Genomic DNA, 113,297 nt, shown 5'->3' with positions numbered 1-113,297 from the left:
GGCGTGCGGTTCACGAAGCCCGTCGTCGTCGACCCCGACAACGGCGCCGACCTGCACGTGCTCGCCACGGTCGGGGCGGTCGACGAGACCGCGACGCGCATCGACCTCAAGGTCACGTTCGGCGAGACGACCGTGCTCGTCAAGGCGCAGCTGCGCATCGCCGCGTGATGGGGTCGGTGAACGAGGTGCAGCCGCTGCGGCTGTCGACGCTCACGACGCTGCGCACCGGCGGGGCTCCCGAGCGCATGATCGAGGCCCGGACCCGCGAGGAGCTCGTCGACGCGCTCGCCGAGGTGTGGTCGCGCGGAGACGAGTGGCTGGCCCTGGGCGGCGGGTCGAACCTGTTCGTCGGCGACGAGAGCTTCGAGGGGACGGTCGTCCGCATCCTCACGCGCGGCATCCAGGAGCTCCCCTCCCCGCACTCCGGCCGCATCCGCCTGCGCGTCGAGGCCGGACACGGCTGGGACGAGCTCGTCGCCCACGCGGTCGAGCACGGATACGCGGGTCTCGAGGCCATGAGCGGCATCCCGGGTACGGTCGGCGCGGCTCCCGTGCAGAACATCGGCGCCTACGGTCAGGAGATCCAGGAGACCCTGGTCGAGGTCGAGCTGATCGACGAGTCGACCGGCGAGGTCTCGACGGTCCCCGCCGCCGACCTGGGTCTCGGTTTCCGCACCTCGGTGCTCAAGCACCACTACGGACACGAGCCGCAGCGCCGAGCCGTCATCCTGTCGATCACCGTCGACCTGCTGGTCGCGGGCGAGCGGATCGTGCGCGGCGAGCAGCTGCGTCGTGCGCTGGGCCTCGACTCCGACGACCCCGTGCCCCTGGCCTGGGTGCGCGAGCGCATCCTCGCCACGCGGGCGTCGAAGGGGATGCTGCTCGACGAGGACGACCCCGACACGCACGGCGTGGGCTCGTTCTTCCAGAACGCGATCGTGACCGACGCCGTCGCCCGCACGCTGCCCCCCGAGTGCCCGCGGTGGCCCGTCGCCCCCGACCTCGACGCCGTCACCGTGATCCCGCTGTCGTCGTACGACGGTCTCGTGCCGGTCGCGAAGACGGAGGCGCCGGACGTCAAGGTCAGCGCGGCGTGGCTCATCGAGCAGGCGGGCATCCGCAAGGGCTTCAAACTTCCGCGGTCGCGGGCCTCGGTCTCGACCAAGCACGCTCTCGCGCTCACGAACCGCGGCGGCGCGACCGCGGCGGAGGTCTCTGAGCTCGCACGGTTCATCCAGAGCCGCGTGCACGCCGAGTTCGGACTCGTGCTGCAGCCCGAGCCCGTGCTGCTCGGCGTGGAGCTGTAGCCCGCGCCGGGGGTTCGCCGTACACTCGCGGGATGAGCGGACTGATCCCGTACCTGCTGTTCCCCGGTAACGCCGCGGAGGCCCTGGAGCTGTACCGGTCGGTGTTCGGCGGCGAACTGCACACCATGGACTACGCGCAGGCCGGCAGGCATGACGGCCCGCGAGACGCGATCGCGCACGGGCAGCTCATCGGACCGGTCGCGATCGCGGCAGCGGATGCGGGTGCCGATGACGACGCGGTGCAGATGAGCGGGATGTTCCTGTCGCTCCTCGGCGCCGCCGACGCCACGACCCTCACGAGCTGGTTCGACCAGCTGTCGGCGGGCGGTCGTGTGATCGACGCGCTGCAGAAGCGCCCGTGGGGCGACTACGACGGCACGCTCGTCGACCGTTACGGCATCCGCTGGCTGATCGGCTTCCAGGGGGAGTAGCGCGCACGGCGTGGCGCGAGGATCGCCGACGCCCCACCTGCGCGACGACGCCCCACCTGCGCGACGCCTGCACGGTGGGGTGCGGGCGGTCAGGTGGGGCGTCGGCGACTGTGCGGCGAGATCGGCAGAGGCCTCAGGAGGCGAACAGGCGCTGCAGGCGCTGCACGCCCGCGAGCAGCTGGTCGTCGCCGAGCGCGTACGACATGCGGATGTAGCCCGAGGGGCCGAAGGCCTCGCCGGGGACCACGGCGACCTCGGCCTGCTCGAGGATGAGGTCGGCGAGCTCGAGCGACGTCGTCGGCGTCACGCCGCCCCAGGTGCGGCCGAGGAGGCCCTGCACGTCGGGGTAGACGTAGAACGCGCCGAGCGGGTTCGGCACGACGAGGCCGTCGATCTTCGAGAGCTCCGACACGATCAGGCGACGGCGGCGGTCGAACGCCTCGCGCATCTGCTCGGCCTCGGTCTGCGGGCCGTTGAGGGCGGCGATCGCGGCCTTCTGCGCCACGTTGTTCACGTTGCTCGACAGATGCGACTGCAGGTTGCCGGCGATCTTGATGGCGTCGGACGGGCCCACCATCCAGCCCACGCGCCAGCCCGTCATGGCGTAGGTCTTCGCGACGCCGTTCACGAGGATGGTCTGGCCGGCGACCTCGGGCACGGCGGCGACGATCGACGTCGCGGTCGCGCCCTCGTACGTGAGGTTCTGGTAGATCTCGTCGGAGATGACCCAGATCCCGTGCTCGAGCGCCCACTCGCCGATGGCCTTCGTCTCCTCGGCGGTGTACACGGAGCCGGTGGGGTTCGACGGCGAGACGAACACGAGCACGGTGGTGCGCTCGGTGCGCGCGGCCTCCAGCTGCTCGACCGTGACCTTGTAGTCCTGGTCGGCGCCGGCGAAGACCTCGACCGGGGTGCCGTCGGCGAGGCGGATCGCCTCGGGGTACGTCGTCCAGTACGGCGCCGGCAGCAGCACCTCGTCGCCCGGGTTCACCACGGCCTGGAAGGCCTGGTACACCGACTGCTTGCCGCCGTTCGTCACGATGACCTGCGAAGGGGAGACCTCGAGACCCGAGTCGCGGAGGGTCTTCGCGGCGACGGCCTCGCGCAGCGCGGGGAGGCCGGCGGCCGGGGTGTAGCGGTAGCTCGCCGGGTCGGCCAGTGCCTCGGCCGCCGCGTCCACGATGAACTGCGGCGTCGAGAAGTCCGGCTCGCCCGCGGCGTAGGAGATGACGTCCTTGCCTTCGGCCTTGAGAGCCTTGGCCTTGGCGTCGACCTTCAGGGTCGCGGACTCGGCGATGGCGGAGAGTTTGCGGGAGAGGGGAGCGCGTTCGGTCACGATTACGAGCGTACTCGGGAAGCCCTGCGCCGTGCCGGGTGAGTCATCATCAAGAATCGCCGTTCTTTCGCTGGCGAAGCGTCAGGCGGTCGCGAGGCCGTGCGCGCGGGCGACGGCATCCAGCGTGATGCGTCCGCCCTGCACGTTCAGGCCCTTCGCGAGTGCGGGGTCGTCCAGCGCCGCGCGCTCCCAGCCCTTGCCGGCGATCGCCGACACGTACGGGAGCGTGGCGTTCGTGAGCGAGCGCGTCGCGGTCTCGGGCACGGCACCGGGCATGTTCGCGACGCAGTAGTAGATCGAGTCGTGCACCGCGAACGTGGGGTCGTCGTGCGTCGTGGGACGCGAGCCCTCGAAGCATCCGCCCTGATCGATCGCGATGTCGACCAGCACGGAGCCCGGCTTCATCGCGGCGACCATCTCGTCGGTCACGAGCTTGGGGGCCGCGGCTCCGGGGATCAGCACCGACCCGATCACGAGATCGGCGGTCGTGAGCGCCTCGGCGATGTCGTAGCGGCTGGAGGCCCGGGTCTCGAGGGCGCCGCCGTAGCGGTGCTCCAGTTCGCGCAGACGCGGCAGCGCGATGTCGATCACGGTCACCTGCGAGCCGAGGCCGAGGGCGTTCGCGGCCGCGTGCTCACCGGCGACACCGCCGCCGATCACGACGGTCCGGGCGCGGGGCGCGCCGGCGATGCCTCCCATGAGCACGCCGCGTCCGCCGGCCGAGCGCATCAGGGAGTACGACCCCATCGTGACGGACAGGCGCCCGGCGATCTCGCTCATCGGGATGAGGAGGGGGAGGCTGCGGTCGGGCAACTGCACGGTCTCATACGCCACCGCGGTCGTGCCGGCGTCGACGAGGGCGGTGGTGAGCGCGCGGTCGGCGGCGAGGTGCAGGTAGGTGAACAGCGTGAGGTCGGGGCGCAGGAAGCCGTACTCCTGCGAGATCGGCTCCTTGACTTTGATGAGCAGCTCGGCCTCGCCCCAGGTCTCCTCGGCCGTCGCGACGATCTCGGCGCCCGCGGCGCGGTAGGCGTCGTCCGAGATGCCCGAGCCGACTCCGGCTCCCGACTGGACGAGGACGCGATGGCCCTCGTGCACCAGCCGGTCGGCTCCGGCGGGGGTGAGCGCCGTGCGGTTCTCGTTGTTCTTGACCTCGGTGGGCACGCCGATCTTCATCGATCCTCCTGGTGTCGCTGCGTGCGTACAGAATCGCAGAAACATCGCCGAAGCGACAGAATCACTGAAGAAGCTTCGCCGCATGGTGTGAACCTGCATAATCGTTCGTATGGAGACGTCATCGGAGGCCCCCGAACCGCAGAGTCTTCGGGCGCCGGCGCTCGACCGCGTCGACGCGCACATCGTGCAGCTGCTCAGCGCCGACGGACGCATGACCAACGCGGAGCTCGCCGGGCACCTGGGTGTCGCCGCGTCGACCGCGCACGCGCGCCTGCGGGCGCTCGTCGACCGCGGGGTGATCACCGGCTTCCACGCGAGCGTCGACGAGCGGATGCTGGGCGCCGGCCTGCAGGCCGTGATCGGCGTCACACTGCGACCCAGCGGTCGGCGCGAGAGCATCGTGGAGTTCGCCGACCGCGTGCGCGTGCTGCCGCAGGTCATCCAGGTGTTCTTCCTCGGCGGTGACGACGACTTCCTGCTGCACATCGCCGTCGCGGACTCCTCCGAGATGCGGGAGTTCGTGCTCGAGCACCTGTCGGCCCAGGCGAGCGTCGCCTCGACCCGCACGAGCATCGTGTTCGACTACCACCGCAACTCGGTCGCGGCCTCGTTCCGCTGAGGCTCGCGCTCGTCGGGGAGCTGACGTCCGTCAGGCGCGGATCACCGAGACCAGATCCGTGAGACCTCGGAAGGCATCGCTGTCGCGCGATACGAGTGTGAACCCGTGCGCGAGCGCTGTCGCGGCGAGCATCCGGTCGAATGTGTGCGGTCGCGTCGGCAACTGTTGAGCGCTCAGGTGGGCGAGTACTCGGTCGTAGGCGTCGGCGCAGTCATCATCGAACGGGATGCCATCGCCGAAGGCGGCACGCAGCGCGGCTAGTCGCGTCGACCGCTGCTTGAAGATCTGGATGTCCTGTGTCGTGTGCAGGCCCTTGGCGAGCTCAGCCCAGGTGAGGGAACTCACGCGCAGGTCGTCGAATGCCTCGAGATCGGCGGCTGACTCGCCGGGGGAGTCGGAAGCGATGAGGATGTTCGTATCGAGGAGCGCGATCATCCTTCCCACGCGTTCCGGTCGCCATCGAGGTCGGAGCGCTCGATCATCATCTCCTGCACCCACGCGGCGTCCACGGGCGTTCCCGCGAGTACGCGGCGTAGATCGGCGGCGGTCGTCGCGCGGCGCGTTCGTGGCGGGACGAGTTGCGCGATCTCCCGACGGTGTCGCGTCACGGAGTACGTCTCACCGTGCGCCACCGCGTCGAGCGCGGCAGTCGGATTCTGACGCAGATCGCCGACGGAGATGGATTTCATGCGCAGAGTGTAGCAGATCTAGATATTTATCTAGATTTTCACGTGCGCTGTCATCAGGCGCCGAAGGCGGCGGGGAGGGCGCAGTAGTCGGCGAAGCGACGGGTCGGATGCTCCGGGTCGGTGACGTCGACCAGTGCCGAGGCGACCGAGTGGGGCTGCTCGTCGCCGGCGAGCTGCCACAGCGTGAAGTTCCACAGGCCGCGCGTGTCCTCGGACAGCAACGACGCGGGGCCGGAGACGACGAGCACGGTGCCGTCCGGCCCGTCGGCGCGGAACGGGGCGACCACCTCGGCACGCAGCGCGGAGTCGTCGCCGTCGGCGGTGTGCGCGCGCTCGGTGGGATGCCCCGCAGCGACCAGCGCGGCGGCGAGGTCGTCGGCCGCACGGCGCGAGCGCTCGGCATCCGCTCCCGCGACAGCGAGCAGGCGCTTCCCGCGCGGGTACAGGTGCAGGAACTCCGCAGCGATCCCGGTCCAGGTGTCCGTCATGGATTCAGGCTACGCCCGCAGCGGAGGTACGGGATCCGGTCTCGCTAGGCTGACCGCTGTGACCAGCGTCCCGCCCCTCCGCGACGTCCTGCGGCAGCCCGATCTCCCCCTGCATGGGACGGCGCTGATGCCCGACGCGTTCGTGCCTTTCCACGACGGCGGCGTGGCCGGGTGGCACGTCGACTCGCGACTCCGCGAGGGGCGCGCCGTCCGCGTCCGGATCTGGAGCGCCGAGTCGGACGGCGGCGGCCGGCCGTCGGTCGACGAGATGCGCTGCGAGGTGCTCGACCGCGCCGGCTCCGGCGCACCGGAGCCGCTCCTCGATCCCTTCCGGCGAACGCTCGGGCGGACTGCTCCGATCCAGGACTGGTACGACGCCGTCCGCATGCAGGATGCGGCGTGCTCCGCCGTCCTGCGCGATCGTCGCCGCTGGGGAGGCGAAGACCTCGAGCACATGATCGAGCGCAGCGAGCAGGGCGTGTCGGAATTCCGGATGGAGGAGCTCGCGGTCGACACGTTCCGCTCCCTCAGCGAACTGCAGGCGTGGATCGACCGGGTCCTGGCAGGTACGCAGGTGCGGGCGGAGGCGTTCGCCGTTCGCGACTTCCCGCTCGTCGACGAGCCGCGTGTCGGGCAGCATCTTCTGGGGATCGAAGACGACGAGGTGCTGGGCTGGCTCCCCTTCGCGGCGAGCACCGACCAGGACTCCGGCGATCTCTTCGCACAGCTCGCCCCGTACGGTGGGCTCATGCCCCAGGTGACGCTGCGGATGTCGGGCACGTCGATGATCGGGTTCCACGCCGATGTCGCTCAGAGCAGTGAGGGTCTGCAGACCGCGGGCGCACTCCGTACGGACGATGGACGGTGGCCCGAGCGCGGTGAATGGCTCGCGCTGAGCATCGTCGGGACGGCGTTCGCTCTGCCGATCCCGGCGCGGGTGTCGAACATCAACATCGGGGTCGGCGACGACGGGGCCACCGTGATGATCGGCATCCTGCCGTCCGTCGACCGGGAGCGGCACTACCGCCGACGGTGCGAGTTCGACCGCTGCTGGGGACGCTGGCTGGACGACGATGAGGCGATCTCCGAGCGGGAACTCGACGAGGGGGTCGCCACCGTGGAGCGAACGCTCTCCGCAGCACTGGAGACAGGAGCGCCGAGGTGAGGGCTCGGGCGCGCACAGGTGACGAGATCTCGCATCTCGTCGAGGACGGTGGCGGCGATCGCCCCCACGGATGCGAGTGGTACGAGAGCGCCTGCACACGGACGCCGACGCATCGCGTGGTGCACGGAGACCACGGGATGTCCGGGGGAGACGTCGATCCTGCGCCCTCCGAGACGATGGTGTTCTGCGTGCGGCACTACGTGCTGCATCTCGCCCTTCTGCTCGAGACGCATCTGCCCGACTGCCCTATCCCCGTCCGAGACCATGTGCTCGCGTACGGCTCCGGCGCCTGACGGCGTCGCGGCGGACGTCGAGCAGGCCCCGCCCCGCGCAACGGAGGGTACGGGTCGCGCAGGACGACGGGGCCGGGTGCGATCGGCATCCGGCCCCGTCGTGGCCTGCGCTCAGGCCTCGTCGACCAGGAACCGCGAGTACGCCCCGACCGTGAGGAACGCCGGGAACTCGGGCTGCAGAGCCACCTCGCGGAACACCTCGGCGGCGTCGTCGAAGCGGTCGCCGGCGGAGCGCGTCGCGCGGGCGAGGACGTCGACGATCAGCCCCTCGACGTACTCCGCAGTGATCGGCGTGCCGTCTTCGGTGGTGCGGTCCTGGTGGATCCACTGCCACACCTGCGAGCGGCTGATCTCGGCGGTCGCGGCGTCCTCCATGAGGTTGTCGATCGCCACGGCGCCCAGCCCCCGCAGCCACGCCTCGAGGTAGCGGATCGCCACCGAGACGTTGTCTCGCACGCCCTGCGCCGTGATCGGACGGCCGATGTGCAGGTCGAGGAGAGCCTCCGGTGAGACCGACACCTCCGGGCGCTGCCGGTCGACCTGGCTCGGTCGGTCGCCGAGCACCGCGTCGAACTCGGCTTGCGCGGTCGGGATCAGGTCGGGATGCGCGACCCAGGTGCCGTCGAAGCCGTCGCCGGCCTCGCGCTTCTTGTCGGCCGAGACCTTCTCGATCGCCCGTGCGGTGACCTCCGGGTTGCGGCGGTTGGGGATGAAGGCGCTCATGCCGCCGATGGCATACGCCCCGCGCTTGTGGCACGTCTGCACGAGCAGTTCGGTGTACGCCCGCATGAACGGCACCGTCATGGTGACCTCGCTGCGGTCGGGGAGCACGAAGCGGGCGCCGCGGCCGCGGTAGTTCTTGATGATCGAGAAGATGTAGTCCCAGCGCCCGGCGTTGAGGCCGGCGCAGTGATCGCGCAGCTCGTAGAGGATCTCGTCCATCTCGAACGCCGCGGGCAGCGTCTCGATCAGCACGGTCGCGCGGATCGTGCCGTGCGGGATGCCGATGTACTCCTCGCTGAACGAGAACACGTCGTCCCACAGCTTCGCCTCCTCGCTCGATTCGAGCTTCGCGAGGTAGAAGTACGGTCCGCGGCCGTTCGCGATCAACTCCTGCGCGTTGTGCAGGAAGTACAGCCCGAAGTCGACGAGCGAACCGGATGCCGCGGTGCGACGTCCGGCGCGGTCGACGAACTCCAGGTGCTTCTCGGGCAGGTGCCACCCGCGTGGCCGCATCACGATCGTGGGCGTGCGCTCGGCGGTGACGCGGTACTCCTTGCCCGGACCGTCGGCCGTGGCCGGACCCGTGAACGAGAGCTCGCCGCGGATCGCATCGCGGAGCGACAGCTGCCCCTCGATCACGTTCTTCCAGGTGGGGCTCGTGGCGTCCTCCTGGTCGGCGAGCCAGACCCGCGCGCCGGAGTTCAGCGCGTTGATCGTCATCTTCGGATCGGTGGGGCCGGTGATCTCGACGCGACGGTCCTCCAGACCGGGACCGGCGCCGGCGACCCGCCACGACGCATCCTCGCGGATGTGCCGGGTGTCGTCGCGGAAGCGCGGGTCGTGGCCGTTGCCGATCTCGAAGCGGCGGCGCATCCGGTCGGCGAGGCGGTCGTGACGGCGCGACGCGAAACGGTGGTGCAGCTCGGTGAGGAACGCGAGCGCCTCGGGGGTGAGGATCTCGGCGTAGCGCTCGCGGAGGGGGCCGGTCACGGTGATCGACGGGCCCTGCTGGGTGATGGTGGGAGTGCTCATGATCTGCGTCCTTCACGTACGAGGCGAAACGGGGGTCAGTGGAACTGCGCGGTCTCGGTGGAGCCGGCGAGGGCGAGCGTGACGCTGTCGGGGTTGAGCGCCGTCGAGATGACGTCGAAGTAGCCGGTGCCCGCCTCGCGCTGGTGCTTGGTGGCGGTGTAGCCGTCGGCTTCGGCGGCGAACTCGGCCTCCTGCAGTTCGACGTAGGCGCTCATGGCGCGCTCGGCGTAACCGCGGGCGAGGTCGAACATGGAGTGGTTCAGGGCGTGGAACCCGGCCAGGGTGATGAACTGGAACCGGTAGCCGAGCTCGGCCAGCTCCTGCTGGAACGTCGCGATCTCGGCATCCGAGAGGTGGCGCTTCCAGTTGAAGCTCGGCGAGCAGTTGTACGCGAGCATCTTGCCGGGGAACTCGGCGTGGATCGCCGCCGCGAACTCCCGAGCGAGCTCGATGTCGGGCTCGCCGGTCTCGACCCACAGCAGATCGGCGTAGGGGGCGAAGGCGAGGCCCCGGCTGATGACCGACTCGATGCCGGGGCGGATGCGGTAGAAACCCTCGGGCGTGCGCTCCCCGGTCGTGAACTCCTGGTCGCGCTCGTCGACGTCGCTCGTGAGGAGGTCGGCGGCGAGAGCATCCGTCCGGGCGATGATGACGGTCGGCACACCGGCGACGTCGGCCGCGAGGCGCGCGGCGTTGAGGGTGCGGATGTGCTGCTGCGTCGGCACGAGGACCTTGCCGCCCAGGTGCCCGCACTTCTTCTCGCTGGCGAGCTGGTCCTCCCAGTGGATCGCGGCGGCGCCCGCCTGGATGAGGGACTGCGCGAGCTCGTAGGCGTTGAGCGGACCGCCGAACCCGGCCTCGGCGTCCGCGACGATCGGTGCGAGCCAGTCCTGGGTGATGTTCCCCTCGGCGTGCTCGAGCTGGTCCTGGCGGAGCAGCGCGTTGTTGATGCGCCGCACGACCGCGGGCACCGAGTTCGCCGGGTAGAGCGACTGGTCGGGGTAGGTCTGTCCGGCGAGGTTGCCGTCGGCCGCGACCTGCCAGCCCGAGAGGTAGATGGCCCGGAGTCCGGCGCGCACCTGCTGCACGGCCTGACCTCCGGTGTAGGCACCGAGCGCCCGGACGTAGTCCTCGGTGTGCAGCAGGTTCCAGAGGTTCTCGGCGCCGCGGTGGGCGAGCGTGGAGTCCTCGCGGACGGAGCCGCGGATGCGGATGACGTCATCGGCCGTGTAGGTGCGCTCGACGCCGTCCCACCGCGGGTCGGTGTCCCAGATCTCCTGCAGCTCGGCGGCCGTCTGGATCTGGTCGCCCGCGCGGAGCCCGGCGGGGCGGGGGGTGCGGTTCTCGGCGGTGTTCGACATGGTGTCTCCTTCATCGGATGCCGGCGGCGATGCCGGGTGGCGTGTACCCACCATCCGTGAAGTTCGGCGACTCGAAGGAGCATTCGTCGTGTGAAGATCGACGGAAATTCTGTTTCTGTGACAGAATCGCCGCCATGGACGCCTCCACCGGTGCAGAAGAGACCGACGCCCTCACGATCGGGCGGCGTATCCGTCAGCTCCGCACGGCTCGGGGGATGACGCTCGACGACCTCGCCGCGGCGGTCGATCGCGCCCCCAGCCAGCTGTCGATGATCGAGACCGGCAAGCGCGAGCCCAAGCTCACACAGCTGCAGGCGATCGCGCGTGCGCTCGGCGTGACGCTCGACGCCCTGCTCGAGGGCGAGCCGCTCGACGAGCGGAGTGCGATCGAGATCGCCCTCGAACGTGCGATGAAGGGCCAGACGTTCCAGGCGCTGGGGATCGAGCCGTTCCGAATCGCCAAGAGCGTGCCGACCGACGCACTCAAGGCGCTGCTCGCCCTGCACGGCGAGATCGATCGGCTCCGCGACGAGCGCGCGGCCACACCGGAGGAGGCGCGACGCGCCAACGTCGAACTGCGGCACCTGATGCGGCGGCAGGACAACCACTTCGCCGAGCTCGAGGCCCAGGCATCCGACATCCTCGCCGCGGTCCGGCATCCCGGCGGCCCGCTCACGCAGCGCACGGCGTCGGAGGTCGCGGCGTACCTGGGGTTCACGCTCCACTACGCGCCCGACCTGCCGCAGACCACGAGGAGCGTCGCGGATCTCGCGAACGGGCGGCTGTACCTGTCGAGCACGGTGCCGGCGAAGGGGGACGCCCGCACGGCGGTGCTGCAGGCGCTGTCGAGCCGCATCCTCGGTCACTCCGAGCCGCGCAGCTACGCCGAGTTCCTGCGTCAGCGCGTCGAGACGAACTACCTCACGGGCGCCCTGCTCATGCCCGAGGCGCACGTGGTGCCCGCGCTGCAGGAGGCCAAGGCGCGCCGGTCGATCTCGATCGAGGACCTCCGCGACGCGTACTCGGTGTCGTACGAGACCGCCGCGCACCGCTTCACGAACCTCGCGACCCGGCATCTCGGCATCCCTGTCCACTTCCTCAAGGTGCACGAGTCCGGCACGATCACGAAGGCGTACGAGAACGACGACGTGAACTTCCCGACGGATCGTCTCGGCGCGATCGAGGGGCAGATGTGCTGTCGCCGATGGACGAGTCGCGTCGTGTTCGAGGAGGACGACCGCTTCAATCCGTACTACCAGTACACCGATACGGGCAACGGCACGTACTGGTGCACCGCACGCGTGGAGGCGTCGAGCGAGGGGCTGCACTCCGTGAGCGTCGGCGTGCGCTTCGACGACACGAAATGGTTCGTCGGGCGGGACACCCCGCATCGCGGAGTCTCGCGGCACTCGATCGAGGTGTGCTGCCGTCGGGCGCCCGCCGAGCTGGAGGAGCGCTGGCGCGAGCAGTCCTGGCCCAACGTGAAGACGCCGCGCACGCTGCTCGCGACCCTGCCCACCGGGGCGTTCCCCGGAGTGGACTCCACCGACGTCTACGAGTTCCTCGAGGCGCACGCCCCTCGGTGATCGGCCGACCCCGGCCTCCGCACCCCTCGCGCCACCCGTCCGTCGAGACCCACCGTTCCCGCCGACGCCCACCGCCGCCGACGTGCCGCGCGGTGGGTCTCGGCGGGCGCGGTGGGTCTCGCCGGGAGGACCTGGTCGCGGGAGGGTCTTGATCGAACACCGAACAGGTGTTAGGTTTTCGCGAGTCGGAGCGTTGCGATCGGCGGCGCCGTTCTCGATGAGGAGAGACGCGATGAAGCGATGGATGAGCGTGGTGGCGACGGCCGGACTGGTCGTCTCAGGACTGGCACTCGCCGGACCGGCTGCAGCCGGAGGCAACGCCGGTGGTCACGGCGGCGGCAAGCCCGGGACCGAGGAGCTGAACCGCTGGGCGGTCGACACCTGGGCCTCCCTCGACGCGATGACGGATGAGGCGACGGGGCTGCCGTCGGACAACGTGACGGGCGATCTCCAGACGCCGGGCGCCTACACCTCGCCCACGAACATCGGCGGCTACCTGTGGTCGACGGTCACCGCGCGTGACCTCGGCATCATCGGCGAGGACGAGGCGCGGGACCGCATGGCCACGACGCTGGACACACTCGCCGGACTCGAGCGCAACGACGCGAGCGGGATGTACTACAACTGGTACTCGCCCACGACGGGGGAGAAGCTCACGACCTGGCCGGATTCGGGCGATCCCGTGTACCCGTTCCTCAGCACGGTCGACAACGGTTGGCTCGCGGCGTCCCTGCGCATCGTCCGCGAGGCGGAGCCCGCGCTGGCGCAGCAGGCCGATGCCCTCTACGACTCCATGGACTTCGGGGCGTTCTTCGACCCGGCCGGCGCCGCGGGTCTGCCCGCCGGCACGAACCGCGGCGGCTTCTGGGACGCGGCGCCGCCGGACTGCAGCGTCGAGGCTCCGATGTACAACGGCTCGGGCGAGACCGCGTACTACACGTGCCACCACTACGACACGACCGTGAGCGAGAGCCGCATCGCGACCTACCTCGGCATCGCGAACGGGCAGATCCCCGCGACCGCCCTGTACGGCACGCATCGCACCATGCCCCCGGGGTGCGACTGGGCGTGGCAGGAGCAGCTCCCGCAAGGCGAGTACCGCACCTACGACGGCGTCGAGGTCTGGGAGGGCACGTACCAGTACGACGGCATGTCGTTCGTGCCCAGTTGGGGCGGCAGCATGTTCGAGTCGCTCATGCCCGACCTGCTCGTGCCCGAGGCGAAGTGGGGACCGAAGTCGTGGAAGACCAACCACGCGGTCACCGTCGCGGTGCAGAAGGCGCACGGACTCGACGAGGCCGGCTACGGGTACTGGGGCTTCTCGCCCGCCAGCAACCCGTTCGGCGGCTACGCCGAGTACGGGGTCGACATCGCCGGGATGCGGTCGGACGGCTACACCTCGGATGCCGAGCAGACCGACGTCGACGTCGACCGCCCCGGGTGCTCCACCGGCACGAACCCCGCACCGGCGTTCGGCGACGGCGTGGTGACGCCGCACGCGGCGTTCCTCGCCCTGCCCTACGATCGCGAGGGCGCGCTCAGCAACCTCGAGGGCATCGAGCAGGACCTCGGCGCCTACGGTCCCGGCGGCTTCTACGACGCGGTCGCGGTGCACAGCGGCACGATCGCCGAGCGCTACCTGTCGCTCGACCAGTCGATGATCATGGCGGCAATCGGCAACGAGCTCACGAAAGATACACTCAAGGACTACTTCGTGGACCGCGAGATGGAGCAGACGCTGCGGCCCGCGATGAAGCAGCAGGTATTCGGCTCGTCGTGGGGAGCGGGACACGGCCACGGCGGCTGACGCCCGGTCGGCCCGCGACGGAGGACAGGAGCGGGCCATGGATGCGGACGAGCAGCCGGTCGCGGGGCGTGGACGCCGCGGACCCTACGCGGCGGGACAGGCGCGGCGTCAGGCGATCGTCGACGAGGCGCTCGCGGTGTTCTCCCGCACGGGGTTCCGCGGTGGATCCCTGCGGGAGATCGCGAAGCGCGTCGGCGTGACGCCGGCCGGTCTGCTGCATCATTTCGCCGACAAGGAGGAGCTCTTCGCGGAGGTGCTCCATCAGCGCGACGCGAAGGTCCGTGCGGCGGCGGGGGACCCGGCGGAGCACGCGCTGCTCGAGCAGGCGACGCGCGTCGTGGCGCACAACCAGACGTCGCGAGGGCTCACCTCGCTGTACGCGATCGTGTCGGCCGAGGCGACCGATCCCGAGCATCCCTCGCACGCCGACTTCGCCGCCCGCTACCGGGACCGCGCGTCCGAGGCCGAGGACATCCTCCGCCGGGGACAGGTCGCCGGCGAGGTGCGCAGCGACATCGACCCCGCGCACGCCGCACGGTTGATCAGCGCGGTCATGGACGGCATCCAGCTCCAGTGGCTCCTGGATGATTCCGTCGACATGGTCGAGCTCTTCCAGGAGTTCGTGAGCCACTACCTCCTCCCGCCCGCGGCGCCGCGAGACTGAGCGCCCCTCGGCCGACTCTCGCGTGCTCCGCCGCGAGAGTCGTCGTCGACCCGTTGGTTAGTTTGTTCTTGCTTAGTCAATCTTGACTATGTTACTTTCAACGAGCCATCAACGACGAACGGCCGAGAAGGGACCCTCATGGCTACTTCCCCCGCGGAGACCCGATTCCGCATCACTGCCACCCTGACGTGCGTTCTCGCCGCCACGCTGACGCTCGGAGCCTGTTCCGCGCAGACGCCGGGCGGCGACACCGCCACGAACGACGCAGGCAGCAGCGACGCCTGCCAGCGCAACAAGGACGCCGGCACCATCACCTACATCTCCGGCTACGGCTACTCGGCCAGCGCCGGGCAGATCGACGTGTTCCTCGCGCAGGAGCTCGGCTACTTCGACGACCTGTGCCTCGACGTCGAGATCAACGCCTCCGGCGCGAACGGCCAGCAGCTCGTCGCCTCCGGGCAGGCGCAGTTCACGGCCCTCGGCTCGGCGTCCGACGTCATGCTCGCCGCGGCGAACAGCAAGAACCTCACCGCCGTCGCGACCTACGGCACCACCCCGCCGTTCTCCATCTTCGGCAACGAGAAGCTCGACAGCCTGAAGGACCTCGAGGGCGGATCGCTCGGCTACTTCATCAACCTCACGCCGATCGCCTCGGCCATGCTCGACGAGGCCGACGTGGACGTCTCGAAGGTCGAGATGGTGAAGATGACCAACTACGACCCCACCGTCGTCGTGCGCGACCAGGTCGACGCGATCGTCGGCTACGCCTCCAACCAGCCGCAGACCCTCAAGGCCCAGGACCTCCCGTTCAGCGAGTTCCTTCCCGATGACCTCGGGGTCGAGGGCACCTACAACGTCATGGAGGTCAACTCGCGGTTCCTCTCCGAGCACCGTGAGGTCGCCGCCGACTTCATGCGCGCGACGCTCAAGGCTCTGCAGTTCTGCCTCGACGAGTCCGAGGAGTGCATCGACATGCTCGCGACCCTCGCCGAGGACAACGGCCAGGGCGCGGCGTTCCCGCGGGACCAGCTCGCCCGCACGTGGGAGGTCGAGTCCGCGTGGGTCCGCGACAGCGCCGGCGGCAAGCCGGGCGTGCAGACCGAGGCCATGTGGGAGCCCGAGTACGACATCGTGAAGGAGTACGGCGGCGTCAAGGAGCTGCCGGCCATCGCCGACATGATGGACCCCGATCTCGTCGCCGACCTGTACGACGGCGACGCGCTCGTCTGGACCGCGAAGTGACCGCCGCCGCGAACGGCGCCGGCGTCGAGGTCCGGGGCGTCTCCAAGTCCTTCGGCGTCGACGGTGCGAGCGTCACGGTGCTCGACGACGTGAGCCTCACGATCGGGATGGGCGAGTTCGTCTCCGTGATCGGCCCGAGCGGGTGCGGCAAGTCGACACTCCTCAAGGTCGTCGCCGGGCTCCTCGACGCCGACTCCGGCACCGTGACCATCGACGGGGAGAGCGTCACCGCGGCCTCGCGCGACAAGAAGATCGGCCTCGTGCCGCAGTCGCCCGCTCTGCTGCCGTGGAAGACGGTGCGCGAGAACGTCGAGCTCCCCGTGCGGATCAACCGCGGCGCGAACGGCGACCGCGCGCTGCGCGACCCCGCCGAGCTGCTGTCGACGTTCGGCCTCGGCCACGCCCTGACGAAGTACCCCGGGCAGCTCTCGGGCGGGATGCAGCAGCGCGCGGCCATCGCGCGGGCGTTCGTGTTCGACCCCGCGATCATGCTCATGGATGAGCCGTTCTCGGCTCTCGACGAGATGAACCGCGACCTGCAGAGGATCGCGCTGCTGGAGTTCTGGCAGTCGAACCGCAAGGCCGTGATGTTCGTGACGCACTCGGTGCCGGAGGCGATCATGCTCTCCGACCGCATCGTCGTGATGGCGGCGCACCCCGGTCGCATCGCGCAGGTGATCGACGTGAACCTCCCGCGGCCGCGCACCGAGGAGGCGTACGCCACGGACGAGTTCCGCGAACTGGAAGCAGTCGTACGCGGTGCGCTGCGCGCGCAGACGGAGAAGGCCCATGTCTAAGATGACCATCCGCGACACCACCGCGACCCTCGCGACCGCCCGCCTGGCGCGGCGCCGACGCGGCGGCATCCCGCCCTGGCTGCGCTGGGGCTCCTGGCTCCCCACGCTGATCATGTTCGTGATCGCCGCGACCCTGTGGCAGGTCGTCGCCTGGACGAACCCGTACGTGCTCCCCACGCTCGAGACGATCGGCGCGAGCCTCGTCGACGACGCGGGCATGTACTGGTCGAACTTCCTCGTGACGCTGCTCGAGGTCGTGGTCGGCGCGTCCGCCGGCATGCTCGCGGGCTTCGCGCTCGCCGTCATCATGGCGCAGTTCCAGATCATCGAGCGGGCCGTGATGCCGCTCGTGATCATCGTCATGGTGACGCCGATCGTCGCGATCGCGCCGGCCCTCGTCGTGGCGTTCGGCTTCGGCATGGTCCCGAAGTTCATCGTCACGGGTCTCGTGGTGTTCTTCCCGATGCTGGTGAACTCCCTCGCCGGACTCCGCGACGTCGACCAGCGCGCGCTCGACGTGTTCAAGACTCTGCACGCCTCGCGGTGGGAGATCTTCCGCGAGCTGCGCTTCCCCGGGAGCATGCCCTACGTGTTCGCCGGGCTCCGGATCGCGCTGCCCCTCGCCGTGGTCGGCGCCGCGGTCGCCGAGTTCGTCGCCGCCGGACAGCAGGCGGGCCTCGGCTCGCTCGTGACGACCTCGGCCGCCCAGGCCAACCTCCCCGTGACCTGGGCGAGCATCACCCTGCTCTGCCTGCTCGGGGTCCTGCTGATCGTGCTCCTCGCGGTCGTGCGCAAGCGCGTCCTGTGGTGGAGCGACGGCGAGGTCACCGCGAAGGGCTGATCGCACGGAACCGGTCCCGGGAGACGCCCCCGCTCCCGGGTACCTCCGGCGTGCCCGAACGCCCCGACGACGAGAACGACGACGAGAACGACGACGAGAACCATCGGCTCCGCGCGAGCCGCCCAGAAGGAAGGCAACGACAATGACCGACCACCCCGTGAAGCCCCTGCGCCTCGGACTCTTCGAGAACGCGCAGGCCAACGACTCCGGCACCGCCACGTGGCGCCACGCCGACAACGGCCGCTTCCTGTTCGATCGTCTCGACTACTGGCGCGACACCGCCCGGATGGTCGAGGACGCCGGCTTCGACTTCCTGTTCCTCGCCGACGCGTGGGGCTGGGCGGACGTGGCGGGTGAGCGCCCGGACATCTGCTCGGTCGAAGGACTCGACCTGCCGCGCCTCGACCCCGCGATCATCCTCGCCGCGCTCATCCCCGAGACCACGCGCCTCGGGCTCGTCGCCACCGGGTCCACGCTGCTCGAGCCGCCGTACTCGTTCGCGCGGCGGATGGCGACGCTCGACATCCTCTCCGGCGGCCGGATCGGCTGGAACGTCGTGACGACCGGCACCGCCGACACCGCCGTGCAGGGCTTCGGTGTGCCGATGGTCGGGCACGACGAGCGCTACCTCATGGCCGACGACTTCATGCAGGTCGTCTACAAGCTGTGGGAGCAGGCCTGGGAGGAGGGAGCGCTCGAGCGCGACAAGTCCGGACGCTTCGCCGACCCGGCCAAGGTGCACCGCATCGCGCATGACGGCCCGTACTTCCGCTCGCACGGCTACGGCAACACGTCGCGCTCGCCGCAGGGCACTCCGGTGCTGTTCCAGGCGGGAGCGTCGCCCGCGGGGCGCGAGTTCGGAGGCAGGCACGGCGAGGCGATCTTCGTCGGCAGCGGCTCGGTCGAGCAGCTGCGCGGGCACTCCACCGCGATCCGCGAGGAGGCCGTGAAGAACGGCCGCGCGGCGGACGAGGTCAAGATCATGTCGGCCTTCGCCGCGGTCGTGGGCAGCACCGAGGAGGAGGCTCGCCGCAAGTACGCCGAGGTCGCGGATGCGCAGAACCCCGACGTCACCGTCGCGTCCTACGCGTGGTTCACGGGGCTGGACCTCTCGGCCTACGCGCCGAGCACGCCGATGTCGGAGCTGAGCACGGAGCTCTCGCAGACCCAGGTCGCGCGCTTCGCCGACAAGACGGTGGGCGACGTGCTGGGAGACTGGCACGCGCACGGCGTCGGCGCCCGCCCCATCGTGGGCACTCCGGAGCACGTCGCGGATCGGATGATCGAGCTCGCCGACGGCGCCGACCTCGACGGCTTCCTCTTCGCTCCCGTCATCCCGCCAGCGTCGACCGTCGACTTCATCGAGCACGTGCTGCCGATCCTCACGGAGCGCGGCGCGATCGTCGAGCCGTCCGCCGAGCCGCAGACCCTGCGCGAGCGCCTGATCGGCACGCCGACTCCGGCGCTCGCCGACTCGCACACCGGGGCGCAGTATCGCCGGACGATGTCGCGTGTCTGACACCCTCTCGGGCGTCGCGGTGGTGGGGAGCGCGAACCTCGACCTCGTGGTCGAGGTCGCGCGCCCTCCCCGCGTCGGGGAGACCCTGCTCGGACGCTCGGGCGGGAGATTCGCCGGCGGCAAGGGGCTCAACCAGGCGGTGGCGTCGGCGCGGGCCGGAGCAGCCACCCGGTTCTGCGCCGCCGTGGGTCGTGACGAGGCCGCGGACCTGCTGCGCGTCGCGTTGCACGATGCCGGAGTGGAGGCGCACCTGCGGGTCGCGGCGGGCGTCCCCACGGGAGTGGCCCACGTGCTCGCGTTGGACGACGGCGACAACAGCATCGTCGTGGCCGCCGGGGCGAACGCCGAGCTCGCACCCGACGACGCCGTGAGCGGGGTCTCCGGTGCCGCCGTGGTCCTCGCCCAGCTGGAGGTGCCGCTCGACACGGTCGCCGCCGCCCTGCGCGCGGCTCGGGCGCAGGGGGCCCTCGCGCTGCTGAACGCCGCGCCCGCGGATGCCGTCGCGCTCGAACTGCTCGGCGACGTCGACGTCCTGATCGTGAACGAGACCGAGTGCGAGACGCTGGGCGGAGTGGAGCGTCTGCTCGCGGCCGGTGCCTCCGCCGTGGTGCGCACTCTCGGCGGCGACGGCGTCGAGCTGCATCGTCGTGCCGTTCCCGTCGTGCACGTGCCCGCGTTCCGGATCGACCCGGTCGACACCACCGGCGCGGGGGACGCGTTCTGCGGGGCGCTGGCCGCGGCGCTCGCCGCGGGGGAGGAGCCGGTCGCCGCGCTTCTGACCGCGAGCGCCGCCGGGGCCATCACCGCCTCGTATCGCGGTGCGAACACCGCCGAGCTGTCGCCGGCCGCGATCGCCGATCTGGTCGCCGCCCGCTGAACGACGCGGCAGGCGGCCCTCGGGATCAGCTCCGGGCGGTGTCGTCGTCGTCGGCGACGGCCTCGCCTGCGAACGCGTACTCTCCGGCGCGCAGGCGCTCGAGAAGGTCGAGGAGCCACTGCTTCTCGGCCAGGAGCCGGGCGGTGGACAGGTCGAAGATCTCGCGGACGTACTTGGGTGTCGTCTCGGAGCGCAGGGTGTCCTGCACGTCGAAGCCGTTCTGCGTGATGATCGCATCGCTCTTGATGAGTCGGTGCTCGAGGCCGGCGATGACCTCTTGCCGGCTGAGCACGAACATGAACGACGCCACGGTCATGACGGCCTGCGTGTCGAAGGCCGCGACGTTCCAGAGGTTCTCGCGGAGCATCCGCTGCAGCTCGACCTCGCCCGACGGGGTGATGCGGTACGTGGTGCGGGCAGGACGCTTGCCCTCGGCCTCGGTGCCGCTCTCGGCGATGTAGCCGTCGACCTCCAGGGCGCGCAGGGCGTTGTAGATCGAGCCGGGCTGGATGTGCGCCCACTCGTCGACGTGCCAGGTCATGAGCTCGCGGCGGAGGAAGTACCCGTGAACGGGCTGGAACTGCTTCACGGCGCCGAGGACGACGAGGCGGGTTGTCGACATGTGGTTCATGCTAATCGGTCGGACGTCAGAAACCTGTTGTTTGAGTGATCAACTTTGACTACTATGAAGTTAGTCAAAGTTGACTAACGAAAGGACTCCGCCATGACCGATGTCGCGACCGAGCCGCTCCCGCGGGACCTCGCCCTCCGACGTGCGTTCTCCGTGTACCCGACCGGCGTCGTCGCTCTCGCCGCGCATGTCGGCGACCGGGCGGTGGGCATGGCCGTCAACTCCTTCACCTCGATCTCGCTCGAGCCGGCCCTCGTGGCGATCAGCGCCGCGCGCACCTCCAAGACCTGGCCTGTGCTCCGCGCGGTCCCCGAGCTCGGGATGAGCGTGCTCGCCGCCCATCACGAGCCCCTCAGCCGCTCCCTCTCGGCGCGCGAGGGCGACCGCTTCGGCGGTCACGGCTGGCGGCGCACCCCGGGCGGCGCCGTGCTGATCGACGACGCCGCGCTCTGGCTGACCTGCCGCCTGCACGGCACGTTCGACGGCGGCGACCACGAGATCGCCCTCTACGAGATCGTCGACGTCACGCTCTTCGACGATGTCGAGCCCCTCGTCTTCCACCAGAGCACGTACCGGGCGATCTCGCCCGCGGGCGGCGCGTGACGGTCGCGCCCCGGACGCTGGCGGGGCTCGTGGTGCCCGGCGACGGCCGCGGGCGCGTGCTCGGTTTCCCCACGGCGAACCTCGCGATCGACGGCGGCGACCTGCCCGCCGACGGGATCTACGCCGCCTGGGCGCGGATCGACGACGACCTCCGCGTCTGGGAGGCGAGCGTCAGCGTCGGGGCGAATCCCACGTTCGACGGCGAGCGGGAGCGCCGCCTCGAGGTGCACCTGCACGACGTGACGCTCGACCTCTACGGGCGGCGGCTGGCCGTGACTCTCGTCTCGCGGGTGCGGCCGACCGTGCGGTTCCCGGATGCGGCGGCGCTGGTCGCGCAGACCGCGGAGGATGTCGCCCGGTGCCGAGCGCTGCTCGCGCGCGCTGACCCGTGACCGCCCGGTCGCACTCTGTGCCGCTCGGTGGGATCCGGCAGCTGCTCCGGTCGCATTTCGTGCCGCTTCGAGCGCGATCGGGCGGCGCGAAGTGCGACCCGAGCGGGAGGTGGGCGCAGCGCCGAAGTGGCGAGCGAGCCGGGTCAGTCGCGGGCGGTCTGCAGCAGCGCCCAGAGCTCGGCCCGAGCTGGGAACGTCGACAGGTCGGCGCCGAGCAGCGTTCCGGCCTGCGCGATGCGCGTGCGCAGCGTGTGACGATGGATCCCCAGCGCGGACGCCGCCGCCTCGGCCTTCGCGTCGTGTTCGAGCCACACCCGCACGGTCGCCTCGAGGTCGTTGCCCGAGCGGGCGTCGCTCTCCCGGAGCGGCGCGAGACGGGTGTCCGCGAGCAGGCGGGCCTCGTCGGTCGCGAGGGCGCCGAGGATGCTCGTGCCCACCGCATCCGCATAGCGGAAGACCCCGGCGTCCGGTTGCTGCCGCAGCGCCGTCACGGCCTGCGCGTGCGCGCGGGAGAACGCGTCGTACGGCTCGGGACCCGATGCGCCCATGCGGATGCCGAAGCGCGCGGCCGCGTCGTCGAGCAGGGCCTCGTCGCCGGCCGGCACGCACAGCGTCACGCCGTCGTCGGACTCCGCGAGGAAGGAGGCGACGCCGTCCTCGGCTCGACGTCGTTCCCACCAGTCGATCAGCGGGCCGGCCGGGGCGTCGGCCGCGACCGCCACGACGACGGGAGCGGGAGGGAGGGCGCCCAGCACGCGGCGTGCGAGTCCCGGATCGTCGTCCTGCAGCGAGGAGAGCAGCTGCGAGTGCAGGCGTCGTCGGCTGCGGGAGAGCTGCTCGCTCTGCTCGAGCGCGAGGCCCGCCATCGCGATGACGGAGGTCACGACGGTGCGCGCCTCGGCGTCGAGCCCGTCGACCGCGAGCGCGATGACCCCGCGCAGGCGCCCGCCACGGCCGACCGTGAACAGCATGAACGTCTGCCCGTCGATCGTGAGGGACTGGCCGGCCTCGAGCCCGCGGGTGAGGACCTCGGCGACGTGCGCCGCGAGCTCAGCCTGGCGGTGGGCGGCGAGATCGGCGCGCGGATGCGACACCTGCAGGGCTCCCGCCGCGTCGTACATCCCGGCCCAGGCGCCCAGCCGGCGCCCGAGCTCGGCCAGGGTGGCATCGAGGCCGCGCGGGCGGAGGGCGGCGAGGGCGAGGGCGCGCTGGGTGTCGAGCGCCCAGGATCGTCGGGAGTACGCCTGCGCGGCGATCGCCTCGGAGTGCGCGCGCGCCACGGCGATGAACGGCGTGCGGTAGGGCACCTCGAACAACGGCATACCGCGCAGTGCGCACGCGGCGATCAGCTCCTCCGGGATGCCGGAGCGGTGCACCTCCGTGCCGAAGCCCAGGCCCTGCACGCCGCGGTCGGAGAGACGCCCGACATACACGTCGATGCCGGTCTCGGCATCGAACTGCGAGCCGGTCGTGAGCAGCACGAGGTCTTCGGCGAGGAACGGCGTCGGGTCGGCGAGGTCGGAGCCGTGCACCCATCGCAGGGGGCGGTCGAGAGCGCCGTCGGGGAGATCTGCTTCGGCGGACACGAGGCGGAGTCCGAGGTCGCGCCGCCGGAACAGGGCGCGCAGCGTCGGCTGATCGATGACCTCCATCCGATTCTCCCGTCTGTACGAAGTGGCGAAAAGACTCTCCAGATTGTACAGTCCGGTGAATGCAGGCGTCACGACCGCGGTCGTACGCTCGCGGCATGGCTCTCCTCGACACGGCATCTGCGACTGTTCCCCTCGGCGGCCCCGACCTCCCTCAGGAGCGTCGTCTCGTGACCGAGCTCCCCGGCCCTCGTTCGGCCGAGATCCTCGCCCGCAAGGCCGAGGCCGTGCCCGCGGGCGTGGGCCACACCGTGCCCGTCGCGGCGGTCGCCGCCGGGGGAGGCGTCGTGGTCGACGCCGACGGCAACTCGCTCATCGACCTCGGCTCCGGCATCGCCGTGACCACGGTCGGCAACGCGCACCCGAAGGTCGCCGCTGCGGTCGCCGCGCAGGCCGCGCAGTTCACGCACACCTGCTTCATGATCTCGCCCTACGAGTCGTACATCGAGGTCGCCGAGGCCCTCAACCGCCTCACGCCCGGCGACTTCGCCAAGAAGTCCGCGCTCTTCAACTCGGGCGCCGAGGCCGTCGAGAACGCCATCAAGATCGCGCGCAAGCACACCGGCCGCCAGGCCGTCGTCGCGTTCGACCACGGGTACCACGGCCGGACGAACCTCACCATGGCGCTGACCGCCAAGTCGATGCCGTACAAGAGCGGCTTCGGCCCCTTCGCGCCCGAGGTCTACCGTGCGCCCATGTCCTACCCGTTCCGCGACGGCCTCTCCGGCCCCGAGGCGGCGGCCCGCGTGATCCTGCAGCTCGAGAAGCAGATCGGCGCCGACAACCTCGCCGCCGTCATCATCGAGCCCATCCAGGGCGAGGGCGGCTTCATCGTCCCGGCCGAGGGCTTCCTTCCTGCGATCCTCGACTGGAGCCGTGAGAACGGCGTCGTCTTCATCGCCGACGAGGTGCAGACGGGCTTCGCCCGCACCGGCCGCATGTTCGCGAGCGAGATCTTCGGCATCGAGCCGGACCTCATCACCACGGCCAAGGGCATCGCGGGTGGCCTGCCGCTCGCCGCCGTGACGGGCCGCGCCGAGATCATGGACGCCTCGCACGCGGGCGGCCTCGGCGGCACCTACGGCGGCAACCCGATCGCCTGCGCCGCCGCGCTCGCCGCGATCGACGTGTTCGAGAACGACGGAGTGATCGAGCGTGCCCGCGAGATCGGTGAGATCCTCGTGCAGCGTCTCACCGCCCTGCAGGCCGGCGACGCCCGCATCGGCGACATCCGCGGACACGGCGCGATGATCGCGGCGGAGTTCGTCGACCCTGAGACCAAGGCCCCCGACGCGGCCCTCACCGCGGCCGTCGCGAAGGCCGCGATCGCGAAGGGCGTCATCGTCCTCACCTGCGGGACGTACGGCAACGTCGTCCGCTTCCTCCCGCCGCTGTCGATCGGCGACGACCTCCTGAACGAGGGGCTCGACGTCGTCGCGGAGGCCCTCGCCTCCGCCTGACCTCCGGCCGCCCGGCGGCCGGCACACACGTCCGGTCGCGACTCGTATCGGGGGATTTCGAGTCGCGACCGGCACATTCTTTCCAACGAAGGAGAAGCAGATGGCTGAGATCACCCGTGACGTGCTGATCGTCGGAGCCGGCGCTGCCGGCCTCACCGCAGCGAACGACCTGCGCAAGGCCGGCCTGTCGGTCGCCGTGCTGGAGGCCCGAGACCGGGTCGGCGGCCGTCTGTGGACCGACGTGATCGACGGCGCGATGCTCGAGCTCGGCGGCCAGTGGGTGTCGCCCGACCAGGACGCGCTCAAGGACACGATCGCCGAGCTGGGCCTCGAGACCTACAGCCGCTACCGGGAGGGCGACAGCGTGTACGTCGGCCCGGACGGTCAGGTGCATCGCTTCACGGGCGAGATGTTCCCCGTGTCGCCGGAGACCGAGGCCGTGATCGCCGAGATCACCGAGCGCCTCGACGCCATGGTCGCCGAGATCGACCCCGACCGCCCGTGGGAGCACCCCCAGGCGAAGGAGTGGGACTCCGTCACGTGGGACGCGTGGCTGCGTCAGCAGACCGACGACGACGAGGCCGTGCGCAACCTCGCCTTCGCGACCGGGTCGGCGATGCTCACCAAGCCCACGCACACGTTCTCGCTGCTGCAGTCGCTCCTGATGGCGGCGTCCGCCGGGTCGTACTCGAACCTCGTCGACGCCGACTTCATCCTCGACAAGCGCGTGGTCGGCGGCCTGCAGCAGGTGCCGATCCTCCTCGCCGAGCGCCTGGGCGACGACGTTCTGCTGGGCCAGCCGGTCCGCACGCTCGAGTGGGGAGCCGACGGCGTGACCGCCACGACCGACGAGCTCACGGTGCGCGCCCGCTTCGCGATCCTCGCGCACGCCCCCGTGCTGTACGACCGGATCTCCTTCGTCCCGCCGCTGCCCCGCCGTCAGCACCAACTGCACCAGCACCTCTCGATGGGCTTCGTGATCAAGGTGCACGCGGTCTACGAGACCCCGTTCTGGCGCGAGCAGGGCCTGAGCGGCACCGCGTTCAGCCCCTACGAGCTCTCCCACGAGGCCTACGACAACACCAACCACGGCGATGAGCGGGGCACGCTCGTCGGCTTCGTGAGCGACCAGAACGCCGACGACCTGTTCGCGCTGTCGGCCGAGGAGCGCAAGGAGCGCATCCTCGAGTCGCTGTCGCACTACTACGGTCCCGAGGCCAAGAATCCGGTCGTGTACTACGAGAGCGACTGGGGCACCGAGGAGTGGACCCGCGGCGCCTACGCGGCGAGCTTCGACATGGGCGGCCTGCACCGCTACGGCGCCGACCTGCGCGCGGCCGTGGGTCCGATCCACTTCGCGTGCAGCGACATGGCGGGCGCCGGCTACCAGCACGTCGACGGGGCCATCCGCATGGGACGCCTCGCGGCCGCGAACATCGTCGAGTCGTCGAGGGAAGCAGGCGAGACGGCAGAGGTCGTCTGATGCCCGGGTCGATCGTCGTCGGCTACACCGCGACGGATGCCGGAGCGGACGCCGCGGCGCTCGGCGCCCGACTGGCCCGCAGCCTCGGCGCGGTTCTGCGTCTCGTGATCGTGCTCCCCTCCGAGGGCACGCGGAACGCCGCGGTCGCCCCGGAGCGCGCCTATGAGGACCATCTGCGGCGTCAGGCCACGCAGTGGCTCGAGGAGGCCGTGAGCGGTCTCCCGCAGGAGCTCGTCCGCACCGGGCACGTGCGCTTCGGCGAGTCGTTCGCCGAGGGGCTCATCGCCGCGGGGGAGGAGTTCGGCGCCCGGCTGATCGTCGTCGGCGCGGCCGGAGGTTCGCTGTTCGGGCGTCACCGTCTCGGCAGCGTGGCCTCCGAGCTGCTGCACTCCTCGACCATCCCCGTGGCGCTCGCCCCGGCCGGCACCTCCACGCAGGACGACCACGTCCTGCCGCGGGTGACCGTCGCGGTCGGCACGCGCCCCGGCGCCGAGAACCTCCTCGACGAGGCGGCGTCCGTCGCGGGCGACGCGCACGTCGCGCTGCGTCTCGTGTCGCTCGTGCCGTTCGACGTGCCGCCGGGACTCGACACCGGGTCGATCCGCCTGGTCGGCGACGAGCACTCCCGCGAGGTGCTGGCCGTCGCGCAGGGCCTGCTCCCCGACACCGTCGAGGCGACGGTCCAGGAGGCGCACGGCGACACCGTCGAGGACGCGGTCGCCCACCTCGACTGGCTGCCCGGCGAGGTCGTCCTCGTGGGATCCAGCCGTCTCGCACAGCCGCGCCGGCTGTTCCTCGGGTCGACCGCGGCGAAGATGCTGCACGAGCTGCCCGTCCCCATGATCGTCGTCCCGCGCACGCGCGCCGAGGCAGGAGTCCGCTGATGAGCAGCTCGAACCGGGCGACGGAGCCCGCATCCGGCGTGACGACCGGCATCTCGCAGAAGGGCCTGAGCGTCGGCACCGTCGGCGTGATCGGTGCGGTCGTGATCGGCGTCTCGACCATCGCCCCGGCGTACACGCTCACCGCCTCGCTCGGCCCGACGGTCGCGGTCGTCGGCACGCAGGTGCCCGCGATCATCCTCGTCGGCTTCATCCCGATGCTGCTGACCGCCTTCGGCTACCGCGAGCTCAACCGCGAGATGCCCGACTCCGGCACGTCCTTCACCTGGGGCGTGCGGGCCTTCGGTCCGTGGATCGGCTGGATGACGGGATGGGGCCTCATCGCCGCGACCGTCATCGTGCTGTCGAACCTCGCCGGCATCGCGGTCGAGTTCCTGTTCCTGCTGATCGCGCAGCTCTCCGGCAACCCCGACATCGCGGACCTGGCGTTCAACCCGTTCATCAACGTGGTCGTCTGTCTGCTGTTCATGCTCGGCGCGACGCTCGTGTCGTACCGCGACATGCAGACCACGCAGAAGTTCCAGTACATCCTCGTCGGCTTCCAGGTGCTCGTGCTCGTGGCGTTCGCGACCGTCGCGATCATCAAGGCCATGACCGGTGACGCCCCCGACCCGACGCCGTTCTCGTGGTCGTGGTTCAACCCGTTCGAGGTGCCCACGTTCAGCGCCTTCGCCGCCGGCCTCTCCCTGTCGATCTTCATCTTCTGGGGCTGGGACGTCGTCCTCACCATGAACGAGGAGACGAAGGACCCGGCCAAGACCCCCGGACGCGCGGCCATGGTCACGGTGTTCGTCGTCGTGAGCCTGTACCTGCTGCTCGCGATCGGCCTCATCATGTTCGCCGGCGTCGGCGACGGCGACCTGGGTCTCGCGAACGAGGGCATCTCCGCCAACGTGTTCTTCGCACTGTCCGACCCGATCCTCGGTCCGCTCGCGTTCCTCGTGTCGCTCGCGGTGCTGTCGAGCTCGGCGGCCTCGCTGCAGTCCACGGCGGTCGGCCCCGCGCGCACACTGCTCGCGATGGGCCACTACGGCGCCCTGCCGAAGAAGTTCGCGAAGGTCAGCCCCCGGTTCTTCACTCCCGGGTACTCGACCATCGTGTCCGCGGTCGTCGCCTCGGTGTTCTACGCGGTCATGCGGCTCGTCAGCGAGAACGTCCTCACCGACACGATCCTGTCGCTCGGCATGATGATCTGCTTCTACTACGGGCTCACCGCGTTCGCGTGCGTGTGGTACTTCCGCAAGCAGTGGTTCGACTCGACGCGGAGCTTCTTCTTCACGTTCCTGTTCCCGCTCGTCGGCGGCGCGATCCTCGTGGTGCTGTTCGTCACGACGCTGATCGACTCGATGGACCCCGCGTACGGCAGCGGCTCCAGCGTCGGCGGCGTGGGCCTCGTGTTCGTGCTCGGTGTCGGCATCATCGTCGTCGGGATCGTCGTGATGATCTGGCAGTCGATCAAGCGACCGGCGTTCTTCCGCGGTGAGACCCTCGGGGCCGACGCCCCGCCGAGCCTCCGCCGACGCTGACCGCGTCCTCCCACCTCAGCCTTCCGCCCCCAGAGAAAGTGAATCCATGAGCACTCAGACAGAGCAGGCGCTGCTCGACAGCATCCCCACCGGCCTCTTCATCGGCGGCGAGTGGATCGACGGCGAGACCGGCGCGACCTTCGACGTCATCGACCCGGCGACGGGCGACGTGATCCGCACGATCGCCGACGCGACGCCGGCCGACGGGAAGCGCGCGCTGGACGCCGCCGTCGCCGCGCAGGACGCCTGGGCCGCCACGGCTCCGCGCACGCGCAGCGAGATCCTCCGGAAGGCGTTCGACCTCGTGCAGGAGCACAAGGAGGACCTCGCGCTGCTCATGACGCTGGAGATGGGAAAGCCGCTCGCGGAGGCCCGCGGCGAGGTCGTCTACGGCGGCGAGTTCCTGCGCTGGTTCAGCGAGGAGGCCGTGCGCATCAGCGGCCGCTACGGCATCAACCCCGAGGGCACCGGCCACATGGTCGTGTCGCAGCGGCCGGTCGGCCCGTCGTTCTTCGTGACGCCGTGGAACTTCCCGTTCGCGATGGCGACACGCAAGATCGCACCCGCGCTCGCGGCCGGCTGCACGGTCGTCATCAAGCCCCCGGCACTCACCCCGCTCACGACGATCTTCTTCACCTCGCTGCTCGAGAAGGCTGGGCTCCCGAAGGGCGTCGTCAACGTCGTCCAGACGTCGAAGTCCTCCGCCCTGTCGGCCCCGATCATCGCCGACCCGCGGCTGCGCAAGCTGTCGTTCACCGGCTCGACCGAGGTGGGCCGCAAGCTCATCGCCCAGGCGGCCGAGGGCGTGCTGCGCGTCTCGATGGAGCTCGGCGGCAACGCGCCGTTCGTGGTGTTCGACGACGCCGACCTCGACAAGGCGGTCGACGGCGCGCTCGCAGCCAAGTTCCGCAACATCGGCCAGGCCTGCACCGCCGCCAACCGCTTCATCGTGCACAAGGACGTCGCCGGCGAGTTCGCCAAGCGCGTCACCGAGCGCGTCAACGCCATGAAGATCGGCCGCGGCACCGAAGAGGGCGTCGCGATCGGACCGCTCATCGACGAGGATGCCGTCGCCAAGGCCGGCGAGCTCGTCGACGACGCGGTCGAGCGGGGTGCGACCCTGCTCGCCGGAGGCAAGGCGGTCGAGGGCACCGGCACGTTCTACGAGCCGACCGTCCTCACCGACGTGGTCCCGGGCTCGGCGATCCTCCGCGAGGAGATCTTCGGCCCGGTGCTCGCCATCGCGACGTTCGAGACCGAGGAGGAGGCAGTCCGCCTCGCGAACGACACCGAGTACGGACTCGTGTCGTACGTCTTCACCGAGAACCTGCAGCGCGGCCAGCGGATGATCGACGGCCTCGAGACCGGCATGATGGGACTCAACGTGGGCGTGGTGTCGAACGCGGCAGCTCCCTTCGGCGGCGTCAAGCAGTCCGGCGTCGGCCGCGAGGGCGGCTTCGAGGGCATCCACGAGTACCTGTCCACCAAGTACACGCTGATCCCGGTCTCCTGACCGGAGTCGAGGAGGAGAGAACATGACCGACTACGCCGTCATCAACCCCGCCACCGGAGAGACGCTGAAGTCCTTCGACACGTTCACGGATGCGCAGATCGAGGAGGCCGTCGCGGCCGCCGACACCGCGCACCGCGAGTGGTCGCGCTCGTCGACCGTCGCGGAGCGCGCAGCGCTCGTCCGCCGCATGGCCGAGCTGCACCGCGAGCGCCGCGAGGAGCTCGCCGACGTGTTCGTGCGTGAGATGGGCAAGCCGCGCGAGGCGGCGCTGGGCGAGGTCGACTTCGCCGCCGACATCGCCGAGTACTACGCCGACCAGGCCGAGGCGATCATGGCCGACCAGCCGATCGACATCCTCGGCGACGGCTCGGCGATCATCCGCCGCTCGTCGCTCGGGCCGCTCGTCGGCATCATGCCGTGGAACTTCCCGGCCTACCAGATCGTCCGCTTCGCGGCCCCGAACCTCATCGTCGGCAACACGATCCTGCTGAAGCCCGCACCGCAGTGCCCGGAGTCGTCGTCGGCGATCGCCGCGATCTACCGCGACGCCGGGTTCCCCGAGGGCGCGTACCAGAACGTGCTCGCCACGAACGAGCAGATCGCGACGATGATCGCCGACCCGCGCGTGCAGGGCGTGTCGCTCACCGGGTCCGAGCGCGCCGGTGCGGCGGTCGCCGAGGTCGCCGGACGCCACCTCAAGAAGGTCGCTCTCGAGCTGGGCGGCTCCGACCCGTTCATCCTCCTGTCGACCGACGATCTCGACGCGACGGTGCAGGCGGGTGTCGACGCTCGTCTCGACAACAACGGCCAGGCGTGCAACGGCGCCAAGCGCTTCATCGTCGTCGACGGTCTGTACGACGCGTTCGTCGAGAAGTTCACGGCCGCGATGGCCGCGGTCGAGGCGACCGACCCCATGCTCGACGACACCGTGCTCGGACCGGTCTCCTCGGAGACCGCGGCCGAGAACCTGCAGAAGCAGATCGACACGGCCGTCGCGCAGGGGGCGACGCTGCTGACCGGCGGCACGCGCGACGGGGCGTTCTTCGCGCCGACCGTGCTCGCCGACGTCACGCCCGAGATGGACGTCTACCGCGAGGAGCTCTTCGGACCCGCGGCCGTCGTCTACCGCGTGGCCGACGAGGACGCGGCTGTCGAGCTCGCGAACGACACGACCTTCGGCCTCGGCTCGTACGTCTTCACGACGGACGCCGACCAGGCCGAGCGCGTCGCCGACCGCATCGAGGCCGGCATGGTCTACGTCAACCTCGTGCTCGCCGACAGCCCGGAGCTGCCGTTCGGCGGCATCAAGCGCAGCGGCACGGCCCGTGAGCTCGGGCATCTCGCGGCCGACGAGTTCGTCAACAAGAAGCTCATCCGCATCGGCTGATCCGACGCGGACGGGGGAGGGGCGGGTGCTGCGGCATCCGTCCCTCTCCCGTGTGTCGGCGAGCGTGCGCGCCCGACGGAGATGTGCGCGTTCGCAGGACGGATGCCGGGACCGGGTCCTTCCGCAGTGCACACGTCCTTCGCAGGCGCACAGGCGACGGACGCGCCCGGGAGAGGGTGCGCATCTCAGTCGGCGTGGTCGAGGTGGGCGAGCACGGCCAGCACCCGGCGGTTGACCCCGGAGCCCGCGGCGAGGCCGAGCTTCGTGAAGATCGTGTTGATGTGCTTCTCGACGCCGCTCTGGCTGACGAACAGGCGCTCGGCGATCGCGGCGTTGCTGTGCCCCTCGGCCATGAGCTCGAGCACCGCGGACTCGCGGTCACTGAGGTCGCCCACGCCCTGATCGGGGCCCGAGCGGTCGGCGATCAGGCGCCGGATCACCTCTGGGTCGAAGGCGACGCCGCCCTCCGCGACGCGCACGATCGCATCGAGGAAGCCCGCGATGTCGGACACGCGATCCTTCAGCAGGTAGCCGACGCCGCCGCGTCCGTCGAGCAGCAGCTCGCTCGCATAGCGCCGCTCGACGTGCTGCGACAGCACGAGCACGGCGACGGAGGGATGCTCCCGGCGGATGCGCAGCGCGGCGCGGATGCCCTCGTCGACGAAGTCCGGCGGCATCCGCACGTCGACGATCACGAGGTCCGGCTCCTCGAGCGCCAGGGCGGACATCAGGGCGTCGGCGTCCGCCACCGAGGCGACCACCTCGTGCCCCTCGGCCCCGAGCAGCTGCACGATCCCCTCGCGGAGCAGCGTCGAGTCCTCCGCGATCGCTATCCGCACGGGATCACCGCCTCCACCACGGTCGGCCCGCCGAGCGGACTGCGAACGTCCAGGCGTCCGTCGCGCGCGGCGACACGCGAGGCGATCCCGGAGAGGCCGGTTCCCGTGGCATCCGCCCCGCCGACCCCGTCGTCCTCGATCGTCACGGTGAGCAGCCCGGCGGCGGTGCGCACCCGGATCATGATCGTCGAGGCCTGCGCATGCTTGATCGCGTTCGTCACGGCTTCGCTCGCCACGAAGTACGCGGCGGTCTCGGCAGCCCGGTCGGCGATCGGTGCACGGTCGACGTCGAGGTGCACGGGCATGGCCACCCGGTCGCGCAACGCCTGCAGAGCGGCAGCCAGCCCGTCGCGCTGCAGCATCTCGGGGTACGTGCGCCAGGCGACGTCGCGAAGGTCGTCGAGGATGTGCTGCGTCTCGTCGCGAGCGGTCCGCAGGAGGGCGGCGCCGTCGTCCGCACCCGAGCGCTCGACGCGGGCGAGCAGGATCGACAGCGCGACGACCCGCTGCTGCACGCCGTCGTGGATGTCGCGCTCGATGCGGCGACGCTCCGCATCCACGGCGTCCACTACCTCGTCGAGCGTCGTGTGCAGACGCACGACCTCCTGCGACAGCTCGCCCGCGCCCGGCCGCTGGAACGCCTCCCACACACGGCGCTCGAGCCACGCGATGCCGCCGAGACCCGAGAGCGCGAGGAACAGCAGCACGAGGCCGGGCACGACGAACAGCCCCACGGTGGCCCAGGTGACGCGTCCGGGTCGCGCGCTGAACAGGTCGACGGGGCCGCCGGTGGCGGCCGCCACGAGCATCTGCACGCCGACGACGACACCGGCGGCGATCAGCACGAGGATGCAGAGGACCACCAGCTGCAGCAGCGCGGACAGCGCGATGAGGCCGCGGGTGCGCCGTGCTCGGGGCGGTGTCCGCCGCGGGAGTCCGTCGACCCGGGTGAGTCGCGCGGCGAGGGCGTCGAGCACACGCGGTGCCGGTGCGCGCGGCGCCGTGACGACGGCGAGCAGCGTGGCGGGGAGCATCACGATGCCGGACGCCGTGCCGCCCAGCATCCGCAGCACGTCCCGCACGATCGGGCGGGAGTGGGGCGCGGCGTCGGCGAGGGACGTCATGCTCCCATTGTGCCGGTCAGACCGTGGGAGTGCCCTGCACGCGGGCACGCACGCGCATCACGACGAACACCGACACCGCGACGATCACCGCCGCGACCACGACGAGCTGCAGTCCGTCGGCGTACTGCTCGATGCGGTGCCACTGCTCGCCCAGCAGGTACCCGGCCGTCACGAAGACCGTGTTCCAGATAGCGCTGCCCGCGGTGGTCAGCAGGATGAAGCGGATGAGGGGCATGCGCTGGATCCCCGCGGGGATCGAGATCAGGCTGCGGAAGATCGGGATCATCCGCCCGAAGAACACCGCCTTCGACCCGTGCTTCGCGAACCACGCCTCGGCGCGGTCGACGTCGCTGACCTTCATGAGCGGCATCCGATCGACGATCCGCCGCAGGCGCAGGGGACCGAGCCACGCGCCGAGACCGTACAGCGCGAGCGCGCCCACGACCGAGCCCACCGTGGTCCAGACGAGGACCTCCCACAGCACGATCGACCCCTGGCTCGCGGTGAACCCGGCCAGCGGCAGGATCACCTCGCTGGGGATCGGCGGGAACAGGTTCTCGATCGCCACGGCGACGCCGGCGCCGACGCTGCCGAGGGCTTCCATGAGGGCGATCGCCCAGTCCGCGAACAGGCCGAGGCTCTCAGAGGTGTCCATGCTCTCGACGCTACGGACCGGGACGAATGCCGTCACTGCGGCTGCCCCTCGACCGAGGTGCGGAAAACCGGAACCTGGGCTCCGCCCACTGGCCCTGCTCGCATCACCCGGGCATAGGCTCGAAGCATGGCCTCCGTCGCAGAGAACATCGTCAAGACGCTCACCGCCAACGGGATCGACCGGGTCTACGGACTGCCGGGCGATTCACTCAACGGCTTCACCGACGCACTGCGCAAGGACGGCAGCATCCGCTGGGTGCACGTGCGGCACGAGGAGTCGGCGGCGTTCGCGGCGGCGGCGGATGCGGCCCTCACCGGCGACCTCGCGGTCGTCGCCGGGTCGTGCGGCCCGGGCAACCTGCACCTGATCAACGGCCTGTACGACGCGAACCGCTCCCGCGTTCCGGTGCTCGCGATCGCGGCGCACATCCCGACGACCGAGATCGGCACCGGGTACTTCCAGGAGACGCATCCGCAGGAGCTGTTCCGCGAGTGCAGCGTGTACGTGGAGTACGTCGCCGACCCGCGGCAGATGCCCCGGCTGCTGGAGATCGCGATGCGCGCGGCGATAGAGCAGCGCGGCGTCGCGGTGCTCGTGATCCCCGGTGACGTCGCGCTCGCCGACATCCCCGACGACCGCACCGTCGTCATCGAGCGCACCCGTCCCGTGGTCACCCCGAGCCCCGACGAGCTCGAGCGTGCGGCGACCCTGCTGAACGCTTCGACCAGGACGACGATCCTCGCCGGTGCGGGGGTGGAGGGTGCACACGACGAGGTCATCGCGCTCGCCGACCGCCTGGGAGCGCCGATCGTGCACGCGCTGCGCGGCAAGGAGTTCATCGAGTACGACAACCCCTTCGACGTGGGCATGACCGGACTGCTCGGCTTCGCCTCCGGCTACCGGGCCATGGAGGCGGCGGACACGCTCCTCGTGCTCGGCAGCGACTTCCCGTACGAGCAGTTCTATCCGGAGCACGCGACGACGATCCAGGTCGACATCCGCGGGTCGCAGCTGGGCAAGCGGCATCCGCTGGACCTGGGGCTCGTGGGAGACGTGCGGGCGACCGTCGAGGCGCTGCTGCCGCGGCTCGCCGAGACCTCCGACCGGGGGCATCTCGACGATGCGACCGCGCACTACCGCAAGACCCGCGCGAAGCTCGACGACCTCGCGACGCCGACGAAGAAGGGGCGTCCGATCCATCCGCAATACCTCGCGCGTCTGCTGGACGAGCAGGCTGCGGGCGACGCGATCTTCACGGCCGACGTCGGGTCGCCGACCGTCTGGGCGGCGCGCTACCTCTCGATGACAGAGCGGCGTCGGCTCATCGGATCGTTCACGCACGGATCCATGGCCAACGCGCTGCTGCACGGCATCGGCGCGCAGGTCTCGCATCCGGACCGTCAGGTGGTCGCGCTCGCCGGGGACGGCGGGCTCGCGATGATGCTCGGCGAGCTGCTCACGCTCACCCAGAACCGCCTGCCGGTCAAGACGGTCGTCGTGAACAATTCCTCGCTGAACTTCGTCGAGCTGGAGATGAAGGCCGCGGGGTTCGTGAACTTCGGCACCGGACTCGACAATCCGAGCTTCGCGGCGATCGCCGAGGCCATGGGCATCTTCGCCCGACGTGTGGAGCACAGCGAGGACCTGCCCGATGCGCTCGCCGAGGTGCTCGCGCACGATGGCCCCGCCCTGCTCGACGTCGTCACCGAGCGCCAGGAGCTGTCGATGCCGCCCGCGGTCGAGGCCGCGCAGGTCAAGGGCTTCGCGCTGTACGCGATCCGCACGGTGATGTCAGGCCGCGGCGACGAGCTGCTCGACCTCGCCCGCGCGAATTGGCGCCAGCTGCTCTGATGCCGCGGCATCCGCTCCGGGTGCTCACCGGCGCGCGCTTCGCTGGGTGATGTGCGCTTCCCTCGGACGGATGCGGGGTAAACGGCCTACTGAAGCGCATTCTTCCGTGCGAGGCGACGCGTCAGTCGAGTGCGCGGCGATCGTGTTCCGGGATATCGCCCGAACTCCCGATCGCGGCGCGAGACTGTCCTCGTCAACCGGGTCACGGAGGGGCTGCGCACTATGCGAATCGACCACGCGAAGGCCGGGATCCTCGTGGTCGCGAACGTCACGTGCGTCGCGCTTGCGGTGACGATCACCGGATGCTCGGGGGAGCCGCCCGTTCCTGTCGGCGACGCGATCGGGCGAACGCTCGCGGAGGTCATGGCGTTCGCCTCCGATGACGCCGGGTTTCTCATCCAGGACTCGTCCCCGCGGGTCGGTCGCGCCGCCTCGTTCTCGCTCGGCACGTCGGACGCCCGGGAGTGGACGGTCGTCGCGATCTGCGCGGACGCTGCGGACCTGCACGATGCCGACGCCGTGGAGGTCGCCGTCATCCCGTCGGAGACCTATGCCGACGTGGAGGAGCAGGTCGACGTCGGGGAGTTCCGCGACCTCGTGACGTGCGACGGACTCGCGTACCGCTGATCGGACGCACCACGGTCGCAGATTCGCGCTCGGGGCGTAGGAATCCCGCGAATCCGTGCGATGCGAGTGGATTCCTGCGACGCGAGTGAACGAGGCGCGGCCTCAGCTGTCGAGCAGCGCCCGCACCTCCGCGGCCTCGCCGTGCCGGCCCAGGGTTTCGAGGACATCGCCGAGCTCCAGGGCCGCGACCTGCCGCAGGGGCGGGTGGTCGGCCGCGTGCTCGATGGCGCTGCGGTAGATCGGCACGGCGTCCGACGGGCGTTCGTTCGCGCCGAGCAGCCGCGCCGCGAACAGCTCCGACCCGCCTGCCGACCCGACGTCCCCGATTCCGGCGAACGCATCGGCGGCGGTGAGCGCTGCCGCGACGGCCTCGTCGATCCGACCGAACGAGGCCAGTGCGCGCCCGCGCGAGTCCTGGACGTCGGCCTGCAACCATCCGGCGTCGTGCTCCTGAGCGAGCTGCGCGACCTCGTCGAACAGCGTGAACGCCCGGTCGTCCTGGCGAGCACCGTAGGCCTGGCCGAGGTTGTGCAGCACGTCGGCGCGCGCCCCGACGGCATCCGGTGCCGTGCGCACGATCTCGGATGCCGCCTCGAGCGTCGCGATCGCTTCATCGTGCTCCTCGAATCGCGCGAGGATCTTCGCCCGCTCGGTGAGCGCCACGGCCTGGTCGGCGGGCTCGCCGCCCTCGCCGAACAGTTCGGCGGCGTACCCGAAGGCGCCGACCGACTGGCCGAACTCCCCGGAGGCTGCGAGGGCCCGGGCGAGCATCGATGCGGTCATGGCCCGGGATGCCGCCGGCACCTCGTCCTCCTCTTCGCGCTGCAGCACGGCGCCGAACAGCTCGGCCGCCTCCTCGGCGTCGCCCTGCGCGAGCATGGCGCGGGCGAGGCGGAAGTCGGCACCGGCCCGGTCGCCGCCCTCCTGCTCGACGAATCGCGCGGTGACGCGGTAGCGCGACACGGCCTTCTCGGCGTCGCCGGCGTCCTCCCAGAGCGCGCCGGCGAGCAGGTGCGCCGCCCCGAGCGCCTTCGTGGCGCCGAGAGCGGCGAGCAGACGGCAGGCCTCGTCGGCATCCGTCGCACCCGCGACGAAGTCCTCCCGTCCGCCGCGCACCCGGGCCCGGGTCTGCAGCGCCTGAGCGCGGTGGCCGTCGCTGAGGTCGTCCTGCCCGAGGAAGCGGTCGAGCAGGGCGGAGCCGGCCTCCATGTCGCCCTTCTGCAGCACGGCGGCGATCGCGATGAGCGTCGTCGTGTTCGACAGGCGCGCGTCTTCGGCCTCGGCGAACGCGCGGGCGGCGACCTCGGCCAGGTCGAGCGCGGCATCGGGTTCCTCGGCGTGCATGTGCAGCGAGGCGCGGCTGATCGCGAGATCGCCGCGGGACCAGGCGGGGAGGGATGCCGCGGTGGCGAGCTCGTCCTCGAGCGCCGCGGCCGCCTCCGGGGTGTTCAGACCGAACGTCGCGAGTCCGAGGCGCTGCTCGAGGTCGGCCTGCTCGGTGCGTCCGGCCGCACGGAGCGCCTCGATCCGTGCGGGGAGGATCTCCCGGGCCTCGTCGACCCGGTCCAGCGCGATGAGGATGCCGATGCGCATGGACAGGATCTGCGACAGCTTCGCCGGGTCCTCGACCTCGAGCGCGTGGGGCAGCGCCTGCAGGGTCTCGTGCTCGGCGCCGAACTGCGCGAGGTTCATGACGCGGTCGAACCAGCCGTCGGCGTCGGCGGGGGTCGCCGTGTCGGTCGTGGCGGCGAACGCATCCGACCGGATCGGCACGTCGTAGCTCTCGGCCTCCAGGGAGCGCAGACGGGCGACGCTGCGGGCGTGGCCGTCCGTGCCGTCGCGGCGGTCGAACTCCGCGCCGATGCGTTCGGCGGACGACCACGCCGCCGCCGCGAGATCGGCTGCGCCCCACGGGCCCTCGTGCGTGCCGAAGAACGCGACGAGCGCGGGGGAGTCCGCACCGCGCACGGGCGTCTCCCCGTGCCCCGCGGCGGTGACGCGGTCGAGAGCGAAGGCGATCGCGCCGAGCGCGGCGAAGTGCGCGTCGACGTTGAGGCCGTCGTGCGCGAGCCAGGCGATGTGGCGCTCGACCATCGCGAGGGCGCGCGCCTCGTTGCCGGTGACGGCTGCGAACACGATGTTGTTCGCGACGATGCGCAGGTTGTCGGCGTTGTCCTTCGCGAGACGGTAGCTGCGCAGATGGGCGCTCTTCGCCTCGTCCGGGCGTCCGGCGCGCAGGTAGGGGAGGAGGACGCGGGACAGAGCGTGCTCGGGCTCCTCGCCGCACGAGAAGCCGCCCTCGAGCATCTCCTCCACGAGGCGGATGGCCTCGGCGTCCCGCTCGGTCTCGGCGAAGAACCCGGCGAACTGGCTGCGGCCGCACGCGTCGCAGTGACTGTGCTCGTCGCGCGGTGTGGCCTCCAGCTGCACGCGCAGCGCCTCGGCCTCGTCGGTGCGTCCCGCGTCCCAGGCGTCCTCGAACCGCGCCGTCAGGACTCCGCTCTGCCCGAGGCCGGCCGCCCGGTAGTGCGCCTCCATGTCGTCGAGCACCGCGGCGATCTGGTCGACGGAGAACGCCGGAGAGGAGCGCAGGGCGGATGCCATCCACTTGAACTGCCACATGAGGTCGGCGCCGCCGTAGTCCAGGTCGGCGGGGAAGCGCTGCGGATCCGCGTCGTGACGGGCGAGACACCAGGCGAAGGAGTTGAGCATCACATCGGTCGCGCCGTTCATGTTCGCGGACGCGGTCTGCCGCATGCGCGCCTCGTACTCGAGACGCTCGTCGCCGAGCTCGAGCGCCAGCGCCACGGCATCCGCCACGAGCGCCTGCTCGGCCGGGCCCCACGGCGTGCGGTCGATCTCCTCGATCAGCTGCTGGAAGCGCTTCTTCGGACGTGCCATGCGTGGTCCCTTCGGAGGGTGCGGGTCAGACGGCGTCGCCGAAGGGGATCGCGTCCCCCTCGATGCCGGCGGAGAGCGAGACGAGGTCGGTGAGCGCGGAGGTCATGAGCGCACGGTCGGCGTCGGACAGCGGGTGGTGCCCCGCGAGGAGCGCCTGGATGTACAGCAGCTGCACCGTGCGGGCGAACACCGCGTCGTCCTGCACGCGCACGAGCGCCCGCACGACGCGGTTCGACCAGTTGAGGCACAGGCGGGCGCTGAGATCGTCGTCGCGGGAGGCCGAGACCGTCGCGTCGATGCGGTCGAGCACACCGCCCCACAGCGACCCCGTGATGCCCTTCGTACGTCCGCGATCGATGCGGCGCAGCACCTCGGGGTCCGCCACGTACAGCGCTGCGAGCTCCGGCTGGTCGATCGACCGCACGGTCACCGCGCTCCCGGATGCCGCGAGCACGGCGCCCGCGCGGGCCTCGAGCGCGACCGCCGCGTCGCGGTCGTCGAGCGGCGGAGGGTCGAGGCGGTCGAGCTCTCCGGTCACGTCGACGAGCTCGACCGTGACCTGCGGGTACAGGTCGGGCAGCATCCGCACGAGTTCGGAGTCGTACAGGTAGCCGCCGTTCACGAGCACCTCGGATGCCGGGGAGATGCCGGCGACCTGTCGGAACTCGTCGACGGTCTGCGCGAAGCGCACGTGCGGGTAGCGCTCGACGAGGTCGCCGATCCGCATCGTGCCGTGAGTGGTCTCGAGGGTGAGCCAGCGGGTGATGAAGCGGGCGAGCTCTTCGTCGTGGCGCACGAGCGACTTCAGACCGACCTCGTGGATCGCGACGAACTGCGCGAGTCGGTGCGGCTCCCGCAGGCCCAGTTCGAGCACCCAGCGACGGATGCCGGCGCCGAGCTGCTCGCGCACCCGCTCGAGGGACGCGTCCTCCACGAGGGACTCTCGGCTCGCCGTCGGGGAGAGGCCCGTGGAGTCGATCACGGCGCGCACGAAGAACGCCCAGTCCGGGAGCACGTCGTCGACGCGTTCGCCCAGCAGCATCCGTCCGAGGTACATGCGGGTGGCCTGGCGAGCGCCGGGCGGTGGGGCGAACGGCAGCACATAGGCGAGGCCTCGCGTGCCGGTGGCGGGCTCGCTCAGCTCGATCACGTCGAGCGGACCGGCGCCGAGCAGATCGCGTCCGTACTGCACGGCGGCCTCGACGTCGTCGCCGGGCGAGAGGAAGGGCGCGGCGCGCGTGATGTCGACGTCTCCGCCCGGAGCGTCGAGGGTGACCCGGACCGGGAGGAACTCCGCGAAGGTCGTGGCGAGTTCGCGCACCGCCGCCGGGCGCAGCAGCTCGTCGGCGTCGAAGCGCGGCACGAGGTGCACGCTCGTGCCGATCGGCAGATCGTCGTCGATCTCGGTCACGCGGAACGTTCCGTCGGCGCTGCCCGTCCACTCGACAGCCGAGCCGCCCCGGGCGCTGCGGGAGCGGATGACGATCGTGTCGGCGACCATGAAGCAGCTGAGCAGCCCGATGCCGAACTGGCCGAGATAGTCGCTGCGCGGCAGGTCGAAGATGTCGCGCTTGGAGCTGCGCCCGACGGTCGCGAGCAGATCGGCGACCTCGGCGGAGGTGAGGCCGATCCCGTCGTCGCGCAGCACGAACTCGCCGGTCGCGTCCGACAGGGGAATGATGCGGATGCTCCCGCCCTGGCCGTCGTGCTCCCGGCGGGCGGTGATCGCATCGCGCGCATTCTGCAGGAGCTCGCGGAGGTAGACGCGCGGACTGGAGTAGATGTGCCGGCTGAGCAGATCGACGACCCCGCGCAGATCCACCTGGAACTGCTGCACGTCAGCGCTCACCGGCATCCCCCTCTGTTGCTCCGCCCGCCGAGCCTAGCAACAGCGCCGATGCCGTCGTCGGTTCGGCAGGGCGCGACGGATGCCGTATGCTGGATCAGCAGTTGTTGTCTGCATTCTTTCGCCGTGCCCCGGATCTCCGGACCCGCAAGCGGTGGCAGGATGGAGGCGACACCCCGAGACCTCCAGGTCTCTAGGGCGGTAGCTCAATTGGCAGAGCAGCGGTCTCCAAAACCGCAGGTTGCAGGTTCGATTCCTGTCCGCCCTGCGCGTCAGTGCAACGCTGGCACACGAAAGGTACATTCAGGATGGATCAGGACGAACCGCGCGGCGAGGTCGTCGCGGCCGGCGCCACCCGCGAGAAGAGCGGCAACGCCTTCTCCCGGTTCTTCGGGGGCATCGCCCTGTTCTTCCGCCAGGTCATCGCAGAGCTGCGCAAGGTCGTCACCCCGACCCGCAAGGAACTGTTCAAGTTCACTGCGGTCGTGCTCGTCTTCGTCCTCATCGTCATGGGCATCGTCTACGGGCTCGACACTCTGTTCGCGTGGCTGACGCACATCGTGTTCGGGGTTCCGGACGCGTGATGCCCTGCGGCCCTGGCTGCAGTGATTGGAAAGAAGCAACGTGTCTGAACGATATTCCGACGACGCCGACTGGGCGACCGCCGCAGAGCAGTCCAGCGAGGAGGACGAGGCCCAGGAGGGCAACGTCCTCGCCGCCGAGGAGCGCTCCGTCACGTCCGCCGAGCACGTCGCCCTCCACGTGGAGGACGAGGGCGGCGACGAGGACACCGGCACGGAAGACGACACCGACATCGACATCGACGACCCGGAGGCTGACGCGATCGTGAACGACGCCCTCAACCTGGACGAAGCGGCGGAGTCCGAGGCCGCCGCCGAGGTCCTCAACGACGCTGTGGCGGAAGACGCCGCAGAGCAGGAAGCCGAGGCGGCCGACGAGGTCACGCCGTACGACGGCCCCGACGTGAACGGCGAGGACGACCGTCCCGCCGCCGACGCGGACGACGACGCCGACGAGTCCGAGGAGGACCCGTACGAGGCGTTCCGCATGGACCTCCGGATGCTCCCCGGCAAGTGGTACGTCATCCACTCGTACGCGGGCTTCGAGCGCAAGGTCAAGGCGAACATCGAGCAGCGCAAGTCGACGCTGGAGGTCGAGGACGAGATCTACCAGATCGAGGTCCCGATGGAGGACGTCGTCGAGATCAAGAACGGCCAGCGCAAGATGGTCACGCGCGTGCGCATCCCCGGCTACGTGCTGGTGCGCATGGAGCTCACCGAGGACACCTGGTCGGTCGTCCGTCACACGCCCGGCGTCACCGGCTTCGTGGGCAACGCCCACAACCCGACGCCGCTGCGCTTCGAAGAGGCCTTCAACATGCTGAAGTCGCTCGTCGAGGTCAAGGACGTCCCGACCGCCAAGAACATCGCGGCCAAGGGCGGCGTCGCCGTCGCGCGTCCGCTGCCCGCCGAGGTCGACTTCGAGATCGGCGAGACCATCACGATCAAGGAGGGCTCGTTCGCGGGTCTTCCCGGTTCGATCAGCGAGATCAAGCCCGAGAGCGGCAAGCTCACGGTGCTCGTATCCCTGTTCGAGCGCGAGACCCCGGTCGAGCTGTCGTTCGACCAGGTCACCAAGATGATCTGACACACCCGTCACGAGAACGGCCGTCCCACCCGGGGCGGCCGTTCTCGCGTTCCCGGCCGGATGAGAGATGGAAAACGTCGCGGGGAGCATCCGTTCCCGAGCGTTTTCCATCCATCGTCGCGTCGGGTAGACTGTTGTGGTTTGTGTGCCGCTTTCGCGCGCGTGCAGACGACCACGGTCCGGAGATGCCGGACCCGTGGGAGAAACGGATGCTCCGGCATCCGATTCGACGAAAGGAAAGAGAATGGCACCGAAGAAGAAGGTGACCGGCCTGATCAAGCTTCAGATCAACGCCGGTGCAGCCAACCCGGCGCCGCCGATCGGCCCCGCGCTCGGTCAGCATGGCGTCAACATCATGGAGTTCTGCAAGGCGTACAACGCCGCGACCGAGTCGCAGCGCGGCAACGTCATCCCCGTGGAGATCACCGTCTACGAGGACCGCAGCTTCACGTTCATCCTGAAGACCCCGCCGGCTGCGGAGCTCATCAAGAAGGCCGCCGGCGTGCCCAAGGGCTCGTCGACCCCGCACACCGTCAAGGTCGCGAAGATCACCAAGGACCAGGTCCGTCAGATCGCCGAGCAGAAGCAGGCCGACCTGAACGCGAACGACATCGAGGCCGCCTCGAAGATCATCGCCGGCACCGCCCGTTCCATGGGCATCACGGTCGAGGGCTGAGGAGAATAATCATGGCTACCAAGTCCAAGGCTTACAAGGCTGCCGCCGAGAAGATCGAGGCAGACCGTTTCTACACCCCGACCGAGGCCGTCAGCCTCGCGAAGGAGACCGGCTCCGCGAAGTTCGACGCCACCGTCGAGGTCGCGCTGAAGCTCTCCGTCGACCCGCGCAAGGCGGACCAGATGGTGCGCGGCACCGTCATCCTCCCGCACGGCACCGGCAAGACCGCCCGCGTCATCGTGTTCGCCACCGGCCCCGCGGCCGAGGCTGCGATCGCCGCAGGCGCCGATGAGGTCGGCGGCGCCGAGCTCATCGAGAAGGTCGCCGGCGGCTGGACCGCGTTCGACGCGGCCGTCTCCACCCCGGAGCTCATGGGCCAGGTCGGTCGTCTCGGCAAGGTGCTGGGTCCGCGTGGACTCATGCCGAACCCGAAGACCGGCACGGTGACCCCGAACACGGCCAAGGCCGTCGAGGACATCAAGGGCGGAAAGATCGAGTTCCGCGTCGACAAGCACGCCAACGTGCACTTCGTCGTCGGCAAGGCGTCGTTCTCGGCCGATCAGCTCGACGAGAACATCAAGGCCGCTCTCGAGGAGATCGTCCGTCTGAAGCCGTCGAGCTCGAAGGGCCGTTACATCCAGAAGGGCGCCGTGTCGACCACGTTCGGCCCCGGCATCCCGCTGGACGTCAACGCCATCTGAGCATGATCCGTGGAGAGGCCCCCGCATCGCGCGGGGGCCTTTCTCGTTCCCGCGCAACTCCCTCGCCGTCTGGAGCGCGACATGCGACGTCATCCGAATGCGATGCCGAGGCGCGACGCGCGTAGGGTGAGGAGACCCGCGCACCACAGCACCCGCGCTCACCGCACCCCAGGAGGGTAACCCCATGTCCCGTCGCCTCATCGCCGTCACCGCACTCGTCCTCGGCGCCGCCGCTCTCACGGCCTGCAGCGGAAGCACCGCGCCCGCCGAGACCAGCTCCTCGCAGGGGGCCGGCGACGATTACGGCCTCGTGACCGGCGGTACCCTGACGGTCGCGACCGAGGGCACCTACCGCCCCTTCAGCTTCCACGAGGACAACGGCACGGGCCCGCTCACCGGGTTCGACGTCGAGATCATCCAGGCCGTCGCCGACAAGCTGGACCTGAAGGTCGAGTTCCAGGAGACTCAGTGGGACGCGATCTTCGCGGGGCTGGATGCCGGCCGCTTCGACGTGATCGCGAACCAGGTCAGCATCAACGACGAGCGCGAGGAGAAGTACCTGTTCAGCACGCCGTACACGGTCTCGCCGGGCGTCATCGTGGTCAACCAGGACGACGACTCCATCTCGTCCTTCGCCGACCTGGAGGGCAAGACGACCGCGCAGTCGCTCACGAGCAACTGGTACGACCTCGCCACCGAGTCGGGCGCGAAGGTCGAGGGCGTCGAGGGCTGGGCGCAGGCCGTCGAGCTGCTGCGTCAGGGCCGCGTGGACGCGACCGTGAACGACAAGCTCACGTTCCTCGACTACGAGACCACGAACAAGGACTCCGGGCTCAAGATCGCCGCCGAGACGGATGAGGCCGGCGAGCAGGCGTTCGTGTTCACGAAGGACAAGACGACGCTCGTCGAGGCCATCGACAAGGCTCTCGAGGAGCTGCGCGCCGAGGGCACGCTCGCCGAGATCAGCGACAAGTACTTCGGCGAGGACGTCACCCAGTAACCCATGGAGACTCCCTGGCAGCTGTTCCTCGACTCCCTCGGGCCGATCGCCCTGGCGGGCCTGACGGCGACCGTGCCGCTCGCGCTCGTGTCGTTCGCGCTGGGTCTCGTGCTCGCGATCGGGGTCGCGCTCATGCGCATCTCCGTCAATCCGATCGTGTCGAACGTGGCGCGGTTCTACATCTCGGTGATCCGCGGCACGCCGATGCTCGTGCAGCTGTTCGTGATCTTCTACGGCCTGCCGTCGATCGGACTCAAGCTCGACCCGTGGCCGAGTGCCATCATCGCGCTGTCGCTCAACGTCGGCGGCTACGCGGCCGAGGTGGTGCGCGCCGCGATCCTGTCCGTGCCGAAGGGGCAGTGGGAGGCGGCGTACACGGTCGGCATGAACCGTACGCACACGCTGACGCGCATCATCCTGCCGCAGGCCGCTCGGGTGTCGGTGCCGCCGCTGTCGAACACGTTCATCTCGCTCGTGAAGGACACCTCGCTGGCCTCGCTCATCCTCGTGACCGAGCTGTTCAAGGTGTCGCAGCAGATCGCGGCGGCCACGCTGCAGTTCATGACCGTTTACCTCGCCGCGGCGCTCGTGTACTGGGTGTTCTGCCTCGTGCTGTCGTTCGGGCAGAGCGCTCTCGAGAGGAGGCTCGACCGCCATGTCGCGCACTGACCCTCGCGCCACGGGAGAGGCGCTGCTCACCGCCCGCGGCCTGCACAAGAGCTTCGGCGACAACGAGGTGCTGCGCGGCATCGACGTCACGCTGCATCGGGGCGAGGTCGTGGTGCTGATCGGTCCCAGCGGTTCGGGCAAGACCACGGTGCTGCGCTCGCTCAACGGACTCGAGACGCCGGACGCCGGCACGCTCGAGGTCGCGGGCGGTCCGGAGGTCGACTTCGCGTCGTCGGGCCGGGGGAGTGCCCGGGAGCAGAAGCAGAAGCGCTACGCGCTGCGCGACCGCTCGGCGATGGTGTTCCAGCAGAACAACCTGTTCCCGCACCTCACCGTGCTCGAGAACGTCATCGAGGGGCCCTGGCGCGTGCAGAAGCGGCCGAAGGCCGAGGTCGTCGCCGAGGCGCGAACCCTGCTCGCCCGGGTCGGCCTCGCCGACAAGGAGGGCGCCCGGCCGCACGAGCTCTCCGGGGGCCAGCAGCAGCGTGTCGGCATCGTGCGCGCTCTCGCGCTGCGCCCCGACCTGCTCCTGTTCGACGAGCCGACCAGTGCGCTCGACCCCGAGCTCGTGGGCGAGGTGCTGCTCGTGATCAAGGAGCTCGCGGACGAGGGCTGGAGCATGGTCGTCGTGACGCACGAGCTGAGCTTCGCGCGCGAGGCCGCCGACCGGGTGCTGTTCCTCGACGGCGGCGTGGTCGTCGAGGAGGGCCCGCCCTCGGAGATCTTCGGAGCGCCGCGCCAGGAGCGCACGCAGCGCTTCCTCACCCGCATCCTGCGCCCGCTCGACGGCGACTGAGAGCCGCGTCCCGCCCGGATGCAGGTGGGAACGACGGATGCATGCCGGAGTCGCCGGTCCCGGCATGCATCCGTGGTTTCGGCATGCAGGTGCAGGGTGACCGACGGGGCCTCCGCGGGTGTCAGGACAGGATGGGCAGCACGAGACTGATCGCGAGGGCGATCATCACCACCGCGATCATCCCGTCGAGGATGCGCCAGGAGCGCTCGGTGCGCAGCCAGCGTCCGACGTAGCGGGCGCCGAAGCCGAGGGCCGTGAACCACAGGATGCTGGCGGCGATCGCCCCGGCGGCGAACAGCCAGCGCTCCTCGCCGTGGGTCGCCGCGATCGAGCCGAGCATGAGTACGGTGTCGAGGTAGACGTGCGGGTTGAGCCAGGTGAGGGCCAAGACCGTGAGGACCACGGGGGTCAGGCGCGTGCGCGTCGCGGTCGCGACTCCACCGTTCGACGCGCCGTCGGCAGGCTGCTCGTCGGCCGCGTCCACGCGCAGCTCCTCGCCACCGCGCCACGCACGCCGGGCCGCGAGGATGCCGTAGGTCAGCAGGAACAGGGCTCCTGCCCAGCGCGCGACGACCACGAGCCAGGGGGCGGAGGAGATCACGAAACCGAGGCCCGCGACGCCCGCGACGATGAGCAGGGCGTCGGAGAGTGCGCAGATGATCACGACGGGGAGGACGTGCTCGCGGCGGATCCCCTGGCGCAGTACGAACACGTTCTGCGCGCCGATGGCGACGATGAGGGAGAGGCCGAGTCCGAGACCCGAGAAGACCGAGAGCATGCCACCACGCTAGGCATCCGTGACCATGAGCGCCAGCGAGGATTCCTCACGAACCATTAGCATCGCTTATGTGAAGATCGATCCCGAACTCGCCGCCACCGTCGCGGCGGTGGCCGACGAGGGCACGCTCGATGCGGCATCCCGCGTCCTCCGCATCACGCCCTCCGCGGTGAGCCAGCGACTCAAGGCGTTGGAGCAGCAGCTCGGCCGGGTGCTCGTCGTCCGCAGCAGGCCCGCGCAGCTCACCGAGGCGGGGGAGGCCGTCGTCCGTCTCGCACGCCAGATCGCTCTGCTGGAGCACGACGCCCTGGGCGGCCTGGGCCTCGACGGTGCGACGCCGCGTCCCCGCATCCCGCTCGCGGTCAACGCCGACTCGATGGCCACCTGGTTCCTCGCCCCGCTCGCGCGCCTGTCCGCGGCGCACGGCATCGATGTCGACCTGCACCGCGACGACCAGAACTTCACGGCACGGCTGCTCGAATCCGGCACGGTCATGGCGGCCGTGACGAGCGAGGCTGAACCTGTGGCGGGATGCTCGGTGTCGCCGCTCGGCGTGCTGGAGTATCGCGCGATGGCGCAGGCGGGGTTCGCCGAGCGGTGGTTCGGAGACGGCGTGACGCCCGAGACGCTCGGCCTCGCCCCGTTCGTGGACTTCGACCGCCGCGACACGCTGCAGCACGAGTGGCTCTCCACGCGCGGAGTCGCGGCGCAGGGCGTGCCGCGGCACTACGTCCCCGCCTCCCACGACTACGCGCTCGCGGTGCGGCTCGGCCTCGGCTGGGGGATGGTGCCCCGGCTGCAGGACGAGGGAGACCTCGTGGATCTGGGCGGTCCGCCGCTGCGGGTGGCGCTGTACTGGCAGCAGTGGAACCTGCGCTCCGAGCTGCTCGACACGATCGCGGCCGAGGTCGCAGACGAGGCGCGGCGGGTGCTGACGGCTTAGTCCTCGCGGCCGGGGGTCGCACCCGAGCTCAGCGCGTGCAGCAGCCGGGTGAGGCTGTCGATGTCGTCGACGCTCCAGTCCGCGAGGTTGCGCATCAGCATCCCCTCCTGCGGTTCGCGGGCCTCGATCAGCTTGGCCTCGCCGTGCGGCGTGAGGCTCAGCAGCGAGGAGCGGCCGTCGTTCGGGTCGGGGGAGCGATGGATGAGGCCGAGGTCCTCGAGCTCGCGCACCATGCGGCTCAGCTGGCCTTTGTCGACCAGCATCCGCTCCGCGAGCATCGACGAGGTGACGCTGCCGCACCGGGCGATCGTCGTGAACGTCTTGTAGGCGCCGGGGAGCATGCCGGGGCTCACACGGTTCGCGTTGTCGATGATGAGCCGGCGGAAGTGCGTGATGAGCTCGCTGAACTCCGCCTCGAGGGCGCGGACCGCGACCGTCCGCGCCCCTTCGGCAGAGGCGCTGATCTCAGCGTCCATCGGCATCGCCGGAGCCCGGGCGCACCACGGTGACCGTGCCCGTGCGCGGTGCCCCGGAGAGGGCCTCGGCGTCGGAGACCGCCACGTCCGCGGCATCCGTGACGGGGTCGGCGTGCTTCGCGGCATCCGCTTCGGCGCGCTCGCTCGTGGTCATGCGCGTGAGCGGCTTGTTCGGCAGGAACAGGATCGCGATCAGGCTGATGATCGCGAGCGGGATGCCGATGAGGAACGCGTGCGAGATCGCCTGGGCGTAGAAGTCCTCGATGATCGACCGCACGGGCTCGGGGAGCAGGCGCACCTCGGGAAGCGTGCCGCTCGACAGCTGGGCCGCGACCTCCGCGCCCTTGTCGCCCAACTGCGCGATCGCCGCGCCGATGCGCTCCTTGCCGTCGGTGAAGAGGCCGGTCAGCGAGTTCGCGAGCACGGCGCCCATGACCGAGACGCCGACCGTGCCGCCGAGGCTGCGGAAGAACGTGACGCCCGAGCTCGCGACGCCCATCTCGGCGGGCTTCGCGACGTTCTGCACGATGAGCACGAGGTTCTGCATGGTCATGCCGACGCCCGCGCCGGTGAGGAACATGTAGATCGAGACGAGCACGAAGTTCGTGTCGTAGTGCAGGGTCGACAGGAGCGTCGAGCCGGCGATGAGCAGCACCGACCCGAGGATCAGGTAGCCCTTCCACTTGCCGAAGCGCGTGACGAGCTGGCCCACGACCATCGAGGCGATGAGGAGCCCGGCCATCATCGGCAGCGTCATGAGGCCGGCCTCGGTCGGCGAGGCGCCGCGGGAGAGCTGCATGTACTGCGCGAGGTACACCGAGGTGCCGAACATCGCCACGCCGATCGAGATCGAGGCGACGACCGACAGCGTGAACGTGCGGCCGCGGAACAGCGAGAGCGGGATGAGCGGCTCGCGCACCTTGAGCTCGACGATGATGAAGGCGATCGTCGCGAGGATCGCGCCGCCGACCATGAGCGCGGTCTCGGTGCTCCACCAGTCGAACGTCGAGCCGGCGTTGGTGACCCAGATGAGCAGGAGCGACACGGCGGAGGACAGCAGCACGATGCCGAGGTAGTCGATCGACGCCTTGCGCGTGCGCTCGGTGCTGATGTGCAGGGTCTTCTGCAGGATGATCAGCGCGGCGATGGCGAAGGGGAGGGCGACGAAGAAGTTCCAGCGCCAGTTGATCGTGTCGGTCACCCAGCCGCCGAGCAGCGGTCCGCCGACCGTCGCGACGGCCATGACGGCGCCGAACAGGCCCATGTACCGGCCGCGCTCGCGGGGGCTGATGATGTCGGCCATGATGACCTGGCTGAGGGCCGCGAGGCCGCCGCCGCCGAGGCCCTGGATCGCCCGGAACAGGATGAGGGTGTTCGTGTCCTGTGCGAAACCCGCGGCGGCGGTGGCGCCGACGAAGATGACGATCGCGAGCTGAATGAGCAGCTTGCGGTTGAAGAGGTCGGCGAGCTTGCCCCAGATCGGGGTCGAGATGGCCGTGGTGAGGAGCGTCGAGGTGATGACCCAGGTGTATGCGGCCTGGTCACCGCCGAGGTCGTGCACGATGACGGGCATCGACGTCGACACGACGGTCGTCGCGATCATCGAGACGAACATGCCGAGCAGGAGGCCGGTGAGGGCCTCCAGTACCTGGCGGTGCGTCATCCGGGTCGGGGAGTCCGTGGTCATGCGGAGCCTTTCGTGATTCGCAGGGAGGGATGCTGCGACGTCTCTGGCGCACGCGAGGATAGTTGAACTTCGTCAACCATAGACCTGTGGTTGATCTTCGTCAACTAGTTGATGCGCGACCCCCGCGGGATGCAGGTGTGAGTTGAAGGATCGTTCAATGGATATGTCCGCACCCCCTTGTGGCATGGGAGCGCTTCCGCGAGGATGGCCGGAACGCATGGGAGCGCACCCACAGGGGTCGCAGACCTGATGCGCCCGTGCGACCGACAACGCATCCTGAGGGGGTTGCAGCATGGTTACGAAAGATCGGAAGCGGAAGACTCTGGCGGTCCTCGCCGGCGGGCTGGTCCTGGGAGTGGGGGTCGCCGTGACCCTCGCGGCATGGAACGACTCCGAGTTCGCGCAGGGGACGTTCACCTCCGGCTCGTTCAATCTGCAGGGATCCGTGGCGGGCGACGTCAACGCCAGCTACAGCGACCACAACGTCGACACCGGAGGGACGGCCGCGACGCTCGCGTTCACGCTGCCGGCGGGGCTCGTCGGCAACATGTCCCCCGGGGATGCCGTCTACGCCGGCTTCTGGGTGCGCCTCGCGGCCGGCACGACGACCGGGGCGAACCTCTCGGCCAACGGCACGACCGCCGACCCCGCCGCGACATCGAACTCCGGCAACCTGTCGTACCAGGTCTATCAACTGGCTCCCGGCGCCACCTGCAACGCGGCATCCGCCACGGGCACGCCCGTCGCGACCGGGGCGACCCTCGACGTGCAGACGGGCGTGACGCCGATGACCCTCACCAAGGGCGCGAACGCCACGACCGCCGGCACCGCGGTGCAGCTGTGCTTCAAGGTCACCGCGGGCACAGCGCTCAAGCAGGGTCTGGCCACGACCGCGACCTGGAAGTTCACGGCGACGTCGACGACCTGAGTCCGAGATGCAGACCCGCAGAGCCATGCGGGAGGCGAAGCGGCTCCGCTCCCGCCGAATCCGGGCCCTCCTCGCGGGAGGACTCGTGCTCGGCGTGGGCGCCGCGATGACCCTGGCCGCATGGAACGACTCCGAGTACGCCACGGCGACGTTCACCGCCGGACGCTTCGACATCGTCGGCGCGACGGACGGCGCGACCTTCTCGAGCCATGCCACGGCCGGTGCCGCCGCGACGCTGAGCTTCGCCGTCGCCCCCACCGCGATGGTGCCGGGGACGACGACGTATGCGCTGTTCAGCGTCAAGACCGCCAACCCGTCCGCCGCGGGGACCCTGCAGTTGACCGCGGGCACCCCGGGCGGCACCGGGCTCGCCCCGTATCTGACGTACGGAGTCCGGCTGGTCCCCACCGCCGCGACGCCGAGCCTGTCGTGCACCGCCGCGACCTACGCCGCGGCCTCTGCGGCGACGAGCGTCGTGGTGTCGGACGGCTCGGCCCTCACGGTGAGCGGGGCCCCCACCACGACCGTCCCGCAGGCGGTCACGGCGAACGGCGGGAACCAGCTCAACTACTGCGTCGCGGTCACGCTCCCCACCACGGCGGCCAACGGCGCGCAGGGCCTCACCATGACGCAGACCTGGCAGATCCAAGGGACGTCGTCGTAGCGGCGACGGGACCGGAGAGGAGCACGCGATGAGCACGCCGATGACGCGACGCAGCCTCAAGGAGCGCGCGGACGCGGAGGGCGCCCCCGCCATGGCGACCCTCCCGCCGACCGCGCGTCGACGGGGCATCGGACGGATGCTCGGCGACGCGCTCCTGTGGGTCGCGGCGCTCGGCGGGGTCGTGTGCATCGTGCTCGTGATCCTCGCCGTCACGGCGCAGATCACGCTCATCATGTTCTCCACCGGCTCGATGTCCCCGACGATCCCGGCGGGGTCCGTCGCGGTCGTGCAGCGTGTCCCCGCCTCCGACGTGCGGATCGGCGACGTCGTCACGGTGGACCGAGAGGGCGAGCTGCCGATCACCCACCGCATCACGTCGATCGCCGACGGGGACGCGCCGGAGCAGCGAGTGATCACGATGCGAGGCGACGCGAACGCGTCCGACGACCCCTTCCCGTACTCCGTGACGACCGTGCGGATCGTGCTGTTCTCGGTACCGGGCATCGCGACGGTCATCGCCGGGATGGGGAACCCCCTCGTGCTCGGCGGACTCACCGCCGCGGCGACCACCCTCGTCGTGTGGGCGTTCTGGCCGCGCTCGCCGCGTCGTCGGGAGGCCGGTGTGACATGAGAGCCTCCCGCCTGCTCGTGGTCTGCGCCGTCGCCGCCGTCGCCGTGTCGACCGGCACGTCGCCGGCGTGGGCGGCTCCGACGACCGAGGTGATCCAAGGGCAGGTGCTGCGTCTCGTGTCGGTCGCCGACTGGGCCGCGGCGTCGAGCCTGCTCCCCGGCGAGCCCGTGCAGTGGGACGTCGCGGTCAGCGCGGACGCCCCCGACCCGGGGCAGGTCACGCTCGCGGTGAGCGCGACGGGCGACGCGCCTGTACTGGTGGACGCGGAGCTGTGCATGCAGCCGTGGGGGGCGAGCGGATGCCCCGGCGGCGCGACCACGCTCGAGTCGTCGTGGAGCATCCCCCGCGACGGCGCCGAGATCGCGCTCGCGGAGTTCGCGTCGGACGAGACCGCGCACCTGCGGCTCTGGGTCGCGCTCGACCCCGCCGACACGGACGACGAGGACACCGTCACCGACATCCGGGTCCATGCCCGAGGCGTGGGCGAGAGCGTCGTCGCCGGTTCCGACGGACTGCTGCCCGCGACGGGCGGCGCCGTGACCCCGTGGGCGATCGGCGCCGGGGCGGCGCTCGCCGTGATCGGCGCGGGGCTCCTCGCGGTGAGACCGCGGGATCGTTCGTCGCGCCGGAAGGTCGAACCGTGAGCGGGCGTCGAACGCGATCGGCGCCGATCGGCCGGAGGCTGCTCGCCGGCATCCTCGGGCTGACGCTGTTCGCGGGGGTCGGACTCCTCGGCTCGGCGCGCTCGACGGAGGCACGGTTCACCGACGTCGAGTTCACGTCCTCGGGAACCTTCACGGCGTTCACGGTGCCCGTGCCGACCATCACCGGATGCACGGCGACGGTCAACGGGCTCGGGATCTTCCAGAGCGTGACGCTCGTGTGGACCTCGCCGTATCCCGCGAACGGCGTCCGCCTCACGCTCGTCCAGGGCACGACCACCGCCGTGGTCCCCGCCTCCAACATCACGACGACCGGACCGACCGGAGGCCTCTACACGCACACCGCCGTGCTCTCACAGGGGCTTCTGGTGAGCCTGCTCGCCAACCTGCTCGGCAGCACCACGACCATGACCGTCAACAACCTGCTCGTGGGGACGTCGTGGATCTCGGCCGGTGCATCCCGGCAGCTCGCCGTCGGAGCGCTCGGCATCGGCGCGAGCTGCACCTGAGGGACGCCGGTCGGCGCGGCGGGGTCGCCCGTGCGGTGCGGGGTCGGATCAGTCCGCGAGGGCGAGGGCGCGGAAGGCGTCGCGCTCGCGCAGGTGCTCCCGACGGCTGGTCGCGGCCGACGGCATCCGGGCGGGGATCTGCTGACCCGTGGTGCGACGGTAGAGCTCGTCGATCAGGTCCGTCGCCAAGCCGACGAGCTTCGCGATCTCCCGCTCGTCGCGGTCGATCCACACGCAGCGCGGCTCGTCGTGGACGGGGGCGAAGTCGACGTGCTCCTCCCACACGAAGAGCGTGCGCTCCGCACCGAGCACATGCTGCTGCCACCAGACCTGACGCAGGTAGGTGCGAGGGATGCCGCGGAACGCCTTGTTGGTGGTCTTGATCTCGGCCAGCTGCACGCGCCCGCCCGCATCCACGGCGATGCCGTCGGGAGTGGCGAGGTGACGGTGCTCGACCTCGGCCCGGAACAGCGCCGACGAGGGCATGATGCCGTGCGTGGCGGCGACCCAGGCCGCGATCTCGGGCTCACGACGACGCCCGTGGTCGGTGTAGGCGTTGCCGCCGAACCGTGGACCGCCGCCGAGTTTGGAGTCCGCTGCGCGCGCGATCGACTTCTCGCTCGTGAGGCCGGCGACGTCGGTGGCCGTGATGCCGCGTGACCTCGCGCGCATCCACGCGACACGGTCGCGGGAGTCCGCCACGATGCGCGCTTGGAGTTCCGGGGTCACTCCTCGACCCTAACCCCGCGCGCCGACGCTCCCGCCCTCCCACGCCGCCCCGCGGCATCCCGCGCGCGTCGAGACCCACCACTCGCGTCGAGACCCACCCGAAGCTACGTCGCGCGCGGTGGGTTTCGGCGGGGCGGATGGGTTTCGGAGGACGGGGCGATGGTGCTCACTCGTTCTCCACGGAACGACCATGTCGAGTGATCTGTGCACAAAGCGCTGTGCGAGACCCCTGGCCACGTCCGGCTCGTCAGGATGTCGGGATGCCACGCGAACTCGATATCCCTGCCGCCGACGAGATGCTGCTCAGTCGGGTAGATCTCATCGAGCGCGGAATGACAGAGCGCGAGATCGCAGAGGCGATTCACACCGGAGTGCTGGTCCGCGTGCGTCGCGGGTGGTACGTCCGCGCGGAGGCCTGGGGCGGCCTCTGGGGAGAGGGACGCCATCTGCTCGCGGTCATGGCGCTGCGGCGCGAGGCCACGTACGCGGCGCCGCCCTTCTGCCTCGAATCGGCCGCGGTGCTCCACGGCCTGCCGTTGTACCGTACGACGCCGTCTGCTGTGCACACCCTCACAGCCGCGACGAGCCACAGCAGACGCCGGTCCGGGGTCGCGCGACACAACCTGTCGCTCGACGACCACGATCTGACGGAGATCAACGGGATCGCCTGCACCTCACTCGAACGCACCGTCATCGACCTCGCGAGGACCTTGCGTCCGGAGGCGGCGTTGGCGTGTGCGGATGCTGCGTTGCGCCGTGTCGCGGTGACCGGTCATCAGCAGGACGAGGTCGTCGCTGCGAGGTGGCGCGAGACCCTCGACCTCAGGATGAGCCGGTCGTCGAATCGCGGCATCCGTCAGGCGCGTCGAGTGGTGGCGTTCGCCGACGGTCGGGCGCAGCTGCCGGGCGAGAGCGTCAGTCGACTCTTGTTGCACAGACTCGGCTTCCGTGGGGTCGAGCTGCAGTCGCACGTCACGGCATCCGACGGCCGCGACTACTGGCTGGACTTCGGTTTTCCGCACGCGCATGCGTTCGGCGAATTCGACGGTCTCGGAAAGTACCTGTCGCCCGAGATGCGCGGCGACAAGAGCATCGATGATGTCGTCCTCGCCGAGAAGCGTCGAGAGGACGAGGTTCGCGGTGTCACAGGGTGGCGGATCGTGCGGTGGGGTTCGGAGCACATCCGCAGCGAGGAGCTCCTCGGTGCGAGACTCGCTGCCTTCGGCATCCGACCCTGACGAGAGCCGGGCGCCGAGACCCACCGTTCCCGTCGAAGCCCACCTCCGGCGACGAACGCGCTGGTGGGTTTCGGCGCCCGGCGTGGGCTTCGGCGGGAGGAGGGGGGGAGAGGAGGGGGAGGGGCGGGATTTGGGGGACCCCGGGAACTGAGGTAGAGTAGGGGCAACCGAAGACCGCTGGTCATCGAACGTGTGCGAACACGGACGATCGAAGCTCTGCTCAGCAGGGGCCCGCGCAGGACACGAACTTCCCGAAGCTCCGTGCGCTTGCGCCGGAGCTTTTCTGTTGCATGCGGTCGAGGTCGGCGCCTCACCGCCGTGAGGCGCCTCGTACACACCAAGGAGTGACCATGGCGCAGAAGGATGCATCGGTCGCCGAGCTCACGAAGTCATTCGAGGACTCGACTGCCGTTCTGCTGACCGAGTACCGCGGTCTGACGGTTGCCCAGCTCAAGGAGCTGCGCAACAGCATCCGTCAGGACGCTGAGTACGCCGTGGTGAAGAACACGCTGACCAAGATCGCCGCCAACAAGGCCGGCATCACCGCACTGGACGACGACCTCAAGGGTCCGTCGGCCGTCGCGTTCGTGCACGGTGACTTCGTCGCCACTGCCAAGGCTCTTCGTGACTTCGCCAAGGCCAACCCGCTTCTCGTGATCAAGGCCGGCATCTTCGAGGGCAACGCCCTCACCGCCGACGAGGTCAACAAGTACGCCTCGCTCGAGAGCCGTGAGGTTCTGCTGGCGAAGGCTGCGGGCATGATGAAGGCGACGATGGGCAAGGCTGCCGCCACCATCGACGCGCTTCGCGAAAAGCTCGAGACCGCCGAGGCCGCGTAAGCGTCCGACGATCTCGTACAACAACCCCATCTATCTAGGAGATACATCATGGCGAAGCTTTCCACCGAGGAGCTGCTCGAGCAGTTCGCTGGCCTGACCCTCGTCGAGCTCAACGACTTCGTGAAGGCGTTCGAGGAGAAGTTCGAGGTCACCGCTGCCGCACCCGTCGCCGTTGCCGGCGCCGGTGGTGCTGGTGCTGCTGAAGAGGTTGAGGAGAAGGACTCCTTCGACGTCATCCTCGAGGCTGCTGGCGACAAGAAGATCCAGGTCATCAAGGCCGTCCGCGAGCTCACCTCGCTCGGCCTCGGCGAGGCCAAGGCTGTCGTCGACGGCGCTCCCAAGGCCGTCCTCGAGGGCGCGAACAAGGAGACCGCCGACAAGGCGAAGGCCGCTCTCGAAGAGGCCGGCGCGACGGTCACCCTCAAGTAATCCCGTCCGGGTCGCGGCGCACTCCGCCGCTGCCTGAACGTCTGCGAAAGCCCCGGGCGTCGGTCCGGGGCTTTCGTGCGTCACCCCGACGGCGCGTGGGTCAGCGCGGCGCGGCCGTGGAGCTGCGCACCACGAGCACGGATGCCGTGAGGATGCGTTCGAGCGGAGCATCCGGCAGGTCCATCCGCTGCTGCAGCAGCCGCACAGCCTCATGACCCTGTTCGCGCGGCGACTGCTTGATGGTCGTCAGCGCGAACATCTCGGCGTGCTCGTGGTCGTCGACCCCCACGATGCTCAGTTCGGTCGGCACTGCGATGCCGAGTCGGCGGGCGGCGATCATGGCGCCGATCGCCGTTTCGTCGCACACGCCGACCACCGCGCTGGGGCGTCCGCGTCGGTCTCCGAGCAGTTCGACGGACGCGGCGTAGCCGCCGGGCATGGTGGGCGCCGAGTCCGCGATGCGTGCACGATGGGCGAGGCCAGCGGCGGCGAGAGCCTCACGGTAGCCCTCGATGCGCCGCTCGTCGCCGAAGCTCAGTGCGCCGGCGTCGCTCGAGCCGCCCACGAACGCGATGTCGCGATGACCGAGCTCGATCAGATGCTCGGTCGCGATGCGTGCGGCGGCCACGTCGTCGATCGACACGGCGCTCGACCCCTCGCTGTAGGGTCCGACGCTCACGAGCGGCCGTTCCGAGCGGTGCAGGCGATCGAGCTCTTGGGCGCTGGGCTGGATGCCGACGGCGACGATGCCGTCGAAGCGCCTTCCGGGGAGGACGGTGTCGAAGAGGCGCTCGCGCGTCTCGGTGCCCTCCCTGATGCCGTACAGGGCGAGTTCGTAATCGAGGTCGAACAGCGACTCCTGGATCCCGGCGAGCAGTTCGGCGAAGAACCAGCGGTCGACCGGGGGCATGATCACGCCGACGGTCCGGGTGCGTCCGGTGGCGAGGCTGGTCGCGGAGGAGTGCGCCACGTAGGCGAGCTCGTCCGCGGCATCCGACACGCGTCGGCGGGTCTCGTCCGAGACGTAGCCGCGTCCGGTGAGGGCGCGGCTGGCGGTGGCCTTGGACACGCCCGCACGGGCGGCGACGTCCGCGATCGTGCTCATCGGTCCTCCTCGACCTGGCGCCTGCGTGCTCGACCCTGTGCACGCCGAAGTCATCGTAGCCGTTCCTCACGGGGAAGGGAACCGGTTCCAGACGATTGCTGTGGGATCGCTCCCATAGCACAGGTCGACACTCGTCGAATGGTTGCACGCTTGTGATACTCGCCTGTTGTGCCGGGATGCTGGACGCCGGTAGGTTGTCCTGGAATCGGTTCCCGATCCGCGCCGAGGGGCGGCGTGATCACCCGGGGATCGTGAAACTCGAAGAGGAGAATTCACATGGGTCTGTCACAGCGTTCTCGGCGATACGCGCCGATCGCCCTCCTGGGTGTCGCGGGCATCGCGCTCGCGGGCTGCGGTGCTCCCGGCGCCCCCGGCGGCGGCAGCGGCGGCGGAGGCGGAGACGCCACCGTCACGATCTACGGCACGATCGTCGACTCCGAGGCGGAGCTCCTCCAGGAGTCGTGGAAGGACTGGGCCGACGAGAACGGCATCACGATCAAGTACGAAGGCAGCCAGGACTTCGAGACACAGCTCGGCACGCGCGCCCAGGGCGGCAACCCGCCGGACATCGCGATCTTCCCGCAGCCGGGTCTGTTCGCCGACTTCGCGAAGCGCGACTTCCTGAAGCCGGCGCCCGAAGAGGTCGAGAAGAACGCCAACGAGTACTGGACCGAGGACTGGGTCAACTACGGCACCGTCGACGACACCTTCTACGGCGCGCCGCTGATGGCGAACGTCAAGGGATGGATCTGGTACTCCCCGGCGAAGTTCGCCGAGTGGGGCGTCGAGGTCCCCAAGACGCTCGACGAGATGCAGGCGCTCACGGACACCATCCAGGCCAAGACCGGCACCCCCGCGTGGTGCGCCGGGTTCGAGTCCGGCACCGCGACCGGATGGCCCGGGACCGACTGGGTCGAGGACTACGTCCTGCGCCAGGCCGGCCCCGACGTCTACGACCAGTGGGTGACCAACGAGATCCCGTTCACCGACCCGCAGATCAAGACCGCGTTCGACTCCGTCGGCGAGATCCTGCTCAACCCGGCGAACGTGAACGCGGGCTTCGGCGACGTGCGCTCGATCAACTCGACCGCGTTCGGCGACGTGGCCCCGGCTCTCGCCGGCGGCACCTGCGCGCTGACCCACCAGGCCTCGTTCCTGTCGGGCTTCTTCCCCGAGGGCACCAACATCGCCGAGGACGGCGACGTGTGGGCCTTCATGCTCCCGGGTGAGAGCGCGGACGACAAGGCCGTCACCGGCGCGGGTGAGATCGTCGGAGCGTTCAGCGACTCCGAGGCCACCCAGAAGGTGCTCGCGTACCTGTCCAGCCCCGAGTGGGCGAACAGCCGCGTGAGCCTCGGCGGCGTCACCTCGGCCAACAACGGGCTCGACCCGGCGAACGCGAAGGACCCGATCCTCCAGGAGACCATCAAGATCCTGCAGGACCCGGACACCACGTTCCGCTTCGACGCGTCCGACCTCATGCCCGGTGCCGTCGGCGCCGGAACCTTCTGGAAGGGCATCGTCGCCTGGGTCAACGGGACCTCGACCGACGAGGTCCTGACGCAGATCGAGACCGGCTGGCCGTCCAGCTGATCGGATGAGGAGGGCCGCTCGCCCGGGCGGCCCTCCTTCTTCATCCCGTCAGCCCGCACATCGTCGTGCGGGCTGCTCCGCACCGCGTCATGAAGGGGAATCCGTGAACGCGACAGCATTCTTCCAGTGGATCGGGACGCTCCCTCCGATCCTTCAAGCAGTGGTCGTGGTCATCGCCTTCGCGGTGGTCGTGGCCGTCATCCTCCTCCTCGTGGACGTGGCACCGCGTCGAGGGACGATCTACACCTGGGTGCGGCTGGCGATGTGCCTGCTCATCCCGCTCGCCGTGATGTTCTTCTTCAGCTCCTACTACTGGGCCATGGGAGTGGCCGTCGTCGTGGGCGCTCTGTTCTTCTTCCTGGACTACCGGTCCCGCGACGGAGCGGGCTACCTGATCCAGCTCGTGGCCTTCATGGCCCCGGCGATGCTCCTGCTGCTGGTGGGGCTCATCCTCCCGTCGATCCAGACCATGTACGCGTCGTTCCTGAACTCGTCCGGCAAGGACTTCGTCGGGTTCGCGAACTACACGTGGATCTTCACGCAGTCCGACGGCATCACCTCCGTCGTCAACTCGATCATCTGGGTGCTGCTCGTGCCGACCGTGTCGACGATCGTCGGCCTGGCGTACGCCGTCTTCATCGATCGCACCCGCGGCGAGAAGATCTACAAGGTCCTCGTGTTCATGCCGATGGCGATCTCGTTCGTCGGCGCGAGCATCATCTGGCGCTTCATGTACGAGTACCGGGGTCCGGAGTTCAAGCAGATCGGTCTGCTGAACCAGATCCTGGTGTGGTTCGGCGGCACTCCGCAGCAGTGGCTGCTCAACGAGCCGTGGAACAACCTGTTCCTCATCGTCGTGCTCATCTGGGTGCAGACCGGTTTCGCGATGGTGGTGCTCTCGGCGTCCATCAAGGGCGTGCCCGCCGAGCTCCTCGAGGCGGCCGAGCTCGACGGTGCGAACGCCTGGCAGCGCTTCCGCTCGGTGACCGTGCCGTCGATCCGGCCCGCGCTGATCGTGGTCCTCACGACGATCTCGATCGCGTCGCTGAAGGTGTTCGACATCGTGCGCACCATGACCGCCGGAAACTACGGCACCTCGGTGCTGGCGAACGAGATGTACACGCAGTTCTCGAAGTTCGAGGCGGGCCGCAGTGCCGCACTGTCGGTCATCCTCTTCGTCCTGGTGCTGCCGATCGTGATCTACAACGCCCGACAGATCAAGAAGCAGCGGGAGGTGCGCTGATGAGCGACACGCTGAAGACCGAGACCCCCGCCTCCACGCGCGCGATCACGACCGGCGGCGGTCTGGATGCCGCAGCAGGGCGCGCCCGCAAGCGGCTGTCGCGTCCGTGGGCGTCGGTGGGCTCCATCGTCATCGCCGTGCTGTGGACGATCCCGACGCTGGGCCTGTTCATCTCGTCGTTCCGGCCGCGCGACCAGATCCAGTCGAGCGGCTGGTGGGAGTTCTTCACGAACCCCCAGGTCACGCTCGACAACTACGGACAGGTGCTGCAGTCCGGCACGACGCAGCTGACGATCCTCGAGTCGTTCGTCAACTCGATCGCGATCACGATCCCGGCGACCGTGATCCCGCTCATGATCGCCTCGATGGCGGCCTACGCGTTCGCGTGGATCGACTTCAAGGGGCGCAACGCGCTGTTCATCTTCGTGTTCGCCCTGCAGATCGTGCCGATCCAGATGGCCCTGGTGCCGCTGCTCAGCTCGTTCTCGCGAGGCATCAACCTCTTCGGGCTGCAGGTAACCCTGCCGCTCGACGCCTCGCAGGGCTACGCCCAGGTGTGGTTCGCGCACTCGATGTTCGCGCTGCCGCTCGCGATCTACCTGCTGCACAACTTCATGTCGGAGATCCCCGGCGAGATCATCGAGGCCGCCCGCGTCGACGGTGCCTCGCGCGGACAGATCTTCTTCCGCGTGGTGCTCCCTCTCACGATGCCGGCGATCGCCTCCGTGGCGATCTTCCAGTTCCTGTGGGTGTGGAACGACCTGCTCGTGGCCCTCGTCTTCGCGGACGGGGCGGCGGCGCCGATCACGAAGCTCCTGGCGGAGATCACGGGAACGCGCGGGAACGACTGGTACCTGCTCACGGCGGGTGCGTTCGTGTCGATCATCATCCCGCTCATCGTGTTCTTCGCGCTGCAGCGCTACTTCGTGCGCGGGCTGCTCGCCGGATCCACGAAGGGCTGACGCGAGACGACGACAGCGTCGATGACAGGATGCCGCGATCGGGTGCAACACAGCCCCGGTCGCGGCATCCGCGCGTCTACCCTGAAGACATGAAGTATGCGGACTCGATCGTCGACCTCGTCGGCGACACGCCCCTCGTGAAGCTGCAGCGCGTCACCGAGGGGATCGAGTGCACCGTGCTCGTCAAGCTCGAGTACCTGAACCCCGGCGGCTCCGCGAAGGACCGCATCGCCTCGCGCATCATCGACGCGGCCGAGGCGTCGGGCGCGCTGAAGCCGGGTGGCACGATCGTCGAGCCCACGAGCGGCAACACCGGAGTGGGGCTCGCGCTCGTCGCCCAGCAGCGCGGCTACTCCTGCGTCTTCGTCGTGCCCGACAAGGTCGGCGACGACAAGATCGACGTGCTGCGCGCCTACGGCGCCGAGGTCGTCGTGACGCCGACCTCGGTCGCGGCCGACAGCCCCGAGTCGTACTACAGCGTGAGCGACCGTCTGGCGCGGGACATCCCGGGGGCGTTCAAGCCGAACCAGTACGAGAACCCCAACGGACCGCGCAGCCACTACGAGACCACCGGCCCCGAGATCTGGCGCGACACCGACGGGACGATCACGCACTTCGTCGCCGGAGTCGGCACGGGTGGCACGATCACGGGCACGGGGAGGTTCCTGCGCGAGGTCTCGGACGACGCCGTGCGCATCGTGGGCGTCGACCCCGTGGGAAGCGTGTACAGCGGCGGCACCGGGCGCCCGTACCTCGTCGAGGGCGTGGGCGAGGACATCTGGCCCGGGGCGTACGACCCGAGCATCCCGCACGAGATCGTCGCGGTCGACGACGCCGAGGCGTTCGCGATGACGCGGCGCCTCGCCCGCGAGGAGGGCATCCTCGTCGGCGGGTCGAGCGGCATGGCCGTGGTCGGCGCCCTGCGCGTCGCCCGGGATCTGCCCGCCGACGCCGTCATGGTCGTGCTTCTCCCCGACGGCGGACGCGGCTACCTCGCGAAGATCTTCAACGACGGGTGGATGCGGTCGTACGGCTTCAGCGACGTGGAGGAGGGCGAGACCGTCGCCGACGTGCTCGCCGCCCGCGCACCGCGCCAGAGCGGCGGCATCCCCGACCTCGTGCACGCGCATCCGAGCGACACCGTGATCGAGGCGATCGGCCTGCTGACCGAGTACGATGTGTCGCAGCTCGTGGTGCTCAGCGCCGAGCCGCCCGTCATGATGGGCGAGGTCGTGGGCACGGTCGACGAGAAGGGGCTGCTCGACCTGCTGTTCCGCGGTGAGGCGAAGCCGACGGACGCCGTCGGCGCTCACGTGGGGGAGAGGCTGCCGCTCATCGGCATCCATGCGCCGCTCGCCCAGGCGCGGACGGCGCTGGCCGATGCGGACGCGCTGCTCGTGACCGACGGCGGCAAGCCGCACACCGTCCTCACCCGGCAGGATCTGCTGGCCTACCTGTCGCGCTGACCCCGGGCGTAACAGGGACGCCGGCCCCCGTCACGCCGGACGTAGGCTGAGGGCATGTCCGAGCACTCCTTCGCCACCCGAGCCATCCACGCGGGTCAGGATCCCGACCCGACCACCGGGGCGATCATCCCGCCGATCTACCAGGCCTCCACGCACGTGCAGGACGGCATCGGAGGATTCCGAGAGGGCTACGAGTACAACCGCGCCGGAAACCCCACGCGCTCCTCGCTCGAAGTGCAGCTCGCCGCGCTCGAGGGCGGCGTCCGCGCGCTGTCGTTCGCGTCCGGTCTCGCCGCGGAGGACGCGCTGCTGCGCGGCATCCTCTCCCCGGGTGACCATGTGATCCTCGGCAACGACGTCTACGGGGGCACCTACCGTCTCTTCGCGAGGGTGCTCGCGAAGTGGGGCATCGTCTCGACGGTCGTCGAGCTCTCCGACACGGACGCCGTGCGTGCGGCCCTGCGCCCGGAGACGAAGATCATCTGGATCGAGACGCCCAGCAACCCGCTGCTGAAGATCGTCGACATCGCGTCGATCACCGAGATCGCGCACGCGGCCGGCGCGATCGCCGTGGTCGACAACACCTTCGCGTCGCCCGCACTGCAGCAGCCGCTGTCGCTCGGCGCCGACGTCGTCGTGCACTCGACGACCAAGTACCTCGGCGGGCACTCCGACGTGCTCGGCGGCGCCGTGGTGTTCGGCGACGACCGCTTCGTCGACGACGTGAAGTTCCAGCAGTTCGCGGTCGGAGCCGTGTCGGCCCCGCTCGACGCGTGGCTCACCACGCGCGGCATCAAGACGCTCGCCGTGCGGGTGCGCCAGCACTCCGAGAACGCCCAGGCCGTCGCGGAGTGGGCCGCGGAGCGCCCCGAGTTCGCGCAGGTCTACTACCCGGGTCTCTCCTCGCACGCCGGGCACGACATCGCGGCGCGGCAGATGAGCGGGTTCGGCGGGATGCTGTCGCTCGGCCTCGCCGCCGGGGCCGATGCCGCCAAGGCCTTCGCCGCATCGACCGAGCTCTTCCAGCTCGCGGAGTCGCTGGGCGGAGTCGAGTCGCTGATCGGCTATCCGCCGGACATGACGCACGCGTCGGTGCGCGGTACCGAGCTCGCCGTGCCCGAGAACATCGTGCGCCTCTCGGTCGGGATCGAGGACGCCACCGATCTGATCGCCGACCTCGAGCAGGGGCTCGCCCGCATCGCACGCTGACGCACCGCTCGGATGCGGGCCGAGACCGCGGATGCAGGTCGGGATGACGACATCCGGCATGCATCCGTCGTGCGGGCATGCATCTGAGGTGCCCCGGGGACGGCGGACGGACGCGGTAGCATGGATGCTCCGCTCGAATCGATTCGAGCAGCACCCCCTCTATCCGGAAGAACCTGTGTCTGACGCGCCCCGCACCGACTCCGTCCCGACCGTCCCCACGCCCGAGCGCACCGCGACCGGGAGCATCCGCGTGCCCTCGTCGACCGGAGCGATCCGCACGCTCGGAGCGAATCCGGCGACCGCGCCGATCATGCTGCACCCCGGCGACTCGATCTCGAACGGGCGCCGCGCGCTGTACATCGTGCTGCTCGGCGCTCTGACGGCACTGGGCCCCTTCACGATCGACCTGTACCTCCCGGCGTTCCCGGTTCTCGAGGAGGACTTCCAGACCACCGCCGCGGCCGTGCAGCTGACCCTGACCGGAACCATGATCGGCTTCGCGCTCGGTCAGCTCGTCGTCGGACCCCTCAGCGACAAGATCGGACGTCGCATCCCGCTCATCGCCGTCACCGCGCTGCACGTGCTCGCGAGCGTGGCCGCGGCGTTCGCCCCGACGCTGCTTCTGCTCGGCGGGGCGCGCGTGCTCATGGGCGTGGGGGCCGCGGCCGGTGGCGTCGTCGCCATGGCGATCGTCCGCGACCTGTTCGGCGGACGCCGACTGGTCGTCATGCTCTCCCGTCTCGCGCTCGTGTCGGGCGTCGCGCCCGTGGTCGCCCCGCTGATCGGCTCGTGGCTGCTGACGCTCATGCCGTGGCAGGGCATCTTCATCGTCCTCGCGCTCTACGGCGTGCTCATGCTCGTCTCGACGCTGTTCTTCATCCCCGAGACGTTGCCCGTCGCGCGACGTCAGGAGCGCGGCGGCGCCACGGTCCTGCAGCGCTACCGCTCGGTGTTCTCCGACCGGGTCTTCATCGGCGTGCTCATCATCGGAGGGATGACCTTCTCCGGGCTGTTCTCCTACCTGTCCGCTTCGCCGTTCCTGTTCCAGCAGACGCACGGCCTCGATGCGCAGCAGTACGGAATGCTGTTCGCCGTGAACTCGCTCGGCGTCGTGCTGGGTGTGCAGACCGCGTCGCGTCTCGCCGCCCGTTTCGGCCCGCAGTGGGTCATGGCGTACTCGACCGCCGTCCTGCTGCTCGCGGGCGCGGCGATCATCGTGACCGACCAGCTCGGGCTCGGGCTGTGGGGCACCGTGATCCCGCTGTTCTTCTTCATGACGGCCTGCGGCTTCACCTTCCCGAACGTGCAGGTGCTCGCCCTCGACCGTCACGGCAAGGCCGCCGGCACGGCCGCGTCGGCGATCGGTGCGACGAACTTCGGCGTCGCCGGCCTCATCTCCCCGATCGTCGGATGGATCTCGAAGGGCGCGGGCATCACCGCGACGACGATGGCCTCGGTCATGGTCGGGTGCGCGGTGATCGCGATCCTCTCGCTGTGGCTGATCGTGCGTCCGAAGACCGTCGCGATGCTCGCTCCCTGATCTTCAGCTTCGACCCGGCAGAATGGTCCGATGAGATCGCGAGCGCAGCTGTGGTGGGGAATCGGGATGCTGCTGGCGGCGGCGCTCCTCGGCGCGGTGATCGTCTTCGGCTACACCGAGCCGCCCGGGTTCGACCGCTGGTGGAACAGCGAGATCGCGGAGAACCGTGCCGACTGGATGCTGACGTTCGCCCTCGTGCTGGATCACATCGGCGGCGGCTGGGTCGCGATCCTCGGCGTGCCGCTGCTCGTGATCGTCGCGCTGCTGCTCGCCCGTCGCTGGCGGGGCGCGCTGTTCGCGGCGATGGCTTTCCTCGCGAGCGCCGGCGCGGTGCAGCTGCTCAAGCACCTGTTCGGCCGCGCTCGGCCGGAGGACATGATCGTGGCGAGCGACTTCGGGTCCTTCCCCTCGGGGCACACGGCGAACGCGGCGACGATCGCGCTCGTGCTGTATCTGCTGTTCCCGCGGCTGTGGGTCGCGATCGCCGGCGCGGTGTGGATCATCGCGATGGCGCTCTCGCGCACGCTGCTGTCGGTGCACTGGGCGACCGACACGCTCGGCGGTGCGCTCGTCGGAGCCGGTGCCGTCCTGGTCCTTGCCGCGTGGGTGCTGCCGTGGGCGCGCACCGCGTCGCGGCGGATTCCCGCGCCGATAGGCTGACAGCATCCCCACTCATCGAGGAGTCCCTGTGTCGCGCATCCGCCCGTACCGTCCGTCCGACCGTGCCGCCCTGTACGAGGTGTGCGTGCGCACCGCGGATGCCGGCGGCGACGCGACCGGCCTCTTCACGGACGACGAGCTGTGGGGCGACCTGTTCGCGGTGCCGTACGTCGAACGGCATCCCGACCTCGCGTGGGTGGTCGAGACCGACGACGAGCGCGTGATCGGCTACATCGTCGCGACCGACGACACCGAGGCCTTCTCGACCTGGTTCCGCGACGAGTGGTGGCCCACGCTGAACGCCAAGTACCCGCGCGCCGCCGAGCCGTCGACCCGCGAGGAGAAGATGGTCGAATACGGCTACGCCCAGGCACCGGGTCGCAACGCGAACGCGGCGGAGTACCCCGCGCACCTGCACATCGACCTGCTGCCCGAGACGCAGGGCCAGGGCCTCGGCCGTCGCCTCATCGAGACGCTGTTCGCCGAGCTCACCCGTCGCGGGGTGAAGGGCCTGCACCTCGGGATGGATCCCGCCAACACCGGAGCGGCCGCCTTCTACGAGCGCCTCGGCATGACGCGCCTCCCCGCGGAGCCGGGCGGGCAGAGCTACGGCGTGACCTTCGGCTGACGCGGACGGCGTCTCCGCGAGCGCGTGGGGCGGTGACGGCGTGACTCCGCTCTTCGCTGCGCTCAGGGCTCCCCGAATTCCACAGCATTAGATAAACGTCAAACGGCCCCCGCTTCGCGAGGGCCGTTTGACGTTTGGCGGTGACGGCGGGATTCGAACCCGCGGTTGCTTGCACAACACACGCTTTCCAAGCGTGCTCCTTCGGCCGCTCGGACACGTCACCAGGGAACAACCTGAACAGTCTATCCGATCGCGCCGGATGCCCACGACCAGCCGGCTCCCGGGCCGGGGCGATCGCGGCGCGACGTAGGATCTCCAGGTGGCCACCCCCAAGATCGTCCTCTTCTACGTCTTCACCCCGCTCGCCGATCCCGAGGCGATCCGGGTGTGGCAGCGAGACCTCGGCGAGGCGCTCGGACTGCGCGGACGGCTGCTGATCTCGAAGGACGGCGTGAACGGCACGCTCGGCGGCGACCTGCCCGCGCTCAAGAAGTGGGCCCGGTCGTTCCGGTCGTACGCGCCGTTCCGCGAGGTCGACCTGAAGTGGAGCGAGGGCACGGGGGTGGATGCCGAGGGGCGCAGCGTCGACTTCCCGAAGCTCAGCGTCAAGGTGCGCGAGGAGATCGTGTCGTTCGGCGCACCGCAGGAGCTGCGCGTCGACGAGGGCGGCGTGGTCGGAGGCGGCACGCGACTGAGTCCGGAAGCGCTGCACGAGCTGATCGACGAACGCGGCGACGACGTGGTGTTCTTCGACGGGCGCAACGCGCTCGAGGCGCAGATCGGCCGATTCCGCGGCGCGGTGGTGCCCGACACCGACACGACCCGCGACTTCGTGCAGCTGCTCGACTCGGGGGCGTACGACGATCTGAAGGGTAGGCCGGTCGTGACGTACTGCACGGGCGGGATCCGCTGCGAAGTGCTGTCGAGCCTGATGAGCTCCCGCGGGTTCGGCGAGGTGTACCAGCTCGAGGGCGGCATCGTCCGCTACGGGGAGACCTACGGCGACGACGGGCTCTGGGAGGGCTCGCTGTACGTGTTCGACAAGCGCGGCTCCGTCGACTTCTCGGACCACGCGGCCGTGATCGGCGAATGCGTCGGATGCGGGACCGCCACGAACCGCACGGCGAACTGCCCGGATCCGTCGTGCCGCACGCAGTTCGTGGTGTGCGCATCGTGCGACACGGCGCGCTGCAGCGCACACGCCGCCTGACCGCGCCTCGTCGTCGGTGCCCGGTGCCCGGTGCCCGGTGCCCGGAGCTCAGACGAGCAGCGGGGAGTCCTGGCCGCGCGCCGCGAACAGCGACCGGGGCACGAGAAGCGCCCGCGCGCGTGACGGACGGTCGACGCTGCGACGCAGCCGGGAGAGCACGGCGCCCAGTGCCTCGTCGAGGTCGTCCGCGCGTGCGTCCGTCGGTCGCGCGTAACTCGCCCGCTCGACCGCATCCGTGAGCACGCGCATGGCGTCGGGATCCACGCCGTTGTCGCGCACGAGATCCGCGCTCCGCATGCGCGGCGTCTCCGCATCGGACACCGTCACACCGAGGTCGAGCATCGTGGCGCGCAGCTCCGCCCAGGCGGATGCCGCGTCACCGCGTCGAGCGCGCCCGCGGCGGATCGCACGCTGCGACAGTCGGATCAGGGCGGGGAGCAGCAGCACGACGACGACGCCCAGGGTCGTGAACAGGACGGGAGACGGATCGAGCGTCCGCAGCTGTCCGCCGCCTCCGGCGCCGTCGCCGGCGTCGGGACGCTCGACCTCCGGACCGGTGGTCGCCTCGGATGTCGGCGCCGCGGTGGGTTCGGTCGGGGTCGCCCCGCCGGTGCCGCCGCCCGTGCTGGCCCCGGCGGCGAACGCGGTGGGGACGCCGAGCGACGCGGTCGGCTCGAACGGCACCCACCCGATCCCCGGGAACAGCACCTCGGGCCAGGAGTGCAGCTGGTCGCTCGACACCGAGTACACGGCCTCCTCGCCGCGCATCGTCGTCGTACGCGCCCCGGGGAGGTAGCCCACGACGATGCGCACGTCCATGTCGAGGCTCTGCGCCATGAGCGCGAAGGCGCCCGCGAAGTGGATGCAGTATCCGGAGCGCACGTCGAGGAACCGCGCGACGGCGTCGGCGCCGGTGCCGTCGAAGTCCTCCTCGACGGGGGTCTCGAGCGAGTAGGTGAACTCGCTGCGGAACCACGACTGCAGGGCGATCAGGCGGTCGTAGTCGTTGTCCTCGTCCGCCGTCACGTCGGCGGCGGTCTCGCCGATCACCGGGGGCAGGGCGACGGGTTCGACATCCTGATCGATCGGGAGCGGCGCCGCCGGGGTCGCGCGGATCTGCTCGAGTGTCGGCGTCACCGCGAGCGAGCGCACCGTGTAGTCGTTGCCCGCCGCGTCCGCGCTCCTCGAGGCGATCGTGCGGTTGTCCGGACTGACCCGCCAGCTCGCGGGGATGCCCTGCACGCTCGTGGCCGGGTACGGCACCGGGAGCCATGAGCTCGACATGCGGATCACGCGGATCGAGGTGCTCTGCTCCTCGACGGGGATGTCGGGCCCCCAGTCCTCGGTGCCGAAGCCCTCGCTCTGCGCCTGGAGGTCGCCGCGGTCGGGCTGCCACACCCGCCCGTCGAACTCCGAGAGGGTCGTGAGACGCAGGTACGGCGCCGTGTCGGCGGTGGTCGCGAGCGTCAGCACCTCCACGGGGTTGGGCTGGCGCAGATCGTCGCCCAGCCGCAGGGAGGCGTCGACCGTCACGCCGGTCCCGGTACCCGCGAGCGACGCCGACACGGGCAGCACGGGGGCGACGATCATGGTCGAGGCGAGTGCCGCCGCCCCGACACCCGCGGCGATCGCGGCGGACGAGCGCCGCGGCGCTTCGGGATGCTGCGCGGCGGTCTGCCGGAGCAGCAAGATCAGCAGGACGCCGAGCATCACGAACCACACGATGTTCACACCGCTCACCGTCACGATCATCGGCATCGCGCCGACCACGCCGGTGAGGAGGAACGCGATGACGGCACCGCGCTGCGCGACGAGCTGATCGAGCAGGATCGCCACGACCGCGAAACCCACGCCGAGGATCGCCTGCAGCCCGGGGGAGGCGCCGAGGGGCGCGGAGCCGAAGGTGATCTGCTCGGCGGCCGATGCGAACAGGGTCTGGAAGACCACGAGCGTCGTGTCGGTCGGGATCACGCCGAGCACCGCCGTCTCCCCGGCGACGAGCTGGGTGACGGTCGCCGTCGCGACGACGATCTGCGCGCCGAGCGTCACGAGATCCCGGACCCACGCCGGACGACGCTTGAGGAGAGTGCGCGTGATCATCCCGGTCAGCCCGGTCATCACGATCACCGCGACGACCGTGAGTGACCACGACCCCGGGGCGATGACCGACGTGTACGGCCACATCGCGACGATCCCGGCGGCCGCGGCCATGACGGCGGGCCACAGGACCCCGGGCGGGAGTTCGTGCTCCCGGTGCCATCCGGGAGCAGGGCTGGTCGCCCTCCGTTCACGCCGGGACATCGTCGGCCCCTCGTCGCTCTGCGGGGGTGAGGCCGACCCGTTCGGGGAGCGCGTCCTCCCAGGCCTCGGCGATGTCCTCGCCGAGGGTGGCGACGCGCCAGCCGTGCGGCGCGGCGGCGTCGGCGGCGCCGGGCTGCGGGTCCGTCGTGAACAGCATGGGGGCGGCGGCTCCGGAGGGGCGCAGCAGCGCGGCCTCCTCCTCGTCCAGACGCCCCGTGATGTACACGAGCGGGCCGGGGGGAGTGCCTCCGACCAGCGCGGCGAGCTCGCGGGCCTCGCCGCGCGGCGTCACGAGCGCGAGCGCCACGAGCAGCCCGTCGCGGTCGTCCTCGTGTCCGCGCAATGTGCCGAGCAGCGCGCCCGTGGTGTCGATCACGTCGACCCCGTAGCCCTCCTGCATCAGGTGCACCGCCGCCGAGGCGCACAGCGACACCGCGGATTCGAAGGCCGGATCCGCGCTGTCGCCCTGAGCCTCCCACCGGGACGCGCTGCGGTCGAGCACGACGAGCGCGTCAGGACTGGACTCCTCCTCCTCCTGACGCACCATCAGCTGCCCGCGGTGGGCGGTCGCCCGCCAATGGATGCGGCGCATGCTGTCGCCGGGGACGTACACGCGCGGCGACAGGTTGTCGCTCCCCTGGCCGAGGCGGCTCGAGGACGTCTGCGCCGTGCCGCCCGCCGCTCCGACGCGCACCGCGAGCGAGGACAGTGTGAACACCTCGGGCACGACCGTGACCGTGCGGGTCTCGCCGAACGCCTGCTCGCGCTGCGCGAGACCGAAGGGGTCGACCGTGCGCAGCAGGAGCGGCCCGATCGGCCATACCCCGCGTCGGACGCCCGTGATGAGATAGCTCAGCTGGCCGGTCTCGGGCGGGTACTCGCCGGCGGCGTCGCCCGAGACGGCGTCGGGGAGCACGTCGCGCCACAGGCCCCGTGGCACCCGCAGGGCTCGCAGTGCGACCCGCAGGGTCACGCGCGAGGTCTCCGACACCGTGAGCAGGTCCGTCGAGACCTGCCGCGTCACGGAACCCGAGCGGCGGGGCGCTCGCACCACGACCACCGCGAACAGGGTCAGCGCGAGCAGCAGGAAGCCGACGTACAGCAGCACCGCCGCGCCCAGCAGGTTGGCCGCGACGATGCAGCCCGTCCCCGCGATGAGCGCACCGGTGCCCCGCAGGGTCAGCGTCCGGCGGCGGGGCATGGCGGCAGACCGATCAGGTTCGCGCGGCGACCGGGACGCGGACCCGCTCGACGATCTGCCGCAGGGCGGATTCGACGGGCTGGGCGCCCGCGCGGTGGGCGCCGCGTGCCGGGAGCAGGCGATGGGCGAGGACGGGCGCGAGCAGCGCCGACACGTCGTCCGGGATCACGAAGTCCCGGCCGTCGAGCGCCGCCCAGACCTTGGCGGCCCGGATGAGCTGGAGGGTGGCCCGCGGGCTCGCGCCCAGATGCAGGCTCGGGTCGGAGCGCGTCGCCTGCGCGAGCGCGACCGTGTACTCCTCGATCGCCGGCGCGACGTGCACCGACCGCGCCCAGGCGATCAGCGCCGTGATCGACGCGGCGTCCGCGACGGCCGTCACCGACGACAGCGGGTTGACGGTGTCGCGCTGACGCAGCATCTCGGCCTCGGCGGCGGCGTCGGGATAGCCCATCGAGATGCGCATCATGAACCGGTCGCGCTGAGCCTCCGGGAGGGCGTACGTGCCCTCCATCTCGAGCGGGTTCTGGGTCGCCACCACGAGGAACGGATCGGGGAGCGGATGCGTCGAGCCGTCGACCGTGACCTGTCCCTCCTCCATCGCCTCGAGCAGGGCGGACTGCGTCTTCGGAGACGAGCGGTTGATCTCGTCGGCGATCACGATGTGCGCGAACACAGCCCCGCGTTTGAACTCGAACTCGCGGTCGACGGGGTTGTAGACGCTCACGCCCGTGACGTCTCCCGGCAGCAGATCGGGAGTGAACTGGATGCGGCGCACGGTGGCGTCGACGCTCGCGGCGAGAGCGCGGGCGAGCATGGTCTTGCCCACGCCCGGCACGTCCTCGATCAGGAGGTGGCCCTCGGCGAGGAGGCACACCAGGGCGCTGCGCACCGCGTCGGGCTTGCCGTCGATCACACGCGAGACCGAGTCGACGATGGCCGAGGTCTGCGCGGCGAACTGCGCGGCGTCGGTCACGGGTGGTCTCGGGGGCGGGTTCTCTGGCATGCGTTCCCTCTCGCGTGGGCGCAGCGGTGCGCGCGTGAACCGATCGTAACCCGCGCGGCAGGGGTTGCGCCCCGGATCGGCTAGACTGGTCCACGGCTCTCCGCGTGGCGGCATCCAGGCCAATTCCCCCAGGGCGGAAACGCAGCAAGGGTAACCGGGCTCTGCTGGGTGCGCGGAGGGTCACTTTCTTTTTCAGGGTCTTCCGGGGCGCGCCTGCCAGGATCGAGACGTGACGAGCCCCGACGCGACCCGCACCGCCCCGCGACCGAGCGCCCTGGGGCGCTTCGCTTCGCCGGTCCTCCTGCTCGCCGCGATGTGGATCGTCCAGGCCGCCGACGCGATCCTCCCCGGATCTTTCACCGGCTTCGGCCTGCGCTCCTGGGACCTCGAGGGTCTCACCGGCATCCTCGTCGGTCCGCTGCTGCACGCGAACTGGCAGCACCTGATCGCCAACTCGGTGCCGCTGCTCGTGCTGGGCTGTCTCGTCGCGGTCGAGGGCGCTCGCCGCTTCTGGGTCGTCACCCTGCTCTCCGCGGTCGTCGGCGGACTCGGCACTTGGGTGCTGAACGCCCCCGGCACCCTCACGGTCGGCGCCTCCGGTCTCGTGTTCGGGTACTTCGGCTACACGGTGCTGCGCGTCTTCGCGCCCGGGCGGGCGTCGCATCGGATCCTCTACGCCGTGGTCGCGGTGATCGTCATCGCCCTGTACGGCGGGTCCATGCTCGCAGGGGTCGTGGGGGTGCGCGAGGGCATCTCGTGGCAGGCGCACCTGTTCGGCGCGATCGGCGGAGGGCTCGCCGTCTTCCTCGGTCGCGGACGGTCGCGGGCGACATGAGCGGCACGACCAGGAACCGCCGCACGCGCAGACCCGTGAGACGACGTCCGACGTCGCGCTCACGTCGCCGACGGATGTCGCCGCGCCGGCGGGCCGAGCGGCGGGCGCAGCGCAGGCGCGTGCTGCTGCGGATCGTGCTCGCCGTCGGAGTCGTGGCGGCGGTGGCGGTCGCCGGCATCCTGATCCCGCTCGGACTCGCGCACGAGAAGCCGATCGCGATCTGTCTCGGCGACCCCGCGACCTACCCTGCGGCGGGAGTCGCCGGATGGGAGGGCGAGCAGCTCGACAACGCCGCCACGATCATGCAGACCGCGACGGCACTGGGGTTCGGGCGGGACGGGCAGATCCTCGGCGTCATGACCGCGATGGGCGAGAGCAGCCTGCGCAACATCGACTACGGCGACTGGGAGACGTCGGGCTTCACGAATCCCGACGGGACTCGCACCACGAGCATCGGCCTGTTCCAGCAGCAGGACTGGTGGGGGAGCGTCGAGCAGCGGATGGATCCCGCCACCGCCGCGACGCTGTTCTACCAGCGCCTCGCCCGGGTGCCGGACTGGCAGAGCCTCGACCGCTCGCTCGCGATCCACCGCGTGCAGATCAACCTCGACCCGACGTACTACACGCGCTACGCCGAGGATGCGGTCGCGGTGGTCGACGCGATGTCCGAGCCCTGCTGACCCGCGCCGGCGTCGGGCGGTTCTCACGACCGACGCCCATGCCCGCGCGGTGAGGTGCACCTAAGCTGGAGGCGTGGCGCAGAGCATCTACATCACCTCGGCCGAAGGCCATACCGGCAAGTCCACGATCGCCCTCGGCGTGCTCGATGCGCTCATGAGGGTCACCCCCCGGGTCGGCGTGTTCCGCCCGATCGCCCGCTCGGTCACGCAGCGCGACGAGGTGCTCGAGCTGCTGCTCGCCCACGACGGCGTGCAGCTCGCCTACGACGACTGCATCGGCGTGACCTACGACGACGTGCGCGACGACCCGGAGCGTGCGCTGTCGACCATCGTCGCCCGCTTCAAGGCCGTCGAGGCGCAGTGCGACGCCGTCGTCATCATCGGCAGCGACTACACCGACGTCGCGAGCCCCGCGGAGCTCGGCTACAACGCCCGGATCGCCGCGAACCTCGCCACCCCCGTGCTCCTCGTGCTCAGCGGGCGCGACCAGCAGCGCCAGGCCGAGCAGCTCGGCACGACCACGGCGCGCACCCCCGCGGCGGTCGGCCAGATCGCCGCCCTCGCGCTGTCCGAGCTCGAGGTCGAACGGGCCGAGCTGCTGGCGGTGGTCGTCAACCGCGCCGACCCCGAACGCCTCGCCGAGGTCGAGTCCGCGGTCGCGGCGGTGCGTCCGGCGCGCACGACCCCGGTGTGGGCGATGCCCGAGGACCGCACCCTCGTCGCGCCATCGATCCGCGGCATCCTCGCGGCCGTCGACGGCCGACTCATCAAGGGCGACCCCGATCGTCTGGCGCGCGAGGCGCTCACGATCGTCGTCGCCGGCATGTCGATGGTCAACGTGCTCCCGCGGCTCACCGAGGAGTCGGTCGTGGTGATCCCGGCCGACCGCACCGAGGTGCTGCTCGCGACGCTGCTCGCCGACGCCTCCGGCACGTTCCCCCGGGTGTCCGGCATCATCCTCAACGGCCCGTTCCCGCTCCCGGAGCCCATCGTGCAGCTGCTCGACGGCTTCCCCTCGACCGTGCCGATCATCGCGACCGATCTCGGCACGTACGACACCGCCGTCCGGGTCATGGGCACGCGGGGACGCATCTCGCCCGAGTCCCGCGCCCGCTACGACCGAGCGCTCGGACTCTTCCAGACGCACGTCGACATCACCGAGCTCACGACGCAGCTCGGCCTCGCCGAGTCGACCGTGGTCACGCCGCTCATGTTCGAGTACGGCCTGATCGAGCGGGCACGCGCCGACCGACGGCGCATCGTGCTGCCGGAGGGCGACGACGACCGCATCCTCCGCGCCGCGGCCACGCTCCTGGCGCGCGAGGTGGCCGACCTCACCATCCTCGGCGACGAGGCCGCCGTGCGCGCGCGGGCGATCGAGCTCGGCGTCGACATCGACCGCGCCGACGTCGTGAGCCCGACCGACCCGGAGCTCGTGGAGCGCTTCGCCGCGGAGTACGCGCGGCTGCGCGCCCACAAGGGCATCACGCTCGCCCAGGCCGCCGACACGGTCACCGACGTGTCGTACTTCGGCACGATGATGGTGCACCTGGGACTGGCCGACGGCATGGTCTCGGGAGCCGCGCACACGACGGCGCACACCATCCGTCCGTCGTTCGAGATCATCAAGACCAGGCCGGGCGTGAAGGTCGTGTCGAGCGTGTTCCTCATGGCGCTCGCCGACCGGGTGCTCGTGTACGGCGACTGCGCGGTGATCCCCGACCCCACGGCCGAGCAGCTCGCCGACATCGCCGTCTCGTCCGCGGCGACGGCGACGCAGTTCGGGATCGACCCCCGCATCGCGATGCTGTCGTACTCGACGGGGGAGTCCGGCTCCGGCGCCGACGTCGACAAGGTGCGCGAGGCCACGGCGCTCGTGCACGAGCGCGCCCCCGAGCTCCTCGTGGAGGGTCCGATCCAGTACGACGCCGCGGCGGACGCCGCCGTCGCGAAGGCCAAGCTCCCCGACTCCGCGGTCGCCGGGCGCGCCACGGTGTTCGTGTTCCCCGACCTGAACACGGGCAACAACACGTACAAGGCCGTGCAGCGGTCCGCGGGCGCCGTCGCGATCGGTCCGGTGCTGCAGGGCCTCAACAAGCCCATCAACGACCTCTCGCGCGGCGCGCTGGTCGACGACATCGTCAACACCGTCGCGATCACCGCGATCCAGGCGCAGGGGGCCTCCGCATGACCACCATCCTCGTCATCAACAGCGGATCGTCGTCGCTCAAGTACTCGCTGATCGACATCGAGGACGAGCGGGAGCTGGCGAGCGGTCTCATCGAGCGGATCGGCCAGGACCTCAGTCCTGTCGCGCACACCGTGCGCCCGGACACCTCCGGCGACGCCGTCACGACGATGGTCGACGCCACGTACGAGGACGAGCGGCGGGTCGCCGACCACGACGAGGCGTTCGCGGTCATGCTCGCGCAGTTCGCGGAGCACGGCCCCTCGCTCGACGAGCATCCGCCGGCCGCGGTCGGCCATCGCGTCGTGCACGGCGGGGCGCGGTTCTACGCCCCGACGCTCGTGACGCCGAACGTCGAGGAGCAGATCGCGGAGCTGTCGATGCTCGCGCCGCTGCACAACCCGGCGAACCTCGCCGGCATCATCGCCGCGAAGGCGGTGTTCCCCGACGTGCCGCACGTCGCGGTGTTCGACACGGCCTTCCATCAGACGCTCCCGCCCGCCGCCTACACGTACGCGATCGACGCCGAGCTCGCGGCAGAGCACCGGGTGCGCCGCTACGGCTTCCACGGCACCAGCCACCAGTTCGTGAGCGCGGCCGCCGCCGCGTTCCTGGGCCGCGATCTCGGCACGCTCCGTCAGCTCGTGTTCCACCTCGGCAACGGGGCCTCCGTCACGGCGATCGACGGAGGACGCTCGGTCGAGACGTCGATGGGCCTGACGCCGCTCGAAGGACTCGTGATGGGCACCCGCTCGGGCGACCTCGACCCCGCGGCGCTCGTGCACCTGTCCCGACGCGCCGGCTACTCGATCGACGACCTCGACACGCTGCTGAACACCCGCAGCGGGCTGCAGGGCCTCGCCGGACGCAGCGACATGCGCGACATCCTCGCCGGCCGCGAGAGCGGCGACGCCGCGGCGACGCTGGCGTTCGACGTGTACATCCACCGCCTGCGGGCGTACGCAGGCGCGTACATCGCCCAGCTCGGCGGCGTCGACGTCATCTCCTTCACCGCCGGCGTCGGCGAGAACGCCGCGGCCGTGCGCGCCGAGGCGCTCGCGACGCTGGGGTTCGCCGGGGTCGAGATCGATCACGGCCGCAACGTCGAGCGGCGCCGCGGCATCCGCCGGATCTCCACCGATGCCTCGCGTGTCACGGTGCTGGTGGTGCCGACGGACGAGGAGCTCGAGATCGCCCGACAGACGTCGCGGATGCTCTGACGCGATCCGCTCGTTTGGGGGTTACCGGCCATCGCCGTGCCGCACTACGCTTGCACAGTGGCACGGAGAGGTGCCGGAACCCCTCGTCCTTCTCCCTGGAGGTTTCTGTGCCCGACGCACTGCCCGATCTGCTCCGCGCCGACGGCGTCCTCTTCGACCTCGACGGCGTGCTGACCCCGACCGCCGAGGTGCACATGCGCGCCTGGAAGCACGTGTTCGACGAGGTCTTCGCGCAGTGGGGCATCGAGCCGGCCTACACCGAGGCCGACTACTTCGACTACGTCGACGGCAAGAAGCGCTACGACGGCGTCGCGAGCCTCATGCAGAGCCGCAACGTCGAAGTGCCGTGGGGCGCGGTCGACGATCCGCCCGAGGCCGAGACGATCTGCGGGATCGGCAACCGCAAGAACGCGGCCTTCGCGGCGTCGCTGCGCGCCGAGGGCATCGCCCCCTTCCCCGGCTCGCTCGCCCTCGTCGAGGCGCTGACCGCCGCCGGCATCCCGCTCGGCGTCGTGTCCAGCTCGAAGAACGCCGAGGAGGTGCTGGGCGCCGCCGGCATCCGCGACTTCTTCCGGATCGTCGTCGACGGCGTGGTCGCCGAGCGCGAGGGCCTCGCCTCCAAGCCCGCCGCCGACATGTTCCACGCGGGCGCCGTCGCGCTCGGCGTCGACCCGCAGCGCAGCGTCGCGGTCGAGGACGCCACGTCCGGCGCCGCCTCCGCGGCCGCGGCGGGCTTCGCGACCGTCGTCGGCGTCGACCGCGGCGCGGGAGCCGAGGCGCTCCTCGCCGCCGGGGCGACCGTCGTCGTGGGCGACCTCGACGTGCTCCTCCCGGCATCCGCTCCCTCCCCGACCCCCGCACCCGCCTCCGACTCCGACCCCGAGGAGACCGCATGATCGACCGCGACCGCTTCCCCGTCGACCCCTGGCGTCTGATCGAGACGCGCTACTCCGAGGAAGGGGTGGGGGAGACGCTGTTCGGCGTCGGCAACGGCTACCTGGGTCTGCGCGGCAACCACATCGAGGGCCGCGGTGCGCACGAGCACGGCACGTTCGTGAACGGCCTGCACGAGACCTGGCCGATCCGGCACGCCGAGCAGGCCTACGGCTTCGCGGAGGTCGGTCAGACGATCGTCAACGCGCCCGATGCCAAGGTGATGCGCGTGTACGTCGACGACGAGCCGATCTCGTTCGACCTCGCCGACGTGCGGGAGTACCGGCGGACGCTCGACATGAAGACGGGCGTGCTCGAGCGCGTCGTCGTGTGGGAGACGCCGTCCGGCAAGCGCGTGCGCATGCGCGACGAGCGCATCGTGAGCTTCGAGCAGCGCCACCTCGCGATCCTCCGCCTCGAGGTCGTGGTGGAGAACGCCGACGCCCCCGTCACGATCTCCTGCCAGCTGCTCAACCGGCAGGACGGCGCCGGCGTCTACGCGGGCACCCCGGTCGAGGCGAAGAAGGGCTTCGACCCGCGCAAGGCCGAGAAGATCGCCGAGCGCGTGCTGCAGCCGGCCGAGCACTGGCAGGACGGCCTGCGTTCCGCCCTGTCCTACTCGGTCGCCGCCTCCGGCATGACCGTCGCCGTCGTCGCCGACCACATCATCGAGACCGAGAACGAGTACACCTCGCGCACGCTCATCGAGGAGGACATCGCCAAGAACGTCTTCCGCGTCCAGGCGAAGGCGGGCGTGCCGATCTCCGTCACCAAGCTCGTGAGCTACCACTCCTCGCGGGGTGTGCCGCCGCGGGAGCTCGTCGACCGCTGCCGCCGCTCCCTGGACCGCGCGATGAGCGAGGGGGTCGACGAGCAGTTCCGTCGTCAGGCCGCCTGGCTGGACGCGTTCTGGGAGCGCAGCGACGTGCGCATCGCCGGACAGGATGCCGTGCAGCAGGCGACCCGGTGGTGCCTCCTGCAGCTCGCGCAGGCATCGGCCCGCGCCGACGGCACCGGCGTGCCGGCCAAGGGCGTCTCGGGGTCGGGCTACAGCGGCCACTACTTCTGGGACACCGAGATCTACGTGCTGCCGTTCCTCACGTACACGTCGCCGCAGTGGGCCCGCAACGCCCTGCGCGCCCGGGTGCACATGCTCCCCGCCGCCCGCCGACGCGCGGCGCAGCTCAACGAGGCGGGGGCGCTGTTCCCGTGGCGCACGATCAACGGCGAGGAGGCCTCCGCGTACTACGCGGCCGGCACCGCGCAGTACCACATCAACGCCGACGTGAGCTTCGCACTCGGCAAGTACGTGCGGGCGACGGGCGACGACGACTTCCTGCGACGTGAGGGCATCGACGTCGCGATCGAGACCGCCCGGCTCTGGGCGACGCTGGGCTTCTGGCGGTCGTCGCACGCCGTGCCGGGGGTCGGCGACCCCACGGAGACGTTCCACATCCACGGCGTCACCGGGCCGGACGAGTACACCACGGTCGTCAACGACAACCTGTACACGAACGTCATGGCGCGCTACAACCTCCGCTACGCCGCGAAGGTCGTCCGCGAGGCGCAGGAGGCGAACGGCGAGGAGTTCGCTCGGGTCGTCGAGCGCACCGGTTTGCTGGCGGGCGAGGCCGAGGGCTGGGAGCGGGCGGCGGACGCCACGTTCATCCCGTACAGCGAGGCGCTCGGCATCCACCCGCAGGACTCGCTGTTCCTCGAGCGCGAGGTCTGGGATCTCGCGCACACGCCCGACGATCAGCGTCCGCTGCTGCTGCACTTCCACCCGCTCGTGATCTACCGGTTCCAGGTGCTCAAGCAGGCCGACGTCGTGCTCGCCCTGTTCCTGCAGGGCAACCACTTCACGCCCGAGGAGAAGAAGGCCGACTTCGACTACTACGACCCGCTGACGACCGGCGACTCGACGCTCTCGGCCGTCGTGCAGTCGATCCTCGCCGCCGAGGTCGGGTACCAGGACCTCGCACGGGAGTACTTCGAGCAGTCGCTGTTCGTCGACCTGCACGATCTGCACCACAACGCGGCCGACGGGGTGCACGTCGCCTCGGCCGGGGGCGTGTGGACCGCGCTGGTGTGCGGCTTCGGCGGCATGCGCGACTGGGCGGGGGAGCTGAGCTTCGACCCGCGTCTCCCCGCGGACTGGCCCTCGCTCTCGTTCCCGCTGCAGTGGCAGGGGTCCGCACTGGAGGTCACGGTCACGAAGGACGAGCTGCGCGTGCACGTGCGCTCCGGGGACCCCGTGCCCTTCACGGTGCGCGACGTCGCCTACGTCGCGACGACGGAGGCCGACGTCGTGGTGCCGCTCGCCGACCAGGGGCCGCTGATCCCCGGCCGTCCGACGCTGCGTCAGTTCGCGGATGCGCGCCGAGAGGACGGCACGCGCCTGTCGGCATCCGTCCCGGTGATCACGACCGCGATCCCGGTGATCGAGCCTCTCGACTGAGCGCCGACCCGCTCGCGCTCCCTTTCGCCGACGCCCCATCCGGCCGCCCACGCCCCATCGTGCGGACGGCGCTCAGGTGGGGCGTCGGCGCGCAGGCGGGGTGTCGGCGGGGGAGTGCGGCGGAACATCGGATGCCGGGGGCCCGGGCTGCCTCGATGTCGGCGGCACGCCGTAGGCTGGGGTGGTGACCACAGCCCTCTACCGCCGCTACCGCCCCGAGTCGTTCGGCGAGATGATCGGGCAGTCCCAGGTGACCGATCCGCTGATGACCGCGCTGCGCGGCGACCGGGTCGGCCACGCCTATCTGTTCTCCGGCCCTCGCGGCTGCGGCAAGACGACGTCCGCCCGCATCCTCGCCCGGTGCCTGAACTGCGCCGAGGGTCCGACCGACGTCCCCTGCGGCACGTGCCCGAGCTGCGTCGAGCTCTCCCGCGCAGGCGGCGGTTCGCTCGACGTCGTCGAGATCGACGCCGCGAGTCACAACGGCGTCGACGACGCGCGCGACCTCCGCGAGCGCGCGACGTTCGCCCCGAGCCGCGACCGCTACAAGATCTTCATCCTCGACGAGGCGCACATGGTGACGCCCCAGGGCTTCAACGCGCTGCTCAAGCTCGTCGAGGAGCCTCCGCCGCACGTGAAGTTCATCTTCGCGACGACCGAGCCGGAGAAGGTCCTCGGTACGATCCGCTCGCGCACGCACCACTACCCGTTCCGCCTCGTCCCGCCGGCCGCGATGCTCGAGTACGTCGAGAAGCTCTGCGTCGAAGAGGGAGTCGTCGTCGAGAAGGGCGTGCTGCCCCTCGTCGTGCGCGCGGGCGGAGGGTCGCCCCGAGACACGCTGTCGCTGCTCGACCAGCTGATCGCCGGATCGGACTCGCCGGCCGGCTCCGAGACCGTCACGGTCGCCTACGAGCGCGCGGTCGCCCTGCTCGGCTACACGCACGCGGCGCTCCTCGACGAGATCGTCGACGCGCTCGCCGCGGGCGACGCGGCCGCAGCCTTCCCCGCGATCGACCGCGTCGTGCAGACCGGTCAGGACCCTCGCCGCTTCGTCGACGACCTCCTCGAGCGGCTGCGCGACCTCATCGTCATCGCAGCCGTCGGCGCGGGGGCGTCCGCCGTGCTCCGCGGCCTCGCCGACGACGAGCTCGCACGCATGCAGACCCAGGCCCAGTCGTTCGGCGCCGCTCGACTGTCGCGCACGGCCGATGTCGTGAGCGCCGCGCTCGACGACATGTCCGGGGCGACCTCGCCGCGCCTGCACCTCGAGCTGATGGTGGCGCGGGTCCTCGCCGGATCCGCGGATGCCGGCGCTGCTGCGTCCTCCCCGGTCGCCGAGCGGACACCCGCAGCGTCGTCCTCTCCGACCGCGCCGCGAGCAAGCGCAGCGTCCTCCTCTCCGGTCGCCCCGCGAGGGAGCGAAGCGACCGAGACGACACGCGCCGAACCGACCGCGACGCCGTCCACCGGCGCACCCGCTCCGGCCGAGCCCGGACCCGCTCCGGCCGAGCCGGCCCCGGCCCCGGCCGAACCCGCCGAGCCCGCCCCGGCGCCTTCCGGTCCGGTCACGTTCGACCGGGTCACCGCGTCCTGGCCGGCGATCCTCACGCGCCTCGAAGACATCAGCCGCGCATCCTGGTTGCTCGCGACCGCGGTGCAGCCTCTCGCGTTCGTGACCGAGACCGAGGTGCTGACGCTCGGCTTCACGAGCCAGCACGACGTCGCGAAGTTCAAGGGCACGACTCCCGGGTCGGGGCCGTCCGACCACCTGCGCTCCGCGATCGAGCAGGAGCTCGGGGTCAAGGTCAAGTACCTCCCGGCGCCGATGCCCGCCGGGGGTGCGCCGCGGCAGTCCTCGCCGTCGTCGTCCCCGGGGGCGACGTCCGACGCCCCCGCATCGGAGCCTGCGTCAGCGGGCCCCTCGCGCCCCCAGACCCGCAGCGACTCCGCGTCGTCCGTCACGGACTGGGCGGTCGCGCCCATCCCGTCCTCCGCGGAACCGGCGAAGACCGACACCGCGCCCGAGACCCCGTCCGGCGCGCCCGCGACGCCTGCTCCGGCCACCCCGGGCCCGACTCAGGTGGCGACCCCGTCCGAGCCCGCGGCGTCCGCCGTGTCCACCCCGGCACCCGCCGTGGACGACGCGCTCCCGCCCTACGACGACGAGCCGCCGCCGTTCGACGACGAGCCGCCGTACGACCCCTCGTACGAGCCGGTGCCGTCGGCTGCCGGGCGCACCCCGTCCGCGCCCTCCGCATCCGCGCAGGCACGAACCGCACCCGCGCCGCGTGCCGCCGCGTCATCCGCCCCCGTCGTCACCGAGCGCACCCCGTCCGGGGGAGTGCAGCGCTACGGTGAGGCGGTCATCCGCCAGGTGCTCGGCGCGACGTTCGTGCGCGAAGAGCCCTACGAGCCCCCCACGAGGTTCTCCTGATGTACGACGGAATCGTCCAGGAACTCATCGACGAGTTCGGCCGCCTGCCCGGCATCGGGCCCAAGTCGGCCCAGCGCATCGCGTTCCACATCCTGCAGACGCCGACGTTCGACGTCGCGCGTCTGTCCGAGCTGCTCACCGAGATCCGCGTGCGCGTGCGTTTCTGCGAGATCTGCGGCAACGTCGCCGAGCAGGAGCGCTGCGCGATCTGCCGCGACCCCCGTCGCAACACCGCGCTCATCTGCGTGGTCGAGGACGCGAAGGACGTCGCGGCGATCGAGCGGACTCGCGAGTTCCGCGGTCTCTACCACGTGCTCGGCGGCGCGATCAGCCCGATCGCCGGCATCGGTCCCGACGACCTGCGCATCGCCCAGCTCATGACGCGCCTGGCCGACGGCACCGTGCAGGAGGTCATCCTCGCCACGAACCCCAACCTCGAGGGCGAGGCCACGGCGAGCTACCTCAGCCGCCTGCTCACCACCATGCAGATCACGGTGTCGCGCCTGGCGTCCGGCCTCCCGGTCGGCGGCGACCTCGAGTACGCCGACGAGGTCACCCTCGGTCGGGCCTTCGAGGGCCGGCGCGTGCTGTGAACGCGCAGGGTGGATTCTCCCGTCGCGGATGGCTGCTGTTCGGCGCGATGGCCCTGCTGTGGGGCGTCCCCTACCTGTTCATCAGCGTCGCGGTGGAGTCGTTCTCCCCGCCGGCGATCGTCGCGGGGCGTACGCTCATCGCGGCGCTCCTGCTGCTCCCGTTCGCCCTGCGCGGCGGGGCGCTGCGTGCGGCTCTGAAGCACTGGCCCTGGGTCCTGGCGTTCGGTCTCGTCGAGATGGCCGGTCCGTTCGTGCTGCTCGGCCACGCCGAGATGACCCTGCCCTCCGGGATGACCGGACTGCTCGTCGCGACCGTCCCGCTGTTCGCGGCGCTGATCGCACTGAGCGGCGGCGACCGGGGAGTGCTCCGACCCGCTCGGGCGATCGGGCTCGTCGTCGGATTCGTCGGCGTCGCGATCGTCGTCGCGGGTCCGGGACTGTTCGGCGGACAGGTCAGCCTGCTCGCGGCGGGGGAGGTGCTCCTGGTCGCGGTGCTCTACGCGATCGCGCCCTTCATCGTCGCCCGCAAGCTCGCCGACGTGCCCTCGCTCGGCACCATCACGCTCTCGCTGCTCATGATCGGCCTCCTCTACCTGCCGATCGGGATCCTCACGCAGCACGAGGCACCGACCCCCACGGCGATCGGTGCGCTCCTCGCGCTCGCCGTCGTTTGCACGGCTGTCGCGTTCCTCGCGTTCTTCGCGCTCATCCGCGAGGTCGGTCCGGTGCGCGCACCGCTGTTCACGTACGTCAACCCGGTCGTCGCGATCATCCTCGGCGCCATCGTCCTAGCGGAGCCGCTCACTCCCGGGCTCCTGATCGGCTTCCCGCTCATCATCGCCGGATGCTGGTTCGCCGCGACGGGCGGACGGCTCCGCCCTCCGGCATCCACCCCGCCCGAGCTCGCCCCCACCCCGGTCCCGCCCGCCCTCTGACACGGTCCGACGCCGCCCGGCCAGCCGCCGCCCGGCCCAGTTCCGTGCGGCGAGCACAGATTCGGATGCCGGGCGCACCACGCCGCAGCATCCCGGTGTCCTGCGGCGTGTCGGTCCTCGACTCCGCAGCCGTGCCCGGCCGATCTCGGGGAGGCAGGGTCTCCCGTCACATGCGCGGGTGGGCATATGCGCCGATCGTAGAATGAGCGTGGGCGGATCCGCCCGACATCCCAGGGAGTGAACGTGGCCCTCATCGTGCAGAAGTACGGCGGCTCGTCCGTCGCCGACGCAGAGAGCATCAAGCGCGTCGCCAAGCGCATCGTCGACACGCGTCGCGCCGGGCACGACGTGGTCGTCGCCGTGAGCGCGATGGGCGACACGACCGACGAGCTGCTCGACCTCGCGAACGAGGTCGCGCCGATCCCGGCGCCGCGCGAGCTCGACATGCTGCTGTCGAGCGGGGAGCGCATCTCGATGGCGCTGCTCGCGATGGCCATCCACTCGATGGGCTTCGAGGCGCGCTCGTTCACGGGCAGCCAGGCGGGCATGATCACCGACTCGCAGCACGGCGCGGCGCGCATCGTCGACGTCACCCCCGTGCGCCTGCGCGAGGCCCTCGACGAGGGCGCGATCGTGATCGTCGCCGGATTCCAGGGCTTCAACCGCGACACCCGCGACATCACGACCCTCGGCCGCGGCGGCTCCGACACGACTGCCGTCGCCCTGGCGGCCGCCCTCTCCGCCGACGTGTGCGAGATCTACAGCGACGTCGACGGCATCTTCACCTCCGACCCGCGCATCATCCCGAAGGCGCAGAAGCTCGACCACATCTCGAGCGAGGAGATGCTGGAGCTGGCGGCCAACGGCGCCAAGGTGCTCTACATCCGCGCCGTCGAGTACGCACGCCGTCACGGCGTCCTGATCCACGCCCGCTCGACGTTCTCGTCGGCCGAGGGCACCTACGTTCTGGGCGAGGGCATGAAGAGCCCCCGCGAAGCCGAGGGAGCAGACATGGAAGAACCGATCGTCGCCGGAGTCGCCACCGACTTCAGCCAGGCCAAGATCACCGTCGCCGGAGTCCCGGACGTCCCGGGCAAGGCTGCGGAGATCTTCAAGATCGTCGCGAAGTCGGGCGCGAACGTCGACATGATCGTGCAGAACGTGTCGGCCACCGGACGCACCGACATCTCCTTCACCGTCCCGAAGGCGGATGCGGCGGCGGCTCTCAAGTCGCTCGCGGCCGAGCAGACGGAGGTCGGCTTCCAGAACCTCGTGCACGACGACCAGATCGGCAAGCTCTCGGTGGTCGGAGCGGGCATGCGCACGCACTCCGGCGTCTCGGCGATCCTCTTCGAGGCGCTCTCGGCCGGCGGCATCAACATCGAGATGATCTCCACCTCCGAGATCCGCATCTCGGTCGTGCTGCGCGACAGCGACCTCGCCGAGGCCGCGCGCACGGTGCACACGGCCTACGGCCTTGACGGCGAGTTCGACGCCACCGTCCACGCCGGCACCGGCCGCTGACGCCGAGCCGAGCACCCTCGCCGGCGCGGTAGACTCGCCGGAACCCTGACATCGGCGCCAGGCGCGGCATCCGCACCCCGACGCCGCGCCCGAAGCCTCTCTTGCAGCACTGCTCGACGCCAAGGAACATCATGACCCGCATCTCCGACTCAGGACTCTCCGTCGCCATCGTGGGCGCCACCGGCCAGGTGGGCACCGTCATGCGCGAGATTCTCGCCGAGCGGTCCTTCCCGATCCGTGAGCTGCGCCTGTTCTCGTCGGCGCGTTCGGCGGGCACGGCGATCGAGTTCGGCGGGGCGACCGTGATCGTCGAGGACGTCGAGACCGCGGATGCCGGGGGCATCGACATCGCGCTGTTCTCCGCCGGCGCCACGGCGAGCCGTGCGTACGCGCCGCGTTTCGCCGAGGCCGGAGCCGTCGTGGTCGACAACTCCAGCGCCTGGCGCAACGACCCCGAGGTGCCGCTGGTCGTGAGCGAGGTCAACCCGCACGCGATCGACGACCGTCCCAAGGGGATCATCGCGAACCCGAACTGCACGACGATGGCGGCCATGCCCGTGCTCAAGGCGCTCGACGCCGAGGCCGGTCTCGAGCGCCTGATCGTGTCGACGTACCAGGCCGTGTCCGGCTCGGGCCTCGCGGGAGCGCAGGAGCTCCTCGGTCAGGTGGAGGGCGTGCTCGCCCAGGGCGACACCCTGCGCCTGGTGCACGACGGATCGGCCATCGACTTCCCCGAGCCCGAGAAGTACGTGGCGCCGATCGCCTTCGACGTGATCCCGTTCGCGGGCAACCTCGTCGACGACGGCCAGAACGAGACCGACGAGGAGAAGAAGCTCCGCAACGAGAGCCGCAAGATCCTCGAGCTCCCCGGCCTGCGCGTCGCCGGCACCTGCGTGCGCGTGCCCGTCTTCACGGGGCACTCGCTGTCGATCAACGTCGAGTTCTCGCGCGACATCACCCCGCAGCGTGCCGCCGAGGTGCTGAGCACGGCGCCCGGTGTCGTGCTCGACGAGGTCCCCACGCCGCTGCAGGCCGCCGGCAAGGACCCGAGCTTCGTGGGCCGCATCCGCGCCGACCAGTCCGCACCGGAGGGCAAGGGGCTCGTCCTCTTCATCAGCAACGACAACCTCCGCAAGGGCGCCGCACTCAACGCGGTGCAGATCGCCGAGATCCTCGCCGAGCGCCTGGCGGTCATAGCCTGACGGCATCCCCGCGATACGGAACCGGTCTGGTGAGACGGGCCCGCGTGGTCTGCCGTGCCGTGCCCGCGAACTAGACTGTCGTGGTGACCGAAAAAGTCGATGTCGTCCTGATCGGCGGTGGAATCATGTCCGCCACCCTGGGTACTCTGCTGCACGAGCTGCAGCCGGACTGGAAGATCGTCGCCTTCGAGCGACTCTCCGATGTGGCCCAGGAATCGTCGAACCCCTGGAACAACGCGGGCACGGGCCACGCGGCGCTGTGCGAGCTCAACTACATGCCGCAGCAGGGCGGCGCACCGCTCGACCCCGCCAAGGCCATCTCGATCAACGAGCAGTTCCAGCAGAGCCGTCAGTTCTGGTCGTCGCTCGTCGAGAAGGGCGTGCTCGACGCGCCGTCGACGTTCATCAACGCGACCCCGCACATGACCTTCGTCCGAGGCGAGAAGGACGTCGCGTACCTCAAGGACCGCTACGAGGTGCTCAAGAAGCAGCCGCTGTTCTCAGGCATCGAGTACAGCGAGGACTCGCGCGTCATCAACAAGTGGGCGCCCCTGCTGATGCAGCAGCGCCGCAAGGGCGAGCCGTTCGCCGCGACGCGCGTGCCCGCCGGCACCGACGTCGACTTCGGTGCGCTGACCCACCAGCTGTTCGACCACCTCACCGACTCGGGCGTCACGCTGCGCACCAACACCGAGGTGAAGTCGCTCAAGAAGCGGAAGGACGGCACCTGGCGCGTCGGCTTCCGCAACACGGTCGGCCGCACGCCCGACGAGGTCGATGCCCGCTTCGTGTTCGTGGGCGCGGGCGGCTGGGCTCTCAAGCTGCTCCAGCGCTCGGGCATCCCGGAGATCAAGGGCTACGGCGTCTTCCCGATCGGCGGACAGTTCCTCAAGACCTCGAACCCGGCGATCGTCGCGCAGCATAAGGCCAAGGTCTACTCGCAGGCGTCCGTCGGCGCGCCGCCCATGTCGGTGCCGCATCTCGACACCCGTGTGGTCGACGGCGAGGCATCGCTCATGTTCGGTCCGTTCGCGACGTTCAGCCCGAAGTTCCTCAAGAACGGCTCGATGCTCGACCTCGTGACCCAGGTGCGTCCGCACAACCTGTGGCCGATGCTGCGCGTCGCGTTCGCGAACCCGGATCTCATCACCTACCTGGTCGGCGAGCTGCTCAAGAACCACTCGAAGAAGGTCGACAGCCTCCGCACCTTCATGCCCACGGCGAAGGGCGAGGACTGGACCCTCATCAACGCCGGCCAGCGCGCCCAGGTCATGAAGAAGGACGCCAAGAAGGGCGGCATCCTGCAGTTCGGCACCGAGGTCGTCGCCGCGGGCGACGGCTCGATCGCGGGTCTCCTGGGCGCCTCTCCGGGCGCGTCGACGGCCGTGCCGATCATGCTCGACCTGCTGAAGAAGTGCTTCCCCTCGGAGTATCCGGGCTGGGAGCCCGAGCTGCGCGCGCTCATCCCGACGTTCGGCGAGAAGCTGAACACGGATGCCGCGCTGGCCGAGACCTCGACCTCGGCGACCGCCGCCGTGCTCGGCATCGACGAGTAGCGGACCGGTGGCGAAGCTCTACTTCCGCTACGGCGCGATGAACTCGGGCAAGTCCACCGCCCTGCTGCAGGCCGCCTACAACTACGAGGAGCGCGGTCAGCACGTGCTGCTCGCGAAGCCCGCGATCGATACCAAGGGCGCCTCCGAGATCGCGAGCCGTCTGGGCGTCACTCGGGAGGTCGACTTCCTGATCGGGCCCGAGGACGACGCGCGCACCCTCTTCGCGGAGCATCGCGACCGCGTGCGACGGTCGGCGGAGGAGGAGCTGCTGCCCAGCGGACCCGTCGACGTCGCCTGCCTGCTGATCGACGAGGCGCAGTTCCTCACGGCCGAGCAGGTCGACGATCTGTTCCGCATCGCGATCGAGGACGGCATCCCCGTCATGGCGTATGGGATCCGCAACGACTTCCTCACGCACGCGTTCCCCGGATCCGCGCGTCTGCTCGCGATCGCCCACTCCCTGGAGGAGCTCAAGACGATCTGCCGCTGCGGCCGCAAGGCGGTCTTCAACGGTCGTGTGATCGGCGGGCGCTTCGTGTTCGACGGCGACCAGGTCGCGATCGACGAGGGCGCGACGGGGTCGGCGGCTCCGGAGCTGACGACCTACGAGTCGCTGTGCGGTGCCTGCTACCTCGAGGAGTCCGGCGGCCGTCTGGGCTGAGCCCCTCGCGCACTCCGCCCTGAGAGGGGCGGTCATCGGCGTGCGCGGATTGCATGGTCTGACCACACCCGCTAGTGTGGTCAGACCACAGACCACGGCCGCCACGAAGGAGGACGGATGCCGGAACAGCCCGCACGTGCCTGGCGAGTCGTGCTCGAGCATGTCGAACGCGACCTGCTGGACGGCCGACTCGGCCCCGGCGATCGCCTCGCGTCCGAGCGCGACCTCTCCGCCGGTCTCGGGGTCGGACGCTCCAGCGTGCGCGAGGCGCTGCGTGTGCTCGAGGTCATGGGCCTCATCCGCACCGCGACGGGATCAGGGCCCCAGTCCGGCGCGATCGTCATCGCCACGCCCACCGGCGGGATGTCGACCCTCCTGCGGCTCCAGGTCGCCGCCCAAGGCTTCCCTCTGCACGACGTGGTCCGCACGCGACTGCTCCTCGAGGACGCGGTGGCCGCCGACCTCGCCGGGCAGCCGCAGCCCGACCTCGACGCCGCGCATCGCGTGCTGGAGGCGATGGATGCCGACGGGCTGACGTCGGCCGAGTTCCTCGCGCTCGACGCTCAGCTCCACCTCGCCCTCGCCGAGGCCAGCGGCAACTCCGTCGTCGCCGCGATGATGGCGGGCCTCCGCACCGCGATCGAGTCGTACGTGCAGCAGGGTGCCGCGGCGATCGAGGACTGGACCGGCATGGCCGACGTCCTCCGGGCCGAGCATCGCGCGATCGTCGAGGCGATCGCGCGCGGCGATGCCGACGCCGCGCGCGAGCTCGTGCGCGCGCACATCACCGGCTACTACACCGCAGCGGGGCTCACCCGCTCCATCCCGTCCGCCGACTGAGAGACACACCGCCAATGGTCCAGCGCCAGTTCCCCCGCCCCGCCGAGCTGCTCGAGCTCATGCAGTTCAAGAAGCCCGAGTTCGACGGGCGCAAGCGACGCCTCGACGCTGCGCTCACGATCGCCGATCTGCGCACGATCGCGAAGCGCCGCACGCCCCAGGCCGCGTTCGACTACACCGACGGCGCCGCCGAGGGAGAGCTCTCGCTGACCCGCGCGCGTCAGGCGTTCCAGGACGTCGAGTTCCATCCCGGCATCCTGCGTCCTGCGCCGACCGTCGACACCTCCGTGGAGATCCTCGGCGGCCCCTCGGCCCTGCCGTTCGGCATCGCGCCCACCGGGTTCACGCGCCTCATGCAGACGGAGGGCGAGGTCGCGGGTGCGGGCGCGGCCGCGGCCGCCGGCATCCCGTTCACCCTGTCGACCCTGGGCACGACGTCGATCGAGGGCGTGAAGGCCGCGAACCCGCACGGACGCAACTGGTTCCAGCTGTACGTCATGCGCGACCGCGAGATCTCCTACGAGCTCACCCGCCGCGCGGCAGCCGCCGGTTTCGACACCCTCCAGTTCACGGTGGACACCCCGGTCGCGGGCGCGCGCCTGCGCGACAAGCGCAACGGCTTCAGCATCCCGCCGCAGCTCACGCTCGGCACGATCGTCAACGCGATCCCGCGCCCGTGGTGGTGGTACGACTTCCTCACGACGCCCAAGCTGGAGTTCGCATCGCTGAGCACGACCGGAGGCACGGTCGGCGAGCTGCTGGATGCCGCGATGGACCCGACCATCAGCTACGACGACCTCGCCGTGATCCGCGATCTGTGGCCCGGGAAGATCGTGATCAAGGGCGTGCAGAACGTCGAGGACTCGGTGCGACTGCGCGACGCGGGCGTCGACGGCATCGTGCTGTCCAATCACGGCGGGCGGCAGCTCGACCGTGCGCCGATCCCGTTCCACCTGCTGCCCGAGGTGCGTCGTGCCGTCGGCGACGACTTCACGGTGATGATCGACACGGGCATCATGAACGGCGCCGACATCGTGGCGTCTGTCGCGCTCGGCGCGGACTTCACGCTCATCGGCCGTGCCTACCTCTACGGGCTGATGGCCGGCGGGCGGCAGGGCGTGGACCGCACGATCGCGATCCTGCGCACCGAGATCGAGCGCACGATGCGTCTGCTCGGGGTCTCGTCGCTCGCGGAGCTGGAGCCCGCGCATGTCACGCAGCTGACCCGTCTCGTGCCGGTCGCACGCGCCGCCTCCGACGTCGTCGTGCGCTGAGCAGGCTCAGGCTGCGGACTTTGCCACCGGTCGGGTCCGCGGCGGCCACGGCACGAGCATCGACGTCGTGCGCTGATAGTCCGAGTAGGCCGGGTACTTCGACGCCGTGATCGACTCCGTGAAGATCGTCGAGCCGATGAAGAGGATGCTGAGCAGGAACGGGCCGATGATCGAGACGTTCAGCGCCCCGCCGAGGAGACCCGCGCCGGAGGCCACAGCCGCCGTGGCGCCGATCGCGTAGAACGCCCACCACTGGCTCTGCTCGAAGAAGAAGTTCGGGTGGCGGCTGTACCGGAACAGGCCGGTGGTCATGAATCCCGGGGCGAGCGTGCCGCCGGCGAGCTCCTTGCGGCGGTGGAACTCCCACTGCTGCTGATCCGCGATCGTCTCGCCGGCGAGCAGCGCGAGGAACACGACCGCGAAGACGGCGTCCCAGACGGTGAGCGGGACCGGATGCTGCAGGGCGACGTTCGCGGGCAGCGTGATGAGCACGAGCAGCGTCATCTGGTAGCCGATGATGAAGAACAGGTTGAAGAGCTGGAACTGCCAGGGGCGCATGCGTCCGCGGAGGATCGCCCAGCGGTAGTCCTCCATGCCGGTGTAGCCGCCTTTGCGGGCGAAGTTGAACGTCAGGCGGGCGCCCCAGGCTGTCGCGAGGACCGCCATGACGACCAGGCGCGTCGCGTCGACGCCGCTCGCGAGGGCGGCGATCGCGAAGGTCCACACGTACACGACGGGCACGATGGACCAGGCGCGGTCGACCCACGACGTGTCGCGCGTCAGCAGCGACAGGATCCAGCACGCCGCACTGGCGACGCCGGCGGTGACGAAGACGATCGCGACGGGATCCATATCGTCATGGTAGGCCCCCGACGACATCGGGGCGGAGCGCCGTGATCCGGGTCGGGTCAGAGGCCGGCGAGCAGCTCGTCGAGCCTGGCGGCCGTGTCCTCCCAGCCGTCCACCGCGATCGAGGGCACACCGAGCGCGAGCACGGGGTAGTCGTTGCCGCCCTCGTCGAGCCGGTCTCCGTAGAAGAGCATGGAGGCCAGGGGGATGCCGGTCAGCTCGGCGAGCCGCTGCATGCCGTAGGCCTTGTCGATGCCGGCGCGCGTGATGTCGATCGAGGTCGAGCCGCCCGAGCGCACCTCGAGCCCGGGGAGGCGCGGTGCGACGGCGTCCCGGAGGGCCTCGCGCTTCGCCCCGGTGGGGTCCCAGTCGTGCTTCGCGTCCCGCGGCGCCCGCTGGCCGAGCGCGGAGAAGGTGATCTGCGACCCGCGGTCCTCGAGGATGTCTCCCCACGGCTCGGTCTCCCACAGGCCCAGGCGTTCCGCTTCCTCGCGCAGCGCGGTGAGAGCGGCGGACTTCTCGTCGACGCTGAGATCGTGCGCGTACAACGGGGTGAAGTCGACGCCGTCGTGGCGGAGGTAGCGGGTGCCGCACGTGGGCAGCAGGTGCAGGCGCGCGAGCACGGCGGCGTCGACGTCACCCAGCTGCGCGATCACCTGCGTGCGGAACTGCTGCTCGTTGCCGCCCGAGATGATCGCGACGTCGGCCTTGTGCAGCAGGGCCACGAGGAGGTCGGCGATGCGCCGACTGATCGTGCCCTTGGACGGAGCGAGAGTGTCGTCGAGGTCGAAGGCGACGAGGGCGGGAGCGGGAGCGGTCATGATGCCTCCAGGGTACGTGTCGTCCTCGCGCGCGGAGCGAACAGCAGCGTGCAGCAGACGGCCAGCACGACGCCGACCAGGGCGCCGCTCGAGTTCGCGATCACGTCGCTCACGGTCGCGGCGCGATGGGGGAGGGCGAGTCGCTGCGCGAGCTCGATGCCGACGGAGATCGCCGGCCCCAGCAGCACGGCCAGGGGCCACAGTCGTCGTGGCATGAGCACGAACGCGAAGATGCCGACCGGCACGAACACGAGAACGTTCGCGAGGATCTCCAGGCGCGTGAAGTCGAGCCAGTCCCAGCCGATCCGGTGGGCGGTCGACAGCACGACGTCGAGGAGGTTCGGCATCCGCTCCTCGACCCGCGTGGGGGTGAGGGTCAGCAGGGCGAGGCCGGCGAGGAAGGGCACGGCGAGCGCGGCGGCGACGCCCTTCGTGACGCGACGCGGGGCAGGGAGCAGTCGGTTCACGCGCTCCCCTTCCGCTGGTGTCCCGGTACAGAGAAGGCCGCCCGTGAGGGCGGCCTTCCGATGTCACTGGTCGGGGTGACAGGATTTGAACCTGCGACCTCTTCGTCCCGAACGAAGCGCGCTACCAAGCTGCGCCACACCCCGTTTTGCAACCCTCCGAGTCTACAAGGAAAAACCCGTAGCGCCGAATCGGCTGATCAGTCGCGTGCCGTGAGCGTGAGCAGCGTCGCCTCGGGGCGGCAGGCGAAGCGCACCGGCGCGTAGATCGAATGGCCGCAGCCCGCGCTCACGTTGAGCGGCACGGTGCGTCCGTCGGTCGTCCAGGTGCTCAGGCCCTTGGCCTGCTTCAGGGGGATGTCGCAGTTCGCGACGATCGCGCCGAAGCCGGGCAGGCAGACCTGTCCGCCGTGCGTGTGCCCGCCGAAGATCGCGTCGGCACCGAGGTCGACGAAGCCGTTGAGGATGCGCTGATACGGCGCGTGGGTCACCCCGAGCACCGAGACGTCCGCACCCCGGGGACCCAGCGCGTCGATGGCCGACGGCAGCGCCTCGAGGCGGTCCCAGTCGCGGTGCGCGTCGCTGACGCCGAACAGATCGACGGTCTGGCCGGCGACGGTGAGCCGCGCCGCCGTGTTGTTCAGGCCTGTCCAGCCGAGCTCGTCCGTGAAGTACGAATCCATCGCGTCCGTGTCGAGCAGCGTGGGCGCGCGGTGCGTCTTCGACGGCCCCGAGAAGTAGCGCAGCGGGTTGCGCGGCGAGGGACCGTTCACGTCGTTCGACCCGTGCACGAAGACCCCGGGGATGCCCGCGAGAGGATCGAAGGCGCGACGGATGCCGAGGAGGCCGTCCCGGTGGCCGAGGTTGTCGCCGGTGTTGACGATCAGGTCGGGATCGAGCTGAGCCAGAGACGCCAGCCAGTCCTGCTTGCGGTGCTGCCACGGCGCCATGTGCGCGTCGGAGACGTGGAGCACCCGGATCGGGGCGGAGCCCGGGGCGAGGGCGGACGCCGTGACCTCGCGGACGGTGAACAGGTAGCGCTCGATGCCGAAGCCCCACGCCGCCGCCGCAGCGCCGACGGCCCCCACCGCGCCGAGCGCGATGAGGGCCGGGTGAGCGGAGCGGCTCGACGTCACTGGCACGAGACCGTGATCGGCGTGGAGCGGTTGACCGCCGTGTTGGCGGCCGGGTTGGTCGCCGACACCACCGCGTTCCCCGGGTTGCACGAGTTGTCGAAGTCGACGGTCGAGAAGCCCGCGGCGGTCAGGGCAGCGAAGCCCGCCGCCTTGGGCTGGCCCGAGACGTCCGGCACGGTGATGCCCTGCCCGTTGCTGGGCGCGATCGTCACGGTGGCGCCGCTCGGCGCCTGGCCCGCGGGATCCTGCGCCATGATGATGTCCCCGGCGGGACCGTCGACCGCAGCGCCGACGACGACCTGGAAGCCGGCGTCCTCGAGCATCTGCGTCGCGGTCGCGACGGGCTGCCCGACGACGTTCGGCACATCCGTCAGGACCTGCTTGCTGAGGTTCGCGTCCGGCTGCGGGAACGCGTCCCCGCCGTACTGGGCGTTCGCCGCGCGTTGCATGGTGCGGGCGAGGCCGTAGCGCATCTCGTTGAGCGCCGTGCCGCCCCAGCTCTGGCGCAGGATGCTCGCCTGACCCTCCGAGCGTCCGACCCAGATCGCCGTGGTGACCTTGGTGCTGGACTCGATCATCATGGTTCCCCACGACTCGTGGGTACCCGTCTTGCCGATCAGCGGCGTGCCGTCGTTCGTGTTGGCCTTGCGACCGGTTCCGCCGTTCATGACGCCCTGCAGGGCGAACGCGGCGGTGGCGGCGACCTCGGGCGAGATGACCTGCGAGCACGACGACTCCGGGACGGGGAGGTCGTTGCCCTCGGCGTCGATGACCCGGTCGATCGCCTTCGGCGTGCAGTAGATGCCGTTGTTGGCGACCGTGGCGTAGGCGCCGGCCATGGCGAGCGGCGAGATGTACTTCGGGCCGAGGATGTCGTACGGGGCGGCCGATCCGTCGGTCGTCTTGCCGCCGTTCGCGAGCGTCACGCCCATCCGGTCGGCGACCGCGTTGATCTTGCAGAGATCGAGCTTCTCCGCCATGGCGAGGTATCCGCTGTTGAGGGAGTCGGCGGTGAACTTCATCACCGTGCCCGTGTATCCGCCCTGGTTGCCGAAGTTCTGGATCTTCGTGTTGTTGCGGATGCGGTCGTCGCCGCACTTGAAGTTCTGGAACACGCGGTTGGAGCCGTTGAGGGTCTCCCGCACCGAGTGCCCCTCCTCGAGCCAGTCGATCAGTGTGAAGAGCTTGTACGTCGAGCCGACCGAGAATCCGTTGGATCCACCGTGCGCCTTGTCCGAGGCGAGGACCAGCGAGCTGTACGCCTGATCGCCCTGGATGCTCTCGCTGAACGTCGTGTTCTGCGTGATCGCCAGGACGCGACCCGTGGTCGCCTCGATCGAGACGCCGGCCGCCCGGAAGAACTGGTTGTCGTAGTTCGCGGGGACCGTCTCGCTCATCGAGACCGCGCCGGCGCTCTGGATGTCGATGTTCATGGTCGAGTAGATCTTCAGACCGCCCTGGCGCAGGCGGTCGCGGCGCTCCGTCTCGGTGTCGCCGAAGGCCGGGTCGGTGAGGACGACCGACTTCACGTACTCGCAGAAGTAGGCGCTCGTGCCGGCCGCCGCGCAGCCCTGCGTGGGCGGGTTGATCGCCGGGGTGATGGGCGACGCGTCCGCCTCGTCGTACTGCGCCTGGGTGATCTTTCCGAGGGCGAGCATGCGCTGGAGCACGTAGTGGCGACGGTCGAGCGTGTCGGCGTAGCCGTCGTCGACGCCGTTGCGCGGCGTGCCGTCGGCGTTCGTGCCGGTGCCGCCCGGCTTGTCGATCCGGTACTGGTTCGGGTTCTGCACCATGCCGGCGATCGTCGCGGCCTGGGCGACGGTGAGGTTGGCGGCGGTGGTGGAGAAGTAGTAGCTCGCGGCCGACTCGATGCCGTACACCGTGCCGCCGAAGTTGGCGATGTTCAGGTAGCCGAGGAGGATGTCGTTCTTCGAGTACTCCTTCTCGATCTGCAGCGCGTAGCGCATCTCCTGAAGCTTGCGCTCGATGCCCTTCGAACCCGAGGCGTTCGTCGCATCGAGCCAGCACTGCTGCAGGTCGTCCGCGTAGGTGCCCGACGCGGGGTCGGCGTCCTGCTCGCAGTCCTGGATGAGCACGTTCTTGACGTACTGCTGCGTGATCGTCGACGCACCGCGGTCGCTGGTCCCGCGGAGGTTGTCGACGAGCGCCTTGGCGGTCGCGCCGACGTTGACGCCGCCGTGCGAGTAGAAGTCCTTGTCCTCACTGGCGAGGATCGCGTCGTACACGACGGGGTTGATCTGCTCGAACGTCACCGGGATGCGGTTCTGCTCGTAGAAGGAGGCCAGCTCGTACGAGGTCCCGTCGGAACCCGACGCGTAGATCGTCGACTGCTCCATGGGTGCGGTGACGTCGAGCTTGGCGGGGAGCTTCTCGAAGATCGTGAGAGCCTGCGAGCCGGCGATACCCGTCATGGCGAGGACGGGGGTGACGCTGGCCGTGACGAGGAGGCCGGCGACCGCGCTCAGGCCGACGAGTCCGAGGACTCCGCCGAGCGCACCCTTCACCGTGCGATTCTTTGTAGGCATACGCTGATCGTAGGGGAGTTCCCTGAAAAACCACCTTTGACGCATCCGCGCGCGGATGCCGCCAGACAGGAGAGCCATGACCACGTGGGAGTACCTCACCACGCCGCTGCTGATCCACAACACGGCCGCCATCCTCAACAACTGGGGCAAGCAGGGCTGGGAGCTCGTGCAGGTCGTCCAGGGCCCCGAGGGCGGGCTCGTGGCCTACTTCAAGCGTCCGGTGGGCGGGGACGCCGCGGGCAACGCGGGTCTCGCCGCCGCCGAGCAGGCCGCGCGCCAGTTCGAGGGGGGTGCGGCGTGAGCATCTCCGCCCGCCTCGCCGAGCTCGACATCGAGCTCCCCGCGGTCGCCGCGCCCGTGGCCGCGTACGTGCCCGCCGTCGTCCGTGACGGACTCGTCTACACCTCGGGTCAGCTTCCCTTCTCGGGCGGAGCGCTCCCGACGACGGGCAAGGTGGGCGCCGAGGTCACCGCCGAGGACGCGAACGCCTACGCCCGCACGTGCGCGCTCAACGCGCTGGCGGCCGCCGCGGATGCCGCGGGCGGTGTCGACCGGATCGCCGGCGTGCTGCGGGTCGGCGGCTTCGTGGCATCCGTTCCCGAGTTCACGGGTCAGCCCGGTGTGATCAACGGTGCGAGCGTCGTGCTGGGCGAGATCTTCGGCGACGCAGGGCGCCACGTCCGCGCTGCGGTGGGCGTCCCCGTGCTCCCGCTCGACAGCCCGGTCGAGGTCGAGGTCACCTTCATCCTCGCCTGACCCACGTCGCGCTTCCGCGCGCACGAAGAACGCCCCCTCCCGATCGAGAGGGGGCGTTCCTGCATCCGTCCTACTTGACCTGCGCCGAGATGATGCTCATGACGGCGGTGTCGGCCAGCGTCGTGGTGTCGCCGACCTCGCGGCCCTCCGCGACGTCACGCAGCAGGCGACGCATGATCTTGCCCGAGCGGGTCTTCGGCAGCTCGCCGACGATGTACACGTCGCGAGGGCGCGCGATCGCCCCGATCTGCTCGCCGACCCAGAGTCGCAACTGCTGGGCGAGCCCCGCCGGGTCGTGCGCCGACAGGTAGCTCTCCTTGATGATCACGAAGGCGACGACCGCCTGGCCCGTGGTCTCGTCCGAGGCGCCCACCACCGCGGCCTCGGCGGTGGCCTCGTGCGCGACGAGGGAAGACTCGATCTCGGCGGTCGACAGGCGGTGACCCGACACGTTCATGACGTCGTCGACGCGGCCGAGCAGCCACAGGTCGCCGTCGTCGTCGAGGCGTGCGCCGTCGCCCGCGAAGTAGTAGCCCTGCTTCTCGAACTTCTCCCAGTACGTCTCGCGGTAGCGCTCCGGGTCGCCCCAGATCCCGCGGAGCATGCTCGGCCACGGCTCGGTGATCACGAGCAGGCCGCCGTTGCCGTTGCCGACCTCGACGCCGGACTCGTCGACCACGTCGATCGCGATGCCCGGCAGCGGCACCTGCGCGGAGCCGGGCTTGGTGGCGGTCACGCCGGGGAGGGCGGAGACCATGATCGCGCCCGTCTCGGTCTGCCACCACGTGTCGACGATCGGGGTCTTCCCGGCGCCGATCACGTCGCGGTACCAGATCCACGCCTCGGGGTTGATGGGCTCGCCCACCGAGCCGAGCAGGCGCAGCGACGAGAGGTCGAACTTCTGCGGCACGCTGCGGCCGATCTTCATGAAGGAGCGGATCGCGGTCGGCGCCGTGTAGAAGATCGAGACCTTGTACTTCTCGATGATCTCCCACCAGCGACCGGGGTGCGGGGAGTCGGGCGTGCCCTCGTAGATGACCTGCGTCGCGCCGTTCGCCAGCGGACCGTAGGTCACGTAGCTGTGCCCGGTGATCCACCCGATGTCGGCCGTGCACCAGTACACGTCGGTCTCGGGATGCAGGTCGAAGACGTACTTGTGCGAGTACGCCGCCTGAGTCAGGTACCCGCCGGAGGTGTGCAGGATGCCCTTCGGCTTCCCGGTGGTCCCGGAGGTGTAGAGGATGAACAGCGGGTTCTCGGCGGGGAACGCCTGCGCCTCGTGCTCCGCGGATGCCGCCGGGACGACGTCGTGCCACCAGACGTCGCGATCCGCATCCCAGTCGACCTCGTTGCCGCCGCGCTTCACCACGAGGACGTGCTCGACGGTCTGCTGCTCGCCGTCGCCCCGATCGGAGAGTGCCTGGTCGACCGCGGGCTTCAGGGCGGAGACCCTGCCCTTGCGGTAGCCGCCGTCGGCGGTGATGACGAGCTTGGCACCGGCGTCGTCGATGCGTGCGCGGAGGCTGTCGGCGCTGAAGCCGCCGAACACGACGGAGTGGATCGCGCCGACGCGGGCGACCGCCAGCATCGACGCCACCGCCTCGGGGATCATCGGCAGGTAGATCGCGACGCGGTCGCCGTGCCCGACGCCGAGGTCCTCGAGGACGTTGGCGACGCGCTTGACCTCCTCGGTCAGCTCCGCGTAGGTGAGGCTCCGGGCGTCGCCGGGCTCGCCCTCCCAGTGCAGAGCCACGCGGTCGCCGTTGCCGGCCTCCACGTGCCGGTCGAGGCAGTTGTAGGCGACGTTCAGCTCGCCGTCGTCGAACCACTTCGCGAACGGCGGGGCCGACCAGTCGAGGGTGCGGGTGAACGGCGTGTGCCAGTGCAGGAGGTCGCGGGACTGCTCGGCCCAGAAGGCCAGGCGGTCCGCGGAGGCCTTCTCGTACAACTCGGGCGAGGAGACGGACTGGGCGACGAACTCGGCGGACGGCGGGAACTTGCGGGTCTCGTCGAGGAGATGGTCGATCTGGCTGCTCATCGGCAGGCGCTCCTTTGCGGCATGGCGGGGTCGTGCGGGCGCGATCGGGCCGGTGACGCGATCACGTGAGGGCGAATCTAGTAGGGGAGGAGTGCGCCCAATACTGCCGAAAGTCGGTATCCGGGACGGGTTTTGTCAGGACGGTCGCCTTGCGTACACTCGACCACAGCCGAATTCTTCATTCCGGCCTTGGCGTGCCCGATTCCCCCGACAGGGCCGCCGTGGGCGGCATCCCATTCCCCCCGTGAGATGCCGCCCTTCTCCGTCTTCAGCCCGTACCGCGGATCATCCCTTCTGCACGGCCGCGCCGCGGTTCGCGTTGTGCACAGTGTCCGACGCCTCGCCCCGATCCGCGGCCGGTACAGGGGACCCGGTCCGTAGCGTCGGGGCATGAGCGAACCGTTCGTTATCGAACCCCGGGCGGGGGATGCCCTCGAGGCCCCTCGCGCGGTCGACCTCGACCCCGCGTTCGGAGCGCTCGCCCCGCACTGCGTCGACGACGAGGTCACCGACGTGTTCGTGAACGGCGTGACAGGTCTGTTCGTCGACCGCGGTCGCGGCGCGGAGCCGGTGCCGGGGTGGAGCGCCTCCGAGCGGGAGGTGCGCGACCTCGCCGTCGGGCTCATCGCTCTGGGAGGGCGGCACCTCGACGATCAGGCGCCGTGCGTCGACGTACGACTCGCCTCGGGGATCCGCGTGCACGCGGTGCTCGCCCCCGTCGCCGCGTCGGGCACGGCGCTGTCGATCCGCATCCCCCGGGTGCGCGCGGCCGACCTCGAGGCGCTCGCGGCCCTCGGAGCGTTCGACGCGCGACAGCACCGCAGTCTGCGTGACCTCGTCTCCCGCCGGAGCAACGTCCTCATCTCGGGCGGCACGGGAACGGGCAAGACCACCTTGCTCTCGGCGCTGCTCACGGCGGCGCCGACCACGGAGCGGATCGTCACGATCGAGGACGTCGCGGAACTCCGTCCCCGGCACCCGCATCACGTGGCGCTGGAGGCCAGGCAGCCCAATCTCGAGGGCGCCGGTGGGATCAGCCTCGCCCGACTCGTCCGCGAGTCGCTGCGCATGCGACCGGACCGGCTGGTCGTCGGCGAGTGCCGGGGCGAGGAGGTGCGCGAACTGCTCAGCGCGCTCAACACCGGGCACGACGGGGGAGCGGGCACGCTGCACGCGAGCGGACTTCACGACGTGCCCGCGCGGCTGGAGGCGCTCGGCGCCCTCGCCGGACTCGACGCGACGGCCCTCGCACGTCAGGCGGTGAGCGCGTTCGGCATCGTGCTGCACCTCGATCGCGCACCGGACGGTCGTCGGCGCATCGCCCGTGCCGGAACGCTCGTCATGGCGGGCGATCGACTCTCCATAGAAGAGGCCTCCGAATGGTGACCCGCGCCGACCCGAGAGGCCCGGTGGCGAGACGACGGCGATCGCTCCTCCCGGAACATACGGCGTCGGCCGACGCCGCGCACGCCGTGCAGACCCTCGCGGTGCTGCTGCAGGCCGGCGCAGCGCCGCTCGCGGCCTGGCGTCATCTCGCCGACGGCGGCGACCGCGACGCCGCCGCGATCGTGGATCGCGCCGACCGCGGAAGCCCACTCGTCACCGCGATCGACGCCCAGGGCGGAGCGTGGTGCGACGTCGCGGCCGCATGGGAGGTCGCCGGCGTCGTCGGCGCACCCCTCGCCGAAGTGCTGCGCGCGATCGCCGGTTCGCTGCGCGACGCCGCGACGGCGGCCGACGACGTGAGGATCGCGCTTGCCGAGCCCGCCGGCACCGCGCGGATGCTGCTGTGGATGCCGTTCGCCGGCCTCCTGCTCGGCTTCGCATTCGGGTTCGACACGGTCGGCGTGATCGTCGGTACCCCGGCGGGGGCGACGTGCGTGGTCCTCGGCCTCCTCCTCGTCCTCGCCGCGCGACTGTGGACGTCGCGTCTGCTGCGCCGCGCCCGTCCCGAACCGGGGACACCGGGGCTGCGCGCCGAGCTCGTGGCCGTCGCCCTCACGGGCGGGGTCTCGGTCGAGAGGGCCCTGGCGCTCGTCGCCGAGGTCGGCGGACGAGTCGCCGCCGACGACGATCGACTGCGCGCCGTGCTCGATCTGTCGCGCTCGGCCGGGGTGCCAGCGGTCGAGCTGCTTCGCGCGACCGCTGCGCAGGAGCGCCACTCGTCGCGGGTGACCGGTCGTCTCCGCGCCGCCGCGCTGTCGACCCGACTCCTCGTGCCGCTCGGCGTGTGCACGCTGCCCGCCTTCCTGCTGCTGGGTGTCGCTCCGCTGCTGTTGAGCGTGCTGGGATCCACGCCGTTGCCGATATGACGATGCCACCGGACGCGACCGCGTCCCCGAAGGAAAGAAGGACACCATGACCACTGCCGAGAGATCCGCGACCGCCGCGATCGCCGGGCGTTCGCTGCCCAGGCTCACCCGGCGCCGAGCCGAGTCGCTGTTCGGCGACGAGCGGGGAGCGGCGACCGCCGAGTACGCGATCACGACCATGGCCGCCGTGGCCTTCGCGGGGCTGCTCGTCGTCATCATGCGGTCCGACGAGGTGCGCGGGATACTCACCGACCTCGTGCGGCGCGCCCTCACGGTGTCGTGAGGAGCGCGCGCAGGCGATCTCTCCGACCGCCTCCCGACGACGACGGATCCGCCGCTGCAGAGCTCGCGCTCGCCATCCCCGCCGTGGTGCTGACGCTCCTGCTCGGCGTGGGAGCGCTGAGCGCGGCGGCGCGGCAGGTGGCGCTGCAGGACGCCTCAGCGGATGCGGCACGGCTCCTCGGGCGCGGGGAGTCGGCCGGAGCTGCCGCCGCCGTGTCGGCCGTGGTGCCCGGGGCGTCGATGTCGAGCCGGGCGTCCGGTGACATCGTGTGCGTCACGGCGCACGCCGAGGTCGTCCTGGCCGCGTTCCGGATCCCGCTGGGAGCGTCGAGTTGCGCCCTCGACGGCGGGAGGTGACCGGTGGCCGGCACCGTGCTCGCCGCGGGGGTCCTGGCCGTCTCGGCCGCCCTCGCGATCGGCCTCGCCGCCGTGGGAGGCGCGGCCGTCACCGCGCAGCGGACTGCGGGCGCGGCGGATGCGGCAGCGCTCGCCGCGGCCGATGCCGCCAGTGGTGCGATCGTCACCACGGACACCCCGTGCGGGCTCGCCGCGCGCGTCGCCGCGGCCTCCCGGGCGCGACTCGTCGCCTGTGCCGTGGACGACCTCGTGGCGACCGTGCAGGTCCAGTCGGCGTACGCTGGACTCGCCGCCGTCTCCCGTGCCCGTGCCGGGCCGCCCGAGGAGAGATGACGCGGCGCGAAGCGCTGTCCCGCGTGACGCGGGCCGCCGCTGTGACCAACCCATCACGGCGGTGTGTATGGTGTGCTTCGAAGAAAGGATGCTCCCTTGGCTCAAGGCAAGAAGCTCGTCATCGTCGAGTCCCCGACGAAGATGCGGTCGATTCAGGGGTACCTCGGCGACGGTTACGAGGTGCTCAGCTCGGTCGGCCACATCCGCGACCTCGCCGACAAGAAGGACATCCCCGCGGCCGACAAGGAGGCGTACGGGAAGTACTCCATCGACGTCGACAACGACTTCGACCCCTATTACGTCGTGTCGGACCGCAAGACCAAGACGGTCGCCGAGCTCAAGCGCGCGCTCAAGACCGCCGACGAGCTCCTGCTCGCCACTGATGAGGACCGCGAGGGCGAGGCCATCGCGTGGCACCTCCTCCAGACGCTCAAGCCGAAGATCCCCGTCAAGCGCATGGTCTTCCACGAGATCACGAAGGACGCGATCCAGGCCGCCGTCGGCAAGACGCGCGAGCTCGACACCGACCTCGTCGACGCTCAGGAGACCCGCCGCATCCTCGACCGTCTGTACGGCTGGGACGTGTCGCCGGTGCTCTGGTACAAGGTCAAGACGGGTCTCTCCGCGGGGCGCGTGCAGTCCGCGGCGACGCGCATGATCGTCGACCGGGAACGCGAGCGCATGGCCTTCGTGTCCGCGGACTACTGGGACGTCGAGGCTCTCGCCTCCTCCGCCTCCGGGTTCAGGGTCCGCCTCGTGCGCGTCGACGGCGGCCAGCTCGCTCGCGGCACCGACTTCGACGACCTCGGAAAGCTCAAGAAGGCCGTCGTCGTCCTCGACGAGAAGAAGGCCGCTGCGCTCGCCCAGGCCGTCGACGACGCCGGCGCCGGCACGGTGACCAAGGTCGAGGCGAAGCCTGGAACCCGCAGCCCCTACGCCCCGTTCACGACCTCCACGATGCAGCAGGAGGCCGGGCGCAAGCTCTCGATGAGCGCGAAGCAGGCGATGAGCGTCGCCCAGCGCCTCTACGAGAAGGGCTACATCACCTATATGCGCACCGACTCCACGGCGCTCAGCACCCAGGCGGTGCAGGCGGCGCGGAGCCAGGCCGTCTCGCTCTACGGCGACAGCGCCGTGCCGCTCAAGCCTCGCGTCTACATGTCCAAGAGCAAGAACGCCCAGGAGGCTCACGAGGCCATCCGCCCGTCCGGCGAGAACTTCCGCACGCCCTCGTCGGTGTCGTCGGAGCTCGACCGCGAGGAGTTCCGCCTCTACGACCTCATCTGGAAGCGCACGGTCGCGAGCCAGATGGCCGACGCGAAGTACGAGACCACCACCGTCACCATCGCGGTGGACGCGGCTGGCCAGAACGCCGAGTTCACGGCATCCGGCACGGTCTACACCTTCAAGGGCTTCCTCGAGGCCTACGAGGAGGGACGCGACGAGAAGCGCAACTCGCAGGACACGTCCGACGACCAGTCGCTGCCCGCCGTCGCGGTCGGCGACGAGCTCGGGATGTCGGATGCCGAGGCCAAGGGTCACCGAACGACCCCGAAGCCCCGCTACACCGAGGCCTCGCTGGTCAAGGCGCTCGAGGAGCACGGCATCGGCCGTCCCTCGACGTTCGCGAGCATCATCGGCACCGTGATCGACCGCGGCTACGCGACCAAGCGCGGCCAGGCGCTCGTGCCGACCTGGCTCGCCTTCAGCGTGGTGCGTCTGCTCGAGGAGCACTTCGCGGACCTGATCGACTACGACTTCACCGCGGCGCTCGAAGACGACCTCGACGCGATCGCCCGCGGCGAGCAGAAGCGCGTCGAGTGGCTGCGCTCCTTCTATTACGGCTCCGACTCGCAGGTCGGGCTGCGCCAGGTCGTCGACAACCTCGGCGAGATCGACGCGCGCGCTCTCAACTCGACGCGCATCACCGACACGGCCACGCTGCGGTTCGGCAAGTACGGGCCCTACCTCGAGGTCGCGAACCCCGAGGCTCCGGACGAGAAGCCGCGCATCGTGAACGTCCCGGAGGACCTCGCGCCCGACGAGCTCACGGCCGAGAAGGCTCAGGAGCTCATCGACGCCCCGGTCGCCGGGGACCGCGTCCTCGGAGTCAACCCCGACAACGGCAAGGTCGTCGTCGTGAAGGACGGCCGATTCGGACCCTACGTGCAGGAGAACGAGCCCGTCTCGGAGGACGCGGCCGTCGACGAGGCGACCGGCGAGGTCGTCGAGGCGCCCAAGCCCAAGCGGGGAGCGAAGAAGGAGGCAGCGCCCAAGCCCCGCACAGGGTCGCTCTTCCGTTCGATGTCGGTCGACACGATCGACCTCGACACCGCGCTGCGGCTCCTCAGCCTTCCGCGCGTCGTCGGGGCCGACCCCGAGTCGGGTGACGAGATCACGGCGCAGAACGGCCGCTACGGTCCCTACCTCAAGAAGGGCACCGACTCGCGGTCGCTCGAGAGCGAGTCGCAGATCTTCGACGTCACGCTCGACGAGGCGCTCGCGATCTACGCGCAGCCGAAGTACGGGGCCGGCTCGCGCCGCGCCTCGAGCGCGCTCGCAGAGTTCGAGGCCGATCCCGTGAGCGGCAAGCCGATCCGCATCCGCGACGGACGCTTCGGCGCCTACGTGACCGACGGCGAGACGAACGTGACGATCCCGCGGGGGCAGAAGCCCGAGGACATCACCTTCGAGATCGCGGTCCAGATGCTCGCAGACAAGCGCGCTAAGGGACCTGCCCCCAAGCGTGGTGCCCGTGGCGCGGCGAAGAAGGCTCCCGCGAAGAAGGCATCCGCTAAGAAGGCTCCCGCGAAGAAGGCACCCGCGAAGACGGATGCCGAGAAGGCCGCCGCTCGCTCGGCCGCGGCGAAGAAGGCCGCGGCGACCCGCGCCGCGAATGCGGCGAAGAAGGCCGGTTCGTGACCTCAGGGCAGGGGGTGTGGATCACGCTCGAAGGCGGAGACGGCTCGGGCAAGACCACGCAGGCGAACCTGCTCGCGACGTGGCTCGAGGATGCCGGACGCACGGTCGTCCGCACCCGGGAGCCGGGCGGGTCGGAGGTCGGCCAGCTGATCCGCGACATCGTGCTGCATCACCGCGGCGACATCGCCCCCCGGGCCGAGGCGCTGCTGTACGCGGCGGATCGCGCGCACCACGTCGCGACCGTCGTGCGGCCCGCGCTCGCGCGCGGCGAGGTCGTGCTCCAGGATCGTTACCTCGACTCGTCGGTGGCGTATCAGGGAGCCGGCCGGGTGCTCGACGGCGCCGAGATCCGCGACCTGTCGCTGTGGGCCGCCGAGGGGGCGCTGCCCGACCTCACCGTGCTGCTCGATCTCGCTCCCGAAGCGGCACGTGTGCGTCTCGACTCCGCCGACAAGCCGTTCGACCGTCTCGAAGCCGAGAAGAACGAGTTCCACGCGCGGGTCCGAGACGCCTACCTCGCACTGGCCGCCGCCGAGCCCGAGCGCTTCCTGGTGCTCGACGCCTCCGCATCGCCCGACGAGCTCGCCGAGAGCATCCGCACGCGGGTCGAGGCACTGTTCGCCTGACCGATCGACCGCCGCCGCTGCGGTCGGATCGCGGGATGCCGCGCACGTCGGTGCTCCCGATTAGGCTGAGTGTATGACCCAGACCCTCGCCGCTCCGTTCCCGTGGGCGGACGTCTGGGGGCAGGACGCCGCGGTCGAGACGCTGCGCGGCGCCGCATCCGATCCCTCGGCCCTCTCGCACGCCTGGCTCATCACGGGGCCGCCCGGGTCCGGACGATCCACGCTCGCGTACGCGTTCGCCGCCGCACTCGTCGCCGACCGTCCCGATGACGAGGCGACGATGCGTCAGGTGCTCGCCGGCACGCACCCCGATGTCACGGCGCTCCGCACCGACAAGGTCATCATCACGATCGCCGAGGCGCGGTCGCTCGTCGAGCGCTCGTACTTCGCCCCTTCGGCCGGTCGCTACCGCGTGATCGTCGTCGAAGACGCGGACCGCATGGTCGAGCGGACCTCGAACGTGCTGCTCAAGGCGCTCGAGGAGCCGCCGGAGCAGACGGTGTGGATCCTGTGCGCGCCCAGCGAGGCCGACCTGCTGCCGACGATCCGATCGCGGGTGCGCTCGCTGCGCCTGCGCGAGCCCGACGTCGCCGACGTGGCCCGTCTGATCACGATGCGCACCGGGGCCGACGAGGCCGTGGCGGAACAGGCGGCGCGGCATGCGCAGCGGCACATCGGCATGGCGCAGCGCTTGGCGACCGACGACGCCGCGCGTCGGCGCCGTGATGAGACGCTGCGCGCGGTCCTCGGGGTGAGGGGCGTGAACGACGCCGTCGAGGTCGCCGGACGCATCATCCAGGCGGCGACCGACGACGCCAAGGCGCTCACCGCCGAACGCGACGCCGCCGAACGGGCGTCGCTGCTGCGCACCGTGGGCATCGCCGAGGGGCAGGCGGTGCCGCCCGCGCTCCGCTCGCAGATCTCCGCCCTCGAGGACGAGCAGAAGAAGCGCGCGACGCGCAGCCTCCGCGACGGCATCGACCGTGTGCTCACCGATCTGCAGTCGCTGTTCCGCGACGTCGTCATGCTCCAGTTCGGCCGTGACTCCGAGCTGATCAACCGCGAGCTCCGTGCCGAGCTCGCGGCGCTCGCCGCCGCGTGGCCGGAGACCCGTACCCTTGTCGTGCTTGACCACCTTGCCGAGACCCGGCAGTCGCTGGAGCGCAACGTCGCACCGCTGCTCGCCCTCGAGAGCTTGCTCGTGACCGTCACGAGCGGGAGGACACCGTGAACACTCGATCGACTTCTCGCCTGCGACGCGCCCTCGGGGCGATCGCCGGACTCGCCGTGGCCTCCGTCGCGCTGTCCGGCTGCCTGTACTCGATGATCCCGGAGGGTGCGGAGCCCCGGCCGTCGGTGACGAAGGCTCCCGACACGGAGGGCGTCTCGGCCGACCTGCTGCCGTTCTACGGGCAGACGCTCACCTGGACGGACTGCGGGGGGACCGGATTCGACTGCACCGACGTCACGGCGCCTCTGGACTGGGAGAACCCGGACGCCGGCGAGATCACGCTGTCGGTCGTGCGCCACCAGGCGACGGGTACGGCGCAGGGCTCGCTCCTCACGAACCCGGGGGGTCCCGGTGCGAGCGGTGTGGAGCTCATCCGCGACAGCCTCGACTTCGCGGTCGGCGCCGACCTCATCGAGAACTTCGATGTGATCGGCTTCGATCCGCGCGGCGTCGGCTCCTCGACCGCGGTCACGTGCTTCGACGCCGCCGGGATGGACGACTACCTCTACTCGATCCCGACGGCCCCTCGCGGGAGCGCCGACTGGGAGGCCGAGCTGCTCGAGGGCCACAAGGCGTTCGCGGATGCCTGCGAGGCGAACAGCGGCGGCATCCTCCCCTACATCACGACGATCAACGCGGCGCGGGACATGGACCTCATCCGCGCCGTGCTGGGGGACAAGCAGCTGAACTACCTCGGCTACTCGTACGGCACGTTCCTCGGCGCCACCTACGCCGACCTGTATCCGGCCAAGGCCGGCCGCCTCGTGCTGGACGGCGCGATCGATCCCGCCGTGTCCGGCCTCGACGTGGGCGCGACGCAGGCGCTGGGCTTCGAGTCTGCGCTGCGCGCCTACATGCAGGACTGCCTCGACTCGGGCCAGTGCCCGTCCGCGGGAAGCGTCGACGACGCCATGGCCGACCTCGGAGCACTGCTCGCGAGCGTCGATGCGGTTCCGCTGGAGAACGGAGACGGGCGGATGCTGGGCGCCGACGCACTGATGACGGGCATCATCGCGGCCCTGTACTCGGCCGACAGCTGGCCCTACCTGACACAGGCGTTCGACGAGGCGCTCCAGGGAGACCCGTCGACCGCGTTCCTCCTCGCGGACTTCTACAACGGTCGCGAGAACGGTTCGTACCTCGACAACTCCTCCGAGGCGTTCCGGGCGTACAACTGCATGGACTATCCGGTCGAGGACGACCCCGCTGCCGAGGCGGCGACCACCGCGAAGATCGCCGACGGCGCGCCGACGATCGCCCCGTACTGGGCCGGCCCGGACTCGTGCTCGGTGTGGCCGTACCCGCCCACGGGGACGCGCGGCGAGATCACGGCCGAGGGCGCAGGGCCCATCGTCGTGGTCGGAACGACGAACGACCCGGCGACCCCGTACGAGTGGTCGGAGTCCCTCGCGGATCAGCTCTCGGAGGGCGTGCTCATCACCCGTGTGGGGGAGGGGCACACCGGCTACAACAAGGGCAACGCCTGCGTCGACGGCGCCGTGGAGGCGTTCCTCCTCGATGACACGGTGCCCGAGGACGGTCTGCGCTGCGAGTGAGTCGGGCTCGATTCGCGGTGCGGCCCGGGAACGGGTAATATCGATGATCGCGCCGCTTTAGCTCAGTCGGCAGAGCATTTCACTCGTAATGAAAAGGTCGTCAGTTCGATTCTGACAAGCGGCTCCACCAGGCCCCGTGATGCGAAGAACATCACGGGGCCTTCTGGTTTCCTCCATCGGCCGCCCCGCGTACGCTCGGATCATGAGCAGAGCGCTTCTGATCGTCGACGTCCAGAACGACTTCACGGAGGGCGGTGCCCTCGCCGTCACCGGGGGCGACGCGGTCGCCTCCGCCGTCTCGGCGTTCCTCGAGGGGCACGCCGGTGACTACGGAGTGATCGTCGCCTCCCGCGACTGGCACGATGCCGAGGGCGACAACGGCGGGCATTTCGCCGCGCAGCCCGACTTCGTCGACAGCTGGCCCGTGCACTGCGTCGCCGGCTCCGACGGCGCCGCCTACGACACGCTGCTCGCGACCGACGCGATCACGCATCATGTGCACAAGGGCCAGGGAGAGCCGGCCTACTCGATGTTCGAGGGCGCGACCGAGTCCGGCGAGACGGTCGGCGCGGTGCTCAGCGCCGCCGGCGTGCTCAGCGCGGACGTCGTCGGGCTGGCGACGGATCACTGCGTCCGCGCCTCGGCGCTCGACGCGATCGCGCACGGGGTGCAGGTGCGCGTCTTCACCGACCTGATCGCGGGGGTCGGTGCGGAGTCGAGCGAGGCCGCCCTGGCCGAGCTCGTCCATGCCGGTGCGGTGCTCGCGGAGAGCCGCGACGCGTGAGTCGCAGCGTGATGTTCCTGCGCGCGGTGAACGTGGGCGGGCGGGCGAAGGTGCCGATGGCGCAGTTGCGCGAGGTGCTCGCTCCCGAGCTGGGTGACGACGTCTCGACGTACATCGCGAGCGGCAACGTCATCTGCGAGCACCCTTCCGACCCGGATGCCGCGTGCGCTCGCGTTCGTGCGCTCATCGCCGCGGAGTTCGACGTCGACACCCCCGTGATCCTGCGGACCCACGATGCTCTCGAGAAGGCCGTGGAGCGGGTGCCGTTCCCGGAGGCGTCGGACAAGATGCTGCACGCGATGTTCCTGGAGGGGCGACCGGCAGCCGGTGCACTCGACGCGCTGCGCGAGCGACTCGTGCCGGGGGAGCGGATCGCACTGGTGGGGCACGATCTGTGGATCGACTACGGCGAGAGCGGCGTGCAGGGGACGAAGCTCACGAAGGCCGTGCTCGATCGAGCGCTCGGAGTCGCCGGGACGGCGCGCAACCTGCGGACGACGCGGAAGCTCCTCGAGCTCACGGCATGACCCGCGCGACGCCCTACGTCCTCGCGTTCCCGTTCACGGGGCGGTGGATCGTGCAGAACAGTCCCGCCGATCGCATCCCGAGTCACGGCACCGACCTGTTCGGGTCCTCTCACGCCATCGACTTCGTGCCGGTCGACGGCGAGGGACGCAGCACTCGCCGCAGGTTCGTCGGGCTGGTCGGTACTGAACCTCCGGAGGACTTCGTCGGGTTCGGTCGCGAGATCCTCGCGCCGATCGACGGCGAGGTCGTCCGGGTCCACGACGGCGAACCCGACCACCGTGCTCGACGCGCCCCGCTCGCGCTTCTCGCGTATGCGCTCACTCAGGCGTCGAGGATCCGCGGCGGCGCACCCGCGATCGCCGGGAACCATGTCGTGCTGCGGATCGACGGGGATGCGCTCGTGCTTCTGGCCCATCTGCGGCGGGGCAGCGTCCGGGTCGGGAGGGGCGACGTGCTGCGGACAGGAGATGTGGTGGGGGAGTGCGGGAACTCCGGTAACAGCACGGAGCCGCACGTGCACGTGCAGGTGTCCACGTCGCTCGACCGGGACGGTCGCGGTCTGCCTCTCGCCTTCGTGCGGGCGGACGGGGAGATCGGCATGCCGGTGTCGGGCGAGATCGTCGACGTCTGACCGTGAGGTGCGGGTCAGGCCCGCAGCTCCGTGCTGAGAGCAGCGGGCGGAACGGTCGGCGCCACCTGCAGGTCGACGCGTCGCGTACCGCAATCGGCGCAGCGGACGTAGACGACGACGCCTTCGCTCGTGGGATGGCGGGACTCGGCGAGCCAGGCGTGCTCGTGCGAGGGCGCGGTCTGCTGAGGGATCGGGAGGGTGTGCAATGAGGTCATGTCACCAGCGTGATGTAATGGCCTTATGCATCTCAACCCTTACGGCGAGTACGCCATCCTTCTCGCCGCCTCCCTCGCCGACGACTGGCCC

108 protein-coding genes, 4 tRNA genes and 1 other RNA gene (2 of these 113 cut by a window edge) are annotated in these 113,297 nt (G+C 70.5%); 82 read left to right on the top strand and 31 right to left on the bottom strand.

Features of this window, described 5'->3' with window-relative positions; genetic code table 11:
• The 3 genes in view from ACIPY8_RS12770 to ACIPY8_RS12760 are tightly spaced (at most 32 nt apart) and all read left to right on the top strand, a layout consistent with a single transcriptional unit that may run on beyond the window.
• On the top strand, positions 1-168 hold the 3' end of the coding sequence (locus tag ACIPY8_RS12770) for a MaoC/PaaZ C-terminal domain-containing protein (protein WP_400818720.1). 231 nt of this gene lie to the left of the window's left edge; only the last 168 of its 399 coding nucleotides appear in the window; its start codon lies beyond the left edge, outside the window; its stop codon occupies positions 166-168.
• 8 nt (positions 169-176) lie between these two features.
• Positions 177-1,307 carry a UDP-N-acetylmuramate dehydrogenase gene (locus ACIPY8_RS12765; RefSeq protein WP_400818718.1) on the top strand — a complete coding sequence of 377 codons (1,131 nt, stop codon included), beginning with the start codon at positions 177-179 and terminating at the stop codon, positions 1,305-1,307.
• Between the two features lie 32 nt (positions 1,308-1,339).
• Positions 1,340-1,738 (top strand): VOC family protein, encoded by a 399-nt coding sequence (locus ACIPY8_RS12760; protein ID WP_400818716.1) that lies wholly within the window; start codon positions 1,340-1,342, stop codon positions 1,736-1,738.
• A gap of 133 nt (positions 1,739-1,871) precedes the next feature.
• On the opposite strand, the gene ACIPY8_RS12755 is transcribed toward ACIPY8_RS12760, so the two are convergent.
• Positions 1,872-3,074: a pyridoxal phosphate-dependent aminotransferase gene (locus ACIPY8_RS12755; RefSeq protein ID WP_400818714.1), complete on the bottom strand. Its 1,203-nt coding sequence runs from the start codon at positions 3,072-3,074 to the stop codon at positions 1,872-1,874.
• Between the two features lie 81 nt (positions 3,075-3,155).
• Entirely contained in the window at positions 3,156-4,250 is a 1,095-nt protein-coding gene (ald, locus tag ACIPY8_RS12750) for an alanine dehydrogenase (RefSeq protein ID WP_400818711.1), read from the bottom strand.
• 109 nt (positions 4,251-4,359) lie between these two features.
• On the opposite strand from ald, the gene ACIPY8_RS12745 reads away from it, so the two are divergent.
• Positions 4,360-4,869, top strand: coding sequence for an Lrp/AsnC family transcriptional regulator (locus ACIPY8_RS12745; protein WP_400818709.1), 510 nt, complete (start codon positions 4,360-4,362; stop codon positions 4,867-4,869).
• Between the two features lie 30 nt (positions 4,870-4,899).
• Here the strand turns inward: ACIPY8_RS12745 and ACIPY8_RS12740 are convergent, their stop codons facing one another.
• The 3 genes from ACIPY8_RS12740 to ACIPY8_RS12730 are packed head-to-tail and all read right to left on the bottom strand — an operon-like array spanning position 4,900 to position 6,046.
• Positions 4,900-5,304, bottom strand: coding sequence for a PIN domain-containing protein (locus tag ACIPY8_RS12740; protein WP_400818707.1), 405 nt, complete (start codon positions 5,302-5,304; stop codon positions 4,900-4,902).
• The gene (locus ACIPY8_RS12735) at positions 5,301-5,558 is read right to left on the bottom strand and encodes a type II toxin-antitoxin system Phd/YefM family antitoxin (RefSeq protein ID WP_400818706.1); all 258 of its coding nucleotides are present in this window, start codon (positions 5,556-5,558) and stop codon (positions 5,301-5,303) included. The genes ACIPY8_RS12740 and ACIPY8_RS12735 overlap by 4 nt, the downstream gene beginning before the upstream one ends.
• Before the next feature lie 53 nt (positions 5,559-5,611).
• Positions 5,612-6,046 (bottom strand): hypothetical protein, encoded by a 435-nt coding sequence (locus ACIPY8_RS12730; RefSeq protein ID WP_400818704.1) that lies wholly within the window; start codon positions 6,044-6,046, stop codon positions 5,612-5,614.
• A gap of 58 nt (positions 6,047-6,104) precedes the next feature.
• Between ACIPY8_RS12730 and ACIPY8_RS12725 the strand changes: the two genes are divergently transcribed.
• On the top strand, positions 6,105-7,211 hold the full coding sequence (locus ACIPY8_RS12725; RefSeq protein WP_400818701.1) for a hypothetical protein: 1,107 nt from the start codon (positions 6,105-6,107) through the stop codon (positions 7,209-7,211).
• Between the two features lie 137 nt (positions 7,212-7,348).
• Entirely contained in the window at positions 7,349-7,504 is a 156-nt protein-coding gene (locus tag ACIPY8_RS12720; protein ID WP_400818699.1) for a hypothetical protein, read from the top strand.
• A gap of 111 nt (positions 7,505-7,615) precedes the next feature.
• Here the strand turns inward: ACIPY8_RS12720 and aceB are convergent, their stop codons facing one another.
• Together aceB and aceA are read right to left on the bottom strand one after the other, a co-directional pair.
• Positions 7,616-9,259 carry a malate synthase A gene (aceB, locus tag ACIPY8_RS12715; protein WP_400818697.1) on the bottom strand — a complete coding sequence of 548 codons (1,644 nt, stop codon included), beginning with the start codon at positions 9,257-9,259 and terminating at the stop codon, positions 7,616-7,618.
• A 35-nt stretch (positions 9,260-9,294) separates the two neighbouring features.
• Positions 9,295-10,620, bottom strand: coding sequence for an isocitrate lyase (aceA, locus tag ACIPY8_RS12710; RefSeq protein WP_400818694.1), 1,326 nt, complete (start codon positions 10,618-10,620; stop codon positions 9,295-9,297).
• 134 nt (positions 10,621-10,754) lie between these two features.
• Here aceA and ACIPY8_RS12705 point away from each other — a divergent pair, with 134 nt between their 5' ends.
• From ACIPY8_RS12705 to ACIPY8_RS12670, 8 genes are all read left to right on the top strand, one after another.
• Positions 10,755-12,206: a helix-turn-helix domain-containing protein gene (locus tag ACIPY8_RS12705; RefSeq protein WP_400818692.1), complete on the top strand. Its 1,452-nt coding sequence runs from the start codon at positions 10,755-10,757 to the stop codon at positions 12,204-12,206.
• 232 nt (positions 12,207-12,438) lie between these two features.
• A complete protein-coding gene (locus ACIPY8_RS12700; RefSeq protein ID WP_400818690.1) occupies positions 12,439-14,013 on the top strand; it encodes a glucoamylase family protein in 1,575 nt (524 codons plus the stop codon).
• Positions 14,014-14,050: 37 nt separating this feature from the next.
• Positions 14,051-14,677 carry a TetR/AcrR family transcriptional regulator gene (locus ACIPY8_RS12695; protein ID WP_400818688.1) on the top strand — a complete coding sequence of 209 codons (627 nt, stop codon included), beginning with the start codon at positions 14,051-14,053 and terminating at the stop codon, positions 14,675-14,677.
• 138 nt (positions 14,678-14,815) lie between these two features.
• Entirely contained in the window at positions 14,816-15,919 is a 1,104-nt protein-coding gene (locus ACIPY8_RS12690; RefSeq protein ID WP_400818686.1) for an ABC transporter substrate-binding protein, read from the top strand.
• Positions 15,916-16,716 (top strand): ABC transporter ATP-binding protein, encoded by an 801-nt coding sequence (locus ACIPY8_RS12685; RefSeq protein ID WP_400818684.1) that lies wholly within the window; start codon positions 15,916-15,918, stop codon positions 16,714-16,716. The genes ACIPY8_RS12690 and ACIPY8_RS12685 overlap by 4 nt, the downstream gene beginning before the upstream one ends.
• Entirely contained in the window at positions 16,709-17,557 is an 849-nt protein-coding gene (locus ACIPY8_RS12680) for an ABC transporter permease (protein ID WP_400818682.1), read from the top strand. The genes ACIPY8_RS12685 and ACIPY8_RS12680 overlap by 8 nt, the downstream gene beginning before the upstream one ends.
• A 142-nt stretch (positions 17,558-17,699) precedes the next feature.
• The gene (locus tag ACIPY8_RS12675) at positions 17,700-19,076 is read left to right on the top strand and encodes an NtaA/DmoA family FMN-dependent monooxygenase (RefSeq protein WP_400818680.1); all 1,377 of its coding nucleotides are present in this window, start codon (positions 17,700-17,702) and stop codon (positions 19,074-19,076) included.
• On the top strand, positions 19,069-19,953 hold the full coding sequence (locus tag ACIPY8_RS12670) for a PfkB family carbohydrate kinase (RefSeq protein ID WP_400818678.1): 885 nt from the start codon (positions 19,069-19,071) through the stop codon (positions 19,951-19,953). Before ACIPY8_RS12675 ends, ACIPY8_RS12670 begins: the two co-directional genes overlap by 8 nt.
• A gap of 25 nt (positions 19,954-19,978) precedes the next feature.
• Here ACIPY8_RS12670 and ACIPY8_RS12665 read toward each other — a convergent pair whose 3' ends face one another.
• Positions 19,979-20,575, bottom strand: coding sequence for a PadR family transcriptional regulator (locus ACIPY8_RS12665; protein WP_400818675.1), 597 nt, complete (start codon positions 20,573-20,575; stop codon positions 19,979-19,981).
• 102 nt (positions 20,576-20,677) lie between these two features.
• Between ACIPY8_RS12665 and ACIPY8_RS12660 the strand changes: the two genes are divergently transcribed.
• On the top strand, positions 20,678-21,187 hold the full coding sequence (locus tag ACIPY8_RS12660) for a flavin reductase family protein (protein WP_400818673.1): 510 nt from the start codon (positions 20,678-20,680) through the stop codon (positions 21,185-21,187).
• A complete protein-coding gene (locus tag ACIPY8_RS12655) occupies positions 21,184-21,579 on the top strand; it encodes a riboflavin kinase (RefSeq protein ID WP_400818670.1) in 396 nt (131 codons plus the stop codon). The genes ACIPY8_RS12660 and ACIPY8_RS12655 overlap by 4 nt, the downstream gene beginning before the upstream one ends.
• A gap of 143 nt (positions 21,580-21,722) precedes the next feature.
• On the opposite strand, the gene ACIPY8_RS12650 is transcribed toward ACIPY8_RS12655, so the two are convergent.
• Positions 21,723-23,231, bottom strand: coding sequence for a PucR family transcriptional regulator (locus ACIPY8_RS12650; RefSeq protein WP_400818668.1), 1,509 nt, complete (start codon positions 23,229-23,231; stop codon positions 21,723-21,725).
• A gap of 95 nt (positions 23,232-23,326) precedes the next feature.
• Between ACIPY8_RS12650 and gabT the strand changes: the two genes are divergently transcribed.
• From gabT to ACIPY8_RS12620, 6 genes are all read left to right on the top strand, one after another.
• On the top strand, positions 23,327-24,688 hold the full coding sequence (gene gabT, locus ACIPY8_RS12645) for a 4-aminobutyrate--2-oxoglutarate transaminase (protein WP_400818665.1): 1,362 nt from the start codon (positions 23,327-23,329) through the stop codon (positions 24,686-24,688).
• 100 nt (positions 24,689-24,788) lie between these two features.
• On the top strand, positions 24,789-26,171 hold the full coding sequence (locus ACIPY8_RS12640; protein ID WP_400818662.1) for a flavin monoamine oxidase family protein: 1,383 nt from the start codon (positions 24,789-24,791) through the stop codon (positions 26,169-26,171).
• A complete protein-coding gene (locus ACIPY8_RS12635; protein WP_400818659.1) occupies positions 26,171-27,055 on the top strand; it encodes a universal stress protein in 885 nt (294 codons plus the stop codon). Before ACIPY8_RS12640 ends, ACIPY8_RS12635 begins: the two co-directional genes overlap by 1 nt.
• The gene (locus ACIPY8_RS12630) at positions 27,055-28,599 is read left to right on the top strand and encodes an APC family permease (protein ID WP_400818657.1); all 1,545 of its coding nucleotides are present in this window, start codon (positions 27,055-27,057) and stop codon (positions 28,597-28,599) included. The genes ACIPY8_RS12635 and ACIPY8_RS12630 overlap by 1 nt, the downstream gene beginning before the upstream one ends.
• 46 nt (positions 28,600-28,645) lie before the next feature.
• On the top strand, positions 28,646-30,112 hold the full coding sequence (locus ACIPY8_RS12625) for an NAD-dependent succinate-semialdehyde dehydrogenase (RefSeq protein WP_400818655.1): 1,467 nt from the start codon (positions 28,646-28,648) through the stop codon (positions 30,110-30,112).
• Between the two features lie 22 nt (positions 30,113-30,134).
• Entirely contained in the window at positions 30,135-31,499 is a 1,365-nt protein-coding gene (locus ACIPY8_RS12620; RefSeq protein ID WP_400818653.1) for an NAD-dependent succinate-semialdehyde dehydrogenase, read from the top strand.
• A 185-nt stretch (positions 31,500-31,684) separates the two neighbouring features.
• On the opposite strand, the gene ACIPY8_RS12615 is transcribed toward ACIPY8_RS12620, so the two are convergent.
• The 3 genes from ACIPY8_RS12615 to ACIPY8_RS12605 are packed head-to-tail and all read right to left on the bottom strand — an operon-like array spanning position 31,685 to position 34,117.
• Complete coding sequence (locus ACIPY8_RS12615; protein WP_400818651.1) at positions 31,685-32,338, bottom strand: response regulator; 654 nt, start codon at positions 32,336-32,338, stop codon at positions 31,685-31,687.
• Positions 32,329-33,462 (bottom strand): sensor histidine kinase, encoded by a 1,134-nt coding sequence (locus tag ACIPY8_RS12610; RefSeq protein WP_400818649.1) that lies wholly within the window; start codon positions 33,460-33,462, stop codon positions 32,329-32,331. Before ACIPY8_RS12610 ends, ACIPY8_RS12615 begins: the two co-directional genes overlap by 10 nt.
• A 16-nt stretch (positions 33,463-33,478) precedes the next feature.
• Positions 33,479-34,117, bottom strand: a complete 639-nt coding sequence (locus tag ACIPY8_RS12605; RefSeq protein WP_400818646.1) for a DedA family protein — start codon at positions 34,115-34,117, stop codon at positions 33,479-33,481.
• A gap of 126 nt (positions 34,118-34,243) precedes the next feature.
• Between ACIPY8_RS12605 and poxB the strand changes: the two genes are divergently transcribed.
• Positions 34,244-35,968, top strand: coding sequence for a ubiquinone-dependent pyruvate dehydrogenase (gene poxB, locus ACIPY8_RS12600; protein WP_400818644.1), 1,725 nt, complete (start codon positions 34,244-34,246; stop codon positions 35,966-35,968).
• A 222-nt stretch (positions 35,969-36,190) separates the two neighbouring features.
• Positions 36,191-36,595: a hypothetical protein gene (locus ACIPY8_RS12595; RefSeq protein WP_400818641.1), complete on the top strand. Its 405-nt coding sequence runs from the start codon at positions 36,191-36,193 to the stop codon at positions 36,593-36,595.
• Between the two features lie 102 nt (positions 36,596-36,697).
• On the opposite strand, the gene ACIPY8_RS12590 is transcribed toward ACIPY8_RS12595, so the two are convergent.
• Both ACIPY8_RS12590 and ACIPY8_RS12585 read right to left on the bottom strand, forming a co-directional pair.
• Positions 36,698-39,496, bottom strand: coding sequence for a hypothetical protein (locus tag ACIPY8_RS12590; protein WP_400818639.1), 2,799 nt, complete (start codon positions 39,494-39,496; stop codon positions 36,698-36,700).
• A 25-nt stretch (positions 39,497-39,521) separates the two neighbouring features.
• The gene (locus ACIPY8_RS12585; protein ID WP_400818636.1) at positions 39,522-41,351 is read right to left on the bottom strand and encodes an HSP90 family protein; all 1,830 of its coding nucleotides are present in this window, start codon (positions 41,349-41,351) and stop codon (positions 39,522-39,524) included.
• 186 nt (positions 41,352-41,537) lie between these two features.
• On the opposite strand from ACIPY8_RS12585, the gene ACIPY8_RS12580 reads away from it, so the two are divergent.
• The 8 genes from ACIPY8_RS12580 to ACIPY8_RS12545 all read left to right on the top strand — a co-directional run bounded on the left by ACIPY8_RS12580 (position 41,538) and on the right by ACIPY8_RS12545 (position 46,852).
• A tRNA-Trp gene (locus ACIPY8_RS12580) sits at positions 41,538-41,610 on the top strand.
• Between the two features lie 40 nt (positions 41,611-41,650).
• Positions 41,651-41,926 carry a preprotein translocase subunit SecE gene (secE, locus tag ACIPY8_RS12575; protein ID WP_251586948.1) on the top strand — a complete coding sequence of 92 codons (276 nt, stop codon included), beginning with the start codon at positions 41,651-41,653 and terminating at the stop codon, positions 41,924-41,926.
• 40 nt (positions 41,927-41,966) lie between these two features.
• Positions 41,967-43,010, top strand: coding sequence for a transcription termination/antitermination protein NusG (nusG, locus tag ACIPY8_RS12570; RefSeq protein ID WP_400818634.1), 1,044 nt, complete (start codon positions 41,967-41,969; stop codon positions 43,008-43,010).
• A gap of 244 nt (positions 43,011-43,254) precedes the next feature.
• Positions 43,255-43,686: a 50S ribosomal protein L11 gene (gene rplK, locus ACIPY8_RS12565; RefSeq protein ID WP_050722550.1), complete on the top strand. Its 432-nt coding sequence runs from the start codon at positions 43,255-43,257 to the stop codon at positions 43,684-43,686.
• An 11-nt stretch (positions 43,687-43,697) separates the two neighbouring features.
• On the top strand, positions 43,698-44,387 hold the full coding sequence (gene rplA, locus ACIPY8_RS12560; protein WP_400818630.1) for a 50S ribosomal protein L1: 690 nt from the start codon (positions 43,698-43,700) through the stop codon (positions 44,385-44,387).
• A 184-nt stretch (positions 44,388-44,571) separates the two neighbouring features.
• Positions 44,572-45,387 carry an amino acid ABC transporter substrate-binding protein gene (locus ACIPY8_RS12555; protein WP_400818628.1) on the top strand — a complete coding sequence of 272 codons (816 nt, stop codon included), beginning with the start codon at positions 44,572-44,574 and terminating at the stop codon, positions 45,385-45,387.
• A gap of 3 nt (positions 45,388-45,390) precedes the next feature.
• Positions 45,391-46,056, top strand: a complete 666-nt coding sequence (locus tag ACIPY8_RS12550; RefSeq protein ID WP_400818625.1) for an amino acid ABC transporter permease — start codon at positions 45,391-45,393, stop codon at positions 46,054-46,056.
• Entirely contained in the window at positions 46,043-46,852 is an 810-nt protein-coding gene (locus ACIPY8_RS12545) for an amino acid ABC transporter ATP-binding protein (RefSeq protein WP_400818622.1), read from the top strand. The genes ACIPY8_RS12550 and ACIPY8_RS12545 overlap by 14 nt, the downstream gene beginning before the upstream one ends.
• A gap of 121 nt (positions 46,853-46,973) precedes the next feature.
• Here the strand turns inward: ACIPY8_RS12545 and ACIPY8_RS12540 are convergent, their stop codons facing one another.
• Positions 46,974-47,630, bottom strand: coding sequence for a LysE/ArgO family amino acid transporter (locus ACIPY8_RS12540; RefSeq protein WP_400818619.1), 657 nt, complete (start codon positions 47,628-47,630; stop codon positions 46,974-46,976).
• Between the two features lie 70 nt (positions 47,631-47,700).
• Here ACIPY8_RS12540 and ACIPY8_RS12535 point away from each other — a divergent pair, with 70 nt between their 5' ends.
• Positions 47,701-48,573 carry a LysR family transcriptional regulator ArgP gene (locus ACIPY8_RS12535; protein ID WP_400818616.1) on the top strand — a complete coding sequence of 291 codons (873 nt, stop codon included), beginning with the start codon at positions 47,701-47,703 and terminating at the stop codon, positions 48,571-48,573.
• Here the strand turns inward: ACIPY8_RS12535 and ACIPY8_RS12530 are convergent.
• Both ACIPY8_RS12530 and ACIPY8_RS12525 read right to left on the bottom strand, forming a co-directional pair.
• Positions 48,570-49,049, bottom strand: a complete 480-nt coding sequence (locus ACIPY8_RS12530; RefSeq protein ID WP_400818613.1) for a MarR family winged helix-turn-helix transcriptional regulator — start codon at positions 49,047-49,049, stop codon at positions 48,570-48,572. The two genes, ACIPY8_RS12535 and ACIPY8_RS12530, sit on opposite strands and share 4 nt — an antisense overlap.
• Complete coding sequence (locus ACIPY8_RS12525; protein WP_400818611.1) at positions 49,039-50,736, bottom strand: MDR family MFS transporter; 1,698 nt, start codon at positions 50,734-50,736, stop codon at positions 49,039-49,041. The genes ACIPY8_RS12530 and ACIPY8_RS12525 overlap by 11 nt, the downstream gene beginning before the upstream one ends.
• A gap of 292 nt (positions 50,737-51,028) precedes the next feature.
• On the opposite strand from ACIPY8_RS12525, the gene ACIPY8_RS12520 reads away from it, so the two are divergent.
• From ACIPY8_RS12520 to ACIPY8_RS12500, 5 genes are read left to right on the top strand one after another with little or no spacing between them, the layout of a single operon-like run.
• The gene (locus ACIPY8_RS12520) at positions 51,029-51,664 is read left to right on the top strand and encodes a SipW-dependent-type signal peptide-containing protein (protein WP_400818608.1); all 636 of its coding nucleotides are present in this window, start codon (positions 51,029-51,031) and stop codon (positions 51,662-51,664) included.
• A 7-nt stretch (positions 51,665-51,671) separates the two neighbouring features.
• Entirely contained in the window at positions 51,672-52,328 is a 657-nt protein-coding gene (locus ACIPY8_RS12515; protein WP_400818606.1) for a SipW-dependent-type signal peptide-containing protein, read from the top strand.
• A gap of 28 nt (positions 52,329-52,356) precedes the next feature.
• Positions 52,357-52,959: a signal peptidase I gene (locus ACIPY8_RS12510; RefSeq protein WP_400818605.1), complete on the top strand. Its 603-nt coding sequence runs from the start codon at positions 52,357-52,359 to the stop codon at positions 52,957-52,959.
• A complete protein-coding gene (locus ACIPY8_RS12505; RefSeq protein WP_400818603.1) occupies positions 52,956-53,603 on the top strand; it encodes an LPXTG cell wall anchor domain-containing protein in 648 nt (215 codons plus the stop codon). The genes ACIPY8_RS12510 and ACIPY8_RS12505 overlap by 4 nt, the downstream gene beginning before the upstream one ends.
• Positions 53,600-54,130, top strand: a complete 531-nt coding sequence (locus ACIPY8_RS12500) for a hypothetical protein (RefSeq protein ID WP_400818600.1) — start codon at positions 53,600-53,602, stop codon at positions 54,128-54,130. The genes ACIPY8_RS12505 and ACIPY8_RS12500 overlap by 4 nt, the downstream gene beginning before the upstream one ends.
• Positions 54,131-54,178: 48 nt before the next feature.
• Here the strand turns inward: ACIPY8_RS12500 and ACIPY8_RS12495 are convergent, their stop codons facing one another.
• Positions 54,179-54,859 (bottom strand): YqaJ viral recombinase family protein, encoded by a 681-nt coding sequence (locus ACIPY8_RS12495; RefSeq protein ID WP_400818597.1) that lies wholly within the window; start codon positions 54,857-54,859, stop codon positions 54,179-54,181.
• A gap of 260 nt (positions 54,860-55,119) precedes the next feature.
• Here ACIPY8_RS12495 and ACIPY8_RS12490 point away from each other — a divergent pair, with 260 nt between their 5' ends.
• The 3 genes from ACIPY8_RS12490 (at position 55,120) to rplL (ending at position 57,365) form a co-directional block, all read left to right on the top strand.
• Positions 55,120-56,097 carry a hypothetical protein gene (locus tag ACIPY8_RS12490; protein ID WP_400818594.1) on the top strand — a complete coding sequence of 326 codons (978 nt, stop codon included), beginning with the start codon at positions 55,120-55,122 and terminating at the stop codon, positions 56,095-56,097.
• Positions 56,098-56,447: 350 nt separating this feature from the next.
• Positions 56,448-56,936, top strand: coding sequence for a 50S ribosomal protein L10 (gene rplJ, locus ACIPY8_RS12485; RefSeq protein ID WP_067121242.1), 489 nt, complete (start codon positions 56,448-56,450; stop codon positions 56,934-56,936).
• A gap of 48 nt (positions 56,937-56,984) precedes the next feature.
• Positions 56,985-57,365: a 50S ribosomal protein L7/L12 gene (rplL, locus tag ACIPY8_RS12480; RefSeq protein WP_050722567.1), complete on the top strand. Its 381-nt coding sequence runs from the start codon at positions 56,985-56,987 to the stop codon at positions 57,363-57,365.
• Between the two features lie 100 nt (positions 57,366-57,465).
• Here rplL and ACIPY8_RS12475 read toward each other — a convergent pair whose 3' ends face one another.
• The gene (locus ACIPY8_RS12475; RefSeq protein ID WP_400818591.1) at positions 57,466-58,470 is read right to left on the bottom strand and encodes a LacI family DNA-binding transcriptional regulator; all 1,005 of its coding nucleotides are present in this window, start codon (positions 58,468-58,470) and stop codon (positions 57,466-57,468) included.
• 276 nt (positions 58,471-58,746) lie between these two features.
• Here ACIPY8_RS12475 and ACIPY8_RS12470 point away from each other — a divergent pair, with 276 nt between their 5' ends.
• The 8 genes from ACIPY8_RS12470 (at position 58,747) to ACIPY8_RS12435 (ending at position 67,771) form a co-directional block, all read left to right on the top strand.
• Positions 58,747-60,063, top strand: coding sequence for an ABC transporter substrate-binding protein (locus ACIPY8_RS12470; protein ID WP_400818589.1), 1,317 nt, complete (start codon positions 58,747-58,749; stop codon positions 60,061-60,063).
• A 103-nt stretch (positions 60,064-60,166) separates the two neighbouring features.
• Positions 60,167-61,306 (top strand): carbohydrate ABC transporter permease, encoded by a 1,140-nt coding sequence (locus ACIPY8_RS12465; protein ID WP_400818587.1) that lies wholly within the window; start codon positions 60,167-60,169, stop codon positions 61,304-61,306.
• Entirely contained in the window at positions 61,306-62,268 is a 963-nt protein-coding gene (locus ACIPY8_RS12460) for a carbohydrate ABC transporter permease (protein ID WP_400818584.1), read from the top strand. The genes ACIPY8_RS12465 and ACIPY8_RS12460 overlap by 1 nt, the downstream gene beginning before the upstream one ends.
• A gap of 89 nt (positions 62,269-62,357) precedes the next feature.
• Positions 62,358-63,734: a cystathionine beta-synthase gene (locus ACIPY8_RS12455; protein WP_400818581.1), complete on the top strand. Its 1,377-nt coding sequence runs from the start codon at positions 62,358-62,360 to the stop codon at positions 63,732-63,734.
• A gap of 54 nt (positions 63,735-63,788) precedes the next feature.
• Positions 63,789-64,943 (top strand): cystathionine gamma-synthase, encoded by a 1,155-nt coding sequence (locus ACIPY8_RS12450; protein ID WP_400818578.1) that lies wholly within the window; start codon positions 63,789-63,791, stop codon positions 64,941-64,943.
• Positions 64,944-65,118: 175 nt separating this feature from the next.
• Complete coding sequence (locus ACIPY8_RS12445; protein WP_400818575.1) at positions 65,119-66,483, top strand: multidrug effflux MFS transporter; 1,365 nt, start codon at positions 65,119-65,121, stop codon at positions 66,481-66,483.
• A gap of 30 nt (positions 66,484-66,513) precedes the next feature.
• On the top strand, positions 66,514-67,143 hold the full coding sequence (locus tag ACIPY8_RS12440; RefSeq protein WP_400818573.1) for a phosphatase PAP2 family protein: 630 nt from the start codon (positions 66,514-66,516) through the stop codon (positions 67,141-67,143).
• A 28-nt stretch (positions 67,144-67,171) separates the two neighbouring features.
• Positions 67,172-67,771: a GNAT family N-acetyltransferase gene (locus ACIPY8_RS12435; RefSeq protein ID WP_400818570.1), complete on the top strand. Its 600-nt coding sequence runs from the start codon at positions 67,172-67,174 to the stop codon at positions 67,769-67,771.
• A gap of 135 nt (positions 67,772-67,906) precedes the next feature.
• Here the strand turns inward: ACIPY8_RS12435 and ACIPY8_RS12430 are convergent.
• Positions 67,907-67,994, bottom strand: a tRNA-Ser gene (locus ACIPY8_RS12430).
• A 96-nt stretch (positions 67,995-68,090) separates the two neighbouring features.
• Here ACIPY8_RS12430 and ACIPY8_RS12425 point away from each other — a divergent pair.
• The gene (locus ACIPY8_RS12425; protein WP_400818568.1) at positions 68,091-68,981 is read left to right on the top strand and encodes a rhodanese-related sulfurtransferase; all 891 of its coding nucleotides are present in this window, start codon (positions 68,091-68,093) and stop codon (positions 68,979-68,981) included.
• Between the two features lie 48 nt (positions 68,982-69,029).
• Here the strand turns inward: ACIPY8_RS12425 and ACIPY8_RS12420 are convergent, their stop codons facing one another.
• The 3 genes from ACIPY8_RS12420 to ACIPY8_RS12410 are packed head-to-tail and all read right to left on the bottom strand — an operon-like array spanning position 69,030 to position 73,486.
• Positions 69,030-71,282, bottom strand: a complete 2,253-nt coding sequence (locus ACIPY8_RS12420) for a DUF3488 and DUF4129 domain-containing transglutaminase family protein (RefSeq protein WP_400818566.1) — start codon at positions 71,280-71,282, stop codon at positions 69,030-69,032.
• Positions 71,269-72,483: a DUF58 domain-containing protein gene (locus ACIPY8_RS12415; RefSeq protein ID WP_400818563.1), complete on the bottom strand. Its 1,215-nt coding sequence runs from the start codon at positions 72,481-72,483 to the stop codon at positions 71,269-71,271. The genes ACIPY8_RS12420 and ACIPY8_RS12415 overlap by 14 nt, the downstream gene beginning before the upstream one ends.
• Positions 72,484-72,496: 13 nt before the next feature.
• Entirely contained in the window at positions 72,497-73,486 is a 990-nt protein-coding gene (locus ACIPY8_RS12410; RefSeq protein WP_400818560.1) for an AAA family ATPase, read from the bottom strand.
• Between the two features lie 91 nt (positions 73,487-73,577).
• Here ACIPY8_RS12410 and ffs point away from each other — a divergent pair.
• From ffs to ACIPY8_RS12330, 16 genes are all read left to right on the top strand, one after another.
• An RNA gene (ffs, locus tag ACIPY8_RS12405) (signal recognition particle sRNA small type) lies at positions 73,578-73,674 on the top strand.
• A gap of 41 nt (positions 73,675-73,715) precedes the next feature.
• On the top strand, positions 73,716-74,321 hold the full coding sequence (locus ACIPY8_RS12400; RefSeq protein WP_400818558.1) for a rhomboid family intramembrane serine protease: 606 nt from the start codon (positions 73,716-73,718) through the stop codon (positions 74,319-74,321).
• A gap of 119 nt (positions 74,322-74,440) precedes the next feature.
• Positions 74,441-75,001 carry a hypothetical protein gene (locus tag ACIPY8_RS12395; RefSeq protein WP_400818556.1) on the top strand — a complete coding sequence of 187 codons (561 nt, stop codon included), beginning with the start codon at positions 74,441-74,443 and terminating at the stop codon, positions 74,999-75,001.
• A 73-nt stretch (positions 75,002-75,074) separates the two neighbouring features.
• Positions 75,075-77,192: a phosphate acetyltransferase gene (gene pta / locus ACIPY8_RS12390; protein WP_400818553.1), complete on the top strand. Its 2,118-nt coding sequence runs from the start codon at positions 75,075-75,077 to the stop codon at positions 77,190-77,192.
• Positions 77,189-78,409, top strand: coding sequence for an acetate/propionate family kinase (locus tag ACIPY8_RS12385; RefSeq protein ID WP_400818551.1), 1,221 nt, complete (start codon positions 77,189-77,191; stop codon positions 78,407-78,409). The genes pta and ACIPY8_RS12385 overlap by 4 nt, the downstream gene beginning before the upstream one ends.
• Positions 78,410-78,516: 107 nt before the next feature.
• Positions 78,517-79,305, top strand: a complete 789-nt coding sequence (locus ACIPY8_RS12380; RefSeq protein ID WP_400818548.1) for a beta-phosphoglucomutase family hydrolase — start codon at positions 78,517-78,519, stop codon at positions 79,303-79,305.
• The gene (locus tag ACIPY8_RS12375) at positions 79,302-81,800 is read left to right on the top strand and encodes a glycoside hydrolase family 65 protein (protein ID WP_400818546.1); all 2,499 of its coding nucleotides are present in this window, start codon (positions 79,302-79,304) and stop codon (positions 81,798-81,800) included. The genes ACIPY8_RS12380 and ACIPY8_RS12375 overlap by 4 nt, the downstream gene beginning before the upstream one ends.
• Positions 81,801-81,984: 184 nt before the next feature.
• Complete coding sequence (locus tag ACIPY8_RS12370; RefSeq protein WP_400818543.1) at positions 81,985-84,234, top strand: DNA polymerase III subunit gamma and tau; 2,250 nt, start codon at positions 81,985-81,987, stop codon at positions 84,232-84,234.
• Positions 84,234-84,827 (top strand): recombination mediator RecR, encoded by a 594-nt coding sequence (gene recR, locus ACIPY8_RS12365; RefSeq protein ID WP_050722587.1) that lies wholly within the window; start codon positions 84,234-84,236, stop codon positions 84,825-84,827. The genes ACIPY8_RS12370 and recR overlap by 1 nt, the downstream gene beginning before the upstream one ends.
• Positions 84,824-85,762: a DMT family transporter gene (locus tag ACIPY8_RS12360; protein ID WP_400818540.1), complete on the top strand. Its 939-nt coding sequence runs from the start codon at positions 84,824-84,826 to the stop codon at positions 85,760-85,762. The genes recR and ACIPY8_RS12360 overlap by 4 nt, the downstream gene beginning before the upstream one ends.
• A gap of 243 nt (positions 85,763-86,005) precedes the next feature.
• Positions 86,006-87,286, top strand: a complete 1,281-nt coding sequence (locus ACIPY8_RS12355) for an aspartate kinase (RefSeq protein ID WP_400818538.1) — start codon at positions 86,006-86,008, stop codon at positions 87,284-87,286.
• Between the two features lie 131 nt (positions 87,287-87,417).
• On the top strand, positions 87,418-88,488 hold the full coding sequence (locus ACIPY8_RS12350) for an aspartate-semialdehyde dehydrogenase (RefSeq protein WP_400818536.1): 1,071 nt from the start codon (positions 87,418-87,420) through the stop codon (positions 88,486-88,488).
• Positions 88,489-88,571: 83 nt separating this feature from the next.
• A complete protein-coding gene (locus ACIPY8_RS12345; RefSeq protein WP_400818533.1) occupies positions 88,572-90,044 on the top strand; it encodes a malate:quinone oxidoreductase in 1,473 nt (490 codons plus the stop codon).
• Between the two features lie 7 nt (positions 90,045-90,051).
• Entirely contained in the window at positions 90,052-90,705 is a 654-nt protein-coding gene (locus ACIPY8_RS12340; RefSeq protein ID WP_400818530.1) for a thymidine kinase, read from the top strand.
• Between the two features lie 117 nt (positions 90,706-90,822).
• Positions 90,823-91,545 (top strand): FadR/GntR family transcriptional regulator, encoded by a 723-nt coding sequence (locus ACIPY8_RS12335; RefSeq protein WP_400818527.1) that lies wholly within the window; start codon positions 90,823-90,825, stop codon positions 91,543-91,545.
• Positions 91,546-91,559: 14 nt separating this feature from the next.
• A complete protein-coding gene (locus tag ACIPY8_RS12330) occupies positions 91,560-92,819 on the top strand; it encodes an alpha-hydroxy-acid oxidizing protein (RefSeq protein ID WP_400818525.1) in 1,260 nt (419 codons plus the stop codon).
• Positions 92,820-92,825: 6 nt separating this feature from the next.
• Here ACIPY8_RS12330 and ACIPY8_RS12325 read toward each other — a convergent pair whose 3' ends face one another.
• The 6 genes from ACIPY8_RS12325 to ACIPY8_RS12300 all read right to left on the bottom strand — a co-directional run bounded on the left by ACIPY8_RS12325 (position 92,826) and on the right by ACIPY8_RS12300 (position 98,635).
• The gene (locus ACIPY8_RS12325) at positions 92,826-93,671 is read right to left on the bottom strand and encodes a DUF1295 domain-containing protein (protein ID WP_400818523.1); all 846 of its coding nucleotides are present in this window, start codon (positions 93,669-93,671) and stop codon (positions 92,826-92,828) included.
• Positions 93,672-93,727: 56 nt separating this feature from the next.
• Positions 93,728-94,489, bottom strand: a complete 762-nt coding sequence (locus ACIPY8_RS12320) for an HAD-IIB family hydrolase (protein ID WP_400818520.1) — start codon at positions 94,487-94,489, stop codon at positions 93,728-93,730.
• Positions 94,486-94,956 carry a VanZ family protein gene (locus tag ACIPY8_RS12315; protein WP_400818519.1) on the bottom strand — a complete coding sequence of 157 codons (471 nt, stop codon included), beginning with the start codon at positions 94,954-94,956 and terminating at the stop codon, positions 94,486-94,488. Before ACIPY8_RS12315 ends, ACIPY8_RS12320 begins: the two co-directional genes overlap by 4 nt.
• A 67-nt stretch (positions 94,957-95,023) precedes the next feature.
• A tRNA-Pro gene (locus tag ACIPY8_RS12310) sits at positions 95,024-95,100 on the bottom strand.
• Between the two features lie 53 nt (positions 95,101-95,153).
• Complete coding sequence (locus ACIPY8_RS12305) at positions 95,154-96,089, bottom strand: metallophosphoesterase (RefSeq protein ID WP_400820335.1); 936 nt, start codon at positions 96,087-96,089, stop codon at positions 95,154-95,156.
• The gene (locus ACIPY8_RS12300; protein WP_400818516.1) at positions 96,086-98,635 is read right to left on the bottom strand and encodes a transglycosylase domain-containing protein; all 2,550 of its coding nucleotides are present in this window, start codon (positions 98,633-98,635) and stop codon (positions 96,086-96,088) included. Before ACIPY8_RS12300 ends, ACIPY8_RS12305 begins: the two co-directional genes overlap by 4 nt.
• A 76-nt stretch (positions 98,636-98,711) precedes the next feature.
• On the opposite strand from ACIPY8_RS12300, the gene ACIPY8_RS12295 reads away from it, so the two are divergent.
• Both ACIPY8_RS12295 and ACIPY8_RS12290 read left to right on the top strand, forming a co-directional pair.
• Positions 98,712-98,936 (top strand): hypothetical protein, encoded by a 225-nt coding sequence (locus ACIPY8_RS12295; protein ID WP_400818513.1) that lies wholly within the window; start codon positions 98,712-98,714, stop codon positions 98,934-98,936.
• Positions 98,933-99,391, top strand: coding sequence for a RidA family protein (locus ACIPY8_RS12290; protein WP_400818511.1), 459 nt, complete (start codon positions 98,933-98,935; stop codon positions 99,389-99,391). The genes ACIPY8_RS12295 and ACIPY8_RS12290 overlap by 4 nt, the downstream gene beginning before the upstream one ends.
• A gap of 70 nt (positions 99,392-99,461) precedes the next feature.
• On the opposite strand, the gene acs is transcribed toward ACIPY8_RS12290, so the two are convergent.
• Positions 99,462-101,429: an acetate--CoA ligase gene (gene acs, locus ACIPY8_RS12285; RefSeq protein ID WP_400818508.1), complete on the bottom strand. Its 1,968-nt coding sequence runs from the start codon at positions 101,427-101,429 to the stop codon at positions 99,462-99,464.
• 390 nt (positions 101,430-101,819) lie between these two features.
• Between acs and ACIPY8_RS12280 the strand changes: the two genes are divergently transcribed.
• From ACIPY8_RS12280 to ACIPY8_RS12220, 13 genes are all read left to right on the top strand, one after another.
• Positions 101,820-102,815 (top strand): TadA family conjugal transfer-associated ATPase, encoded by a 996-nt coding sequence (locus tag ACIPY8_RS12280; protein WP_400818506.1) that lies wholly within the window; start codon positions 101,820-101,822, stop codon positions 102,813-102,815.
• Complete coding sequence (locus ACIPY8_RS12275) at positions 102,809-103,741, top strand: type II secretion system F family protein (RefSeq protein ID WP_400818503.1); 933 nt, start codon at positions 102,809-102,811, stop codon at positions 103,739-103,741. Before ACIPY8_RS12280 ends, ACIPY8_RS12275 begins: the two co-directional genes overlap by 7 nt.
• A 46-nt stretch (positions 103,742-103,787) precedes the next feature.
• Positions 103,788-104,024 (top strand): DUF4244 domain-containing protein, encoded by a 237-nt coding sequence (locus ACIPY8_RS12270; protein ID WP_400818502.1) that lies wholly within the window; start codon positions 103,788-103,790, stop codon positions 104,022-104,024.
• Complete coding sequence (locus ACIPY8_RS12265; RefSeq protein WP_400818500.1) at positions 104,021-104,380, top strand: TadE family type IV pilus minor pilin; 360 nt, start codon at positions 104,021-104,023, stop codon at positions 104,378-104,380. Before ACIPY8_RS12270 ends, ACIPY8_RS12265 begins: the two co-directional genes overlap by 4 nt.
• Before the next feature lie 3 nt (positions 104,381-104,383).
• Positions 104,384-104,713, top strand: a complete 330-nt coding sequence (locus ACIPY8_RS12260; protein ID WP_400818498.1) for an Rv3654c family TadE-like protein — start codon at positions 104,384-104,386, stop codon at positions 104,711-104,713.
• Between the two features lie 96 nt (positions 104,714-104,809).
• On the top strand, positions 104,810-107,635 hold the full coding sequence (gene topA / locus ACIPY8_RS12255; protein WP_400818495.1) for a type I DNA topoisomerase: 2,826 nt from the start codon (positions 104,810-104,812) through the stop codon (positions 107,633-107,635).
• Positions 107,632-108,261 (top strand): dTMP kinase, encoded by a 630-nt coding sequence (gene tmk / locus ACIPY8_RS12250; RefSeq protein ID WP_400818492.1) that lies wholly within the window; start codon positions 107,632-107,634, stop codon positions 108,259-108,261. The genes topA and tmk overlap by 4 nt, the downstream gene beginning before the upstream one ends.
• 73 nt (positions 108,262-108,334) lie before the next feature.
• Positions 108,335-109,492, top strand: a complete 1,158-nt coding sequence (locus tag ACIPY8_RS12245) for a DNA polymerase III subunit delta' (protein WP_400818490.1) — start codon at positions 108,335-108,337, stop codon at positions 109,490-109,492.
• Positions 109,489-111,048 (top strand): alpha/beta hydrolase, encoded by a 1,560-nt coding sequence (locus tag ACIPY8_RS12240; protein WP_400818488.1) that lies wholly within the window; start codon positions 109,489-109,491, stop codon positions 111,046-111,048. Before ACIPY8_RS12245 ends, ACIPY8_RS12240 begins: the two co-directional genes overlap by 4 nt.
• 51 nt (positions 111,049-111,099) lie before the next feature.
• Positions 111,100-111,175, top strand: a tRNA-Thr gene (locus ACIPY8_RS12235).
• Positions 111,176-111,250: 75 nt separating this feature from the next.
• Entirely contained in the window at positions 111,251-111,832 is a 582-nt protein-coding gene (locus ACIPY8_RS12230) for an isochorismatase family protein (RefSeq protein ID WP_400818485.1), read from the top strand.
• Positions 111,829-112,359: a DUF1697 domain-containing protein gene (locus ACIPY8_RS12225; RefSeq protein WP_400818482.1), complete on the top strand. Its 531-nt coding sequence runs from the start codon at positions 111,829-111,831 to the stop codon at positions 112,357-112,359. The genes ACIPY8_RS12230 and ACIPY8_RS12225 overlap by 4 nt, the downstream gene beginning before the upstream one ends.
• Positions 112,356-112,991, top strand: coding sequence for a peptidoglycan DD-metalloendopeptidase family protein (locus tag ACIPY8_RS12220; protein ID WP_400818479.1), 636 nt, complete (start codon positions 112,356-112,358; stop codon positions 112,989-112,991). The genes ACIPY8_RS12225 and ACIPY8_RS12220 overlap by 4 nt, the downstream gene beginning before the upstream one ends.
• Positions 112,992-113,005: 14 nt before the next feature.
• Here the strand turns inward: ACIPY8_RS12220 and ACIPY8_RS12215 are convergent, their stop codons facing one another.
• The gene (locus tag ACIPY8_RS12215) at positions 113,006-113,206 is read right to left on the bottom strand and encodes a hypothetical protein (RefSeq protein WP_400818477.1); all 201 of its coding nucleotides are present in this window, start codon (positions 113,204-113,206) and stop codon (positions 113,006-113,008) included.
• Between the two features lie 25 nt (positions 113,207-113,231).
• Here ACIPY8_RS12215 and ACIPY8_RS12210 point away from each other — a divergent pair, with 25 nt between their 5' ends.
• Positions 113,232-113,297, top strand: partial view of a CGNR zinc finger domain-containing protein gene (locus ACIPY8_RS12210; protein WP_400818474.1) — the 5' portion only. Its footprint extends 456 nt past the window's final position; only the first 66 of its 522 coding nucleotides appear in the window; its start codon is at positions 113,232-113,234; its stop codon lies beyond the right edge, outside the window.

This window comes from Microbacterium sp. NPDC089696 (assembly GCF_044749125.1).
GTDB lineage: Bacteria > Actinomycetota > Actinomycetes > Actinomycetales > Microbacteriaceae > Microbacterium.
Note: the sequence above shows the minus strand (reverse complement) of the source record. Positions and strands in the feature narration are given on the sequence as shown.

Coding starts and splice junctions, on each gene's coding strand:
- ACIPY8_RS12510 (WP_400818605.1), top strand. CDS start 52,357: ATGAGCACGCCGATGACGCGACGCAGCCTCAAGGAGCGCGCGGACGCG.
- ACIPY8_RS12520 (WP_400818608.1), top strand. CDS start 51,029: ATGGTTACGAAAGATCGGAAGCGGAAGACTCTGGCGGTCCTCGCCGGC.
- ACIPY8_RS12530 (WP_400818613.1), bottom strand. CDS start 49,049: ATGGACGCTGAGATCAGCGCCTCTGCCGAAGGGGCGCGGACGGTCGCG.
- ACIPY8_RS12280 (WP_400818506.1), top strand. CDS start 101,820: ATGAGCGAACCGTTCGTTATCGAACCCCGGGCGGGGGATGCCCTCGAG.
- ACIPY8_RS12585 (WP_400818636.1), bottom strand. CDS start 41,351: ATGCCGGTGAGCGCTGACGTGCAGCAGTTCCAGGTGGATCTGCGCGGG.
- ACIPY8_RS12470 (WP_400818589.1), top strand. CDS start 58,747: ATGGGTCTGTCACAGCGTTCTCGGCGATACGCGCCGATCGCCCTCCTG.
- ACIPY8_RS12375 (WP_400818546.1), top strand. CDS start 79,302: ATGATCGACCGCGACCGCTTCCCCGTCGACCCCTGGCGTCTGATCGAG.
- ACIPY8_RS12610 (WP_400818649.1), bottom strand. CDS start 33,462: ATGACGTCCCTCGCCGACGCCGCGCCCCACTCCCGCCCGATCGTGCGG.
- ACIPY8_RS12605 (WP_400818646.1), bottom strand. CDS start 34,117: ATGGACACCTCTGAGAGCCTCGGCCTGTTCGCGGACTGGGCGATCGCC.
- ACIPY8_RS12700 (WP_400818690.1), top strand. CDS start 12,439: ATGAAGCGATGGATGAGCGTGGTGGCGACGGCCGGACTGGTCGTCTCA.
- ACIPY8_RS12335 (WP_400818527.1), top strand. CDS start 90,823: ATGCCGGAACAGCCCGCACGTGCCTGGCGAGTCGTGCTCGAGCATGTC.
- ACIPY8_RS12545 (WP_400818622.1), top strand. CDS start 46,043: ATGTCGCGCACTGACCCTCGCGCCACGGGAGAGGCGCTGCTCACCGCC.
- ACIPY8_RS12595 (WP_400818641.1), top strand. CDS start 36,191: ATGCGAATCGACCACGCGAAGGCCGGGATCCTCGTGGTCGCGAACGTC.
- ACIPY8_RS12475 (WP_400818591.1), bottom strand. CDS start 58,470: ATGAGCACGATCGCGGACGTCGCCGCCCGTGCGGGCGTGTCCAAGGCC.
- ACIPY8_RS12735 (WP_400818706.1), bottom strand. CDS start 5,558: ATGAAATCCATCTCCGTCGGCGATCTGCGTCAGAATCCGACTGCCGCG.
- aceB (WP_400818697.1), bottom strand. CDS start 9,259: ATGAGCACTCCCACCATCACCCAGCAGGGCCCGTCGATCACCGTGACC.
- ACIPY8_RS12270 (WP_400818502.1), top strand. CDS start 103,788: ATGACCACTGCCGAGAGATCCGCGACCGCCGCGATCGCCGGGCGTTCG.
- ACIPY8_RS12555 (WP_400818628.1), top strand. CDS start 44,572: ATGTCCCGTCGCCTCATCGCCGTCACCGCACTCGTCCTCGGCGCCGCC.
- ACIPY8_RS12505 (WP_400818603.1), top strand. CDS start 52,956: ATGAGAGCCTCCCGCCTGCTCGTGGTCTGCGCCGTCGCCGCCGTCGCC.
- ACIPY8_RS12640 (WP_400818662.1), top strand. CDS start 24,789: ATGGCTGAGATCACCCGTGACGTGCTGATCGTCGGAGCCGGCGCTGCC.
- ACIPY8_RS12320 (WP_400818520.1), bottom strand. CDS start 94,489: ATGACCGCTCCCGCTCCCGCCCTCGTCGCCTTCGACCTCGACGACACT.
- ACIPY8_RS12525 (WP_400818611.1), bottom strand. CDS start 50,736: ATGACCACGGACTCCCCGACCCGGATGACGCACCGCCAGGTACTGGAG.
- rplA (WP_400818630.1), top strand. CDS start 43,698: ATGGCTACCAAGTCCAAGGCTTACAAGGCTGCCGCCGAGAAGATCGAG.
- ACIPY8_RS12275 (WP_400818503.1), top strand. CDS start 102,809: ATGGTGACCCGCGCCGACCCGAGAGGCCCGGTGGCGAGACGACGGCGA.
- ACIPY8_RS12625 (WP_400818655.1), top strand. CDS start 28,646: ATGAGCACTCAGACAGAGCAGGCGCTGCTCGACAGCATCCCCACCGGC.
- ACIPY8_RS12415 (WP_400818563.1), bottom strand. CDS start 72,483: ATGCCCCGCCGCCGGACGCTGACCCTGCGGGGCACCGGTGCGCTCATC.
- ACIPY8_RS12420 (WP_400818566.1), bottom strand. CDS start 71,282: ATGTCCCGGCGTGAACGGAGGGCGACCAGCCCTGCTCCCGGATGGCAC.
- ACIPY8_RS12705 (WP_400818692.1), top strand. CDS start 10,755: ATGGACGCCTCCACCGGTGCAGAAGAGACCGACGCCCTCACGATCGGG.
- ACIPY8_RS12295 (WP_400818513.1), top strand. CDS start 98,712: ATGACCACGTGGGAGTACCTCACCACGCCGCTGCTGATCCACAACACG.
- ACIPY8_RS12690 (WP_400818686.1), top strand. CDS start 14,816: ATGGCTACTTCCCCCGCGGAGACCCGATTCCGCATCACTGCCACCCTG.
- ACIPY8_RS12675 (WP_400818680.1), top strand. CDS start 17,700: ATGACCGACCACCCCGTGAAGCCCCTGCGCCTCGGACTCTTCGAGAAC.
- ACIPY8_RS12695 (WP_400818688.1), top strand. CDS start 14,051: ATGGATGCGGACGAGCAGCCGGTCGCGGGGCGTGGACGCCGCGGACCC.
- ACIPY8_RS12730 (WP_400818704.1), bottom strand. CDS start 6,046: ATGACGGACACCTGGACCGGGATCGCTGCGGAGTTCCTGCACCTGTAC.
- ACIPY8_RS12490 (WP_400818594.1), top strand. CDS start 55,120: ATGCCACGCGAACTCGATATCCCTGCCGCCGACGAGATGCTGCTCAGT.
- aceA (WP_400818694.1), bottom strand. CDS start 10,620: ATGTCGAACACCGCCGAGAACCGCACCCCCCGCCCCGCCGGGCTCCGC.
- ACIPY8_RS12740 (WP_400818707.1), bottom strand. CDS start 5,304: ATGATCGCGCTCCTCGATACGAACATCCTCATCGCTTCCGACTCCCCC.
- ACIPY8_RS12325 (WP_400818523.1), bottom strand. CDS start 93,671: ATGGATCCCGTCGCGATCGTCTTCGTCACCGCCGGCGTCGCCAGTGCG.
- ACIPY8_RS12450 (WP_400818578.1), top strand. CDS start 63,789: ATGTCCGAGCACTCCTTCGCCACCCGAGCCATCCACGCGGGTCAGGAT.
- recR (WP_050722587.1), top strand. CDS start 84,234: ATGTACGACGGAATCGTCCAGGAACTCATCGACGAGTTCGGCCGCCTG.
- ACIPY8_RS12650 (WP_400818668.1), bottom strand. CDS start 23,231: ATGGAGGTCATCGATCAGCCGACGCTGCGCGCCCTGTTCCGGCGGCGC.
- ACIPY8_RS12630 (WP_400818657.1), top strand. CDS start 27,055: ATGAGCAGCTCGAACCGGGCGACGGAGCCCGCATCCGGCGTGACGACC.
- ACIPY8_RS12460 (WP_400818584.1), top strand. CDS start 61,306: ATGAGCGACACGCTGAAGACCGAGACCCCCGCCTCCACGCGCGCGATC.
- ACIPY8_RS12230 (WP_400818485.1), top strand. CDS start 111,251: ATGAGCAGAGCGCTTCTGATCGTCGACGTCCAGAACGACTTCACGGAG.
- ACIPY8_RS12540 (WP_400818619.1), bottom strand. CDS start 47,630: ATGCTCTCGGTCTTCTCGGGTCTCGGACTCGGCCTCTCCCTCATCGTC.
- ACIPY8_RS12680 (WP_400818682.1), top strand. CDS start 16,709: ATGTCTAAGATGACCATCCGCGACACCACCGCGACCCTCGCGACCGCC.
- ACIPY8_RS12635 (WP_400818659.1), top strand. CDS start 26,171: ATGCCCGGGTCGATCGTCGTCGGCTACACCGCGACGGATGCCGGAGCG.
- secE (WP_251586948.1), top strand. CDS start 41,651: ATGGATCAGGACGAACCGCGCGGCGAGGTCGTCGCGGCCGGCGCCACC.
- ACIPY8_RS12300 (WP_400818516.1), bottom strand. CDS start 98,635: ATGCCTACAAAGAATCGCACGGTGAAGGGTGCGCTCGGCGGAGTCCTC.
- ACIPY8_RS12720 (WP_400818699.1), top strand. CDS start 7,349: ATGTCCGGGGGAGACGTCGATCCTGCGCCCTCCGAGACGATGGTGTTC.
- ACIPY8_RS12760 (WP_400818716.1), top strand. CDS start 1,340: ATGAGCGGACTGATCCCGTACCTGCTGTTCCCCGGTAACGCCGCGGAG.
- ACIPY8_RS12515 (WP_400818606.1), top strand. CDS start 51,672: ATGCAGACCCGCAGAGCCATGCGGGAGGCGAAGCGGCTCCGCTCCCGC.
- ACIPY8_RS12440 (WP_400818573.1), top strand. CDS start 66,514: ATGAGATCGCGAGCGCAGCTGTGGTGGGGAATCGGGATGCTGCTGGCG.
- ACIPY8_RS12330 (WP_400818525.1), top strand. CDS start 91,560: ATGGTCCAGCGCCAGTTCCCCCGCCCCGCCGAGCTGCTCGAGCTCATG.
- ACIPY8_RS12455 (WP_400818581.1), top strand. CDS start 62,358: ATGAAGTATGCGGACTCGATCGTCGACCTCGTCGGCGACACGCCCCTC.
- rplJ (WP_067121242.1), top strand. CDS start 56,448: ATGGCGCAGAAGGATGCATCGGTCGCCGAGCTCACGAAGTCATTCGAG.
- ACIPY8_RS12245 (WP_400818490.1), top strand. CDS start 108,335: ATGACCCAGACCCTCGCCGCTCCGTTCCCGTGGGCGGACGTCTGGGGG.
- gabT (WP_400818665.1), top strand. CDS start 23,327: ATGGCTCTCCTCGACACGGCATCTGCGACTGTTCCCCTCGGCGGCCCC.
- poxB (WP_400818644.1), top strand. CDS start 34,244: ATGGCCTCCGTCGCAGAGAACATCGTCAAGACGCTCACCGCCAACGGG.
- ACIPY8_RS12550 (WP_400818625.1), top strand. CDS start 45,391: ATGGAGACTCCCTGGCAGCTGTTCCTCGACTCCCTCGGGCCGATCGCC.
- ACIPY8_RS12620 (WP_400818653.1), top strand. CDS start 30,135: ATGACCGACTACGCCGTCATCAACCCCGCCACCGGAGAGACGCTGAAG.
- ACIPY8_RS12215 (WP_400818477.1), bottom strand. CDS start 113,206: ATGACCTCATTGCACACCCTCCCGATCCCTCAGCAGACCGCGCCCTCG.
- rplL (WP_050722567.1), top strand. CDS start 56,985: ATGGCGAAGCTTTCCACCGAGGAGCTGCTCGAGCAGTTCGCTGGCCTG.
- ACIPY8_RS12220 (WP_400818479.1), top strand. CDS start 112,356: ATGACCCGCGCGACGCCCTACGTCCTCGCGTTCCCGTTCACGGGGCGG.
- ACIPY8_RS12410 (WP_400818560.1), bottom strand. CDS start 73,486: ATGCCAGAGAACCCGCCCCCGAGACCACCCGTGACCGACGCCGCGCAG.
- ACIPY8_RS12385 (WP_400818551.1), top strand. CDS start 77,189: ATGACCACCATCCTCGTCATCAACAGCGGATCGTCGTCGCTCAAGTAC.
- ACIPY8_RS12665 (WP_400818675.1), bottom strand. CDS start 20,575: ATGTCGACAACCCGCCTCGTCGTCCTCGGCGCCGTGAAGCAGTTCCAG.
- rplK (WP_050722550.1), top strand. CDS start 43,255: ATGGCACCGAAGAAGAAGGTGACCGGCCTGATCAAGCTTCAGATCAAC.
- ACIPY8_RS12350 (WP_400818536.1), top strand. CDS start 87,418: ATGACCCGCATCTCCGACTCAGGACTCTCCGTCGCCATCGTGGGCGCC.
- ACIPY8_RS12660 (WP_400818673.1), top strand. CDS start 20,678: ATGACCGATGTCGCGACCGAGCCGCTCCCGCGGGACCTCGCCCTCCGA.
- ald (WP_400818711.1), bottom strand. CDS start 4,250: ATGAAGATCGGCGTGCCCACCGAGGTCAAGAACAACGAGAACCGCACG.
- ACIPY8_RS12745 (WP_400818709.1), top strand. CDS start 4,360: ATGGAGACGTCATCGGAGGCCCCCGAACCGCAGAGTCTTCGGGCGCCG.
- ACIPY8_RS12590 (WP_400818639.1), bottom strand. CDS start 39,496: ATGGCACGTCCGAAGAAGCGCTTCCAGCAGCTGATCGAGGAGATCGAC.
- acs (WP_400818508.1), bottom strand. CDS start 101,429: ATGAGCAGCCAGATCGACCATCTCCTCGACGAGACCCGCAAGTTCCCG.